Annotated in this window: 117 protein-coding genes and 6 tRNA genes (2 of these 123 only partly in view); 44 read left to right on the plus strand and 79 right to left on the minus strand. The window is 64.5% G+C overall.

Annotation, left to right across the window (positions count from 1 at the left end):
* From mmsB to ON058_RS00635, 9 genes are all read right to left on the minus strand, one after another.
* A protein-coding gene (gene mmsB / locus ON058_RS00595; protein ID WP_274667091.1) for a multiple monosaccharide ABC transporter permease crosses the window boundary here: on the minus strand, positions 1-197 show its beginning. Its footprint begins 982 nt before the window's first position; 197 of the gene's 1179 nt are visible here — the first part of the coding sequence; the start codon lies at positions 195-197; its stop codon lies off the left edge, out of view.
* A complete protein-coding gene (mmsA, locus tag ON058_RS00600; protein WP_274667092.1) occupies positions 194-1771 on the minus strand; it encodes a multiple monosaccharide ABC transporter ATP-binding protein in 1578 nt (525 codons plus the stop codon). The genes mmsB and mmsA overlap by 4 nt, the downstream gene beginning before the upstream one ends.
* Positions 1772-1858: 87 nt before the next feature.
* On the minus strand, positions 1859-3037 hold the full coding sequence (chvE, locus tag ON058_RS00605) for a multiple monosaccharide ABC transporter substrate-binding protein (protein ID WP_274667093.1): 1179 nt from the start codon (positions 3035-3037) through the stop codon (positions 1859-1861).
* Positions 3038-3409: 372 nt separating this feature from the next.
* Complete coding sequence (araA, locus tag ON058_RS00610) at positions 3410-4921, minus strand: L-arabinose isomerase (protein WP_274667094.1); 1512 nt, start codon at positions 4919-4921, stop codon at positions 3410-3412.
* On the minus strand, positions 4918-5634 hold the full coding sequence (locus ON058_RS00615) for an L-ribulose-5-phosphate 4-epimerase (RefSeq protein WP_274667095.1): 717 nt from the start codon (positions 5632-5634) through the stop codon (positions 4918-4920). Before ON058_RS00615 ends, araA begins: the two co-directional genes overlap by 4 nt.
* Positions 5635-5671: 37 nt before the next feature.
* Positions 5672-7264, minus strand: coding sequence for a xylulokinase (locus ON058_RS00620; RefSeq protein ID WP_274667096.1), 1593 nt, complete (start codon positions 7262-7264; stop codon positions 5672-5674).
* A 237-nt stretch (positions 7265-7501) separates the two neighbouring features.
* Positions 7502-8302 carry a hypothetical protein gene (locus tag ON058_RS00625; RefSeq protein ID WP_274667097.1) on the minus strand — a complete coding sequence of 267 codons (801 nt, stop codon included), beginning with the start codon at positions 8300-8302 and terminating at the stop codon, positions 7502-7504.
* Positions 8299-9219 (minus strand): ABC transporter ATP-binding protein, encoded by a 921-nt coding sequence (locus ON058_RS00630; RefSeq protein WP_274667098.1) that lies wholly within the window; start codon positions 9217-9219, stop codon positions 8299-8301. Before ON058_RS00630 ends, ON058_RS00625 begins: the two co-directional genes overlap by 4 nt.
* A gap of 155 nt (positions 9220-9374) precedes the next feature.
* Positions 9375-10373 carry a LacI family DNA-binding transcriptional regulator gene (locus ON058_RS00635; RefSeq protein WP_274667099.1) on the minus strand — a complete coding sequence of 333 codons (999 nt, stop codon included), beginning with the start codon at positions 10371-10373 and terminating at the stop codon, positions 9375-9377.
* A gap of 229 nt (positions 10374-10602) precedes the next feature.
* Between ON058_RS00635 and galT the strand changes: the two genes are divergently transcribed.
* The 3 genes from galT (at position 10603) to galE (ending at position 13908) form a co-directional block, all read left to right on the plus strand.
* Positions 10603-11703 (plus strand): galactose-1-phosphate uridylyltransferase, encoded by a 1101-nt coding sequence (galT, locus tag ON058_RS00640; RefSeq protein WP_274667822.1) that lies wholly within the window; start codon positions 10603-10605, stop codon positions 11701-11703.
* Positions 11700-12848, plus strand: a complete 1149-nt coding sequence (gene galK / locus ON058_RS00645; RefSeq protein WP_274667100.1) for a galactokinase — start codon at positions 11700-11702, stop codon at positions 12846-12848. Before galT ends, galK begins: the two co-directional genes overlap by 4 nt.
* A gap of 79 nt (positions 12849-12927) precedes the next feature.
* On the plus strand, positions 12928-13908 hold the full coding sequence (gene galE, locus ON058_RS00650) for a UDP-glucose 4-epimerase GalE (RefSeq protein WP_274667101.1): 981 nt from the start codon (positions 12928-12930) through the stop codon (positions 13906-13908).
* Positions 13909-14007: 99 nt separating this feature from the next.
* On the opposite strand, the gene ON058_RS00655 is transcribed toward galE, so the two are convergent.
* Complete coding sequence (locus ON058_RS00655) at positions 14008-14379, minus strand: Rid family hydrolase (protein WP_274667102.1); 372 nt, start codon at positions 14377-14379, stop codon at positions 14008-14010.
* An 82-nt stretch (positions 14380-14461) separates the two neighbouring features.
* Positions 14462-14812 carry a metallopeptidase family protein gene (locus ON058_RS00660; RefSeq protein WP_274667103.1) on the minus strand — a complete coding sequence of 117 codons (351 nt, stop codon included), beginning with the start codon at positions 14810-14812 and terminating at the stop codon, positions 14462-14464.
* Positions 14813-14932: 120 nt separating this feature from the next.
* On the opposite strand from ON058_RS00660, the gene ON058_RS00665 reads away from it, so the two are divergent.
* From ON058_RS00665 to ON058_RS00680, 4 genes are all read left to right on the plus strand, one after another.
* Positions 14933-15005 (plus strand) — tRNA-Glu (locus ON058_RS00665).
* Between the two features lie 62 nt (positions 15006-15067).
* Positions 15068-15141 (plus strand) — tRNA-Asp (locus tag ON058_RS00670).
* Between the two features lie 57 nt (positions 15142-15198).
* Positions 15199-15274 (plus strand) — tRNA-Phe (locus ON058_RS00675).
* 137 nt (positions 15275-15411) lie between these two features.
* On the plus strand, positions 15412-15786 hold the full coding sequence (locus ON058_RS00680) for a phage holin family protein (protein ID WP_274667104.1): 375 nt from the start codon (positions 15412-15414) through the stop codon (positions 15784-15786).
* Positions 15787-15937: 151 nt separating this feature from the next.
* On the opposite strand, the gene ON058_RS00685 is transcribed toward ON058_RS00680, so the two are convergent.
* Positions 15938-16879 (minus strand): DMT family transporter, encoded by a 942-nt coding sequence (locus ON058_RS00685; protein ID WP_274667105.1) that lies wholly within the window; start codon positions 16877-16879, stop codon positions 15938-15940.
* Positions 16876-17439, minus strand: coding sequence for a methylated-DNA--[protein]-cysteine S-methyltransferase (locus ON058_RS00690; protein WP_274667106.1), 564 nt, complete (start codon positions 17437-17439; stop codon positions 16876-16878). Before ON058_RS00690 ends, ON058_RS00685 begins: the two co-directional genes overlap by 4 nt.
* Positions 17440-17539: 100 nt before the next feature.
* On the opposite strand from ON058_RS00690, the gene ON058_RS00695 reads away from it, so the two are divergent.
* A complete protein-coding gene (locus ON058_RS00695) occupies positions 17540-17941 on the plus strand; it encodes an FKBP-type peptidyl-prolyl cis-trans isomerase (RefSeq protein ID WP_274667107.1) in 402 nt (133 codons plus the stop codon).
* A gap of 138 nt (positions 17942-18079) precedes the next feature.
* Here ON058_RS00695 and ON058_RS00700 read toward each other — a convergent pair whose 3' ends face one another.
* Entirely contained in the window at positions 18080-18280 is a 201-nt protein-coding gene (locus tag ON058_RS00700; RefSeq protein ID WP_274667823.1) for a BldC family transcriptional regulator, read from the minus strand.
* A 228-nt stretch (positions 18281-18508) separates the two neighbouring features.
* Between ON058_RS00700 and ON058_RS00705 the strand changes: the two genes are divergently transcribed.
* Together ON058_RS00705 and ON058_RS00710 are read left to right on the plus strand one after the other, a co-directional pair.
* Complete coding sequence (locus ON058_RS00705; protein ID WP_274667108.1) at positions 18509-18685, plus strand: DUF3073 family protein; 177 nt, start codon at positions 18509-18511, stop codon at positions 18683-18685.
* 303 nt (positions 18686-18988) lie between these two features.
* On the plus strand, positions 18989-19846 hold the full coding sequence (locus tag ON058_RS00710) for a type IV toxin-antitoxin system AbiEi family antitoxin domain-containing protein (RefSeq protein WP_274667109.1): 858 nt from the start codon (positions 18989-18991) through the stop codon (positions 19844-19846).
* A gap of 194 nt (positions 19847-20040) precedes the next feature.
* On the opposite strand, the gene purM is transcribed toward ON058_RS00710, so the two are convergent.
* The 12 genes from purM to ON058_RS00770 form a co-directional block, all read right to left on the minus strand.
* Positions 20041-21153 (minus strand): phosphoribosylformylglycinamidine cyclo-ligase, encoded by a 1113-nt coding sequence (gene purM / locus ON058_RS00715; protein ID WP_274667110.1) that lies wholly within the window; start codon positions 21151-21153, stop codon positions 20041-20043.
* Complete coding sequence (gene purF, locus ON058_RS00720) at positions 21150-22625, minus strand: amidophosphoribosyltransferase (protein WP_274667111.1); 1476 nt, start codon at positions 22623-22625, stop codon at positions 21150-21152. The genes purM and purF overlap by 4 nt, the downstream gene beginning before the upstream one ends.
* A gap of 106 nt (positions 22626-22731) precedes the next feature.
* Positions 22732-23604, minus strand: coding sequence for an ABC transporter ATP-binding protein (locus tag ON058_RS00725; protein WP_274667112.1), 873 nt, complete (start codon positions 23602-23604; stop codon positions 22732-22734).
* The gene (locus ON058_RS00730) at positions 23604-24590 is read right to left on the minus strand and encodes an ABC transporter ATP-binding protein (protein ID WP_274667113.1); all 987 of its coding nucleotides are present in this window, start codon (positions 24588-24590) and stop codon (positions 23604-23606) included. Before ON058_RS00730 ends, ON058_RS00725 begins: the two co-directional genes overlap by 1 nt.
* On the minus strand, positions 24587-25585 hold the full coding sequence (locus ON058_RS00735) for an ABC transporter permease (RefSeq protein ID WP_274667114.1): 999 nt from the start codon (positions 25583-25585) through the stop codon (positions 24587-24589). Before ON058_RS00735 ends, ON058_RS00730 begins: the two co-directional genes overlap by 4 nt.
* Complete coding sequence (locus ON058_RS00740) at positions 25578-26567, minus strand: ABC transporter permease (RefSeq protein WP_274667115.1); 990 nt, start codon at positions 26565-26567, stop codon at positions 25578-25580. Before ON058_RS00740 ends, ON058_RS00735 begins: the two co-directional genes overlap by 8 nt.
* Before the next feature lie 80 nt (positions 26568-26647).
* On the minus strand, positions 26648-28378 hold the full coding sequence (locus tag ON058_RS00745) for an ABC transporter substrate-binding protein (protein ID WP_274667116.1): 1731 nt from the start codon (positions 28376-28378) through the stop codon (positions 26648-26650).
* Between the two features lie 488 nt (positions 28379-28866).
* Entirely contained in the window at positions 28867-29226 is a 360-nt protein-coding gene (locus ON058_RS00750; RefSeq protein ID WP_274667117.1) for a hypothetical protein, read from the minus strand.
* Between the two features lie 9 nt (positions 29227-29235).
* Positions 29236-29622 carry a sterol carrier family protein gene (locus ON058_RS00755; RefSeq protein ID WP_274667118.1) on the minus strand — a complete coding sequence of 129 codons (387 nt, stop codon included), beginning with the start codon at positions 29620-29622 and terminating at the stop codon, positions 29236-29238.
* A gap of 20 nt (positions 29623-29642) precedes the next feature.
* Positions 29643-31946: a phosphoribosylformylglycinamidine synthase subunit PurL gene (gene purL, locus ON058_RS00760; RefSeq protein WP_274667119.1), complete on the minus strand. Its 2304-nt coding sequence runs from the start codon at positions 31944-31946 to the stop codon at positions 29643-29645.
* A 116-nt stretch (positions 31947-32062) separates the two neighbouring features.
* Positions 32063-32881 (minus strand): hypothetical protein, encoded by an 819-nt coding sequence (locus ON058_RS00765; protein WP_274667120.1) that lies wholly within the window; start codon positions 32879-32881, stop codon positions 32063-32065.
* 357 nt (positions 32882-33238) lie between these two features.
* Positions 33239-33631: a hypothetical protein gene (locus tag ON058_RS00770; protein ID WP_274667121.1), complete on the minus strand. Its 393-nt coding sequence runs from the start codon at positions 33629-33631 to the stop codon at positions 33239-33241.
* A gap of 123 nt (positions 33632-33754) precedes the next feature.
* Here ON058_RS00770 and ON058_RS00775 point away from each other — a divergent pair, with 123 nt between their 5' ends.
* From ON058_RS00775 to ON058_RS00800, 6 genes are all read left to right on the plus strand, one after another.
* The gene (locus tag ON058_RS00775) at positions 33755-34252 is read left to right on the plus strand and encodes a hypothetical protein (RefSeq protein WP_274667122.1); all 498 of its coding nucleotides are present in this window, start codon (positions 33755-33757) and stop codon (positions 34250-34252) included.
* Positions 34253-34314: 62 nt separating this feature from the next.
* Positions 34315-35160: a sensor histidine kinase gene (locus tag ON058_RS00780; protein ID WP_274667123.1), complete on the plus strand. Its 846-nt coding sequence runs from the start codon at positions 34315-34317 to the stop codon at positions 35158-35160.
* Complete coding sequence (locus tag ON058_RS00785; RefSeq protein WP_274667124.1) at positions 35157-35654, plus strand: phosphoribosyltransferase; 498 nt, start codon at positions 35157-35159, stop codon at positions 35652-35654. The genes ON058_RS00780 and ON058_RS00785 overlap by 4 nt, the downstream gene beginning before the upstream one ends.
* Positions 35654-36307: a response regulator transcription factor gene (locus ON058_RS00790; RefSeq protein WP_274667125.1), complete on the plus strand. Its 654-nt coding sequence runs from the start codon at positions 35654-35656 to the stop codon at positions 36305-36307. Before ON058_RS00785 ends, ON058_RS00790 begins: the two co-directional genes overlap by 1 nt.
* Before the next feature lie 82 nt (positions 36308-36389).
* Positions 36390-37154: an ABC transporter ATP-binding protein gene (locus ON058_RS00795; RefSeq protein WP_274667126.1), complete on the plus strand. Its 765-nt coding sequence runs from the start codon at positions 36390-36392 to the stop codon at positions 37152-37154.
* A gap of 106 nt (positions 37155-37260) precedes the next feature.
* Entirely contained in the window at positions 37261-39363 is a 2103-nt protein-coding gene (locus tag ON058_RS00800; protein WP_274667127.1) for an FtsX-like permease family protein, read from the plus strand.
* A 15-nt stretch (positions 39364-39378) separates the two neighbouring features.
* Here ON058_RS00800 and ON058_RS00805 read toward each other — a convergent pair whose 3' ends face one another.
* Positions 39379-39777: a VOC family protein gene (locus ON058_RS00805; RefSeq protein WP_342452936.1), complete on the minus strand. Its 399-nt coding sequence runs from the start codon at positions 39775-39777 to the stop codon at positions 39379-39381.
* On the minus strand, positions 39774-40058 hold the full coding sequence (locus tag ON058_RS00810; protein ID WP_274667128.1) for a helix-turn-helix transcriptional regulator: 285 nt from the start codon (positions 40056-40058) through the stop codon (positions 39774-39776). The genes ON058_RS00805 and ON058_RS00810 overlap by 4 nt, the downstream gene beginning before the upstream one ends.
* A 107-nt stretch (positions 40059-40165) precedes the next feature.
* Between ON058_RS00810 and ON058_RS00815 the strand changes: the two genes are divergently transcribed.
* The 15 genes from ON058_RS00815 to ON058_RS00880 all read left to right on the plus strand — a co-directional run bounded on the left by ON058_RS00815 (position 40166) and on the right by ON058_RS00880 (position 51133).
* Positions 40166-40582: a rhodanese-like domain-containing protein gene (locus tag ON058_RS00815; RefSeq protein ID WP_274667129.1), complete on the plus strand. Its 417-nt coding sequence runs from the start codon at positions 40166-40168 to the stop codon at positions 40580-40582.
* A 203-nt stretch (positions 40583-40785) separates the two neighbouring features.
* Complete coding sequence (locus tag ON058_RS00820; RefSeq protein WP_274667130.1) at positions 40786-41856, plus strand: iron ABC transporter substrate-binding protein; 1071 nt, start codon at positions 40786-40788, stop codon at positions 41854-41856.
* Positions 41856-43391: an iron ABC transporter permease gene (locus ON058_RS00825; RefSeq protein ID WP_274667131.1), complete on the plus strand. Its 1536-nt coding sequence runs from the start codon at positions 41856-41858 to the stop codon at positions 43389-43391. Before ON058_RS00820 ends, ON058_RS00825 begins: the two co-directional genes overlap by 1 nt.
* The gene (locus tag ON058_RS00830; protein WP_274667132.1) at positions 43388-44509 is read left to right on the plus strand and encodes an ABC transporter ATP-binding protein; all 1122 of its coding nucleotides are present in this window, start codon (positions 43388-43390) and stop codon (positions 44507-44509) included. The genes ON058_RS00825 and ON058_RS00830 overlap by 4 nt, the downstream gene beginning before the upstream one ends.
* 21 nt (positions 44510-44530) lie before the next feature.
* On the plus strand, positions 44531-45748 hold the full coding sequence (metZ, locus tag ON058_RS00835; protein WP_274667133.1) for an O-succinylhomoserine sulfhydrylase: 1218 nt from the start codon (positions 44531-44533) through the stop codon (positions 45746-45748).
* Positions 45749-45785: 37 nt separating this feature from the next.
* A complete protein-coding gene (locus tag ON058_RS00840) occupies positions 45786-46382 on the plus strand; it encodes a TetR-like C-terminal domain-containing protein (RefSeq protein ID WP_274667134.1) in 597 nt (198 codons plus the stop codon).
* Positions 46383-46439: 57 nt separating this feature from the next.
* The gene (locus ON058_RS00845; protein WP_274667135.1) at positions 46440-47072 is read left to right on the plus strand and encodes a hypothetical protein; all 633 of its coding nucleotides are present in this window, start codon (positions 46440-46442) and stop codon (positions 47070-47072) included.
* A gap of 6 nt (positions 47073-47078) precedes the next feature.
* The gene (locus tag ON058_RS11125; protein WP_369334899.1) at positions 47079-47207 is read left to right on the plus strand and encodes a hypothetical protein; all 129 of its coding nucleotides are present in this window, start codon (positions 47079-47081) and stop codon (positions 47205-47207) included.
* Between the two features lie 110 nt (positions 47208-47317).
* Positions 47318-48415 (plus strand): PrsW family intramembrane metalloprotease, encoded by a 1098-nt coding sequence (locus ON058_RS00850; protein ID WP_369334900.1) that lies wholly within the window; start codon positions 47318-47320, stop codon positions 48413-48415.
* 68 nt (positions 48416-48483) lie between these two features.
* Complete coding sequence (locus ON058_RS00855) at positions 48484-48804, plus strand: hypothetical protein (RefSeq protein WP_274667137.1); 321 nt, start codon at positions 48484-48486, stop codon at positions 48802-48804.
* A gap of 8 nt (positions 48805-48812) precedes the next feature.
* Positions 48813-49424: a hypothetical protein gene (locus ON058_RS00860; RefSeq protein ID WP_274667138.1), complete on the plus strand. Its 612-nt coding sequence runs from the start codon at positions 48813-48815 to the stop codon at positions 49422-49424.
* A 124-nt stretch (positions 49425-49548) separates the two neighbouring features.
* Positions 49549-49887, plus strand: coding sequence for a hypothetical protein (locus ON058_RS00865; RefSeq protein ID WP_274667139.1), 339 nt, complete (start codon positions 49549-49551; stop codon positions 49885-49887).
* Positions 49888-49955: 68 nt separating this feature from the next.
* Positions 49956-50513: a hypothetical protein gene (locus tag ON058_RS00870; protein ID WP_274667140.1), complete on the plus strand. Its 558-nt coding sequence runs from the start codon at positions 49956-49958 to the stop codon at positions 50511-50513.
* 13 nt (positions 50514-50526) lie between these two features.
* Positions 50527-50892: a hypothetical protein gene (locus ON058_RS00875; RefSeq protein WP_274667141.1), complete on the plus strand. Its 366-nt coding sequence runs from the start codon at positions 50527-50529 to the stop codon at positions 50890-50892.
* On the plus strand, positions 50885-51133 hold the full coding sequence (locus ON058_RS00880; protein ID WP_274667142.1) for a hypothetical protein: 249 nt from the start codon (positions 50885-50887) through the stop codon (positions 51131-51133). Before ON058_RS00875 ends, ON058_RS00880 begins: the two co-directional genes overlap by 8 nt.
* A gap of 86 nt (positions 51134-51219) precedes the next feature.
* On the opposite strand, the gene ON058_RS00885 is transcribed toward ON058_RS00880, so the two are convergent.
* From ON058_RS00885 to ON058_RS00905, 5 genes are all read right to left on the minus strand, one after another.
* Complete coding sequence (locus ON058_RS00885; RefSeq protein ID WP_274667143.1) at positions 51220-53643, minus strand: cation-translocating P-type ATPase; 2424 nt, start codon at positions 53641-53643, stop codon at positions 51220-51222.
* Complete coding sequence (locus ON058_RS00890) at positions 53640-53867, minus strand: heavy metal-associated domain-containing protein (RefSeq protein ID WP_274667144.1); 228 nt, start codon at positions 53865-53867, stop codon at positions 53640-53642. Before ON058_RS00890 ends, ON058_RS00885 begins: the two co-directional genes overlap by 4 nt.
* 247 nt (positions 53868-54114) lie before the next feature.
* Positions 54115-55506, minus strand: coding sequence for a Re/Si-specific NAD(P)(+) transhydrogenase subunit beta (gene pntB / locus ON058_RS00895; RefSeq protein WP_274667145.1), 1392 nt, complete (start codon positions 55504-55506; stop codon positions 54115-54117).
* Between the two features lie 5 nt (positions 55507-55511).
* On the minus strand, positions 55512-57083 hold the full coding sequence (locus tag ON058_RS00900; protein WP_274667146.1) for a Re/Si-specific NAD(P)(+) transhydrogenase subunit alpha: 1572 nt from the start codon (positions 57081-57083) through the stop codon (positions 55512-55514).
* 177 nt (positions 57084-57260) lie between these two features.
* Positions 57261-57668, minus strand: coding sequence for a heavy metal-responsive transcriptional regulator (locus tag ON058_RS00905; protein WP_274667147.1), 408 nt, complete (start codon positions 57666-57668; stop codon positions 57261-57263).
* 207 nt (positions 57669-57875) lie between these two features.
* Between ON058_RS00905 and ON058_RS00910 the strand changes: the two genes are divergently transcribed.
* On the plus strand, positions 57876-58154 hold the full coding sequence (locus tag ON058_RS00910) for a hypothetical protein (protein ID WP_274667148.1): 279 nt from the start codon (positions 57876-57878) through the stop codon (positions 58152-58154).
* A gap of 130 nt (positions 58155-58284) precedes the next feature.
* Here ON058_RS00910 and ON058_RS00915 read toward each other — a convergent pair whose 3' ends face one another.
* Positions 58285-59304: a GNAT family N-acetyltransferase gene (locus ON058_RS00915; protein WP_274667149.1), complete on the minus strand. Its 1020-nt coding sequence runs from the start codon at positions 59302-59304 to the stop codon at positions 58285-58287.
* 40 nt (positions 59305-59344) lie between these two features.
* The gene (locus ON058_RS00920) at positions 59345-60850 is read right to left on the minus strand and encodes a deoxyguanosinetriphosphate triphosphohydrolase family protein (RefSeq protein ID WP_274667150.1); all 1506 of its coding nucleotides are present in this window, start codon (positions 60848-60850) and stop codon (positions 59345-59347) included.
* Between the two features lie 67 nt (positions 60851-60917).
* On the opposite strand from ON058_RS00920, the gene ON058_RS00925 reads away from it, so the two are divergent.
* A complete protein-coding gene (locus tag ON058_RS00925) occupies positions 60918-61208 on the plus strand; it encodes a hypothetical protein (RefSeq protein ID WP_274667151.1) in 291 nt (96 codons plus the stop codon).
* A gap of 13 nt (positions 61209-61221) precedes the next feature.
* Positions 61222-62265, plus strand: coding sequence for an LLM class flavin-dependent oxidoreductase (locus tag ON058_RS00930; RefSeq protein WP_274667152.1), 1044 nt, complete (start codon positions 61222-61224; stop codon positions 62263-62265).
* 200 nt (positions 62266-62465) lie between these two features.
* On the opposite strand, the gene ON058_RS00935 is transcribed toward ON058_RS00930, so the two are convergent.
* From ON058_RS00935 to ON058_RS00955, 5 genes are all read right to left on the minus strand, one after another.
* The gene (locus ON058_RS00935; protein WP_274667153.1) at positions 62466-63026 is read right to left on the minus strand and encodes a dihydrofolate reductase family protein; all 561 of its coding nucleotides are present in this window, start codon (positions 63024-63026) and stop codon (positions 62466-62468) included.
* Between the two features lie 89 nt (positions 63027-63115).
* On the minus strand, positions 63116-63589 hold the full coding sequence (locus ON058_RS00940; RefSeq protein ID WP_274667154.1) for an ASCH domain-containing protein: 474 nt from the start codon (positions 63587-63589) through the stop codon (positions 63116-63118).
* A gap of 145 nt (positions 63590-63734) precedes the next feature.
* Positions 63735-64436, minus strand: a complete 702-nt coding sequence (purQ, locus tag ON058_RS00945) for a phosphoribosylformylglycinamidine synthase subunit PurQ (RefSeq protein ID WP_274667155.1) — start codon at positions 64434-64436, stop codon at positions 63735-63737.
* Positions 64433-64684, minus strand: coding sequence for a phosphoribosylformylglycinamidine synthase subunit PurS (gene purS, locus ON058_RS00950; protein ID WP_274667156.1), 252 nt, complete (start codon positions 64682-64684; stop codon positions 64433-64435). The genes purQ and purS overlap by 4 nt, the downstream gene beginning before the upstream one ends.
* A 23-nt stretch (positions 64685-64707) precedes the next feature.
* A complete protein-coding gene (locus ON058_RS00955) occupies positions 64708-65160 on the minus strand; it encodes a septum formation family protein (RefSeq protein WP_274667157.1) in 453 nt (150 codons plus the stop codon).
* 214 nt (positions 65161-65374) lie between these two features.
* Between ON058_RS00955 and ON058_RS00960 the strand changes: the two genes are divergently transcribed.
* Positions 65375-66133 (plus strand): trimeric intracellular cation channel family protein, encoded by a 759-nt coding sequence (locus ON058_RS00960; RefSeq protein WP_274667158.1) that lies wholly within the window; start codon positions 65375-65377, stop codon positions 66131-66133.
* A gap of 92 nt (positions 66134-66225) precedes the next feature.
* Positions 66226-67689: a family 20 glycosylhydrolase gene (locus tag ON058_RS00965; protein ID WP_274667159.1), complete on the plus strand. Its 1464-nt coding sequence runs from the start codon at positions 66226-66228 to the stop codon at positions 67687-67689.
* Positions 67690-67699: 10 nt separating this feature from the next.
* Here ON058_RS00965 and ON058_RS00970 read toward each other — a convergent pair whose 3' ends face one another.
* Positions 67700-68596, minus strand: coding sequence for a phosphoribosylaminoimidazolesuccinocarboxamide synthase (locus ON058_RS00970; protein WP_274667160.1), 897 nt, complete (start codon positions 68594-68596; stop codon positions 67700-67702).
* The gene (gene purD, locus ON058_RS00975) at positions 68596-69882 is read right to left on the minus strand and encodes a phosphoribosylamine--glycine ligase (RefSeq protein WP_274667161.1); all 1287 of its coding nucleotides are present in this window, start codon (positions 69880-69882) and stop codon (positions 68596-68598) included. The genes ON058_RS00970 and purD overlap by 1 nt, the downstream gene beginning before the upstream one ends.
* Positions 69883-70038: 156 nt before the next feature.
* Here purD and ON058_RS00980 point away from each other — a divergent pair, with 156 nt between their 5' ends.
* The gene (locus ON058_RS00980; protein ID WP_274667162.1) at positions 70039-70356 is read left to right on the plus strand and encodes a helix-turn-helix transcriptional regulator; all 318 of its coding nucleotides are present in this window, start codon (positions 70039-70041) and stop codon (positions 70354-70356) included.
* Positions 70357-70449: 93 nt separating this feature from the next.
* Here ON058_RS00980 and ON058_RS00985 read toward each other — a convergent pair whose 3' ends face one another.
* From ON058_RS00985 to ON058_RS01075, 19 genes are all read right to left on the minus strand, one after another.
* A complete protein-coding gene (locus ON058_RS00985) occupies positions 70450-71748 on the minus strand; it encodes an adenylosuccinate synthase (protein ID WP_274667163.1) in 1299 nt (432 codons plus the stop codon).
* A gap of 180 nt (positions 71749-71928) precedes the next feature.
* The gene (gene fbaA, locus ON058_RS00990; RefSeq protein ID WP_274667164.1) at positions 71929-72948 is read right to left on the minus strand and encodes a class II fructose-bisphosphate aldolase; all 1020 of its coding nucleotides are present in this window, start codon (positions 72946-72948) and stop codon (positions 71929-71931) included.
* 146 nt (positions 72949-73094) lie between these two features.
* Positions 73095-74414, minus strand: a complete 1320-nt coding sequence (locus tag ON058_RS00995; RefSeq protein WP_274667165.1) for an RNA polymerase sigma factor — start codon at positions 74412-74414, stop codon at positions 73095-73097.
* Positions 74371-74727, minus strand: coding sequence for a YciI family protein (locus tag ON058_RS01000; RefSeq protein ID WP_274667166.1), 357 nt, complete (start codon positions 74725-74727; stop codon positions 74371-74373). Before ON058_RS01000 ends, ON058_RS00995 begins: the two co-directional genes overlap by 44 nt.
* Positions 74728-74881: 154 nt before the next feature.
* Complete coding sequence (locus tag ON058_RS01005) at positions 74882-75079, minus strand: hypothetical protein (protein WP_274667167.1); 198 nt, start codon at positions 75077-75079, stop codon at positions 74882-74884.
* 763 nt (positions 75080-75842) lie between these two features.
* Positions 75843-76037 carry a hypothetical protein gene (locus ON058_RS01010; protein WP_274667168.1) on the minus strand — a complete coding sequence of 65 codons (195 nt, stop codon included), beginning with the start codon at positions 76035-76037 and terminating at the stop codon, positions 75843-75845.
* Entirely contained in the window at positions 76037-76942 is a 906-nt protein-coding gene (locus ON058_RS01015; protein WP_274667169.1) for a hypothetical protein, read from the minus strand. Before ON058_RS01015 ends, ON058_RS01010 begins: the two co-directional genes overlap by 1 nt.
* 180 nt (positions 76943-77122) lie before the next feature.
* Complete coding sequence (locus tag ON058_RS01020) at positions 77123-77782, minus strand: metal-dependent transcriptional regulator (RefSeq protein WP_274667170.1); 660 nt, start codon at positions 77780-77782, stop codon at positions 77123-77125.
* 205 nt (positions 77783-77987) lie between these two features.
* Complete coding sequence (locus ON058_RS01025; RefSeq protein WP_274667171.1) at positions 77988-78845, minus strand: metal ABC transporter permease; 858 nt, start codon at positions 78843-78845, stop codon at positions 77988-77990.
* Entirely contained in the window at positions 78842-79582 is a 741-nt protein-coding gene (locus ON058_RS01030) for a metal ABC transporter ATP-binding protein (protein ID WP_274667172.1), read from the minus strand. Before ON058_RS01030 ends, ON058_RS01025 begins: the two co-directional genes overlap by 4 nt.
* Positions 79579-80607, minus strand: a complete 1029-nt coding sequence (locus tag ON058_RS01035) for a metal ABC transporter substrate-binding protein (protein ID WP_274667173.1) — start codon at positions 80605-80607, stop codon at positions 79579-79581. The genes ON058_RS01030 and ON058_RS01035 overlap by 4 nt, the downstream gene beginning before the upstream one ends.
* Positions 80608-80686: 79 nt before the next feature.
* Positions 80687-81343 (minus strand): TrmH family RNA methyltransferase, encoded by a 657-nt coding sequence (locus tag ON058_RS01040; protein WP_274667174.1) that lies wholly within the window; start codon positions 81341-81343, stop codon positions 80687-80689.
* Entirely contained in the window at positions 81340-82524 is a 1185-nt protein-coding gene (gene purT, locus ON058_RS01045; protein WP_274667175.1) for a formate-dependent phosphoribosylglycinamide formyltransferase, read from the minus strand. The genes ON058_RS01040 and purT overlap by 4 nt, the downstream gene beginning before the upstream one ends.
* 171 nt (positions 82525-82695) lie before the next feature.
* Positions 82696-83256 carry a LemA family protein gene (locus ON058_RS01050; RefSeq protein ID WP_274667176.1) on the minus strand — a complete coding sequence of 187 codons (561 nt, stop codon included), beginning with the start codon at positions 83254-83256 and terminating at the stop codon, positions 82696-82698.
* A gap of 38 nt (positions 83257-83294) precedes the next feature.
* Positions 83295-84197 (minus strand): hypothetical protein, encoded by a 903-nt coding sequence (locus ON058_RS01055; RefSeq protein ID WP_274667177.1) that lies wholly within the window; start codon positions 84195-84197, stop codon positions 83295-83297.
* 96 nt (positions 84198-84293) lie between these two features.
* The gene (pyrE, locus tag ON058_RS01060; protein WP_274667178.1) at positions 84294-84860 is read right to left on the minus strand and encodes an orotate phosphoribosyltransferase; all 567 of its coding nucleotides are present in this window, start codon (positions 84858-84860) and stop codon (positions 84294-84296) included.
* 163 nt (positions 84861-85023) lie between these two features.
* Positions 85024-85791 carry an SDR family oxidoreductase gene (locus tag ON058_RS01065; RefSeq protein WP_274667179.1) on the minus strand — a complete coding sequence of 256 codons (768 nt, stop codon included), beginning with the start codon at positions 85789-85791 and terminating at the stop codon, positions 85024-85026.
* A 53-nt stretch (positions 85792-85844) separates the two neighbouring features.
* Positions 85845-88562, minus strand: coding sequence for a DNA methyltransferase (locus tag ON058_RS01070; RefSeq protein WP_274667180.1), 2718 nt, complete (start codon positions 88560-88562; stop codon positions 85845-85847).
* A 29-nt stretch (positions 88563-88591) separates the two neighbouring features.
* Positions 88592-88849 carry a hypothetical protein gene (locus ON058_RS01075; RefSeq protein ID WP_274667181.1) on the minus strand — a complete coding sequence of 86 codons (258 nt, stop codon included), beginning with the start codon at positions 88847-88849 and terminating at the stop codon, positions 88592-88594.
* Positions 88850-88994: 145 nt separating this feature from the next.
* Here ON058_RS01075 and ON058_RS01080 point away from each other — a divergent pair, with 145 nt between their 5' ends.
* Both ON058_RS01080 and ON058_RS01085 read left to right on the plus strand, forming a co-directional pair.
* Positions 88995-89786: an exodeoxyribonuclease III gene (locus tag ON058_RS01080; RefSeq protein WP_274667182.1), complete on the plus strand. Its 792-nt coding sequence runs from the start codon at positions 88995-88997 to the stop codon at positions 89784-89786.
* The gene (locus ON058_RS01085) at positions 89783-90478 is read left to right on the plus strand and encodes a septum formation family protein (RefSeq protein WP_274667183.1); all 696 of its coding nucleotides are present in this window, start codon (positions 89783-89785) and stop codon (positions 90476-90478) included. Before ON058_RS01080 ends, ON058_RS01085 begins: the two co-directional genes overlap by 4 nt.
* Positions 90479-90562: 84 nt before the next feature.
* Here the strand turns inward: ON058_RS01085 and ON058_RS01090 are convergent, their stop codons facing one another.
* A complete protein-coding gene (locus ON058_RS01090) occupies positions 90563-91105 on the minus strand; it encodes a hypothetical protein (protein ID WP_274667184.1) in 543 nt (180 codons plus the stop codon).
* A gap of 205 nt (positions 91106-91310) precedes the next feature.
* On the opposite strand from ON058_RS01090, the gene ON058_RS01095 reads away from it, so the two are divergent.
* The 3 genes from ON058_RS01095 to ON058_RS01105 are packed head-to-tail and all read left to right on the plus strand — an operon-like array spanning position 91311 to position 94185.
* The gene (locus ON058_RS01095) at positions 91311-91937 is read left to right on the plus strand and encodes a response regulator transcription factor (RefSeq protein WP_274667185.1); all 627 of its coding nucleotides are present in this window, start codon (positions 91311-91313) and stop codon (positions 91935-91937) included.
* A complete protein-coding gene (locus tag ON058_RS01100; RefSeq protein WP_274667186.1) occupies positions 91934-93112 on the plus strand; it encodes a sensor histidine kinase in 1179 nt (392 codons plus the stop codon). The genes ON058_RS01095 and ON058_RS01100 overlap by 4 nt, the downstream gene beginning before the upstream one ends.
* A complete protein-coding gene (locus ON058_RS01105) occupies positions 93109-94185 on the plus strand; it encodes a hypothetical protein (RefSeq protein WP_274667187.1) in 1077 nt (358 codons plus the stop codon). The genes ON058_RS01100 and ON058_RS01105 overlap by 4 nt, the downstream gene beginning before the upstream one ends.
* A gap of 35 nt (positions 94186-94220) precedes the next feature.
* Here ON058_RS01105 and ON058_RS01110 read toward each other — a convergent pair whose 3' ends face one another.
* From ON058_RS01110 to ON058_RS01160, 11 genes are all read right to left on the minus strand, one after another.
* Positions 94221-94616, minus strand: coding sequence for an SHOCT domain-containing protein (locus ON058_RS01110; RefSeq protein WP_274667188.1), 396 nt, complete (start codon positions 94614-94616; stop codon positions 94221-94223).
* Positions 94617-94673: 57 nt separating this feature from the next.
* A complete protein-coding gene (locus ON058_RS01115; RefSeq protein WP_274667189.1) occupies positions 94674-96308 on the minus strand; it encodes a DUF885 family protein in 1635 nt (544 codons plus the stop codon).
* An 18-nt stretch (positions 96309-96326) separates the two neighbouring features.
* Positions 96327-97742 (minus strand): hypothetical protein, encoded by a 1416-nt coding sequence (locus tag ON058_RS01120; RefSeq protein WP_274667190.1) that lies wholly within the window; start codon positions 97740-97742, stop codon positions 96327-96329.
* A 241-nt stretch (positions 97743-97983) separates the two neighbouring features.
* A tRNA-Arg gene (locus tag ON058_RS01125) sits at positions 97984-98056 on the minus strand.
* Between the two features lie 83 nt (positions 98057-98139).
* Positions 98140-98226: transfer RNA gene (locus ON058_RS01130), tRNA-Ser, on the minus strand.
* A gap of 264 nt (positions 98227-98490) precedes the next feature.
* A tRNA-Ser gene (locus ON058_RS01135) sits at positions 98491-98579 on the minus strand.
* Between the two features lie 9 nt (positions 98580-98588).
* Positions 98589-99020: a PIN domain-containing protein gene (locus ON058_RS01140; protein WP_274667191.1), complete on the minus strand. Its 432-nt coding sequence runs from the start codon at positions 99018-99020 to the stop codon at positions 98589-98591.
* A 70-nt stretch (positions 99021-99090) separates the two neighbouring features.
* Positions 99091-99693 (minus strand): ATP/GTP-binding protein, encoded by a 603-nt coding sequence (locus tag ON058_RS01145; protein WP_274667192.1) that lies wholly within the window; start codon positions 99691-99693, stop codon positions 99091-99093.
* Complete coding sequence (locus ON058_RS01150; RefSeq protein WP_274667193.1) at positions 99674-100060, minus strand: DUF742 domain-containing protein; 387 nt, start codon at positions 100058-100060, stop codon at positions 99674-99676. The genes ON058_RS01145 and ON058_RS01150 overlap by 20 nt, the downstream gene beginning before the upstream one ends.
* A 12-nt stretch (positions 100061-100072) precedes the next feature.
* Positions 100073-100513, minus strand: a complete 441-nt coding sequence (locus ON058_RS01155) for a roadblock/LC7 domain-containing protein (protein WP_274667194.1) — start codon at positions 100511-100513, stop codon at positions 100073-100075.
* A gap of 69 nt (positions 100514-100582) precedes the next feature.
* The gene (locus ON058_RS01160; RefSeq protein ID WP_274667195.1) at positions 100583-105577 is read right to left on the minus strand and encodes an ATP-binding protein; all 4995 of its coding nucleotides are present in this window, start codon (positions 105575-105577) and stop codon (positions 100583-100585) included.
* Between the two features lie 207 nt (positions 105578-105784).
* On the opposite strand from ON058_RS01160, the gene ON058_RS01165 reads away from it, so the two are divergent.
* Positions 105785-106720, plus strand: a complete 936-nt coding sequence (locus tag ON058_RS01165) for an NAD(P)H-quinone oxidoreductase (protein WP_274667825.1) — start codon at positions 105785-105787, stop codon at positions 106718-106720.
* Between the two features lie 15 nt (positions 106721-106735).
* Here ON058_RS01165 and ON058_RS01170 read toward each other — a convergent pair whose 3' ends face one another.
* From ON058_RS01170 to serS, 3 genes are all read right to left on the minus strand, one after another.
* Positions 106736-107968 carry an AGE family epimerase/isomerase gene (locus ON058_RS01170; protein WP_274667196.1) on the minus strand — a complete coding sequence of 411 codons (1233 nt, stop codon included), beginning with the start codon at positions 107966-107968 and terminating at the stop codon, positions 106736-106738.
* Between the two features lie 54 nt (positions 107969-108022).
* Entirely contained in the window at positions 108023-108883 is an 861-nt protein-coding gene (locus ON058_RS01175; protein WP_274667197.1) for an HAD family hydrolase, read from the minus strand.
* Positions 108884-108975: 92 nt separating this feature from the next.
* Positions 108976-110247 carry a serine--tRNA ligase gene (gene serS / locus ON058_RS01180; protein WP_274667198.1) on the minus strand — a complete coding sequence of 424 codons (1272 nt, stop codon included), beginning with the start codon at positions 110245-110247 and terminating at the stop codon, positions 108976-108978.
* 41 nt (positions 110248-110288) lie between these two features.
* On the opposite strand from serS, the gene ON058_RS01185 reads away from it, so the two are divergent.
* The gene (locus tag ON058_RS01185) at positions 110289-111437 is read left to right on the plus strand and encodes a diacylglycerol kinase family protein (RefSeq protein WP_274667199.1); all 1149 of its coding nucleotides are present in this window, start codon (positions 110289-110291) and stop codon (positions 111435-111437) included.
* Between the two features lie 168 nt (positions 111438-111605).
* Here ON058_RS01185 and ON058_RS01190 read toward each other — a convergent pair whose 3' ends face one another.
* From ON058_RS01190 to ON058_RS01200, 3 genes are all read right to left on the minus strand, one after another.
* The gene (locus ON058_RS01190) at positions 111606-112538 is read right to left on the minus strand and encodes an endonuclease domain-containing protein (RefSeq protein WP_274667200.1); all 933 of its coding nucleotides are present in this window, start codon (positions 112536-112538) and stop codon (positions 111606-111608) included.
* A gap of 222 nt (positions 112539-112760) precedes the next feature.
* The gene (gene pheA / locus ON058_RS01195; RefSeq protein ID WP_274667201.1) at positions 112761-113711 is read right to left on the minus strand and encodes a prephenate dehydratase; all 951 of its coding nucleotides are present in this window, start codon (positions 113709-113711) and stop codon (positions 112761-112763) included.
* 11 nt (positions 113712-113722) lie between these two features.
* Positions 113723-114092 carry the end of a glycosyltransferase family 2 protein gene (locus tag ON058_RS01200; protein ID WP_274667202.1) on the minus strand. It continues 560 nt past the right edge of the window, so only the last 370 of its 930 coding nucleotides appear in the window; its start codon lies beyond the right edge, outside the window; the stop codon is at positions 113723-113725.

A 114092-nucleotide genomic window follows, 5' to 3' on the forward strand; every position in this document is an offset into this window, starting at 1 on the left:
ATCACAATCACCATGCCGATGGCCAGCACCAGAATGTAGGAATACTGCAGGACGATGTTGGTGAGGTTCGTGGGGCTCAGCAGCGTGCCATCCGTGAGGATCGTGAACAGCGCCACGATCGCCACAAAGGCGACGAAGATGCCACTTTGGCGAAGGTTGCGCGTGAGCAACTCACGCACATTAGAGATTCCAGTCATCGGTCCTGCTCCTTGGCATCCGCGTCATTGTCAGACGCCGCTTCCTTGTCTTGAGTCATGAGCGTCATCAACGCCTCCGGGGTGGCTTCCTCAGCGGTGAGGCATCCCGTGATGCGGCCAAACGCCAGCGTGTAAATCCGGTCACACGTGCCCAAAAGTTCAGGCAGTTCAGAAGAGATCACCACGACGCCCTTGCCTTGCGCGGCAAGAGAGTTCACGATCGTGTAAATCTCGTACTTGGCACCCACGTCAATTCCGCGCGTGGGTTCGTCCAGGATCATCACGTCCGCATCCGTGTACATCCACTTGCTGAGGACCACCTTTTGCTGGTTTCCACCAGAAAGGTTGCCCGCCAGCTGAAGCACAGACGGCGTCTTAATGTTCATCGAGTTGCGGTACGCCTCAGCGATGCTGAGTTCCTCGTGGCCATTAATGAAGCCCCTGCTCGACAACTTCTTCAGCGCCGCCGCGGAAATGTTGCGGCGGATGTCCTCAATGAGGTTGAGGCCATACTTCTTGCGGTCCTCTGTGGCGTACGCGATGCCGTTGTTGATCGCTTCCGACACCGACTTAGTCGAAATCGGTTCACCACGCTTCAGCACCTGGCCCGACGTATCGCGGCCATAGGTGCGTCCAAAGATGCTCATCGCCAACTCGGTACGGCCGGCACCCATGAGACCGGCGATTCCGACGACTTCACCTTCGCGCACATAGAAGTTGGCGTGATCCACCATGACGCGGTTGGGCTGCGTGGGGTGGTGGACTGTCCAGTCCACGACTCTCAACAGCTCCTCACCGATGGTGTGGTCGATCCGTTCGGGATACCGGTGTTCGAGGTCCCGGCCCACCATGCCGCGAATGATGCGGTCCTGGGTGGAGTCAGGGTCAGACATCACGATCGTCTCGATGGTCTTACCGTCACGGATGATGGTGGTACGGTCCGCGACTCGCTCGATCTCGCCCAACTTGTGGGAGATCATGATCGACGTAATCCCCTCCTTTTGGAGCCCCTTCAGCAGGCTCAGGAGGTGGTCGGAGTCCGAGTCGTTCAGCGCTGCGGTGGGCTCGTCGAGGATGAGGAGGCGCACGTCCTTCGACAGTGCCTTCGCGATCTCGATGAGTTGCTGCTTGCCCACGCCCAGCTGTCCCACCGGGGTCACGGGGTTCTCGTGCAGGCCCACGCGGTTCATGAGGGTCTTGGCTTTGTGGTTGGCGGCGTTCCAGTCGATCAGGCCGCCGCGGCCACGCACTTCATTGCCTAGGAAGATGTTCTCCGCGACCGTGAGGTGGGGCACCAGAGCGAGCTCCTGGTGGATGATCACCACGCCCGCGTCTTCAGAGTCGTTGATGGAACCAAAGCGGGCTTCGTTGCCCTCAAAGTGGATCTCGCCGGTGTAGCTACCGTGCGGGTAAACCCCGGACAGCACTTTCATCAGCGTGGATTTTCCTGCGCCGTTCTCGCCGCAGATGGCGTGGATCTCTCCGTCGCGAACCGTGAGGTTCACCTCGGACAATGCCTTCACACCAGGGAACTCTTTGGAGATGTTCCTCATCTCCAGAATGTTGTCAGTCATGGGTCCTCTCCTTGAGTGGAGCGAGGGAGGTGCCGTGGCACCAGCCGTTGGGCTGGTGCCACGGCGGGGGAATGCTGGGGTCGGGGATTACTCCGCGACGCCGGACTCCACCTCTGCCTCGGTCCAGTAGCCGGAGTCGACCAGCAAGGACTGGATGTTGTCTGCGTAGACGATGTCCGACTCGAGCAGGTACGACGGCACAACCTTCACACCGTTGTCGTAGGTCTCGGTGTCGTTCGCCTCGGGCTCGCCGCCGGCAAGGTAGGCGTCGGTGGCGGTGATGGCCTGTGCAGCCAGCTTGCGAGTGTCCTTGAAGATCGTCGCGAACTGGGTACCGTCAGCGATCAGCTTGACCGATGCGATTTCTGCGTCCTGACCGGTGACGACGGGAAGTCCGTCGGCGACGGTGGTGCCGAAGCCTGCGTTCTGCAGCGCGGTGATGATGCCGCGTGACAGACCGTCGTAGGGCGACAGCACGCCGTGGAGTTCAGTGTCGGTACCGGTGTAGGTCGACGTGAGCAGGTCCTCCATGCGCTTCTGCGCGGTTTCCTGCTGCCAGCGCAGGATGTTGGTCTGCTCGATGTCGGTCTGACCGGACGGCACCGTCAGGGTGCCTTCGTCGATGTAGGGCTGGAGCGTGTCCATGGCGCCTGCATAGAAGAAGTGGGCGTTGTTGTCGTCAAGCGAGCCGGCGAACAGTTCAATGTTGAACGGCCCGGTGGCGTCGCCTTCGGAGCCGTCCTGATTGAGCAGGCCGAGTCCGACCAGCAGCGAGGTTGCCTGCTGGACGCCAACGTTGTAGTTGTCGAACGTGACGTAGAAGTCGACGTTCTCCGAGTCGCGGATCAGGCGGTCATAGGCGATGACGGGGATGTCTGCCGCCGCGGCTGCGGCGAGCTGGGATGCCAGTGCGGTTCCGTCGATCGAGGCGATGATCAGTGCGTCGGCACCGTTGGTGATCATCTGGTCGATCTGGTTGGCCTGGGTGGGGATGTCGTCGTTAGCGAACTGGAGGTCAACTTCGTAGCCGAGCTCCATGAGGCCGCTTTCCACAGCTTCACCGTCGGCGATCCAGCGCTCAGAGGTCTGGGTAGGCATTGCGACGCCTACCAGGCCACCTTCGGCGACTGGTTCACTTCCTCCCGTAGCACCTGAGGTGCTGCTTGCATCGTCCGAGGACTCGCCTGCTCCGCCGCCGGCACATGCGGCAAGCGTGAGGGCCATTCCTGCGGATGCTACGCCGATCAGAAACTTCTTCACCATCATTCTCCTCCTTGAGATGGGTCTGCTCCGTTGCAGAACTCTGTGGCTTTTTCAGTATGTTCACGTTCACACTACGAATCAAGCGAGGTTGGTTACCATTCGGTCACGATTTGCTGTCACTTCCGCGAAATTGGGTATGCGGCAGCAACACCGGCGGCATCATCACCGCCCACGCCCCTTCCCGCGCCCCTGTCCCGCGCTTCGTTCCCGCGCCCCTTCCCGGTTCCCTGTGCCCCTTCCCGGCTCCCTCCCGGGTTCCCCGCCAAATGGAGCCATCTTCCTGTTTTAGCTAGCTAAAACAACCAAATGGAGCCATTTGGCGGGAGGTGGGACGGGCGGGGGTGCGAGCAGGGGCCGGCGCGGGCCACCTGCCTCCTACCGGCCTCGGTAGAACACTCCGCCCAACGCCAGCTCACGCTCCACGCTGTCAATCGTGGTGGACTCATCAATCGACACCAGTTCCACTCCCGTCATGCGCGCAAAGTCACGCCACGTGGTCGCCGTGGTCTGAGTCGTCATCGCCGTGTGGTGAGCAGCACCGGCAGCCATCCACGCTGTCGTCGCCGTGGGGAAGTCAGGCTTGGACCGCCACACCGCGTGCCCTACCGGCAACTTGGGCATGGGTGCAGGCAGGTCGACGTTCTCCACCTCTGCCGCCACCATGCGGAACCGGTCGCGCACATCGGACAGCGCTACCACCATGGCCGGACCAGCATCGGCCGTGAAAACCAGGCGCACCGGATCGTCTTTGCCGCCAATACCCAGCGGGTGCACCTCGAGCCGCGGCCGCGAGGTCGTCAGCGACGGGCTCACCTCCAGCATGTGCGCGCCCAGCGACAGTTCTTCACCTTCGACCAGGTGGTACGTGTAGTCCTCCATGAGGCTCGCGCCGCCGGGCCGTCCCGCACCCATGACCGCGGCGATGCGCACCAGCATGGCGGTTTTCCAGTCGCCCTCGGCACCAAACCCATATCCATCAGCCATGAGTCGCTGCACGGCAAGTCCGGGCAACTGGGGCAGCGACCCCAGGTCCTCAAAGCTGGTGGTGAACGCGTGGAACCCGCCCTCTTCCAAGAAGGAGCGCAATCCCACCTCGATGGCCGCACCGTCGCGCAACGACTGGTGACGCTCCGCGCCCGGCAACAGTTCGGGCGCCACCTCATAGAGGTCCAGGTACTCGGCTACGAGCGCGTCGATCTGCTCGTCGGTGGCTGCGTGCACCTGTGCGGCGAGCTCGTTCACACCCCACGTGTTGATCTGGGCACCAAAGACCGCCTCTGCCTCAGTCTTATCGCCCTCGGTGACAGCAACGAAGCGCATGTTGTCGCCAAAGCGTGCGACTTTCATGTTCCGGGAGGCGTGACGGCCTGCAGCAGCGCGCGCCCATTCGCCCACGCGTTCCTGAACGCGCGTGTGGGAGGCATGGCCCACCACTGTGGTGCGGGGAACACCCAGGCGGGTCTCGATGTAGGCGTACTCGCGGTCGCCGTGCGCTGCCTGGTTGAGGTTCATGAAGTCAAAGTCGATCTCACCCCAGGGCAGTTCGACATTGGCTTGGGTGTGGAGGTGCAGGAGTGGCTTGGTGAGAGCCTGCAGGCCTGCGATCCACATCTTGGCCGGGCTGAACGTGTGCATCCAGGTGATGACGCCCAGGACGTTCGGGGCGGCGTTGGCTTCCACCATGGCGCGTTCGATGGACTCGCGGTCTTTCAGGACGGGCTTCCACACCACCTTGACGGGCACAGCGTCGGCGCCGTCCAGCAACGCCACTACGGCCTGCGACTGGTCAGCGACCTGCACCAGCACTTCTTCTCCGTAGAGGTTCTGGCTACCGGTGAAGAACCACACCTCAAAGTCAGCGAGGTTGGGAACGATGCTGCGGCTCATGCCGGGTCTCCATTCTGGTCGTGCTGTCCGTAGACGTTTTGATATCGGTCAAAGAGAGAGTCGATTGCTGCGGGATCGATCGGCACTAGGGGGCCACCGGCGCGGGCAATGTGCACGGTGCGGGCAACGTCTTCACACATGACGGCAGCTTTGACGGCGTCCTTGGCGTCGGAGCCGATGGTGAAGACACCGTGGTTAGCCATGAGCACTGCGCGGGACCGATGCCCGGTGAGGGTGGCGACGATGCCGCGGCCGATCGAGTCGTCGCCGATGATGGCGAAGGGGCCGATGGGGATATCGCCGCCGAACTCGTCGGCCATGGCGGTGATGACGCACGGGATGGGTTCGTTGCGGGCGGCCCAGGCTGTGGCGTAGGTGCTGTGCGTGTGGACGACGCCGCCGACGTGGCCCATGTGGCGGTACACGTAGGCGTGGGCTGCGGTGTCAGAACTGGGGGAGCGTTCGGAGCCGCGGGTGCCGGGGATGACGGTGCCGTCGAGGTCGCACACCACCATTGCGTCGGCACGTAGTTCGTCGTAGCTGACTCCGGAGGGCTTGATGACGAACAGGTCGTGACCGGGCACGCGCCCGGATACGTTTCCTGCGGTCCATGCCACCAGGTCATAGCGGGTTAACTCACTATGAAGGTCGCTGACCTGCCTACGAAGGTCCGCTACTGCCTCTTCAATGGCTTCAATGTCGTATGCACTCATCCGTGCACCTCCTTGATGTTGCTCAACTGCGCGGCCTTCACAGCACGGCCCCCGCGACCCGCTCCACGGCCAGCCCCGTGCGGTAGGCCTCGAGGTAGCGGGCATAGCCCTCGACATCGGCCTCCAGCGGTTGCGCCACCGTCACTTCCGCGGACGCAAACACGTGCCGGTCGAGGTAGTCCGTCAGCGACCCCCCACCGCTGGCAGCGCGGAAGGCCGCCAGCACCGCCATACCCCAGGCGCCGCCTTCGGATGCGGTGTCCCCCACGGCCACCGGCGCCTTCAACGCCGCCGCCAAGAACCGCTGCGCCACCCCAGCGGTCCGGAACACGCCACCATGAGCGAAGAGCCGCTCCACCGCGACACCTTCGTTCGCGAGCACCTCCATGCCCACGCTCAAGGCCGCAAAGACGCCATACACGTGAGCGCGCATCAGGTTCGCAAGCGTGAGCTCACTGCCAGGGGTCCGCACCACCAGCGGGCGTCCCTCCTCAACACCCACGACCGGCTCACCCGAAAGCGTGTTGTACGCGAGGATCCCGCCGGCGTCGCCCTGCCCTGCTAGTGCTTCCGTCAGCAGGACTTCGAAGACCCGGTCCTGGGACGCATCGGCCCCTAGCGCCTGCGCAAACCGACCAAACACCCCCGCCCAGGCACCCAACTCGGACGCGCCGTTGTTGCAGTGCACCATCGCCACCGGGTGACCTGCGGGCGTCGTCACCAAGTCGATCTCTTCGTGCACCTCAGCCAACGCGTGCTCCAGCACGACCATCGCGAAAACTGATGTCCCCGCAGAGACGTTGCCCGTGCGCGGCGCCACCGCATTGGTGGCGACCATCCCAGTTCCTGCGTCACCTTCGGGCGGGCACAGCGGGATGCCCGGCTGGAGTTTCCCGGTGGGGTCCAGCAGCGTGGCACCTTCCGCGGTGAGCGAGCCGGCATCATCCCCTGCGGCCAGTACTCGGGGGAGCATGGCGCGCAGATCGAGCCGGCCCTCCGTGAGAGCGGAGTAGGCGGCGAGCATACGCGCGTCATAGTCACCGGTTGCGGCGTCGATGGGGAACATCCCGGAGGCATCCCCCACACCCAAGACTCGGTTCCCGGTGAGTCGCCAGTGGACGTATCCGGCAAGGGTCGTGAACCAGTCGAGTTGTGCCACATGGGGCTCGTTGTTCAGCACCGCCTGGTGGAGGTGCGCGATCGACCAGCGCAGCGGGATGTTCACTCCGAGCAGGTCCGTCAGCTCACGCGCTGCCGCTCCTGTGGTGGTGTTGCGCCAGGTGCGGAACGGGGTCAGCAATGTGCCATCCGCGCCAAATGGAAGGTAGCCGTGCATCATTGCGGAGACACCGATGGAGCCCACGGCAGTCAGGCCGATGCCGTGGTCCCGCTGGACGTTGCGCGCCAGTTCTGCGTAGGCCGCCTGCAGTCCGGTCCAGACGTCATCGAGGGCGTACGTCCACAGCGCGTCGATGTACTGGTTCTCCCACTGGTGGGAGCCCACTGCGAGGACCTGGGAGGTGCTGGTGTCGATGAGGCAGGCCTTGATGCGCGTGGAACCTAACTCGATTCCGAGCGCGGTGCGTCCGGTCTCGATTGCGTCGCGCGCTGTGCCGTCTTGATCGCTCACTTGTTCCGCTCCTCCTTGAGCGTGCGAGCTGTGCGGCTCCGTTGCCGCACCGCGTCGTGTTCACGTTCACATCTAGGAATGTTAACGCTAGCACGAAACTCTGAGAAGGCGGAAGTGTGCCGGCACCCGGCACCCGGCACCCGGCACCCACAAGCCAACAGCGGCCGGCCCACGAATGGACCGGCCGCCGCTCTTCACGCCGCTACGGGCGTGCAGCTTCTACATCTGCACCACGCGCTAGGCGTCGCGCCCCTTCATCGCCACGGATGCGGCAACACACGCACCCACGGACCAGGCCAGCAACACCAGCGAGCCCACCCAGGGGCCAATGTCATCCGGAGTCACGCCGAACGAACCGGCACCAATGATCGAGTCTCCGGCGCCGCTGGGCAGGTACGCCGTGATGTGCGCCAACCAATCCAGACCGAACAAGCCAGCGAACGGCAGCACCGCCAGCAGGCCCACGACAGCGGTCACGGCGATTCCGCTGGACTTCACCAGCGCGCCAATCCCCACGGCCATGATCGAGGTGGCAATGCACACTGCCGGTACCCCGATGAAGATCTGCCACGTGTGTGCCTCCGCCAGGTCTGCGGTGGCGCCCAGATCGCTGTACTTCCACAGTGTCGCCGCGTAGCTCAGCGCCAGCACCAGAATCGACACCACACCGGTGTAGATAGCCATCGCTGTCGCCTTGGCGGCCAGCCAGGTGTTCCGGTTGGGAACTGCGGTGAAGGAGACCCGGTACATGCCGGAGCTCCACTCGCCGGTAGCCTGCAGAGCGGAGTACACCGCCAAGATCACCCATGGCATGAGGATGCCGTTGGACGCATGAGTCACGGTCCAGGCGCTCTCGTTGCCCGCCTCAGGTCCGGCCGGCGAGCTCGTGAGCATGATCATCAGCGCCAAACCGATGCTGACGATCGTGATCCACCAGATACTGCGCATGGTGGTGAGCTTGAGCAGTTCGGAGCGAACGGCACCGCCGAAGGTCAGGCGAGCGTTCGCCACGGTCGAGGTCTTGGTTGCGGGGCTCACTGGGCTGCTCCTTCCTGGGTGGTGGCGTGATATTCGACGGCATCGGCTGTGAGGCGCAGGTATGCCTCTTCCAGGGTTGCATTGCTCTTGACTAGCTCGTGCAACTGGATGCCAGCACCTACGACCAGTTCCGCGATGCGTGCTGGTTCGAGTCCGTTGACGACGAGTGCGTCGGTGGTGGCCGTGACCTCTGCGCCCTCGGTTGCGATCAGTTGCGTCAGAGCGGTGTCGTCGGAGGACTTCACGGTGACCGCACCGGATGCCGCCTGAGCCGTGAAGTCTGCGACGGATCCCTGCGCCAGGACCTTTCCACGGCCAATGACGACCACGCGGTCTGCCGTGAGCTGCACTTCGCTCATCAGGTGACTGGACAGGAGAACGGTCCGGCCCTCAGCAGCAAACTGTTTGGCAAGGTTGCGCACCCACAACACACCATCGGGGTCGAGGCCGTTGACGGGCTCATCCATGATGAGGGTGGACGGATCGCCGAGCATGGCCGTGGCGATTCCCAGGCGCTGCCCCATGCCAAGGGAGAAGCGCTTGGCTCGCTTCTTGGCGACCGCGGTCAGGCCGGTCATCTCGATGACCTCGTCCACGCGCTTCTTGGAGATACCGTGGGTTGCCGCGAAGGCGCGCAGGTGGTTGCGTGCCGTACGGCCTGGCGTCACGGACTTGGCGTCCAGGAGCGCACCTGCGACGCGTAGGGGTGCGCCGTGTTGGATCAGGGGCTTGCCGTCAATGGTGGCGGTGCCAGCGTCTGGCCGGTCAAGCCCCATGATCATGCGCATGGTGGTGGATTTTCCGGCGCCGTTGGGACCCAGGAACCCGGTGACGGATCCTGCGGGTGCGGTGAACGTAATGTCGTCCACGGCGCGCTTGGCCCCGTACGTTTTTGTCAGTCCTGCGACTTCGATCATTCTGCATCCCTCCCAAGATTGCTCTTGAAATCTAGCGACCGTTTGCTACTAGATCTGGCACTTTGGTCATGGGTGAGTCACGGGTGAGCGCCGATGCAGTGGCGCAGCACGTGTATGGCGCGAGGCGCCCAGTGCTAGGCGGGCGGCGCGGAGAGTCAGGCGCGAGGTGCGGCGGTGGATTCGCGCAGTTCGAGCGAGGGCGCCACGAGCACAGGCTCAACATCGTGGCCCTGCAACAGCCCGCCGATAAGGTCGACGGCCGCCTGACCTACCGCGCCGAAGTCTTGAACGACGGTGGTGAGCGGAGGCAGGCAGTGGCGCGCCTCTGCAGTGTTGTCGAAGCCCACGAGCGAGACGTCGTGGGGCACACGGACACCAGCCTCGGAAAGCGCGTGGATCACGCCGAAGGCCATCTGGTCGTTGGCGCTGAAGATCGCGGTCGCGGAGGGGTCGATGAGTTTTCCCGCTTCGTACCCGGAGTCAGAGGTCCAGTCGCCGTCGAGCACTGGCAGGACTTCGAGCCCGGCTTGTGCCACGTAGTTCTCGAAGGCGGCCCGGCGGGAACGGGCTTCGCCATGGGTGGCGGGTCCAGAGATGTGCTGGATGCGGGTGTGCCCTAGCTCCCGCAGGTGATCCATCGCGAGCCTGACGCCGGCCTTCTGGTCCACGGTGGCGAACGTGGAAACGTCTTGGTCGCCGGCGAGGAGATGCACCACGGGCACGTCCAGGTTCAGTTCATCGATGGCGGCGGTAATCCCGACCTGCTGCGCGACAACTGCGAGGGCGTCGATGCCACGGCCCATCATGAACTCGACGCTTTCCACCATCTGTTCGCGCGAGGGCTCGGCGGAGGTCATGAGGGTGGAAAGCCCCGCTTCGCGGGCGGCTTTCTCGATGGCGTGGAGGGTGCTGAGGGGACCGATCTCTGCACTGTCGGGGCCCACCATGCCAATGGTCTGGGTGCGTCCGGTGACGAGGGCACGGGCGGCGAGGTTGCGACGGTAGCCCAGCGCGGCGATGGCTTCGAGGACGCGGTCGCGGGTTTCGGGGCGCAGGCTGTGGTGGCCGTTGAGAACGCGCGACACAGTCTGATGCGAGACGCCCGCTCGTGCAGCGACGTCGTGCATGCTGGGCCCGCGGGTCGTCTTTGCCATGTCGTGGCCCCCTTTCGGGGCTCACTGTAGCGCTCAGGGGGCGCGATGGACTACTAGCGTGCCTCGCAGACCACACCGGTGGAGTATGTTGATGGGGTCGCGAAATGCTAGACTGTGACCGGTCCCAGTCGGAAGATTCCGACCCCCCACCACGACGGAAAACCAAGGAAAGCTGGAGCACACCGTGCCCGACAAGGCCAGCGCACCGCAGCGCACCCACGACCCTGCCATTCGCGTGATCCGCGACTCCCTCGCAGACGGCCGCGAGCTCATCTACTTTGACGACGCGACCACAACCCTGCCGGCAGAACGCAAGCCCGACTCCCGCACCTTGGACCCCCGCCCCGAGACCGCAGAACTACGCCAAGACCCCCTCACTGGCGAGTGGATCACCATCGCCAAGGCGCGCCAGAACCGCGTCATGCTTCCTCCGGCGCACCTCGACCCCCTGGCCCCTCAGACCCCAGACAACCCCTCTGAGATCCCCGACCAGTACGACGTCGCCGTCTTCGAAAACCGTTCCCCGTCGTTCGGCCCCGCACAGGCAACCCCCAACACGGAAGCCCCACTCGGCATCGGCCTGGAACGCGCCACCACGTCCGTAGGCCGCTGCGAAGTGGTGTGCTTCTCCCCAGAGCACGAAGGCTCCTACTCAACCCTGGGCGAAACCCGCGCTCGCACAGTCATTGAAGCGTGGGCGCACCGCACCTACGAACTCAGCCAGATCCCCGGCGTGCAGCAGGTGTTCCCCTTCGAAAACCGTGGCGAAGCCATCGGCGTCACGCTGCACCACCCCCACGGGCAGATCTACTCCTACCCTTACGTCACGCCACGCACCCAACGACTCCAAGCATCGGTCCGTGACTACGGCACGTCCCTGATGGGGGACATCCTGGACCGCGAGCGCAACGGCAGCCGCGTCATCCTGGCCGGCGAGCACTGGACGGCGTTTGTGCCGTTCGCCGCCAGGTGGCCCATCGAGGTCCACCTCCTGCCTCACCGTGACATCCCGGACTTTGCCCACACGTCACTGGATGAGCGCGACGAACTCGCGTACCTGCACCCGCGCCTGCTACGAATGCTTGACTCGCTGTACGACACCCCCACGCCATACATCTCCGCATGGCATCAGGCACCGCTGAGCGACGCAGACGGCATCCGCATGATGCTCCAAGTCACCAGCCCACGCCGGGGTGCAGACAAGATGAAGTTCCTGGCAGGATCGGAAGCCGCGATGGGCGCCTGGGTAGGCGACCTAGTCCCGGAGAACGCTGCCGCAGCCATGCGTGATGCTTTGGCTCTCGCCGACGAGAAGTGGACCCACCGATGACTGACATTCGCGACACGTTCGCCAAGGTTTATGGCCGCGCACCCGAAGGGGTGTGGTCCGCTCCCGGCCGCGTCAACCTCATCGGCGAACACACCGACTACAACAACGGCTACGTGCTGCCCTTCGCAATCGACCGGCGCACCTGGGCAGCCGTGGCACGGCGTGAGGACCGCGACATCCACCTGCGCTCTACCTTTGCCGACGGTGAAGTAGTCGCCTCCCTGGACGCGCTGGATCCCGCAGTGATGGAGGGCTGGTCCGCGTACGTCCTAGGAGTGGCGTGGGCAGCGGCCGATGCTGGGGTCACCATGGACGGCGCGTTCGGCTTGGACATTCTGATCGACTCCGACGTCCCGGTGGGCGCGGGCTTGTCGTCCTCGGCCGCGCTCGAATGCGCGGCCGGCGCCGCCTTCAACGACCTCTGGGGTTGGGAGCTCGACAAGATCGCGCTGGCCCGGCTGGGCCGAGTCGCGGAGAACAAAGCCGTGGGAGCACCCACCGGGCTCTTGGATCAGGCCGCTTCCATGCTGGGTGAAGCCGACCACGTGGTGTTCCTGGACTGCCTCACGGAAGAAGCACGCCCCGTCCCGCTCCACCTCCCTCACGAGGGCCTAGGCATCCTGGTGATGAACTCCAACGTGGACCACGAACACGCCACCGGAGGCTACGGCGAACGGTTCGCCTCGTGCGCACTGGGAGCCAAGGAACTCGGGGTCGCCTCACTGCGAGAAGTCGACCGCGACGGACTTGAACGAGGACTCGAAGTCCTCGACGCGGAAACGCTTCGCCGTGTGCGCCACATCGTCACCGAAAACGAACGCGTCCTCCAGACGGTCGACACGCTCGCCGCGCACGGGCCCCGCGCCATCGGCAACCTCCTCAACGAATCCCAGGCCTCTATGCGGGACGACTTCGAGATCACCGTGCCCGAAATTGACCTTGCCTGCGACACCGCCGTCAGCGCCGGGGCCATCGGCGCACGCATGACCGGAGGCGGCTTTGGCGGCTCCTCGATCGCGCTGGTACCGCTCGAACAAGCCGATGCCATCGCCGACGCCGTACGCGACGCCCTCGCCCGCGCCGGCATGCGCGAACCCACTATCTTTACCGTGACCCCCTCCCAAGGGGCACGCAGGGACAGCTAGCCCCACCCACTCGACTGACACGCACTACCTCACGGAAGCATCGGCCCTCACCCAAGGCCGCGGCAGAAAGAAGGCACATATGTCCTGGATGGTCACCGGCGGCGCTGGATACATCGGTGCGCACGTGGTCCGTGCGCTGCGCGACTCCGGAATCGACGCCGTGGTGTTGGACGACCTGTCCAGCGGCTTCGAAGCATTCGTCCCCGAAGGCGTGCCCTTCGTGAAAGCCTCCATCTTGGAGACCGAACGTGTCACCGCAGCGCTGCGCGACCACAACGTTCAAGGCGTCATCCACTGTGCTGGCTACAAGTACGCCGGCGAATCCGTGAAGAACCCGCTCCACACCTACCGCCAGAACGTCGAAGGCACCGTGTGCCTCCTGGAGGCCATGGCGACCGCAGGCGTGACCCAACTGGTGTTCTCCTCGTCCGCGGGCGTCTACGGCACCCCCGACGTCGAGGTCGTCAACGAATCCACCGCCACCACCCCCGAGTCGCCCTACGGCGAGTCCAAACTCATCGGCGAATGGCTGATCCGCGACCAGGTCCGCGCCACCGCAGAGTCCGATGCCCCGCTCCGCGCCACGTCCCTGCGCTACTTCAACGTGGTCGGCTCCGGCACCACCGAGGTCTACGACGCCTCCCCGCACAACCTGTTCCCCAAAGTCATTCGCGCCATCAAGGGCGGCCAGGCCCCCCTCATCTTTGGTGACGACTACGACACTCCTGACGGCACGTGTGTGCGCGACTATGTTCACGTCCAGGACCTCGCGCACTCCCACGTGGCCGCGGCCCGCATGCTCGACGCGGGACGCCCCCTCGCTCCCGTCTACAACCTAGGTTCAGGAGACGGCACCTCCGTCAAGGAGATCGTGGGATCGCTACTGGCCGCGGCAGACTCGTCACTCGAGCCCGTGGTGAAGGACCGCCGCCCCGGAGACCCCGCACGGATTGTCGCCAAGGGCGAGCTCGCCGCAGATGACATCGAATGGAAGATGGCCCACTCGATTGAAGAGATGGCCTCGAGCGCCTGGGAAGCAGCCCCAGAAGCCCTCTCCTAACCCGCCAGATGGCTCCATTTCGCCGTTTTGGCACCGCATAACAGCCAAATGGAGCCATTTGGCTGTGTGGCGAGGGTCGTGCGGGGCGCTGGGGACGCGCTAAGCGATGATCGCGTCGACCTGAATCTCCACCAGGGCCTGCGGGTCTGCAAGGGCCGTGACCTCAACCAGCGTGGACACCGGGAGGACGCCCCCGAACGCACGCCTGTGCGCCCGCGACACCGCAGGCATGTCTCCCATGTCGACCACGTATAGCACCGTGCGCACCACATGATGCATGGTCGCGCCCGTCTCCTCGAGCGCACGTTCAATGCGAGCCAGCGCTGACGCCGCCTGTTCCTCCGCGCCGCTGTCCAAAGCCTCAGGGCCCGCGATCGTTCCGGCCACCAAAACCATGGACCCAACTCTCACCGCACGCGAGTATCCGTGAGAGTCTTCCCATTGACCGCCGGATGACACGTTCTGTCGCATCCCTCCACGGTACTCGGGCGCCTATCGCTTAGCCCCCACCACTCACCCAGGGAGCCCGTCAGTCCGTCAGGCCGTCAGGCCGTCAGCCCCAGCCGAGCGCGTGAAGCCGCTCGTCGTCGATGCCGAAGTGGTGTGCGATCTCATGCACCACGGTGATCGCGACCTCCTCGCGCACGTGGTCGGCGTCTTCGCAGTGACGCAACGTAGGACCCCGGTAGATGAAAATCCGGTCGGGCAGGTCCACCATTCCCCAGTCGGCGCCACGATCCGTAAGCGCCACGCCGTCATACAAGCCCAGCAGCTCCTCGCCGCCTTCTGGCTCGTCCTCAATCAGCACGACCACGTTGTCTACCAGGGCCAGGAGTTCCTCGGGGATGGCGTCAAGGCCATCGTTCACGGCGTCCTCGAACTCTTCCGGCGTCATCTCAACCATGCCGCCCATTGTCACGCACGCCCCCACCAGTTTGGCCCGATCTGCGAAAAGTGGTCTCAGCACCCCGGAACGTCCCGTAAGATAGTTCCGTTCGTTACCCCGCAAGGGGGATCGAGCGGCGCCCCCATCGTCTAGCGGCCTAGGACGCCGCCCTTTCACGGCGGTAGCACGGGTTCGAATCCCGTTGGGGGTACTGGGTAGGCCTGCAAATGGTCTACACTACTACTCGGCCCTCTTACGAGAGGGGCGATGCAAGGCCCTGTAGCGCAGTTGGTTAGCGCGCCGCCCTGTCACGGCGGAGGTCGCGGGTTCAAGTCCCGTCAGGGTCGCGGTGGGAATGCCCCTTCAGTCGGAGGGGCATTTGCGCTAGCGGACACAATCCGCACGGCTCTGTAGCTCAGTTGGTAGAGCGTTCGACTGAAAATCGAAAGGTCACCGGATCGACGCCGGTCGGAGCCACCAAGACCCTCGCGTAGCTTCTACATCGCGGGGGTCTTTTTCTGTCTCCGGGGCCTCGTCCATCAGCCCACGTGACTCAAGCGTTTGCATCTACGTGTCGATAAACGGTTGACTAGTGGCAACTGCTAGAAGGAGGCCTCATGCCTGGCTCAGGATTCGCGAAGACCCTGCTCAACTCGATCCTTGGCGCGATCGCCGGCCAGTGGATCGCGACCATCAAGGCCGAGACCGAGGTCATGAAGATCGAGTTCAAGGTCAAGAGCCGCGAACTTGGTAAGGGTGCCGCGCTTCTCGCTGTGACGGCTGTCTTGGGCTTCTTCCTTGTCTTCACGTTGCTTGTCGCGGCGATTGCTGGCTTGTCGACCATCTGGCCGGTGTGGCTGTCCGCACTGGTCGTGGGCGGCGGAATGCTGTTCTTCATGCTGATCTTCGGCCTCGTGGGCGCGCGCAAGATCAAGAAGAACAAGGACCTGGTGCCCACCGCGTCCATCGAGCGCATCAAGAACTCGTTCTAACCCTCGCGCCACCGAACGCACCCCCTTCCCGTCAAATGGCTCCATTTGGTTGTTTTGGCTAGCTAAAACAGTCAAATGGAGCCATTTGACGCGTGCGGGCGGGGACGGGCGCGTGCGAGGGCGTACGGACGCCTTACGCGCGGGACAGACCCTACGCCGCCGACCCCTTGATCTCGGGTATGGCCTCCGGTCGCGGCTTGGGCCTGCGCTGAGCCAGCCACACGCCCGCGAACACCACCAGCGCCCCCATGACCTCGAACCATGCGAGCGTCTCCCCCAACACCAGCACTCCCAGCGCGGTCGCGACCACGGGCACGCAATAAGTGACGGACGCCGCCGTGGTCGCTCCTGCCACCTGCACTACCTTCCAGAACCACACGTAGGCGAACGACGTCCCCGTGACACCCAAGGCCACGATTGCCCACATCGGCCACGAGCCCCATGCCACGGCGCCCTGAGCAGGTTGAGGAGCCGCTAGCGCGACCGGCGACAGCATGAACGCAGACACGGTGATTTGCAGGCTCGACAATGCCATCGGCGAATCTTTCACACGGCTGAGCATCAGTCGGGACAAAGTAGAGCCGATGCCGTAGCACGCAGTCGCGCCCAGCATCAGCGCAGCGCCCAGCAAGGGAAAGTCGTCGACGCGCCACGCGCCCAACAGGATGGCGATACCGCCGGCGCCTAGTACGAGCCCCGCGAGTTGTAGGCGGCTGACCCGCTCGGTAGGTATCAGGAGGGCCACGAACATTGCCGTCCACAACGGCGTGGTGGCGTTCAACAGGCTGGCCAGAATCGAGGAAATGTGTTGCTGGGCCGCGGGGATCAGGACGAGTGGGATGGCCGACATGAACGCCGCGACCAGCGCCACAGCACCTAGCTTCTTCCAGGTCAGTGCTGGGCGGTTGCCTGTGACGAGGACCATCACCATCAGCGTGACTGCCCCAAAGAACACACGCCCAAACGCAACCTGTGCGGGCGCGAACTCACGCAGGGCCACTTCAATGAAGAGGAAGCTGCAGCCCCACGCCGCTGACACCCCCAGGAAGTACGGCAACCACGTGCGCAGCGGGGCGTCCGCGATGGTTGTCACGCACGCCTCCATCGGCCCGTTTCGGTCAACCGAGCCGCCGCGCCGGTGCCGTCTACGGTGACGCCCTCCAACTGCAGCAGTTGCGCCTTAATCCCGGTGCCGCCGAACCCGTACGAGCCCAAGCGTCCGCCTGCCTGAACCACCCGGTGGCACGGCACAAAGATGCCTACCCTGTTGCGCGCACATGCGGTGCCCACGGCACGGGAGGCGCGGGGCCGGCCCGTCATTTCCGCAAGCTCCGCATAGGACGCGACCGCGCCGCCGGGGATCTCGCGCATGTGCGTCCACACGTCCACGGTGAACGGGGAGCCTTCGAGATGCACCGGCACCGCAGTGATCGCGTCCGCATCGCCCTCAAGCCACGCCCCCACCGCCGGCGCTACCAGTGACTGCGGCCCGTCTTCCCAGGCCCAGCCCCCAGCATCGGCCGGTAGCTGGAGCGCGACGTCCGCGACGCCGCCCATCCCGGCGGCCCACACCGTTCCCGACTGGTCCGTCAGGACGGAGAGGTCACCTACCGGGGTCTCATACGTGGCTGCCACCAACGGTTCACGCGTCATGACACCCAAGAGTAAGGCTGCCCAGCCGGGCGGGCCAGCATCGGCACCACGTCAGTCGTCTCCCCTACGCTTGATACGACACTCAACCCAAGGAGTACACGTGAGCAACGTCCAGCACCCCACCATTACCCGTGACGCCACCGGCGCACCCGCCATTGACTTCACCGGCGCGCAGCAGGGCGAAGGCCTCGCGGTCGTCGTCCTCGAAGAAGGCACCGGCGCCCCAGTTGTCGAAGGCCAGAACATCTCCGTGCACTACACCGGCTGGTTGTGGGACGGCGCAAAGTTCGACTCGTCCTGGGACCGCGGCGAATCGATCTCATTCCCCATCGCGCACGGCATGTTGATCGACGGATGGGTTGACGGCATCGTCGGCCAGCCCGTCGGCTCCAAGCTGCTGCTCGTGGTGCCGCCCGAGTCCGGCTACGGCTTCCAAGACATGGGCCCCATCCCCGCGGGCTCCACCCTGGTGTTCGTCGTCGACGTCCTCGAAGCGAACTAAACAGCTAAGGGCCGATGCGTGTGGGCGCGGCGACATATCGCCCCCACGCGCATCGGCTCACCGCCGGTGATAGCGGGCGCCCGGGCGCCCCTCACGGCGGACCTTGAACTGCGGGCAGTACACCGCCCGCGGTACGAGTTATGCGTTCTGGTTCTGCGCGTTTGCGAGCAGAGCCTGGACCTCTGCCTCACGGAACCGACGGTGACCGCCAAGCGTCCGAATCGACGACAGCTTGCCCACTTTGGCCCAGCGCGTCACAGTCTTGGGGTCAACACGGAAGATCGCCGCCACCTCACTAGGGGTCAGCAGCTTCTCCGGTTCCTGGATGGTCTCAGGCATCATTCACGTTTCCTTTTAGGTCTCTCCCTGACCCACCGTTGGGCCACCTACAATGAGTGAGACGGGTAGCAATGGTCGCTATGACGCGGATTGTGCAAAGTTTTCCTTTTCTCATCCATGGGAGCAGGGTCGCGCGCAGGGGCTCCAGCGTTGTAAAGTACCGCTTAAGACTCAGCACGCCGGGCCCGCTTAGGCGTGTGCCCGCGACGAGTAGAAGGGTTGGCGTTCATGGGGCGTGGCCGACAGAAGGCTAAGGACGCAAAGATTGCGCGTCAGCTGAAGTACTCGAACCACGGCGCGGATCTACGCGACCTTGAGCGAGAGCTGATTAGCCCCTCGAACGACTCCAAGGACGACGAGCGCGAGGACACTTACGACCGCTGGGCCGAGGACGACGACCGCTAGTCGCGTCACTCGCTCTCTGCGCGGCGTGCTCCTGAGCACACCGGCGTTCCTTCGCTCACCGCGGTCTCATCCCACAGTCTTGCGGGTTTTGCTCGTGCTGCGCTGGCGTTGAGTTCATTCCGGTCAGCCACCTTGCTGCCCGCTCGAGCCTTGCCTGTTCGCAACTGACTGAGATTTCTCCGCTGTCGCGCGACACCCCGGCGTGTCAACGCATCGGCCCTTCAGTTCCGTCACTTTGGCACAGCGACAAGGTTCCGTTGTGGAAAACGTTCGCGACTCTCCGCTGCAAGCGAGACTTCACGGGTGGATCTGAACGCTGCTCTCGCACACCTCGGAGGCGTCGCTACTACACAGGAACTGCTGTCCGCGGGCGTCCGCAAACGCGATCTCGCACACGCCCTCCAGGACGGCCAAGTACTGCGACCCACCCGCGGCATCTACACCGTTGCGCGTCCGCCGCTAGCACTACTCGTCCGCAAAGGCTGGGGAGCCGAACTCACCTGCGCCTCAGCTCTGCGGCACTTCAACCTTCCGGCCCGAACCGCGCCGTCCGGACTCCACCTCGCACTGCCAGCCACTCACTCCACGGGGCGTGGGCATCGGCGCCTACCTCAACGGGCGCACGCGCATTACTTCGGGCGCATGCCTGCACTCACCGAACGCGACGCCCTCGATACAGCGAGTCGTTGTCTGACGCCGCTAGGCCAACTCATCGCGATCGACCAGGCGCTGAATCGCGGCACTCTCCTGGCGAGCGACCTCAACCTGTTTACCCACACACCCCGCGCACGGCTTGGCTGGTTGATCGACCACTGTGATGCAGGCGCCGGATCGCCTCCAGAGACCATCGCACGTGTCGCGCTCGTCGAGGCAGGGCTTCATGTGCGCACTCAAGTCTCCATCCCGTTTGTGGGGCGAGTCGACTTCCTCATCGATCGTCGAGTCATCGTTGAGGTCGACGGCCAGACCTATCACCTGGACGAGCAGGCCTTCAGTCGGGACCGAACTCGCGACCGGGAGGCATTGGCACGTTGGGGGTTACCGACGCTGCGGTTCACCAGGCACGACGTGGAGAACGGGACCGACCAGATGGTTGATCTGGTGCGGCATGTGGTGAGCAACCAGCGTGAGTTGTGGTGCTCACCGTTCCAAAGTGACTGATTTTGCGGTCCGGACGTGCGGACACGCCGATGCTGGCTGGGCACGCCGCAGAAACTCAGTCACTCGGGGACAGCAACAGGAGGCGCGGCGGCGGGAGCGGGTGCCGGAACGTGGGAGCGGGGACCGGAACGTGGGAGCGGAGTGCACGAGGCACAGAGCGCAGGTGCACGCGGTGGTGCCAGCGCAGCGAACGCTTACGCCCGGTATGCGCCGCTGAGGTACACCGCGCCGCCGTCAACGCCCTTGGCGCCGCGCACGGTGTCGCCGGAAGTACCGCGACCGTCGTCGGCCACAATCCCGCCGAGCGTCCATGCAGGAACTCCAGCAGCCCCGGAGGCAGAGATGAGCGCATCGGCATCTTCAGGAGCCACTACGGCGACCATGCCCACGCCCATGTTGAGGGTGGATTCCAGGTCGTTCCACGGCACCTGACCGGCACCCTGCACCACGGAGAACACTGCAGGCAAGTCCCAGGCGTCGCGCGCCACGGTGGCAGCGAGGCCCTTGGGGAGCACACGGGCCACGTTTGCTGCGAGGCCACCGCCGGTGACGTGGGAGAACGCTCGCAGCCCAGGAGTGGACTCGGCGAGGCGGACACACAACTGTGCGTAGATCCGCGTGGGAACCAGAAGTTCCTCTCCGACAGTGCGGCCTAGATCTTCCAGGTGGGTGTCGAGCGACCAGCCAGCGTGGTCGACGACTCGCCGGACCAGTGAGTAGCCGTTGGAGTGGAGACCCGACGATGCCATGGCCACCACCACGTCGCCCTCGCGGACGCGCTCGGCTCCCAGCACAGCATCGGCTTCCACCACACCGACGGCGGCGCCTGCGACGTCGTAGTCGTCTGCGTCCATGACGCCCGGGTGTTCTGCGGTCTCGCCGCCGACAAGCGCGGTACCTGCCATTTCGCAGCCCTCTGCGATGCCGCGGACGATGTCTGCGATCCGCTCAGGGACCACTTTGCCGCAGGCGATGTAGTCAGTCATGACGAGCGGCTTGGCGCCGCACACCACGATGTCGTCAATGACCATGGCGACAAGGTCCTGGCCGATGGTGTCATGCACGTCCAGAGCGCGAGCGATCACGATCTTGGTGCCCACACCGTCAGTAGATGACGCGAGTAGGGGGCGCTTGTACTCCTTGAGGGCCGATGCGTCGAAGAGGCCCGCGAAGGCCCCCACCCCACCCAGAACTTCGGGGCCGTGGGTACGGGATACGGCGTCCTTCATGAGTTCAACGGCACGGTCGCCGGCCTCGGTGTCGACGCCTGCGCCGGCGTAGGTGATCGGCTCGTTGGACTGGGTCACGGAGAAACCTCCACAGGCTGGCTGGCGAGCAGGTGCTTGGCGTTAACTGGCGGTTCGATGGGGTACTCGCCGGTGAAGCATGCGGTGCAGAGGCGTTCGCGTGACTGTTCGGTCGCGGCGATCATGCCGTCCACGGAAATGTAGCCGAGCGAGTCTGCGCCCAGATCAGCGCGGATCTCCTCGACGGACATCTGCACGCCAATGAGTTCATCTCGGGTCGCGAAGTCGATGCCGTAGAAGCATGGCCATTCGACTGGTGGCGACGAAATCCGCAGGTGGACCTCGGCAGCGCCAGCTTCGCGGAGCATCGCGACGACGGCACGTTGGGTATTACCGCGGACGATGGAGTCATCGACGACGACGAGGCGCTTGCCTTCGATCTGCTCCCGCAGCGGGTTGAGCTTGAGGCGGATACCGAGCTGACGGAGGGTCTGCGACGGCTGAATGAAGGTGCGTCCCACGTACGCATTCTTGACGAGACCCTGGCCGAACTTGATTCCCGACTCTTGGGCGTATCCCACTGCTGCTGGCGTACCGGACTCCGGCGTTGGCATCACCATGTCTGCCTCGACGGGGTACTCGCGGGCCAGTTGACGTCCCATTTCCACGCGGGCTGCGTGAAGCGAACGGCCATTGATGGTGGTGTCGGGTCGTGCCAGGTACACGTATTCGAAGATGCAGCCCTTGGGGTCTGCCTTGGCGAAGTGCTGAGAGTGCACGCCGTCGCCGTTGATGGTGAGGAACTCGCCGGGCTCCACTTCCCGCTCAAATACGGCGCCGACGATGTCGAGGGCAGCGGTTTCGGAGGCAACGACCCAGCCACCTGAAGGGACCTTGCCTAGGACCAGGGGACGCACTCCTTGCGGGTCGCGTGCCGCATAAAGGGTGTCTTCATCGGTGAAGACGAGGCAGAAGGCGCCTTCCACGTGGGGCAGCAACTCGATGGCGGTTTCTGCGAGCGTGTCGTAGCGGTCCCATCCGAGCAGCGCGGTAAGGATGGCGGTGTCGGTGCAGCCGCCGCCGTGCATCGCTTCGCGACGGTCATGTCCCAGGCGTTCCTCAACGAGGTCGAGCAGCCGGTGAGTGTTGGTGAGGTTGCCGTTGTGACCCAGCGCCACCGTGCCATGTTTTGTTGGCCCGAGCGTGGGTTGGGCGTTGGCCCAGGTGGAGGCACCCGTGGTCGAGTACCGCGCGTGGCCGACGGCGATGTGTCCGGTCAGCGCCGACAGCGCGGCTTCGTCGAACACCTGAGATACCAGGCCCATGTCCTTGTAGACAAGGAGTTTGTCACCGTTGGAGGTCGCGATTCCTGCGGACTCTTGTCCACGGTGTTGGAGTGCGTAGAGACCAAAGTAGGTGAGCTTCGCCACCTCTTCGTTCGGGGCGTAGATCCCGAAGACTCCGCAGGCATCCTGCGGACCCTGGTCTTGGGGGTCTAGCTCATGTGTAAGTAGGCCGTCACCGCGAGGCATCAGCGGTCCTCCTGAGGGGGAAGCTGGGGGTCACGGCACTAGTGTCCCACACGGCCGATGCCCCGCCGCCCTTCTCTACGTCGGGGCACCGACCGCTGGGAGTTTTTCAGGTCCCGGAGTCGGTGAGAGATGCGCGCACCTCATCGCGCATCTGTCCCAGACGGTCCGGGTCCGGGGCTGCTTGCAGCAGCGTCTTGGTGTACTCGTGCTGCGGGTTCAGGATCACCTCGTCGGAGGGTCCGCGCTCCACGACATCACCGCGGTACATCACCATGATCTCGTCAGAGAAGTGGCGCGCGGTGGCGAGGTCGTGGGTGATGTAGAGAACGCCGAGGTTCTCTTCCCGCTGCAGTCGAGCCAGGAGATTCAACACTCCGAGTCGGATCGACACGTCGAGCATGGAGACAGGTTCGTCTGCGATGAGGAAGCGACTTCCGGGGGCGAGCGCGCGTGCGATAGCGACGCGCTGACGCTGTCCACCTGAGAGCTCGTGGGGACGGCGCTTGGCGATGTCCTTGGCTGGCTCAAGGTTGACGCGCTCGAGGAGTTCGATCACCCGCTCGTCCACGGTCTGCCCGGGCTCGACCGCTTTGTGAATGCGCAGCGGGCGTTCGAGGTGGTGGGCGATGGTGTGGAACGGGTTGAGCGACGCGAATGGGTCCTGGAACACCATCTGGACGTCTTTGCGGTATCGCTTGAGCGCAGGCCCGCGCTTGGGCACCGCGCGACCGTCGATGAGGACTTCACCGGACGTGGGTCGTTCCAGTTGGAGGATGGTCTTCGCGATCGTGGACTTTCCTGAGCCGGACTCACCCACGAGCGCGATGGTCTTGCCTGGCTCAAGCGTGAAGGACACGTCGTTGACCGCGCGCAAGGTCTTGTGCGCGCCGCGTACCCGGTACTCCTTGACGACGTTGCGGAACTCGAGGGTCCCGCTCTTCTTGTCCTGCGTGGAGTCGGACTGGGGGGTGTCGGTCATCACTGGTCCTCTCCGCCGCGCACGAAGGCACCGCGTTCGCCCGTGAGGCTGGGGAAGGAGCTGAGGAGCTTCTTCGTGTACTCGTGTTGGGCGTTGGTGTAGATCTCCTGGGAGGTGCCCCGCTCGACGATCTTGCCTTCCTTCATGACTGCCACGCGGTCCGAAATCTCGAGGAGCATCGGGAGGTCGTGAGTAATGAAGATGACGGCGAATCCGAAGATCTCGCGCAGACGCATGATCTCGCGGATGATGCCGCGCTGAACCACCACGTCCAGTGCGGTGGTGGGCTCATCCATGATCATCAGCTGCGGTTCGAGAGCGAGCGCCATGGCGATCATGACGCGCTGACGCATACCGCCGGACAACTCGTGGGGGTACGAGTTCACACGGTCAGGATCGACACCCACGAGCGATAGCAGTTCGCGGGCGCGGCCTTCCATCTCGACCTTGGTCATGCCGGGACGGTGAGTGGTGAAGACGTCGAACAGCTGCTTACGGATCTTGATCACGGGGTTCAGGGAGTTCATCGCTCCCTGGAACACCATCGACACCTTGTCCCAACGGAACGCACGGAGGTCATCGCCTTCGAGCGCTAGGACGTCAATGTCGTCGCCATCCTTGTCGTGGAAGGTGACCGTGCCATCGGTCATCAATGCCGGTGCCTTGAGCAGACGGTTGATGCCGTAGGCCAGCGTGGTCTTGCCACAGCCAGATTCGCCGGCCAGGCCCAGAATCTCACCACGGTAGATGGTGAGATCTACGTTGCGGACGGCCTTGACGATCGGGTCCACTTCATATTCGATGCAGACGTTGCGGGCCGTGACAACGACGTCCCTTTCGGCCGATGCGCCGGCGGAGTCGTCCGCGTGGGACGTCGCTTCCGCGTCGGTGATGGGGGCGTCTACTTCCACAGCTGCGCTCTCGGCTTCCGTGGGTTCTGGGGTGACGTCTGCCGGTGCTTCTTTGGTGGCTTGCGTCTCACTCATGCCTTGGCCTCCTGCCTCTTGGCGGCGCGGTCGGCGCGCTTCTGGGCACGTGCAGCGGCCTTCGCCTTGCGCACACGGCGTGCCTCGAGCGGTGCCGAACGGAGCTTGGGGTTAATGACTTCGTCAATGGCGAAGTTGATGAGTGCAAGGGAGCAACCCACCAGTGCCACGGCGATGCCTGGCGGTACGAACCACCACCATGCTCCACGGGTCAATGCGCCACCAGCCTGAGCTTCGTTCAGGATGGTGCCCCAGGAGATCGAACCGGTGGGTCCAAGTCCCAGGTAGGAGAGTCCGGCTTCACCGAGGATCGCGAAGATCACGCCGAACAGGAACTGCCCGGTGAGGAGGGGAAGCAGGTTGGGGAGGATTTCCACGCCGATGACGCGTAGTGGCTTTTCGCCTGCGATGCGCGACGCGGACACATAGTCACGGTTTCTGAGTGACTGCGCTTGGGATCTCAGCACCACTGCAGCGCCGGCCCATCCGGTGATACCCAGGATCACCGCCACGAGCAGTCCGGAGCGTCCGGGTACCAGCGAGGAGATGACGATGGTCAGCGGCAGGCCAGGGATCACCAGCATGACGCCGATGACCAGGGTGAGGATTTCATCGGTCAGTCCGCCCACGTATCCGGCAATCACACCGAACAGAATGGACAGGGTGACGGCGATCAGACCGGCGACGATTCCCACCATGAGCGAGGTGCGGGCACCTGTGGCCATCTGGGAGAACATGTCGTAGCCGAGCGACGTGGTGCCCAGCCAGTGGGTGGAGTCCGGTGGGACCAGGACGGGGTTGTTCGAGTTACGGGGGTCGAACTCGGCGATGATGGGGCCAAAGATCGCAAAGAGCACGATCAGCGACAGCATCGTCGCACCGATGATGAACTTGCCGTTGACGGGCCTACGGACGCGGCGCGTCTCGTCTTTGCCCTTGTCGACCTCTGCGGGGTCGGCCGGCGGCACGGAGGTGGTGGTTGCTACATCAGACATTCTGGCGCGCCCTCGGGTCGATGAGTCCGTAGATCATGTCGGTAATGAACATGGCCACGAGCACTGTGAGTGTGATGACAAGGAACACGCCCTGCATGAGTGCGTAGTCGTTGCCGCGCACTGCGGTGATCATGAGCTTGCCGATTCCGGGGTAGCTGAAGACGGTTTCCATGACCACGAAGCCACCCACCACGAATCCGAGTGCGACACCGAAACCGGCGATCGAGGGAAGCATGGCGTTGCGCGCTGCGTAGGTGGTCATGATGCGGCGCTTCTTGAGGCCCTTGGCTTCAGCGGTGACCACGAAGTCCTCACCGAGCGTAGAGACCATCATGTTGCGCATTCCCAGGAGCCATCCGCCGACCGAGGAGATCACGATCGTGGTGGCGGGCAAGACCGCGTGATAGGCCACGGAGCCTACGAAGTCCCAACTCCATTCGGGGCCGTTAAACATGAAGACGTTGTAGCCACCGATGATGGGGAACCACTGGTTCTGTACCGAGAAGAAGTAGATCAGCACCATCGCGACCCAGAAGTACGGCAGCGACTGCAGGAGCGTGGTGGAGGGGACGATGTGGTCGACCCAGGTGCCACGCTTCCAGCCGGCGAACATTCCGAGCCCGATTCCGACGGTGAAGGAAATGATGGTGGCCATGCCCACCAGGCCGATCGACCACGGCAGAGCCGCGCCGATCAGCTCGGTGACAGGCGTGGGGTAGAACGACACCGAGGTGCCGAGGTCTCCCCTGAAGAGTTGCTGCCAGTACTCGATGTACTGGGTCCACAGTGACGCTTCAGGATTGCCGAAGAGGCGCCTGATGGACTGCAGTTGCGCATCGGTGACATCGCCGTTCCTACTCATCTTCGCGATCAGAATTGCCGCGGGGTCTCCGGGCAACAGTCGCGGGAGGAAGAAGTTGAGCGATATCGCCGCCCAGAGTGTGACTGCGTAGATGACCAATCTGCGACCGATATATCTCATCGTCCGAACTCCTTGGTCTGCGGCCACGCTAGGGTGCGCGGGTGTTCCATCAGGCGCCTCTCCATGTCAGCTAGAACCGATTACTCAGCGCCGCCGAGGCTAGACAGCACCACGCCTGCTGCGCCGGAGCCCCATGCGGGCGGGAAGGCGAACAGGTTGTCTTCCGTGGGCCAGCCGGTGTAGTCGGTCTGGTTGTAGAAGGTCTGCGTGGCGTTGATCACGATCGGGATGTAAGGCAGGTCCCGGACGATCTCTTCCTGAATCACGGCGTAGGCCTCCATCTTGGTGGCCTCGTCGTTGGTGGCTGCGGCTGCCTGGATCTGCTCGTTCACGATGTCGTTGTCGTAGCGCGAGAAGTTCCAGTCACCGGGCTCGAGTGCGGTGCCGGCGGGCGTGGTGGCGTCGCCACCCAGCCAGTCCTTGTACAGCTGGAAGGGGTCGGCCACGGAGGTGCCGATCATTCCACCCATGATGAGCTCGTAGTCGCCGTTGGTACGGCCGTCTGCGAACTCGTTCCAGGACACGGTTGCTGCCGTGACCTTGATGCCGGCTGCTGCAGCCTGCTCTTCGATCAGCTTGGCGGCGTTGTTGAAGTCGGTCCAACCGTCAACGGAGGTCAGCGACATTTCGATGGGGTCGCCGTCCTTGGCGTAGAAGCCGTCGTCACCCTTGGTGTAGCCGGCCTCTTCGAGGATGGCCTGAGCCTCTTCGATGTTGGGCGACTGGGGCGATTCTGCCTCGACGTCGGGCGAGATCCACTTGTCGTCGCGGCCCAGCAGCGCGAACGTGGGCGAGATGGTGCCGGTGAGGCCGACAAACGCCTTGTCCTTGATCGCGGTGCGGTCGATCGCGAGGTTCAGTGCCTGGCGAACGGCCACGTCGGTCTGGTCACCTTCACAGCCGAGGTCGGCGTTGGAGCAGGTGTACAGAACGGCGGGGTCCTGCGGGGTGTTGATGTAGCCGATGCCAGCGTCGATCAGGCCGTCGGGCTCCGGCACGAACATGCCGACCCAGTCGATCTGACCGGTGCGCAGCAGGTCCTCAGCGGACTGGTTGCCGTCGATACCGATGTAGCGAACGTTGGTGACGTTCGGCTCGCCTGCCCAGTAGTCGGGGTTGGCGACACCGGTGTAGTTGGCGTCGGAGATCGAGCCGATCGTGTACGGACCGGTGCCGACGGGCTCAAGGTTGGCGAACTCGAGGGCGGTGTCTTCGATGTCTGCCCACACGTGCTGCGGGATCATCCAGGTCAGACCGAGCACGGAGAGCTCGTTGGTGAACTGGGGCTCGTCGAAGGTCAGGACGACGGTCGAGTCGTCGGTTGCCTCGGCACCGGTGATGTAGTCGGGGCCGGCAATGGAGTTGGTGAACGAGTAGATGACGTCGTCGGTGGTGAAGTCTTCACCGTCGTTCCACTTCACGCCTTCGCGGATCGAGATGGTCAGCTGCGTGCCGTCCTCGTTCCACTCGAAGGATTCACCGAGCAGGGGCTTGGGGTCGCCAGCGCCTGCCTTGTTGTAGTAGAAGAGCGACTCGTACACACCGCCGAGCGCGAGGTGCTGAACCTCGGGCACGAAGGGGTTGAAAGTCTGGTTGATGGGGGTCTGAGCACCTGCCCAGACGACCAGTTCGCGGTCGGTCTTGACACCGGCGCTTGCGCTGTCGGTGGTTTCGCTCGAGGTCGTCGCGTCGGTCGTGGGGTCGTCGGTCGATTCTTCAGCGTCGGAGCAACCCGCCACCAGCAGCGAGAGTCCGGCGACCATCGAGGCGGCAGCGATGACTCGCTTGCGTCCCGTTGTTCGGATCATCATTGGTCCTTTCGGAAGGTCGCCGTGCGACAACTCCGTCACACGGCTATGTGTGCTGACACCCATCCGGTGGAGGGGTGCTGAGCGAGACTTTACGCAGGCCCAAGTAAGGCGATGCAAGTTCCGTCACAGAATCGAAACATCGATACGTTTCGACTGGCATTTCGATCGTAAACGCGCCAGATTTCCGCGCTTTAGTTGCCCATTCCGACTTATCTCAGGCGCCTACGGGTCGCCCACATGGAGACCGCGCACACGCATCGGGCCAGCGCCACCAACCCGCGCCCGAGTGGCAAGAAATGCCTGTTTTAGCAACCCAAAACAGCCAAATGGAGCCATCTCGCGGAGAAGAGGGGCGGGCGGGGGACGATGCCGTGGGTCAGCGACGATGCCGTGGGTCAGCGACGATGCCGGGGGTCAGCGACGAGGCAAGGTGACAGGGGGGCTGCGGGGGGGAGAGAGAGACGTGAGGCGGTGGTGAAGGGCAGGCGTCAGTCGGACGTGGACGAGTCCGCGGCATCACCGGAGGCATCACGGTGAGCCTTGTAGTCACGCACGGTGCCACGATCCATCCCGACCGCGATCACACCAGCCACCAAGCCACCCATCAAAGCAAGCCCAGCACCCATCAGCAGCGCCACAGTGAACGTCCCCACGCCAGTGCTGTTCGGCAACACCACAGCAATCACGATGCCCGCCACGGCACCCAGCACGGCGCCCGTGCCGATCACACGGGCGAACCTGGGAGCCAAACGGAACTGGGCAGGCACCGCATCACGCTCAACGTCCTTGGGCAGCGGCGACGAATCCGAGTTCGCGGGGACGTCGCGGGGCTCTTGGGGAGTAGTCACGCGCCCAGTCTACGACTCGACCAACGGCAGCAGCCCTGACAAGTCAGACCGCTCCCCCGATGCGTCCACCACACCCTCAGCCACAGCATCGGCCCATTGCAGGCGACCGGTGGCGAGCGCTAGCCACACCCCGGCGGACACCTCCACCACCGCAGGCGGAGTGCCACGCCTATGGACGGGACCCTCAATGCACTGCGTGGCACCGAACGGCGGGACACGCACCTCAAGCGAGTTGCCGGGCGCTGTCGCCGCAAGTTCCTCAAGAAGGAACCGCACCGCCGTCGCCGTGGTGGAACGATCAACGCCGGCCGCACCAGACGCATCGCCGCCAGCATCGAGCCACGCGCGCACAGCAGCGCGGCCCTCAGCAAGAGCGATGCGTCGGCGAGCAGCCATCGACCTTAAGCCCTCAACGACTACGCAAAGCGCGCAGGGATGGGCTCCGACCAAGCGGCACGCAGCTCGCTCAACGGCAGATTAAACTGACCCTGCACCTCAAGCGACTCCTCCGGAACCGTGTAGCCAATGCGCACGGCGGGCACGCCACGCGCCTCAAGCATCGCCGTGAAACGAGGCTCGTCCTCACGGATGATGCCCACCAACACGCGGCCCTGCGACTCGGAGAACAACGCCTCCGCAGGAGTCACACCGTCGCGCTCGCACAGTTCATCGAGCACCACACGCGCACCCACGCCATAGCGAAGCGACGCGTGCGCCAGCGCAGCAGCCAGGCCGCCGTCACCAATCTCGCGGGCAGCATCAGCCAACCCGTCACGCGAGGAGGCCACCATGACATCGGCCAGCACCTTCTCTGCCGCGACATCCACGACCGGAGGCAAACCACCCAAGTGTCCGTGGATCTGCGAGTACCGCGAACCGTTCAGGTCAGCACCGGTGGAACCCAAGACGTACAGAATCAGACCATCCTGACGCCAACCCGCCGGGGTCACTCGCTCCACGTCATCCAAAATGCCCAGCATGCCCACGATCGCGGTGGGGTTGATCGACGAGTCAATGCGGCCCGCCTCACCGGTGCCGTTGTACAGCGACACGTTTCCACCGGTCACCGGCACAGCGAGTTCCTTGCACACGTCCGCGAGGCCACGGATCGCCTCAACGAACTGCCACATCGCATCCGGGTCCTCGGGCGAACCAAAGTTCAACCCATCAGTGATGGCTGTGGGCGTCGCACCCGCCACAGCAACCGCACGGTACGCCGCCACAACGGACTGACGCGCACCCTCATAAGGGTCCAACTTGGTGAAGCGATCGTTCGAACGGGTAGCGATCGCCACACCGCGACCAGTCTCCTCATCCACACGGATCACACCCACGCCATCAGGACGGGCCATCGCCGTGTTCCCCTGAACGTAACGGTCGTACTGGTTGGTGATCCACGAACGGTCAGCCATGTTGGGCGACGCCATCAGGTCAATCACAGCCGCACGCAAAGCGTCGCCGGATTCGGGCAGCGGACCCTGGAAAGCATCGGCCTGCAGCCCATCCATCCACGCGGGGCGTGCGTACGGACGGTCGTACGTGGGGCCTTCGTGGGCAACAGTGCGCGGATCCACATCAACGATGCGAACGCCGTGGTGGTCAATGGTGAGACGGCCAGAGTCGTTCACTTCACCCACCACCGAGGACTCCACGTCCCACTTGCGGGTGATCGCCATGAACGCGTCGAGTTTCTCCGGTGTCACGACCGCCATCATGCGTTCCTGCGACTCCGACATCAGGATCTCGCCGGCGTTCAACGTGGGGTCGCGCAGCAGGACGTCGTCCAGCCATACGTGCATGCCGCCGGAACCGTTCGAGGCGAGCTCAGAGGTCGCACACGAGATACCCGCAGCACCCAAGTCCTGAATGCCTTCGACGACGTCCGCGCGGAACAGTTCAAGGCAGCACTCGATGAGCACCTTCTCCATGAACGGGTCACCCACCTGGACGGAGGGACGCTTGGCCGGGACACCGTCTTCAAAGGTCTCCGAGGCCAGGATCGACGCTCCACCGATGCCGTCACCGCCGGTACGCGCACCGAACAGGACCACCTTGTTGCCCGGGCCGTGAGCGGAAGCAAGGTGAATGTCCTCATGCTTCATCACACCCACACACAGGGCGTTGACCAGGGGGTTTCCCTGGAAGCTGGGGTCAAAGATTGATCCGCCGCCGATGTTGGGCAGACCAAGCGAGTTGCCGTAGCCACCGACGCCGCCCACAACGCCGTGGACCACGCGGGAAGTGTCGGGGTGGTCGATGTCACCAAAGCGCAGTTCGTCCATCGCGGCCGCGGGACGGGCACCCATCGCGAGAATGTCGCGCACGATGCCGCCCACACCGGTCGCGGCACCCTGGTAGGGCTCCACATACGACGGGTGATTGTGGGACTCCACCTTGAATGTCACGGCCCAGCCGTCACCGATGTCAACAACACCGGCGTTCTCCCCCATGCCCACCATGAGACGTTCCTTCATCTCTGGGGTGGTCTTCTCACCAAACTGCTTGAGGTGAATCTTGGACGACTTGTACGAGCAGTGCTCGGACCACATCACGGAGTACATCGCCAACTCTGCGGCAGTGGGGCGACGGCCCAGCAACTCCACGATCTGCGCGTACTCGTCAGGCTTGAGGCCCAACTCCGCGAAAGGCATCTCCTGGTCTGGAGTGGCAGCAGCGTCCTCAACGGTGTCGAGGTTCTGGTTTCCGGGTGCGTCCGTCATGTCATCCCTTGGGTGTGTGGCCGGTACGCACGAATCCTACCGGCGCGCGCGAGTTCCTCGGGCCGATGCGTCGGACGGGGCGCCGTATCAACGGCGCCCGGTTGCGATGCTGGAACTTATGGCGTGTAGAGCTCGGGGTCTTCAGGGAGATCCCATGTGACGGTCAACTGACGAAGGGCCTCGTCACGCTCAGAACCAGGTTCGAGATCTGGCTGGTCCTGCCACACGGCTACGCCGTCGAGCGTGGAACCTTCCCAGGTGTAAGGACTCGCGTCCGGGTCGAAGGTGGCGACGAAGCCCGGTGACGAGGCACTGATCTGGGTAGTGTCTTCAAAGTCGAGCATCGCGACAACTTCCGTCAGCGTGCCGTCCGGCTCAACACCCCAGTGGTAGCGGTAGAGGGTTCGACCGCCATCACGCATCACAAAGGGGTCGTCGGCGGCGTTGCAGTAAACGGACTTGGCAGGGTTGGTGTTGTCGGGGGTGAGGTGAAACCGGCACAGTGCCCATCCGGAATGTTCCGAGTACTGATCTGAGTCGACGGCGACAACGAGCCAGGCCCCCGAGTCACCATCAGGGGTTTCGTAGGTCATCAGTCCATCGTCGATGAGATGAACATCAAGCTGTACCCCGTCAGCTCCGAGCGCTTGCACCGTCGCCCCGGCGAGGTCGATCGCAGCCATGTCCTCGAAGTACGGCGGTACCGCATCCGTGATCAGAACCTCGTAGGGGTAGTCGCCGTACTCGGGGCCGGGGTCGTCTCCCAGGTAGGGCCAACGCATGGTGCCGCTGTATCCCGCCCATCCGGGGGCGGCGAACGGAATGGGGAGCACCAACTCTGCGGGGGTCGAATCATCCGACCCGAGCGCATACTGCTCGGACGGCCAGCGCAGTCCCTCGGGATTGCGGACAGTGGCGGTCGCCAGCTGCGACACCCACTCCGATCCGGCTATCGGGGCAGATTCTTCCGAGGTAGGGGTTATGCTGCTCGGGGCTGGGGCAGATGCCTCCGCCACGGTGGTGGCGGCCGGCGCTGTGGGAGAAGCTGTGGTGTCAACCGCGCCGTCAGCACTGCATGCAGCAAGTGCGAGAACCGACGCGCCAAGAACTAGCGGAATCAAGCGTCCGTGCCTGTGAGTCAAGGAAAGCCCCCCGTGGATTGGATGTGCTCGACCCGTTCATCCTGGCACACGGTCGGAAATCCCAGTTGCACCGATCAATTTGGAGGCCCGGCGCACCTCTCGGAGAACCTAGCTGGCGCCACCGCGTGTGGCGCCACAACCAACCGCCGGCTACCGGCGCGCCAGCCGTCGCGCTTCGAGCAGCAAGTCACCGTGCGCGGCGCCTGGAGCTTCGACGTGAAGCAGCTCGGTGCCTTCCCACTCCACACGGGCCACGAGCGGGGACGCGGCTAAGGCATCGGCGAGTGATTCGGAGACCGCACCGCGGTCGAGCCACAGCACGTGGGTAAAACCGTCGCGGCGTGACGTTCCGCAGTCCAGCACCCCAGCATCGTCGATGGGGACGGGAGCACCGCCGGATCCGGCACGGTTGCTGCGAGCGCCACGGCGTCCGGGAAGGCCGTCGTGATCGGCGCGCACGTCAGGTGAGAAGTGCTCGCTTTCCCCCAGGCCGCGGGCGACCTGGTCGAGCACCTCGGGGTTCTCGTTTCGATCTCGCACCATTGCCATACCTGTTTCATCGGCCGCTTGCCCTCAGCGCATGAGGCTTATGTTCCATCAGACCTCATTTGTCCGTGGTTGTGAAGAGGGTAGGCTCCCGCCCACGAAGGTTCGTGAGGAGCGAAGGTGCTAACCAGTAAGTGGAGAGCAAGTGTTCAGACGGCTGCGATTGCACTGCTCGGTGCCCTCGCGACACCGCCGCTGATCGTGAGCGACGACTCCGGCATTGTGGAGTCGGGGTGGTGGGCGTTGATGATCATGTTGTCCACCCCTGCGACGGTGCTGCTGGCTGGCTTGCTCGCAGGCTGGGCACGGCGCTCGTGGCTCGCCACCGTGGACCCCACGAACCCGGCCCCTACGTCACGTCAATCCAAGCCGTCCATGAACTTTCTGCTGGGAGTGAGGGACGGGCTTGCTGCGACGGCCGCGGGCCTGGCGGTGGGCGCCTTGATCCGGCAGTTGTTTGCACAGGGCTGGGGTGGGCAACTCAATGACGGCACGGTGATGGCGTTCCTCACGATCACGGTGATCCTGACAATGGGGCAGGCGTTCGGGTATGCCGTGGCGGCGTTGTCTGACCTGCGTCGCCGTGAACGTGACGCGAACGCGAAACGACGCCGCTAACGCCACTCCTTCCGGTCGCAACGTCCCACTCGGCGGTCCCGACCAGCGCGTACAGTATGCAGATGGAATGGGTTCTCACCGCTGCGCTGGTGGCAGCGCTGGTGGGTGCCAGCCTTTTCGCGATCAACCTGCAGGCCACGCGTCGCAGGGTCTACCGGCTTGAGCATCAGCTCGCCGCGGAACGTGAGACAGAACGCCAACTCGCAGCAACTGCGGAACGTGCGCGCATCGCGCGCGAGATGCATGACGTGGTCGCGCACACCTTGTCTGTAGTGGTGGCCCAAGCGGACGGTGGTCGTTTTGCTGCGAAGGCGGATCCCGCATCGGCCGCCAAGAGTTTGGACATCATCGCTGAGGTGAGCCGTGCGGCGCTGACGGAAATGCGCGCCCTGTTGGGGTTGCTGCGCATGGGCGATGAAGATGCGGCGCTCGGCCCGCAGCCCAGCTTGGATGACATTCCCGCGCTTGTGTCCGCGACCCGCGAGGGTGGGCTGGAATGCAGTTTCGTCACCACAGGGACGCCTCGCACACTACCCATTGGTGCTGGTCTTGCGCTGTACCGCATCACCCAGGAGGGGCTCACCAACGTACTCAAGCACGCAGGCCCCAAAGCCACCACGTATGTGCAGTTGACGTGGATGGACGATGCCGTGGAACTGTGGGTGTCCGACAACGGCCGGGGTGCGGGGGCGCGTGACGACGGCGAAGGCCAGGGCATCGCCGGGATGAAGGAACGCGCGACAGTGTTGGGGGGCACGGTGAGCGCAGGGCCGCGCGCCGGGGGAGGATTTGTGGTGAAGGTTCGCCTGCCGTTGGCGGCGTCGACCACCACAGCACTATCTGCACAGGAGGACACCGCCGCGGAGTCCTCCACGCAGCAACTGACACATGAAGGAGCACAGCAGTGACCACAGACCGGGAAGTGTTGACATGGCAAGGGTTCGGAGATGCGTCCCGGGAACTCGCGCAGGCTGTCGTCGACGACGACTTTGAACCCGATGTAGTGGTGGCGGTGGCGCGTGGTGGCCTACCCATCGGTGGAGCCCTGTCGTATGCGTTGGGAACCAAAGGTGTGGGCACGCTGAACGTCGAGTTCTATACCGGGGTTGACTCCCGTCTGCCCGAGCCGGTGGTGCTTCCGCCGCTGCTCGACACCGACGCGATGGCTGGCCTCAAGGTTCTGGTCGCCGATGACGTGGCCGACACCGGCGAAACCCTCGCGCTGGTGAAGCGCCTCATGGAACAGCACGCGGGTGAGGTCCGCACCGTGGTGCTGTACGCCAAATCACATTCCGTGATCAACCCCGACTATGTCTGGAAGCGCACCGACCAGTGGATCACCTTCCCCTGGTCCGCCCTCCCGCCCGTCACCCCAGGTAAGCCTCACCCCGAAGAGGGCTGATGAGCATTCGGGTGGCGCTGGTCGACGACCAGCAGTTGATCCGTGCGGGATTCCGGATGGTGGTGGACTCGCAAGAGGACATGGAGGTCGTGGCGCAGGCCGGTGATGGGGCCGATGCTGTGGCCACCCTCAGCACGCTGGAACCAGCCGCCGATGTGGTGCTCATGGACGTGCGGATGCCCGGCATGGACGGCATCGAAGCGTGCCGTCAACTCACCGCAGCGACCCCCACCCGTGTGGTGATGCTCACCACCTTCGACCTCGACGAGTACGTGCTCGCTGCGATCAAGGCGGGAGCGAGCGGGTTCCTCCTCAAAGACGCACCCCCGGAGGATCTGCTGGCCGCGATCCGCACCGTCGCCGCAGGAGACGCCGTCATCGCCCCCTCCTCCACCCGTCGCCTGTTGACCAAGGTCGCGCAACTCGACACGGAACCCGCCGACGCATCGGCCCTAGACGCTCTCACCGACCGCGAGCGCGAGGTGCTGGTCCTCATGGCCAAGGGCCGTTCCAACCAAGAAATCTGCGCGGAGCTGTTCCTCGCTGAACCCACGGTCAAAACCCATGTGGGGCGAGTGCTGGCCAAGTTGGGCGCACGCGACCGCGTTCAAGCCGTGGTGACCGCGTACGAGTGTGGGCTCGTGCGACCGTAATACCTGGGTATCACCTCCGCACGCGCAAGAGAATCCCTAGGGACGATGCGCCCTGCACGCTGCCGCGAGTACCTTTCCTGGCATGGGGGATCACACACCTGACACCACAGCCACTCCCGTCGCACTGACCGCGCGGGGCCTCACCAAGACCTACGGCGCCGGCGACGCAGCCGTCACCGCCGTCGATCACGTGGACCTGGACATCCCCGGCGGGACACTCACCGCGGTCATGGGGCCTTCCGGCTCCGGCAAAACCACCCTGGTGCACCTGCTTGCGGGACTGGACCGTCCCGACTCAGGAGAGGTGTGGGTCGGCAACGACCAACTCACCTCACTGAACGACAAGAAACTCGCACGCGTCCGTGGACGCGTCGTGGGGTTCGTGTTCCAAGGGTTCAACCTGATCCACACCATGTCTGGACGCGACAACATCGAGTTGCCGCTCCGGCTCAACCGTCTCCCCCACGACAAAGAATGGCTGTCGACCCTGGTCGACATGCTGGGCATCGAGCGCGAACTTGAGCGCCGGCCCTACGAAATGTCGGGTGGTCAGCAGCAGCGGGTCGCCATCGCCCGCGCGCTGATCACCCGGCCGCGCGTGGTGCTCGCTGACGAGCCCACCGGCAACCTGGACACCCACGCCAGTGCCCAAATCCTGTCCCACCTGCGCACCTCATGCCGGGAACTGGGACAGTCCGTGGTCATGGTCACACATGACCCCGCCGCCGCGTCCTACGCCGGCAAAGTCCTGCTGTTCGCCAACGGGCGTGTGGACGGCCACATCACCGACCCCACACCCGATGCCGTGCTCGCCGGGCTCGACGCACTGGCGGGGGTGCAGCGATGAACCGCATGGGTGCATTCGCCATGCTGGGAGCGCTCCTGATTCGCATCCGCATGGACCGTCTCAGCCCATCGCAGCAACTCGTGGAAGCACAGAAGGTAGGCGTCGCATGATCCGGACACTCGTCAGTCAGCAGCTCAAAGCGCAACGGGTTTACGTCGCTTGGACGACGGCCCTGCTCGCTGCCGCTGCCGCACTCGCGACCTACGCCTGGAGTGCCGCCGCGACTGATGGCGCGCTGACGTCGGCCGCCAACTACGGTCCTGGCATCGACCGCCAGTTCACGGTCTACAGCGAGCTCGTGTCGGAAGCTGACAGCGCAACAATCCCAGGAAGCCCTGGCGTTGCTGTCACCGCAAATGAACTGGTGAGTGTGGTCGATCAGGCGAACAGCGAAGGTGCCCACGCGATGGCGCAAGCGCACGGAGAAGCAACCTGGATGCCCGTCAGTGAGGCCGAGGTTGACGTCACCGACCGCATCACGAACGGCCAGTTCCAGCTCGTCTACGCCTTGGTCGGCGAGGACGCTTGGACGACAACCGTCGCCCACGGCAGTCCGCCCGCGACGGGCGAGATCGTGATTCCCGCTCACGCCGCCCAAGCGCACAGCCTCGCTGTCGGCGACACGGTCAACGTTGGAGTCGCGACATCCGGAGGCGGCACAACAACCTCGGACTTCGACCCTGATGCACCCCTTCTGGCTGTGGTGGAGACACGCACGATCTCTGGCCTGTCATACGACCAGACCAACTGGGCCGGCGTGGAACAGTTTCCGGAACCGTTCTACCTGAACATCGCGGATCCCCTCATCACGGACTCATCACGGGGTGGACCAGTGTGGATGTCCATCAGGTGGGACCACGCCACTCCCACGACTGGTGCCTCACCCGTTTTCGCCGGGGCGGAGTCCTTCTCCACTTCCTCGGGGCCGCTCCAAGTGTTGCCGGTGTGGTTGTGCATCATCATGGTGGGCGGCGTGCTGGTCACGGCGACCGCAACGGGACGCGCCCAGGCGCAGCAACGCGCAAAGTGGACCGCGACCGCCCGTGCACTCGGTGCCACGCGTGGCACGGTTGCGGTCGCGACGATCATCGAGGGCGCTCTGATGGGCATCGTGGCGGCCGCCCTTGGAATCGCTGGGGGCATCGCGGTCGCGCAGCTCCATCTCAACAACGTGTACGCAAGCCTGGCGGCACCACCCCCGGTCGGGATCGATGTTTCTGCAATCCAGATCGGCACGATCACCCTGGTATCCATGCTGTTGGGCCTGTTCATCACGGGCCTGCCTGCGCTGCTCGCTACGCGCGTCCCACCCGCAGCTGCGTTGCAGGACACCAAGGCGGTGGACGAGGTGGAGTTCAGTCGCCGCGTGACCATCTGGCCGGTCGTCGCTGGCTGGCTCGTGGCGGGAGGCGTGGTGGTCTGGATCCTCGCCGACTACTCACCAGGTTCCCTCACCCCGTTCTGGATCGCTGCGAGCATTTTCGCAATCCTGACGTTCACGCTCATGGTGGAGGGTTCGCGCCGTTTGGCAGTGTGGCTGGGAGGGTGGCTGCTCCGCCGCCGCTCCCCCGCAGCCATCAGAGCCGGGCTCGACATGCACGGCCACCCGCGCCAGGCAGCCGCGCTCATGGTGGTGCAGATGGTCACCACGACTGGAATCGCGGGCGTCGGAGCCGCGAGTACCGTCACTGCTGCGTACTGGTACGGCGCTACGCCTGCATACCTCACACTTGCGAAGGCAACCGAGAGCTTCGCGTTTCTCTGGCGCGGCGGCGAGGTCATCGTGACCGTCCTGATCATCGCTTCCGCGCTCTGCGCCGCAGTGTTCGCCGGAACGCAACGGATGTCGAACGCGGACTCCACCACAGCATCGGCCCTGGGCCTGAGCCCCCGCGACACTCGGGCCGCGACTGTGCTGCGGCTCGCACTCCCGCAGGGGATCGGCACGCTCGTCGGAGCCGGCTGCGGATTCGCATGCGGGAGTGCAGTGTTCCTCGTGGCGGACAGTTGGTTGTCGATTTGGACTCAGCCCAGCCAGATCGGCGTCTTCCTCCTCATCGGCGGCGTGATTGTCGCGGCGATGGCTGTCGCCAACCTGACACTTATCGCGCTGACTAGCGTGCCGTGGCTCCTAAGAAAGCGAAGCGCCACCCGGAGACACGACCACGAGGACGTCACCGCAAGCCCGCTGGAAAGCTCGACGCGGTGAGGCCTGGCCCCGTGGCTACGCTGGCACGTTCACTTGAGCGATCTGGATGAGGTTGCCACACGTGTCATCAAACACGGCCGTGGTCACCGGCCCCATGACAGTCGGGGGCTGCGTGAACTCCACTCCCAAGCCCACAAGCCGCTCATACTCACCGTGGCAGTCGTCCACAGCAAAGGATGTCGCTGGAATACCGTCAGCGACAAGACCGTCCTGATAGGGCCCAACGACCGGGTGCGCCGCGGGCTCCAGGAGAAGTTCGAAGGACTCCTCCCCAGGGTTGCCAACGGTGAGCCAGCGGTTGCCGTCTCCCATGTCGATGTCCTGGCGCAACTCAAAGCCGAGCACGGACGTGTAGAAGTCCCGGGCCCGCAACTGATCTGTGACGAACACCGATGCGAGATGAATGCGGATCATGATTCCTCCTGAGGAAGTGGCCAGCGTTGCGCGATTTGCGCCAGTGGGGTGGGGTCGAAGCGGTGTAGGACGGTCCGGCCGTGGCGCCGCCGATGCACCAGGCCGGCGTCGTCGAGCACCTGCACATGCTGGGAGATGGCTTGCCGCGTGAGAGTGATCTGGTGGTCGTAGCGAAGACGGTTGAGGAGTTCGAAGAGCGTCTGTTCGGTGTGGTTTGCGGCCAGCGCATCGAGGATCGCGCGGCGGGTCGGAGCCGCGAGCGCGTCGTACACATCCGTCACAGGTCAACGATAGGCAAGTCCTCACTGGCATGCAAGCCTTCACTTGCCTATCGGGACCCGTAGCCACGCCCCTACACTGGCCAGCGAACCTGCGGGAAGGACCCACCATGACTGACTATGCCGGCGACATCACTCCCACCGCTGCTTGGGAGTTGCTGACCAGCAACCCTGACGCACGCCTCGTTGACGTGCGAACCACTGCCGAATGGCAATGGGTGGGCATTCCCGACACCTCGTCGCTGGGCTACGACCCCATCCTCGTGGAGTGGGTGTCCTATCCCGCGATGTCCCGCAACGTCGACTTCGTGGACCAGCTCCGTGCTGCCTCCATCCCAGAGGGCGCACCGCTGGTGTTCCTGTGCCGTTCCGGACAGCGCTCCATTGACGGCGCAACAGCAGCCACGGCAGCCGGGTTCGGGCCGTCGTACAACATCCTGCACGGCTTCGAAGGTGCACCGAACGCCGACGGCCACCGTGGCGTCGAGGGCTGGAAGGCCGAGGGCCTGCCCTGGAAGCAGGGGTAGGCACTCCGCACAGGGGCAGCGTGGAAGTTCGCTCACGAACGCCGTCCATAACCATCGTCCCTAGCAGGCACATTCCGGACATCTGTGTCCGGTCGTTCCTGGCAGCCAGGGTCGAAATCGAGACTTGGTAAGCGGAGTTATTTTCGTTACAGTTCCCTTGCGCATTTAACTGTCACGCCCGTGACACTCGCGAAAGGATCCCCATGCGTCGCATGATCGTTGGCATTGCTGGACTGTCTGTCCTCGCTGCCGCAGGCTGCTCGACCGCCGAGTCCGAGACCACCTCCGGCACTGAGTCCACCGACTCCGCCACCGCCGCAGCAACCGCTGACGCCACGGTGTCCGACAACGCGGTGGTGCTGTACTCCGGACGCGACGAAGAACTCGTAGGCCCGCTCGTCGAACAGTTCACAGCAGAGACCGGCATCGAGGTCGAGGTGCGTTACGGAAGCACCGGCGAGATCGCAGCGCTCCTGACGGAAGAGGGCGACGCCACCCCAGCAGACGTGTTCCTCTCTCAGGACGCCGGAGCCCTGGGCGCTCTGACCTCTCAGGGCATGTCGGCTACCCTCCCCGACGCCATCACCTCGACCGTCCCCGCGGGATTCACCTCCACGGACGACACCTGGGTTGGCGTCACGGGCCGTGCTCGCGTCATCGCGTACGACTCCGACGTTCTGGACGCGGACGCCGTTCCCACCTCGGTTGACGAACTGACCGACCCCATGTGGGACGGCAAGATCGCATTCCCTCCCGGTAACGCAAGCTTCCAGTCCTTCATCACCGCACTGCGCGTCCTTGAGGGCGAAGAAGCGGCCGATGCTTGGGTTGAGGGCATCGCCGCGAACAACCCGCAGTTCACGGAGAAGAACAGCGCGGCCCTGGAGTTGGTGAACACCGGCGCCGCTGAGCTCGCGCTGATCAACCACTACTACTGGTACCGCGCGGCAGCCGAGGTGGGCGAAGAGAACATGCGCGCACAACTCGCGTTCCTCCCGGGCGATGCAGGCGGCATCGTGAACGTCACGGGTGCGGCATTGCTGCAGACTGCGGCAGATGACGCTGACGCTGTGGCTCTCATCGAGTACCTGGTGTCGGAGGCGGGTCAGCAGTACTTCGTGGATGCCACGTATGAGTACCCGCTGGTGGAAGGCGTTGACGCTCCCGAGGGCCTCCCGGCACTCGACGAACTGGTGAACCCCAACCTTGACCTGTCCGACCTGGAGAGCCTTGACGCTACTCAGGAACTGTTGGCGGCCTACGGTCTGATCTAGTGTCCGTCCGCGCAGCTTCGCGACCCCCGGCACCGCTTGTAGCGGTGGCGGGGGTCGCGGCGTTGCTCGCTGCGATCCCCCTGATCTATGTCGTGGCCAGGACGGGCGCCGCTGGGCTCGACGGGATTGCGGCCGTGTGGGAACGTCCGCGAGTGCCGATGCTCGTGCGCAACACCACCACGTTGGGCGCCAGTGTGGCGGTGGCGTCACTGGTGTCGGGCATTGCGGTGGCGGTCGCGTTGACACGTGTCCGCCTTCCTGCACCTCGAGTGTTCGCCGCGCTCACCGCCCTGCCACTCGCGGTGCCCTCGTACTTGGCAGCGTTCGGCTGGCTCGCGACCTTCCCCACCATTCACGGTTTCTGGCCCGCCTGGTTGGTGTTGACTGCGACCACCACCCCCTACGTCACGCTTCCCGTCGCGGCCTCCCTACGCCAACACGGAGCCGCGCACGCAGAACTCGCCTACTCCCTGGGGCACAGCCGTTGGCGAGTCTTCACCGCAGTGACGTGGCCCTCGATCCGCTCAGCAGCATTCGCCGGCACCTTGCTGGTCTTCCTCTACGTCATCGCGGACTTTGGCGGAGTCTCACTGTTCCGCTACCCCGTACTCTCAACCGCCATCCATCAGGCATACGGCGCCAGCTTTGACCGCTACTACGCAGCGGTGCTCGCAGCCATGCTGGTGCTGCTCGCACTAGTAGTGCTGTGGAGCGAACGGCGAGTCCGCTCCCGCCACCACTTCACCGTGACTCGCACGGCACCCGGCACCCCAGCATCGTCCCCAGCAAAGCGCCTCCTGGCCATGGGAGCGATCTCGCTGGGCCCGGTCCTGGCGATCGGCGTTCCCGTCTTCGCGCTGGTGGTCCGTCTCCTTCAAGCGCAAAGCGTGCGCGAAACGGACCTGGGACGTCTCACAGAGTCGGCCGTCACCACGTTGACGGTGTCCGTGGCGGGCGCAGTGGTCGCAGTGATGCTCGCTATTCCAGTCGCCACTCTGGCCGCGAAGTATCGCGGCCGTCTCGCGACCCTCATCGAAGGAGTGTCGTCCCTCCCCCTGGCCCTGCCAGGCATCGTGGTGGGCCTGGGCTTGGTGTACTTCTCTTTGCGCACGGTGCCCGCGATCTACCAAAACGCCGTGCTCCTGGTCGTGGCATACGGAATCATGTTCATGCCCAAAGCCATCGGCACCATCCGTGCAGCCATGGAACGCGTGCCAGCGGAACTCGAAAATGTGGCAACCACCCTGGGCTACCGCCCGCTCGCAGTGTGGTGGAAAGTCACGGCACGGCTGGCACGCCCAGCCGCCATCACGGCAGGGCTGCTCGTAGCGGTCATCGCCATGAAGGAACTCCCCGCCACCATCATGTTGCGCCCCACCGGCACCAACACGCTCGCCATCGATTTGTGGACGCGGACAGAGATCGCAGAGTACGGTGCCGCAGTGCCCTACGCTCTTGCCCTCCTCGTGATCGCTATGGTCCCCGCGATCGCGCTTGCCCCCCGCACCCCCAGGGCCGCAGCCCCCACACCATGACCGCAGCCCCTACCCCCGCATCGGCCCCCGACCACACGGCGGCCGGCAGTCACGCTCAAGACCCCGCACCACCCGTGAAGGTGCGCGACCTGTCGGTCACGCTCGGAACCACTCACGTCCTCAAGGGCGTCGACCTCGACATCCCCAGCGGCGACCTGGGCGTCATTGTCGGCCCGTCGGGCTGTGGCAAGTCCACCCTGCTGCGCGCTATCGCCGGCCTCCGCACCCCGGATTCCGGCACCATCACCGTAGGCGCGATGACCGTGGACGGTCCGGACGTCCATGTGCCCACCCGGCGTCGCCGCATCGGCTGGGTTCCCCAAGAGGCCACACTGTTGCCCCAACTGACCGTGGGCGAGAACATCGCGTTCGGTCACGAAGGTGCCTTCGGTCGCACCAAACGCAAAGACCGCTCGGCACGTCAAGAGTCCATCGATGTGCTGATGGAAGCCACCGGTTTGGAGGGCCTCCACGACCGCTACCCGGATCAGTTGTCCGGCGGGCAGGCCCAACGTGTGGCACTGGCACGCACGCTTGCCGCACGGCCTCGGCTACTGCTGCTCGACGAACCGTTCGCTGCGCTCGACCCACCCTTGCGGCTAGGGCTGCGGGACGTGGTGCGGGACTTGCTGCACGAGTTCGGCATCACCGGAATCATGGTGACGCACGACCAAGAAGAAGCCCTCACCACGGGTGACGTGGTCGCGATCATGCGTGACGGTGTCATGGAACAGCAAGGTGCACCCGCCGCGGTATACGCCCATCCGGCGTCGGCGTGGGCGGCATCGTTCCTTGGCGAAGCGGTGTTCCTGACGGGCGCCGCGCACGATGGCTCCGTCACAACCCCGCTGGGGTCCATTGCGCTCGAACAACCTGTGACAGGTGACGTCCGCGTGGTGATCCGGCCGGAACAAGTCGTGGTGCATCCCGATGGTGTGATGGGCGGAGTGCTGCCGGCAACGGTGACGCGGGTGCGGTTCGGAGGGCACGATGCCCTCGTCGAGCTTGTGGCGGGCGATGGCACGACCTACCTATCAAGGGTTCATGCGCGTGAGGTTCCGGTCGTGGGTGACCAGGTGACGTTATCTGTGCTGGGGGACGCCGTAGTGGTGGACTAGCGGCGCGCTAGTCTGAACCCCATGACGGAACTGCCCAAGAACCTCAGTACTGACACTCTTGCCCTGCACTCCGGTATCCACCGGTCTGAGGCGAACGAGATGTCGGAGGGCATGTTCCTGACGCAGGGTTACGCCTACGACAACGCCGAGCAGGCACGTGATGCGTTCGCGGGCGACATCGACATCTACATGTATTCGCGGTACGCCAACCCCACGGTCACGATGTTTGAGGAGCGCCTTGCCGCGATCGAGGGTGCGGAGCGTGCGTTCGCAACGTCCACCGGCATGAGTGCCGTGTTTGTGTCGTTGGGTTCGATCCTGGCGGCGGGCGACCGCCTGGTTGCAGCGAAGGCCCTGTTTGGCTCCACACTGCAGACGTTCACCAACTTCTTTGAGAAGTGGGGCATCCAGATTGACTACGTGGATGCGACGGACAACGCGGATTGGGAGCGTGCCCTCGCCACTCCCGCAAAGGCCGTGTTCATCGAGTCCCCCACGAACCCCATGCAGGACATCGTGGATATTCCGTTCGTGGCGTCATTGTCGAAGGCCGCGGGCGCGCTCCTCATTGTGGACAACGTGTTTGCGACGCCGTTGGGTCAGAAGCCGCTGCAGCTGGGGGCCGATGCTGTCGTGTACTCCGCGACCAAGCACATTGACGGCCAGGGCCGGGTTCTGGGTGGAGCGATTTTGGGCTCCGCTGAGTACATTGATGGCCCGGTGAAGCTGATGGTCCGCAACATGGGTGCCACGATCTCTCCGTTTAATGCGTGGGTGTTGGGTAAGGGTCTGGAGACTTTGGCGGTGCGGGTGCGTCACCAGGCTGCGAACGCCATGAACTTGGCGGCGTGGCTTGAGCAACACCCGGGTGTTGAGTCTGTGCGTTACCCGCTGCTGCCGTCACACCCGCAGCATGAGCGGGCCGTGAAACAGATGACGTTGGGCGGCACGTTGGTGACGTTGAACCTGGCGGTGGGTGACGGTACTGACCCGGCGGGAGCGGAGGCTCAGGCTGCGGCGTTCCGTTTCATGAACGCCTTGAAGTTGTTCACGCCGTCGAACAACTTGGGCGACGCCAAGTCGATCTCCACGCATCCGGCGACCACGACTCACAACAAACTCACTCCTGAGGGCCGCGCAGAGGTCGGCATCTACGAAACCACGGTGCGCTTGTCGATCGGCCTGGAAGACGTGGAGGACTTGCGTCGTGATCTAGAAGGCGCGCTCGACGCCGTCTAACACAGTTACCTAACGCCGTGTGGATACGATGTTCTGCATGGGTAGGCCAGTCAAGTACGACGATGCGGTCAAGTCTCGGCTGTTGGATGAGGCTGCGTCGATTGTGTCCTCTGGAGGTGCGGATGCACTGTCGGTGAGGGGCTTGGCAGCGGCCGCGGAGACCACCACTGCGGCTGTGTACACGCTGTATGGCAACCGCGACGGCGTGTTGGCTGCCCTGTACTCGCGGGCGGTCGACCACTTTGCGGCGAGCCTGGAACGTGTTCCCACGGAAGGCTCCCCCATAGACGTCATCATGCAGTTGGGGCGCGCATACCGGGCGGCCGCGCTACAAGACCCTCACGGCTACCAGGTGATTTTTGGCGGCGTGGTCAGGGCAGGCGAACTACCAGCCGATGCTGCGTCGAGGTCTCAGCAGGCGTTCGGCCCGGTCTTTGCTCAGGTGGAGCGGGGCCAGGCGGCGGGGGTCCTGCGGGCCGATGTTTCGGCGGCGCAGATTGCGGTGGCCCTGTGGGCGTTGGTTCATGGAATGGTGTCGCTTGAGTTGGGTCCGTCGCTGCCTCCGTTGGCGGCTGACCCTGGCCCGGGATTTGATGATGCGTTGGGTGCTGTGGTGCGCGGCTGGCAGCGGTAGCGCTGGCCTGCGGAGAGTCACCGGCGGCCGCCGCTGTCGCGGTGTTAGCGTCGCGTCATGAACTCGCGGGCGCCACGGGGCAGCGCCGATCCTCGGCTGCCGTTGTCGCTCCGGCTCATTGGCCGGTCCACCCTTCCTGGGGCGCTGTTCATTATTGGGGTCGCGGCGCTGTTTGTGGTGGCGATTCCGGCGTTGGCGACGTTCGTCCAAAGGGACGAGGCGCCGGTGGGGGCGGATGTCCGGCTTCTCACGGTGGGCACGCCTGGATCCGAGACTCTCACCATCACGCTTGCCGACAACTGGACCATCGATGAGGACACCGCCACGCCTGAGTCGCCGGCCGTGGAACTCACGAATGCGGGCGCCACGCTGGGGATCACCGCACCGCGGCCATTTGAGGTGGGGGCCTCCCCTGCTTCGCTGATTGATGGTTTTGCGACGGAACTCCTGGCAGACGAGGAGACGGGGTGGGTGGTGTCCGACACCATCGAGGTGGAGACCGATGCCGGCGATTATGCGCTCTGTGTCACTGGCTCCACTGTGAACACGATTCAGGCGGTGTGTGTCCTCGCAAACGAGGATGTGTACGCGACCCTCACGACCGATGCTGCAGCGCAAACGTGGACGTCCCTTCAACGAGGTATTGAGGACATGCTGCGGTCGGCGGTGTTTGAGGAGCCGCAGCCATGACGTCGACTGAACCCCCGGTGGCGACCGTCGCGTTGGCGACCATCAGGCGTAGCCTGCCTCGCACATCGTCCTTTGTGGATACCAGGTCATTGGTGTTTTGGGCTGGTGGGGCTGTCACGCTGTTGGGGTTGCTGACCTGGATGCCGCTGGTGTTGTCGCGGCTCCACGCTCACCCCGCTACGGGAGTGCTGTCGGGCATCGCTTGGCTGCTGTACGGCTTTGTGTTCATGGTGATTCTGTACCGAATGGAGTTGTTCGAACGCCGTTCACCTGTCACCGTGCTGGGCGCTCTCGCGTGGGGCGCCTTTGCGGCGCCGGGCCTTGCGGCGATCGCTGCGCCAGCGATGCACGATCTTGTCACGGCCACGCTGCCTCTCAACGACGCGTGGGTGTCGTCGTTCGCGGCGCCGTTGGTGGAGGAACCGCTGAAGTGGCTCGGCATCGTCGCGCTTGCTCTCATTCCGGGGGCACGGCTGCGGTCGACGGCGGATGGCCTGTTCTATGGCGCAGTCGTAGGCCTGGGATTCCAAGTGTCCGAAAGCTTCCTCTACACCGCAGTGATTAGCGCGGATGGCACCGCGGGCACCGTGTTTGCGATGGTGTTGCTGCGTGGTGTGGTGGGCGGACTGTGGAACCACCCCACGTTCTCCGCGATCTCTGGCGCCGGCGTGGGCTACTTCTTCAACGCATCGGCTTCCGTATGGCGCAGGTGGGCAGTGCTGCTGGGCACGCTGGGGCTAGCGATTGCTGTTCATGGGTTCTTCAACACGCCGCTGGTGAACGCTAGCCCCTGGGTGAGTTCCGTGATCAAGGGCATCCCCGTCTTGCTGATGTTCCTGATCGTGCTGCGGTGGGCTCACTTGCGTGAACGTCGCACGTTCGCGGGCCTGGCCGCCCAAGTGGTGCCAGACGAACTCGTCAGCCCCGCCCACTTCCGACTCCTCGCGAGTCGCCGTGCACGCCGTGAGGTGCGTCGCGACGCCAAGCGCGTGGCGGGACGCCCTGCCGTGCGCGCGCTGACGTTCCTGCAGGGCGCCCAACTGAGCCTCCTCACCGCCACCCATGAGGACGGCTGGGGGTCGCCCCGGACTATCGAACTGTCTGAGGATGTGCGCGCCCTCCAGGACGAGCTGGGAGTGGTGTACAGCGATGCGCTCGGGTCGCCCTACGGTCCGGGTTTGCCGCGGGCCGATGCCCCTCAAAGTTCCCGCGTGGTGCAGCGGTGGGCAGCGGACACCAAGAGCCGGATTGAGACGGAGGGGCTGCGCAAGGTGGCGCGCAGTGCCCGGGATACTGCGTTGGCGCGCATACCGCGTAAACGACGTAAAGGTGACAAGTCGTAGAGTCGTGTAGGTTGGGCGTAGATGGCACTGCAAGGGGCAATATCAGGCCAACTACGAGGGGGAACCTCATGAAACGCACCACCATCATTGGCGCCTGCGTGGGCGCGCTCGTTGTCGCGACGGCAGTTCCTGCCAGCGCACTGCAGATCTCGACCTGGAGCAGCGGGTATCGCTACCACACGGTCGACGGCTGCTACGTCTTTTCGTCCAACGACTCACGCCTTGCCGGTGCTCGTGAACTCGAGGACTGCTCAGGATATGTCTATGCCCAGGGGCGCTACGGCAGTGGCGGGCAGCTGCGCGTCACCGAGTGGAAGTATGGCGACACTCAGGCGGTCGCATCATCGAGTCATGCGCGCCAGATGGCACACCACCGAGTGAAGCACTAGAGCCCTTGGTGAACATCGCACCTCGGGTAGCCGGACTCGCCGCAACAGTTCTTGTTGTTGCGGCGAGTGCGGCATGCCAGAGCAGCCCCCAGCCTGCGAATGAGGCGGAGAGCATTTTTGCTGGGGAGATCGATGTGGCCCTCGCGGAGGCTCGGGACGCGAACGCTTCACCAGAACAGATCGCCACCCTCGAAGAGATCGCTGACACCCTCATCGTGACGTACGAGCAAGCCAAGGTTGCCGCGGTCGCCACCGTGGACTGCGTGCTCGAAGCCGGCGGGTACGGGAACTACTCAGAGAGCACCCTCGCGCCCGGTGTGCCGTTGCCGGGCTTTGGGATCGGCAGCGGCACAACCGACGCCGAGGGCAACGATCAGGTCGCCGACCGGTGCATTGACCAAGAGTCGATGTGGGTCAACATGCTGTACCAAACTCAACCCACCGTGGTCGCACAGGTGGACGCCCACCGTGCCGCACAACTGCCGGAGTTCATTGCGTGCGTGGAAGACAAGGGCCTCGAGGTTCCAGCCGATGCTGACGGCGACGAGGTCTTCAAGATTGCGTTAGAGAATCTCGACAGCAACACCGCGCCGTGCTTTGAAGTGGGCGGCTACACGTAGGCCTGCCAGGTCCGTCATTCCCATTGTCGGGAAGATGATTGACCGCAGGTCAGGATTCTGGTTGCATGACTCCCACCAGGGGGATCTCACTAGACACGCCCCCACATTCACCAGGGGGAAGCCCATGCCACTCGGCACCACAGCAAAAAAGACCGTCACCACAGCAGCGCTCGTAGGCGCCCTCATCGTGGCGGCAGCCTCACCAGCATCCGCCGCGACCACGTCGTGGATGTCCGGCGAGAACTTCGTCACCGTTGACGGATGCAAACTCGCAACCGGCCATCGCTACTACGTCGCATTCGCAGACGAGTACCCCTCGAGCTGCACCGGATCCGTCGGCGTTCAAGCAAAGATCGCCACCAACAACGGCGTGTCACCCTCGAGCTGGGTATGGCACGCCTACAGCGCAGTCATCACACCCGGCCCCGCAGCCGGCATCACGAGCCACCGGGCACAGCACTGAACACCCACACCACCATCCCTTCCAGACGGTCACTGCTGTGGCTCAGGACTCCGGTCCTCGCCGCGGCCGTGGCCGTCGTTGCGGGATGCACCGCAAGCGACCCGGCACCTCCAACAACCAGTGCGGACCCGTACTCAGCCCAAGTCGAACAGGCCATCGCAGAGGCACAATCCGCCCAAGCATCGGACGCCCAGATCGCTACCTTGCAGACGATTGCCGCGACGGGGCTCGTCACCTATGAACAGGCCAAGGACGCGGCAATGCGTGGTGTCGAATGCGCCCAGAACGTGGGCCTCGACAGCACCTACGCAGACTATGAGAGCCCCGCAGGGTTCGCTATTCCCGCCTTCTACGCAGACGGCGGCGACGAGCCCGAGATCGCTAGCGCGTGGGAAGCCTGCGACCTGCAAGAGGCCTTCTGGGTGAACAAGCTCTACCAACTTCAACCAGACTTCCAGCATCTCCACGACGCTTTCGACGCCATCCGGCTTCAGGAGCGCATCGATTGTCTGGAGCAGTTCGGCATCACGGTCCCTAGCGATGCCACCTGGGATGAAGTTGCCACGGAAATCGCCTCTCTGCCCACCGACCAGTCACTCACCTGCCGCACGGCCGGCGTCGGCTAGCAAAGCGGGACTAATGCGCACCTCCGTGCTCGCTGCGATCACCACGGCACTCGCTGTGGTGATCGCAGGCTGCACCTCACCAGAGACCTCAACGACGGCGCCCACACCTGCCGATCCGCCGTTTGCCCAAGAAGTGGAGCAAGCCCTCCAAGAAGCGATCGACGCCCAAGCCTCCGCTGAGCAGATCGCCGACATCGAAGAAATCCAAGCCACCGAGAACGTCAGCTACGAACTCACCAAGGCCGCGACGCAACGGACAGTGGACTGCGTCGTCGACGCCGGAGGCGAAGGGCGCCAGTTCGACCGTGTCGACCCCCGGCAACTACATCCGCCCCGGATACGAGATTGGCATCGACTCACACGACCCCGAGGTGGTTGACCGGGTGCTCGACGGCTGCGACATCCGCGAGTTCTTCTGGGTGAACTACCTGTACCAAATCCAACCGTCCCTCGCGGACGAACGAGCCCGGTCCGACGAGATCCGCAATCAGGCAACCGCCGACTGCCTACGAGGCCTAGGCCATGACCTCCCCGAGGGCGCCACGTGGGCAGACATCCTGCCAGTTCTCCAGGGACTCGACCTGTCAGCCCAGGAGAAATGCAGAGGTGCCGCCTACTAGGCGATTCCTCCACAAAGCAACAGAGCGGTCCTCGCTTGCCAACGTCAACCGTCGGCAAGCGAGGACCGCTCCATGTCAGGGACGCATCACGCGCGTGAACGGTACCCAGCGAAGCTACGCAACCGCAGCGAGTTGCCCACCACGAACAGGCTCGAACCACCCATCGCGGCCGCAGCAATCATGGGGTTCAAGATGCCCAACGCCGCCAACGGGATCGCCGCCGTGTTGTACGCAAAAGCCCAGAACAGGTTGCCGCGGATAGTGCCCAGCGTCCGTCGCGACAGTGCAATGGCATCGGCCGCAGCACGCAGGTCTCCAGAGACGATCGTGAGGTCAGACGCCTCGCGCGCCACATCCGTACCGGTCCCCACCGCAAGCCCCAAGTCCGCCTGCGCAAGCGCAGGAGCATCATTCACGCCGTCTCCCACCATCGCCACACGAGCGCCCTCGGCCTGAAGCGACGTGATCACGTCGGCCTTATCGCCAGGCAGCACCTCAGCGATCACCCGGTCAATGCCCACCTCGTCAGCGACGGCGCGCGCAGCCCGCTCGTTGTCACCGGTCAGTAGCACCACGTCAAGACCCAGGTCACGGAAAGCACGGATCGCTTCCGCAGACGTGGGCTTCACCGTGTCGGCAACCGCAATGACCGCCTCCGCCACCGCCGTGGCGCGCGTCGCCAACATGGCGCCGTCACCACTCACCGGAGGAACACGGCCAGCGAAGATGGCGGTCTGCCCAAGGGACTCGGCCTGCACCGCCAGGTCTTCCAAGGCCTGCGGGACCTCGTCGAACATCCGGCGTGAACCCACCATGACATCAGCGTGCGCACCGTCCCGGCCAGCATTCTGAACAGTGGCCACCACGCCGTGTCCGGCAATGTTACGGAAGCCCTTCACCTTGGCCCGGCCTTCACGCGACTGCGCAACAGCCTGGGCAATCGGATGCTCCGAGCGAGCCTCCACGGACGCCACCGCGTCAAGGAAAGCCGCCACAGCATCAGCCCCCTGCGCCGCCTCAATCGCGGGCGCATGCGCCGTCACCACGGTCATCTTGCCCTCAGTGACAGTTCCAGTCTTGTCCAACACAATGGTGCTGACGTCGCGAGTGTCCTCCAACGCTTCCGGCCCACGGACCAGCACACCCAACTGCGCGCCACGGCCCGTACCCACCATGATGGCCAGCGGAGTCGCCAACCCCAACGCGCACGGGCAGCTAATGATCAGCACGGCAACCGCAGCAGTGAACGCCGCATTCGCATCGCCCGTCACCGCCAGCCACACCACCAAAGTGAGCAGCGAGATCGCAATCACGATCGGCACAAAGATGCGGGAGATGCGGTCCGCGAGGCGCTGCACACGTGCACGGCCCGACTGCGCCTCCTCCACCATGCGCGCAATCTGCGACAGCATCGTTTCTGAGCCCACCTTGGTGGCCTCAACCGTCATGGAACCGTCGGTGGCGATGGTGCCTCCCACCACCTCGGCCCCTTCGTCCATGCGGACCGGCACCGACTCACCCGTCACCATCGAAGCATCAACCGACGCGCCACCTTCAACGATGGTGCCGTCAGTCGCGATCGTCTCGCCGGGACGCACCACAAAGCGCATCCCCACCTCGAGCTGGTCGCGCGCAATAACGGTGCCGTCTTCCAGCCGTGCCGTAGCGCTCTGCCGGCTACTCAACGCACGAATCGCATCACCCGCACGCGCCGTCGAACGGGTCTCCAGCCACTTGCCGAGCAGAATCAGCGTGACGATGACCGCGCCAGTCTCGTAGTAGACGTGACCGCCGGGCATAGCGTCCACCGCGTGTGCGAGAACCACGACCGTGGACCACAGCCAGGCCGCCACGGTGCCCATGGTCACCAAGGTGTCCATGTTCGTGGTCCGGTAGCGTGCGCTCATGAGGGTGGAGCGGTGGAATGGCCACGCAGACCACCAAATCACCGGAGTCGCGAGCACTCCCACCACCCATTCCCAGCCAGCGAACTGCCAAGCCGGAACCATGGAGATCAGCGTGAGCGGAACCGTGAGAACCGCGGCCAAGAGGAAGCGCTTCTTGTAGTCCGCGATGCGGCTGGCATCCGCGCGCATGTGCGCGGCGTGCTCGTCCCCATCGTGACCTTCATGGCCGCCGTCGTCACCGTGGTCGCCGTGATCTGCGGAGCTGTGGTCGCCATGATCTGCGGCCCCGCTGGCGCCGGGGACACCCGCATCGTGTCCGGCAGCGCCAGCGGAAGTGGTGCGGGGCTTGGTGAGGACCGCATACCCAAAGCCTTCGATGGTGGCGCGCATCGCGGCATCAAGTTCTGCGGCATCGAGGGTGCCGTCGCCGCGCACGGTAGCGCGGCGAGTCGCGTAGTTCACGACCGCATCCTCGACACCGGGGAGCTTCTGGAGGCCACCTTGAATGGTGGCCGCGCAGGACGAGCAGGTCATGCCGTCGACGGCGAGTGAGACTTTCTCTGGCTGCGCCTGCGGCGCGGCGCCGGTGGCGGTGTCGCTCATGAGGCCACCGTGTATCCGGTCGAGCTCACGGCCTCGTCGATCGAGAACTCGAGGTCGCTGACGGGCACGGTGCCGTCGGGCGTGACATCGACACGGCCGGTGGTGTGGTCAACCGTCGCAACTTCGATGCCGTCCGTTGACTCAAGTGCGGCCTTCACCTTGCCGGCGCAACCTCCGCAGGTCATGCCGCTGACGTTGACGGTGACGATCTGTTCCTGAGCCATGGTGATACCTCCGTGAAGTCTGGGCGTTGGCGTGCAACGCCGTGCTGTTGTTCAACACTGAGACCACCGTAAACCTTCCATCACGCTGGAAGGTCAAGCGGGGTTCTGCCGGATCGTCGCCGCCGTCGCGCGACCTGTGAAACGACGCAACTCGCGGCGGAGCGAATCAGGTCTCACAGTCCCCCTAAGAACCATGAAACCTGATCGCTCTCACCGCGAGTTGGGTAAGAGAGTCAGCTCAACAGCGTCAGACGCGAGCCGTCATTGCCGCAAGGATGGCCTCGACCTGTTCCTTGGCGTCTCCGAACAGCATTGACGTGTTCTCCTTGAAGAACAGTGGGTTCTGCACGCCTGCGTAACCAGTCGCCATCGAACGCTTGAACACCACCACCTGCGCGGCGTTCCACACTTCCAGGACCGGCATGCCGGCAATGGGTGAGCCGGGGTCGTCCAGCGCGGCAGGGTTGACGGTGTCGTTCGCGCCGATCACGAGCACCACGTCAGTCTCCGCGAAGTCGTCGTTGATCTCATCGAGTTCAAGGACCACGTCGTAGGGAACTTTCGCTTCCGCGAGCAGCACGTTCATGTGGCCCGGAAGACGCCCGGCGACAGGGTGAACGGCGAAACGGACCTGGACGCCCTGGTCGCGCAAACGCGACACCAGGTCGGCGACCGGGTACTGCGCCTTCGCGACAGCCATGCCGTATCCGGGTGCGATCACCACGGAGCGGGCACGCTGGAGCGCCTCCGCCGTGGCAGCCGCATTGATCTCCTGGTGAGTACCGTCGACGCCGGCACTGGAGGACGAGGTCTCGCCTCCGAAGCCGCCCAGGATCACGGCCAGGAACTTGCGGTTCATGGCCTTGCACATGATGTAGGACAAGATCGCACCGGAGGAACCCACCAGCGCACCGGTCACGATCAGCAGGTCGTTACCGAGCATGAAGCCCGCTGCTGCGGCAGCCCAGCCCGAGTACGAGTTCAGCATCGACACGACCACAGGCATGTCACCGCCACCAATGGCCGCGACCAGGTGGTAGCCCAACGCCAACGCGATCACTGTCATCAGCAGCAGTGGCCACAGCGACGGTGCGGCAAGGAACCACACCAGCAGGCCAGCCGATGCGACGAGCGCGCCTGCGTTGAGGGCGTGACGTCCGGGAAGGGTCAGCGGCTTGGAGGGCATCCGTGCGGAGAGCTTCAGGTAGGCGACGATCGAGCCGGTGAAGGTCACCGCACCAATGAGGACGCCCAGGAACACCTCGACCAGGTGCATGGCGTCGTGCCCCTCAGTGAGGTACGAGTTGTAGCCGATCAGCACTGCGGCCAGACCCACGAAGGAGTGCAGGAGGGCAATGAGTTCGGGCATCTGCGTCATCTCCACCGTGCGGGCACGGTGCATGCCGACGGCGGCGCCGATCAACAGCACGCACAGGATGAGCATCAGGGTGACGCCCCACGGGCGTTCGGAGGTGTTGAGTGCCAGTGCGACGGTCGCGAGGATCGCGATCGCCATTCCGGCCATACCCAGCAGGTTGCCGCGGCGTGCGGTGGTCTGCTTGGACAGGCCCGCGAGCGACAGGATGAACAGGATGGCGGCCACCAGGTAGGAGACCTGGGCAACGGAAACCAGTGTCATGGCAGTTACGCCCCCTTCTGGAACATGCCGAGCATGCGGTAGGTCACCAGGAATCCACCGAACACGTTGATGGAGGCCACGGCCGCGGCCACGAAGGCCAAGATCGAAACCGCAAGGTTGTCAGACCCCAACTGCAGCAGTGCGCCGATGAGGATGATGCCGCTGATGGCGTTGGTCTGGCTCATGAGCGGGGTGTGCAGCGAGTGGCTCACGTTGGAGATCACGTAGTAGCCGATCACCACTGCGAGGACGAACACCGTCATCGCTGCGAGGAACACCGGGTCCGCGAAGGACAACGCGATCGCGAGCGCACCGCCTGCGATCCCCAGAGTCCACTGGTTGCGCTTCTTGCGGGCCGCTGCGGCGTCGGCTTGGGCCTGCGCCGCGGCTTCCCGTTCCGCTGCCAACTCTTCTGGCGAACGTTCGTCCGCTTCGGCATCGGCTTTCACGGCGGAGACGGAGACTGCGGGCGGCGGCCACATCACGTCGCCGCCCAGCGACACGGTCATGCCGCGCTGGACCGGGTCCTCCATGTCGAGAACCGCTTCGCCGTCCTTGGCGGGCGTCAACAGCTTCATCAGGTTGACGATGTTGGTGCCCAGCAACTGTGAGGTGTGCTGCGGCATGCGGCTGGGCAAGTCGGTGTAGCCGATGATCGTGACGCCGTTGTCGGTCACGATTTTCTGCCCGGGAACGGTGAGTTCGCAGTTGCCGCCACCGGAAGCGGCGAGGTCGACGATCACCGATCCGGGTTTCATGGCCTGAACCATTTCCGCGGTGATCGTGGTGGGTGCGGAACCGCGCACGAGTGCGGTGGTGATGACGATGTCTGCGCGGCTGGATTCGTCTGCGTAAACGTCAAGGGCTGCGGCCAGCTGTTCCTGGGTCAGCGGCTTGGCGTAGCCGTCTGCGGAGACCTCTTGCTGCGCGGCGGGCGCGTGAACAAAGCGAGCGCCCATGGACTCGATCTGCTCGGCGACCTCAGGGCGGACGTCGAAGGACCGCACCTGCGCACCAAGCGACACGGCCGCACCGAGCGACGCCAAACCAGCCACGCCTGCGCCAATAACGAAAACAGTCGCGGGGTCAGTCTTCCCTGCCGCCGTGACCTGGCCGGCGAACATCGCGCCGTATGCCTCGGCCGCTTCGATGACGGCACGGTAGCCCGACACGTTCGACATCGTGGACAGCACGTCCAGGGCCTGCGCGCGGGAGATGCGCGGCACGGCGTCAAGCGCAAGGGCTGTCACGCCGCGCTGGGCGAGGTCTGCGATGAGGGCTTCGCTGCTGTGAGGCGCGAGCGTGCAGATCAGAACTGCACCGGACTTCAGGAGTGCGCGCTGCTCTTCCGTGGGCGCGCTGTACGTCGCGACGATGTCTGCGCCCCACGCACTCTCGGTGTCGGTGACGGCTGCGCCGGCGACCAGGTACGCCTCGTCACGAATGTTCGCGGCTTCACCCGCCCCGGCTTCTACGACAACGTCGTACCCCAGTTTGACTAGGGCATCGACTGTTTTGGGAGTTGCTGCGACCAAGGTAGAGCCTGGTGCGGTCTCCTTGGGGATCGCGATTCTCATGCGTCCTGCCTCTCGCTGTCGGGTCCGAGCTACCCTCCCAGGTCAGCATGGACGTCGACTCATGACTGTAGTGTCGGCAAAGCCGCTGGCAACGGGACGATAGTCCCCGCGCGGCAATGGCTGTGGCCACCCTACTGGAGCGCGCGGACCGGTCCGGTTCAGGCAGTCAGAATTGGCTCAATGCTGGCCGTGACCTGCGACAACTTGGCAACTGTGAGGGTCGTTGCAGGCGTCGGGGTCGAGCACGGTGGCACGGTCCCGCAACGCCACAAGTTCCTTGCGGGCAGCTTTGAGCGAGGCGATCTGGATGTCGATGTCCGTCAGGTGCTTGTCCAGGAGCGAACGAGTGTGCTCGCACGTGGTTTGGCCCTCCGACTTCATGTCGAGTATGTGGCGCGACTCTTTGAGCGTGAGCCCTGCAGCTTGGGCGTCGCGGACAAATGTCAGGCGCTCCAGGGAGCCTTGGTCGTATTCGCGGTAGCCCGATGCTGTGCGACCGGGGTCGGGGATGAGACCAATGGATTCGTAGTACCTCACGGTTTTTGCCGTGACGCCGGCTTGTTCTGCGAGTTCTCCGATGCGCATGGTGAGTTCTCCTCCCGGGTGGCGGCGTGGGCGAGCGCCGCTGCGACTAGTACTGGTCTCCCTGGCAACGTTACAGCGTCCTATAAGGTTCCGGCGGGCGGTTTCGACACTGGGAATGCCGGCGTTCGCCTGTTTGCCGGGTGGTGCCGCTATGGTGAAAGCGACGATGGCACGTCCACCCTCCTGATCTCACAGAACTCCACCGTCATGAGCGACTCCACCATCACCCCGCCGGACCCCACGCCCGACGCACCCGCACCCGCTGACAACGCGGCCCCGGCATCGGCCCTTCCTCCACCCGCTACTCCTTCACTGACGACCGGCCTGCGCGTGGGCGGGTACCTGGGCATGTTTGGCTTGGGCGCCCTGGCGTCCTACCTGATGCACGACACTGCGTTGTCGTGGCCTTTGGCGATCTGCGTCGCGATCGCGGCGGGCATCGACCTGCTGATCATGAACCGCACCACACCAAATGGCTCCATTTAGCTGTTTTAGCTAGCTATAACAACCAAATGGAGCCACTTGGCGAGAAAACTGGGCGGACTGGCCCTCGCCGTAGATACACGGCGGAGTTTCGCGCTGCCACAGCCCCTGGCCGTCGATTCTTGGCGAGCCGTCACCAGCCGGCCGCGTCCAGCACACGAGCGGCCACGTCAAGGCGGTCACGGATGTCGGTCGACACCACGGCGTCATCGAGCGCAAGCGCGTTGAGCGACGCCTCCAGCTCCACGGTGCGGTGACGCGCGAACTCTTGCCAGTAGCCTTCTGGCTCGCGCGCGTCGAGCCGGGCAAAGCGCTCCTCTTGCGCCGCGGTCACTCGCACAATCGACACGTCAGCCGGGCCGGCATCGGCCGTAGCAAAGGCCCGGGCATAGCGGTCGCGGTCACCTGCGTCTTCCACAACCCGTGGCACCACCATCAGGCCGATGCCACGCTTGCGGAAGGCGGAGGCCGCACCAGTGAGGGCGTCGAACAGGAGGCCCTGGTGGTAGGGGTCGTCGGCGGGGGCGTGGGTGGCTTGGCACAGGGAGTCGGCGTCGATGTAGGCGGCACGGGCGCCGCGTTCGGTGAGGATGTCGTGGATGGCTGCGGCGGTCGTGGTTTTTCCGGCGCCCATGGTGCCGTTGATGACGAGCACGCGGGTGGGAAGGTCGCGGGCCATGCACACGGTTTCGGGGTCGTGGGCCCAGTCGCCGTAGTTGTCGATGCGGTGGTAGCCCAGGAGTTGGTACAGGCCGATCGCTTCGGGTTGTTGGTGGCCTGTCTCGAGGACGATGCGGGTGGCGCCGGCCTGGATGGCTGCGGCGGCGCCGGCCCGCATGAGTGCTTTGGCAGCGCCTAGGCCGCGGGCGTCTGGGGATACCCACAGGCGTTTGAGTTCCAGGTCGCCGGGCTGGAGTTCGTCTCGCGTGGACCAGCGGGCAGCGATCGCCCCAACAGCGCGCCCGTCGCTGGTGCGTGCAACCCACACGCCGATTCCGGTGGGGAAATCGGCTTCGAGGGTGAGGCCGGGGTCGCCGTAACGCCGTCCCAGGTCCCGCTCCTGGTCACGCCATAAGGCTCGCACCTGGTCGTTGGCGTGGTCGAGGCGCTCGAGCAGGATGGGTGGCGGCGCTGGCTTGGCGGGGCGGTTCACCTCTCCAGTATCCGTGACCGTGGCGAGGGCCGATGCGCGGTTACAGTCCCTGACCGGCGTCCCACAGCCGTTCGGTACGCCCGGCGAGCATCGCGTCCAGGCTGGAAGCTTGAGCGTCCGTGAGTGCCGCGACGTAGTCGATGATGCCGCGGCCGGCGGCGCGGCGACGGATCTCTGTCTCGTCCACGGTGGGCAGCAGGTGAGGTTCATCGTGGAGGAGCCGCATGTAATCCTCCGTGGCCATGTCCACCAGGTCAAGGAGCCTGCGCGGGGCGCGGCGGGCGTCATGCGGATCATCGAGCCAATCCGCGAAGCCGTTCACTAGACGCTCAATGAGACTGGCCTGTCCACGCTGGTAGACCGCCAAATCAGGACGGTCCAGGATGAAACGCTCGTGGAGGAACTTCAACACTGCCACTTCATGCCAGGCAGTCCGGTTGAGGGACACGTGGCCGGACCTGTGCGCGGGGTCACGGTGGACCTCCACGGAGGACTGCAAGTGGCGGATCCAGTCCGTGGTGAAGCGTGCGAGGGAGCGGTCCGCGGCTAGGGAGCCGTCAAATGGCACGGTGAGTAGACCCTCGACGACTTCTTCAGTCACGCGCGCGACCGCAGCATCGAACGCGTCCGCGTCCGCAATCCACGGGTCACGTTCTGACAGTCGCCGCCACAGCAACTCCAGCGAATGCCCCGGGGAGCGACTGGTGTCCGCGAGCGTCGCCACATCGAGGGCGCGCAGCTCGGCAAGGTCACGGCGCCATTCACGGAACTCTCCCGCGATCGTGGCCTGGTTCAGCAGGCCCGCCCGGTAGAAGTCGTCCAGGTCGTGCAGCGAGTAGGCGATGTCATCGGCGATGTCCATGACCGAGCATTCGAGCGTTTGCTGCCCTGGCGCAATCTTGGGGTAAGCGCTCAACGCGTCCTGAGCATCGTCCAGATCCACCACGTACATGGAGAACTTGTGGCTGGTGGCGCCACGCCGCTCCCCACCCTCACCACGCAGCCACGGATACTTCAACACGGCGGCCCGCACCGCCCGAGTCAGGTTGAGGCCCACACCGGCGGTGTCGTGCTCGTCGAGGCGCGTCAGGATGCGGAACGTTTGCGCGTTGCCCTCAAAACCCTCCCGCAGCCGAAACCGGTCGCGGGCCAGGCGGTCGAGTGCGCGTTCTCCCAGGTGTCCGAAGGGAGGGTGGCCCACATCGTGCGCGCTGGCCGCAGCCTGCACCACCACCGGATCGCATCCGCCCAAGTCCTGCACCAGACGACCCGTGGCGCCAGTGTCTCGATGCAGGTGCATCGCAATCGCACGCGCCACCGCCGCAACCTTCACGGAGTGCGTGAGCCGATTATGAACCGCAAGCCCCGCACCGGACTGGGAAATCACCTGGGTCACGGCGGACAGCCGCGAAAAGTACGGAGAGAAACGAATCCGTTCAATGTCAACGCGATAGTCGGGCCGCGATTCCGCTAACTGAAACTCGTCGAGCTGCTCTGGCGCACGGCGCCCCGTCCTTGGGTCTGCCTGGAGTTCAGCCTCACTCATGCCTTCCATCCTGGCCTATCGCCATCTAGAGTGAGGAATGCTGCGGGGGTGGCGGACAGGGGGAACCATGGATTGGGATCGACACAAGCGCGCACAGGGGCAGTTCTGGCTGCGGGAACGGCCGCCACGGTGGACATGGTGGCCTGCTGTTCCCTTGGCGGGGCTCCTCTTTGGCGTGCTGGTGGTGCAGTTCGTCAACCTCGAAAGCCCGCCCGCATGGACGGATCAACTCATGCCACCACTCGCCATTGCGTTGATGGCGCTGGTCTTCATTCAGTGGGTGCAGATGTACATCCGTGCCTACCGGGCTACGGCACCATCAGACGCACCTTCAGAGGAATCTTCCCCCGCTACCTAGCGTTTGCCTAGCCATGCTCAACATCGGCTTCCTTTCCTTTGGCTGGTTCTCTGGCGCGCCGGGTTCGCAGGTGCGCACAGCGAGCGACCTGATGCACGACACCATCGCACTCGCGGAAGGCGCAGAAGACGCTGGCATGGACGGTGCGTGGATCCGCATTCACCACTTTGAGCAGAACACCTCCTCGCCGTTCCCGCTGCTTGCAGCAATGGGAGCGCGCACGACCCGCGTGGAACTGGGCACTGGCGTGATCAACATGCGGTACGAGAACCCGCTCTACATGGCGGAAGCGGCCGCCACGGCGGACCTGATTGCGGGAGGCCGGCTCCAGCTGGGCGTGAGCCGTGGATCACCCGAGCCGGCGGCCGATGGACCGGGCGAGTTTGGCTACCCGCTCCCAGTGGGCAGCACTCCAGCGCAGGATGCTGCAGAAAGGATCGCGCGCTTCCGCGAGGCGATTTCCGGCATGGGGATCGCGACGCCAGGGGCAAACGCTCACGTACGTGCGGGACAGAAGTTGCCTATCCAGCCGCAATCCCCTGGGCTTCAGGACCGGATTTGGTACGGCGCCGGTGGCGAAGAGAGCGCTAAGCGAGTTGGCTCACTAGGAATGCATCTGATGTCATCCACCCTGGTCGAAGGTGGCTCCGGGGAGCCTCTTGGCGTGATCCAGCAACGCCAAATCCAGGCCTACCGAGACGCCTGGGCCACAGCAGGACACAGCGGCAACCCGCGTGTCTCTGTCTCGCGGTCCATCATGCCCATCATCGACGACGCCACGCGCACGTTCTTTGGCCCCACCCTGGAGCGCGACCGCATGGGCGCCAACCAGGACCAGGTAGGCAAGATCGATAACTTCATTGCCACGTTCGGCAAGACATACGTGGGCGGCATCGACAAGATCGAAGCGGAACTGCGCGACGACGAGGCCGTCATGAGCGCCGACACGGCACTGGTCACGATCCCCAACCAACTCGGGGCGGACTTCAACCGCACGACGTTCGATGCCCTCGTGGAACTAAGAAACCGCCTGGCACCACACCACACGGGCCCGTAAGAGCCCGAGCACCTAGACACCCGCCCCTCTCGTCACCCGCCCCCTCTCATCGCCCGCCCCTCCGCGAAATGGCTCCATCTCGCTGTTATGACCACGCATAACAGCGAAAACTTGCCACTCCGTGTCGCGCCACATTCCCGCGCAACCCCAGCATCGGCCCTCCCCGGTATCCCCGGTATCCGCGGTATCCCGGGCGAAGGTCACCGCACCCGGTAGCGCGAGAACACCACCCCTGATTCGAAAGCACGGGTACTCACGAGTTCGAGGTCAACGTGCCGCTCGTCATGCGCGAAGAACGTTGAGCCGCCTCCCACAAGCACCGGAAATGTGCGAATCCAGTACTCGTCGATGAGTCCCTCCCGCGCAGCCTGGCGCGCAAGCTCGCCGCCGCCAATCGCAATGTCACCATCGCCGGGCGCGGCACGCAGGGCTGAGATCTCCTCCGCGAGCGTGCCCGTTGCGAGCCGCGCACTCGGGTCAACCTGGGTCAGCGTGCGTGAGAACACCACCTTAGGAAGTGGATTCCACAGGTCCGCCCATTCTCGTTCCGCGTCATCGAACTGGGCAGTGTTGGCGGGGTCATCCCAGTAGCGCATGGTCTCGTACAGATTGCGGCCCAGCAGGTGCACGCCAACGCCACGTATCTCGTCGATCCTCGAGCGAAACAGCGCGGGCTCCGGCACCGACCAGTCAAATGTCCCGTCGGGCCCGTAGATGTAACCGTCGAGCGACATCCCCATCGAGTAGGTGACAGCACGCATCACGCCTCCTCACGTGGCCGGGGCTTCGATGCTACGTCCAGCGCGCCGCACGCGCAGGGTGGTGAGGGCCCGTGGCGCGGGCACGACCGCTAGCGGTCCGCGTCCTCCGCATACACCAACCGGAACCGCTCGCACACCACGGGCATGTCGGGCTCGTAGCCGCGCGGGTTCTCGGAATGCTCGCGCCAAAAGCGTTCATGGATGTCTTGCCAGGCGGTCAGCGTGCGGTCGCCTTCGCCTTCGGCCGCGGCGTGCTCCGCATCAACCTGGTCGAAGGGCACAACCTGCACGTGAGTGGTCTCGATGACGGCGCGGGGCATGCCGCGGCCGTCCAGGATGATGCTGAGATCGCCGGGCTGCGGCAGTGGCTCTCCGGTGGCCTCGTGGTCCCAGAGGGCCGATGCTGTGCCGGTCTTGATCCCCTGGGTCACGAGGGCGAGCAACTCGTCCGCGTGTTCTTGCGTCGCACCAAAAGCCCAAGCCTCGGGAACGGCCGCAGGTAGTCCCGCGACGGAACCCCGGCATCGGCCCCAATACTCCGCCACCGCATCAGCTGGTGTCATCTGTCTCCAAGAGAGTGAACCGGGGACTCCAACTTCCCGAGTGGAAAGAAATGCCTGTTATGGAGCGCTAAAACAGCGAAATGGAGCCACTTCGCGGGGAAGGGGAGGCGGGGGTGGGACGGGGAAGGGGAGGCGGGAGGGGTTGCTAGGCCGTGGCGAGCAGCGCGTTGATGGCCGAGGTAAAGAAGCCCAGACCATCGGTACCGCCACGTCCAGCCTCGCGCGAGTCCGGGCCAAAGCCGGCCTCGACTGCGTGCTCGGGGTGCGGCATGAGGCCTACGACGTTGCCCCGCTCGTTCGTGATGCCCGCGATGTTGCGGCGCGAACCGTTGGGGTTCACGTCGACGTAGCGGAACGCCACCCGGCCCTCGGCCTCGAGCTGGTCCAGCGTGCGCTCATCTGCCACGTACTGACCGTCTTGGTTCTTGAGCGGGATAGTGATGTCTTCACCCGACTCGTAGGCATTAGTCCACGCGGTGTCGTTGTTCTCTACACGCAACACCTGGTCACGGCAGATGAAGTGCAGGTGGTCGTTCTTGATCATGGAGCCGGGCAGCAAGTGGACCTCAGTCAACACCTGGAAACCGTTGCAGATACCCAGCACGGGCATCCCGCCATTCGCGGCGTCCACGACCTGCTCCATGATAGGCGAGAAGCGGGAGATTGCTCCGGCCCGCAGGTAGTCGCCGTAGGAGAAGCCACCGGGCAGCACCACGGCGTCAACGTTCTGCAGGTCGTGGTCTGCGTGGAACAGGTTCACGGCCTCCGCACCAGCAAGGCGCACAGCGCGTGCAGCATCGCGGTCGTCAAGAGTGCCGGGGAAGGTGACGACGCCGATGCGTGTCATGAGTTCACAACCTCCACAGCCACCACGTCTTCAATGACCGGGTTGGACAGCATCGTCTCAGCGGCTTCGCGAGCCTGAGCGAGCAGTTCCTCGGTCACTTCACCGTCGACCGTGAGTTCGAAGCGCTTGCCCTGGCGTACACCAGCGAAACCTTCGAATCCCAGGCGCGGAAGCGCGTTGCCGACAGCCTTGCCCTGGGGGTCAAGGATTTCGGGCTTGGGCATGACGTGAACAACGATCGTGGCCATGGCACGAAGTCTAGCGGTAGGAACTATTCGCCTGAGCCCCGCACAGATCCCGTGAGCTCTTCGTCAGTGTCGCCGGTCACCAAGCACGCCACCTGGCGATCGCCTTCGCCCCAGGTGTACTCGGAGGGGTAGATCACGGACACGTAGTACCGGGAGTCTTCGTAGGCAGCTCCCACGTAGCCTTCGAACTCCGCCAGGCAGGACTCTTCCGTGGTGGTGGCAACGGTGTCCGGGTACTCCTCAACGCTCAACGTTTCGGCGTAGTAGACCTCGGCATGGTGTGGCTCGGCGCAGTCCACGACGGGCAGGGCACCTACTTCGGTGAGGGTGTCCGAGGTGAGGCCCTCGTCCACCACGCATTCGCCGACGGTGAGTTCGAGTTCGCTGACGTCAACGTCGGAGCCAAAATAGCTGTCCAGCGCGGAGCAACCGGATAGCGCCAGCATTGCGGCGAACGCAGTAACAACGAGTGACATGCTGCGGCGCATGACGGGCCTCCCCAAGAATGTGCGATCTGAGCGGCCGCAAGCGCGGCGACAGCGCTCAACCTAACAGCGCCACACGCGCACGGCTAGGGGAACGGAACGTGACTGTGGGGATTTGGGCTACCTGGCCCCTAGGTAGCATGAGGGTCGACGCGTCGCCGTTGGCGCGCCGACCCTCCCACTGTCTCACAGGATTGGCACCGCCATGCCCACCCTCATTGACGCTGCCTCGCTTGCGTTGGCGTCCGCCCCAGAAATCATCGACTCCGCGCTCGGAACGTTGCGGACCGTGCTGGAGTACATCGGCACGATGGCGTTCGCTATCTCTGGGGCGGTGGCGGCGGGCCGCAAGCGTATGGACTGGGTCGGAGCTGTGGTGCTGGCGGGCATGGTGGCAGTGGGCGGCGGAACCATGCGTGACGTCATCCTTGACGTTCCCGTGTTCTGGATGGAAAGCCCCAGTTTCCTGGTGGTGAGTATTGGGGTGGGGTTGGCGGTAGCGCTGTTTGCTCGCTGGCATCCGTTGGACCGGTTGGAACGGTTCCGCATTGTGCAGGCGTCCGATGCCATTGGCCTGGCCGTGTTTGTGGTGGTGGGTACGGGGGTAGCGATCGATGCGGGGGCGTCGCTGTTTGTCGCGGCTGTCATGGGTGTCCTCACCGGCGTGGGTGGCGGCATCATTCGCGATCTGCTGGCCAACGATGTGCCCGACGTGCTGCGCAACGGCCAGTTCTACGCCACCGCGGCGCTTGCGGGTGCGGCGGTCTATGCGGTGCTGTTGTGGTTCGACGTTCCCCGGACCCTGGTTTTCTGGGTTCCCATGGTGGTGATCTTGGGGGTGCGATTAGCGTCCATCAAGTTCGGCTGGGGTGTCCCCACGGTGGGCGGCAAGCGCGTCGACATCGACGCCCCGCACGGCCATCCACAACACAGCCATTCTGGTCCTGACCAGCCCTCTGCGTGAGGTAATCTCGCTGGTCAAGACGAAGCGATTCGACCTCCGGTCAATCCGAGTCCGTTCCGCACGTTAGGTCCGCCACAACGACGAGGTAAGCGATGCCCGCGATCATCCCCCAGCCGCTGCAGGTTTCCACGCCCCAAGGCACCACCGCACTGTCCCTGGACGGCGCCGTTTTCATTGCCGGACCCAGTGCCACGGAACAACGCATCGCCCTGCAAGCATCGGCTTTGATGAGCGCCGATGCCGGGGTGACGGTCCCGCTCACAGAGGCACCAGAGCCGGGGGCACCCGCGATTCAGTTGCGTATCGACGCCGCGGCAGGGCCTGAGGGTTCCGACCACCCGGAGCGCTACACGGTCGACACCACCGTCCGTCCCGCAGTGGTGTCCGGCGCGACCCCCGCAGGCCTGTACTACGGCGTTCAGACGTTGCGCCAGCTCGTCACCACGGACACATTCGGAGCGCCCGCACTCGAAGCCGTGGTGGTCACCGACGCGCCCCGCTACGGATGGCGGGGACTGACCCTCGACATCGCACGCAACTTCTTCCCCATGAAGCAGTTGGAGATCGTGATCGACGTGCTCGCGTCATACAAGTTCAACGTGCTTCACCTGCACCTCACGGATGACCAGGGGTGGCGCATCGAAAACCCTTCGCGTCCCGAACTGGCCAAGCTCTCCTCCGACACTTCGAACAGCGGCAAAGCAGGCGGCTATCTCACGCTCGCCGACTTCCGCCAGCTCCAGGACTACGCCGCGGAACGGTTCGTGACAGTCGTCCCTGAGATCGACATGCCCGGCCACACCAACGCCGCCACCGCGATCTACGGCGACCTGCGCCCCGACGGCAAGGCCACCGACAAGTACGAAGGAATGGAAGTGGGCTTCTCCCAGCTCACGTTCGATTTGCCCACCACCGAGCCGTTCATTCGGGACGTGCTGACGGACATGGCAGGCATCACCGACGGCGACTACTTGCACGTGGGCGGCGACGAAGCCCTCACGTTGGGCGCCGAGGAATACGCGAAGTTCATCACGCTTCTTGAAGATGTGGTGGCAGACACCGGCAAGCAGGTCATCATGTGGCAGGAAGCCGCTGCCGCACCCACGCGCCCTGGCACCATCGTGCAGTACTGGGACACTCGCTCCGACAAGACGCCGTTCGTTGAAGCGGCCAAGCGTGGCTCGCGCTTCATCATGTCTCCTGGCAACCACGCCTATTTGGACATGAAGTACACCGCCGAGTACCCGCTAGGCCAGGACTGGGCTGGACTCATCGAGGCACGCACCGCCTACGACTGGGACCCCGCAACTGTCATTGAGGGCGTTCCCGAAGACCAGATTCACGGTGTCGAGGCAGCTCTCTGGACAGAGACGCTGTCCACTCAGGACGAACTGTTCGACATGCTGCTGCCGCGCCTCACCGCGACCGCGGAGGTGGCGTGGACCGCTCCCGAACGCAAGGACTGGGAAGACTACCGCGCACGCGTGGCTGTTGCCGCCGCGTCATGGCGTCGCGACGGGCTCGCGTTCCACCAGTCGCCACAGATCGACTGGTGACCGCGCGGCGCTACTGCTTGGCGAGGCGGTCGAACGCCTCCAGGTAGCGCTGGCGGGTGCGTTCCACGACATCGGCTGGCAACGCTGGCGGGGGTGTCTCTGAGGACTTGTCCCAGCCAGATTCGGTGCTGGTGAGCCAGTCGCGGACGAACTGCTTGTCGAAGCTGGGTTGAGCCTTGCCCGGCTCCCAGGTGTCCTCCGGCCAGAACCGGCTGGAGTCGGGGGTCAGGACCTCGTCGCCCAAGACGATGCGGCCTTCGCTGTCGCGTCCGAACTCGAACTTGGTGTCCGCCAGGATGATGCCCTTGGCGGCGGCGATGTCGTGCGCACGCTTGTAAACCTCGATGGTGAGGCGGCGCAGTTCTTCCGCGTCTTCCTGACCCAGCAACGCCGCGACCGCGTCGAAGCTCACGTTCTCGTCGTGCTTGCCAACCTCTGCTTTGGTGGCGGGGGTGAAGATGGGTTCCGGCAGGCGCGATCCGTCTTCCAAGCCTTCCGGCAGGGGGATGCCGCACACGGTGCCCGATTCGCGATACTCGGCTAGACCGGAACCGGTGAGGTATCCGCGTGCCACGCATTCCACGGAGAACATCTGGAGCCGCTGACACACCATGGCGCGGCCTTGAACCTCCGCAGGCACGGGAGCTTCAACGGTGTGGTTGGGGACAATGTCCGCCACCTGGTCGAACCACCACAGGCTGAGGCCCGTCAGCACTCCGCCCTTGCCGGGGATCTCTGTGGGCAGCACCCAGTCGTAGGCACTGATGCGGTCCGATGCGACCACCAGCACCACGTCACCGCGCGGATGTGGTTCCACGGGTTCGTAGAGGTCCCGGATCTTGCCGGAGTAGATGTGGCGCCAGCCGTCCAGCTCTGGAGCCGTGGGTTCGATGACGTGACCGGCCATTAGGCGAGTGCCTCTCGTGCGTTGGCTTCACCTTCTGCGGCTTTGAGTGCGATGTCGCTGCGGTGGTGGGAGCCGGGAAGGTCGATCTTGGCCAGGGCGTCGTATGCCGCGGCGCGGGCATCGGCGAGTGTGGTGCCGCGACCCACCACAGACAGGACACGTCCACCTGCCGCGACCAACTGTCCTTCGCTGTCGGTCGCAGTGCCGGCGTGGAGGACGTGAGCACCGTCAACGTTTTCGGCAGCGTCGGTTCCGGTGATGGGGTCGCCCTTGCGCGCTGATTCTGGGTAACCGTGGGAGGCAAGCACCACGGTCACGAACGCGTCGTCGCTCCACACCAGGGGGTCGATGTCGTGGAGGTGGCCTTCCGCGGCAGCCAGCAGCACGCCGCCTAGCGGGGTTTCGAGGCGGGCGAGCACGGACTGTGTTTCCGGGTCACCGAACCGCGCGTTGAACTCCACCACGCGCAGGCCCTTGCTGGTCAGCGCGAGTCCGCAGTACAGCACTCCGGAGAACGGTGTTCCGCGGCGGGCCATCTCGTCGACAGTGGGCTGAGCGACATTGTTGACGACTTGCTCCACCAGGTCGATGGGGGCCCATGGCAGTGGCGTGTATGCGCCCATGCCGCCGGTGTTGAGGCCTGCGTCGCCGTCGTAGGCGCGCTTGAAGTCTTGGGCGGGCTGCAGTGGGATGACGGTGGCACCGTCGCAGATGCAGAACAGGGAGACTTCGGGGCCGTCAAGGAACTCTTCGATGACGATAGTGCCGCCTGCGTCCAGGATCGCTTGACCGTGGGCGGTGGCTTCATCGCGGTTGTCGGTGACGACCACACCCTTGCCGGCGGCGAGTCCATCGTCCTTCACTACGTAGGGGGCGCCGAACTCTGCGAGGGCCGCATCCAGGTGGTCGCGAGTGGTGCACACGCGCGGTTCGGCGGTGGGGACTTTCGCGGCGGCCATGATTTCTTTGGCGAATGCTTTGGAGCCTTCGAGCATGGCGGCTTCTGCGCTGGGGCCGAACACGGGGATGCCTGCGTCACGCACGGCGTCGGCCACTCCGGCAACGAGTGGTGCTTCCGGCCCCACGACCACCAGGTCTGCACCCAGGTCGGTGGCGAGTGCGGCCACGGCCGCGCCGTCGTTCGCGTCACCTGCGTGCAGCGTCGCAATCTGGCCGATGCCGGGGTTGCCCGGAACGGCGTGCAGTTCGGTGACCGCGGGGTCAAGGTGGAGGGAGCGGGCAATGGCGTGCTCACGGGCTCCCGGGCCGACAATCAGTACCTTCACGCGTGTGAGTCTAGCGAGGTGTGGAACGAGCCTCACCCGGCTGGTATCCACAAGTCTCTGTCAGCGCCAGCAGGTGGGGGTTCGTCCTGGCTATTCTCGGCAAACCAAGAACAACGGGAACAACACACCATGCCCCTCACACCCAGCATTCCTTGGATGGCCCGGGACCCTAGAGAGCACCTCGAGTTCGAGGGCCATCTGGACACCGTGCTCGCCGCGATCGCGCATCCTGCACGCCGGTTCCTCCTGCAAATCATGGAGGGCGACGGCGCCACAGCATCCGACCTCTCAGCATCAGTGGCCGACACCTTTGGCGTCTCCACAGCGCGAGGCTCCCACCACCTACAAGTGCTCGCCAAAGCCGGTCTTGTCACCGTGAGCAAAGACGGCCCCACCCGGCACTACCGCTGCGATCCCCATCGCCTCGGCCACGTCGAAACCTGGATATCAGCCATCCGCACCATCGCGACATGACTCCCCACAACACAGAAACCCCCTTCCCGCACCGTGTCTCCACGGGCCAGGGAAGAGGGCCTCTGGTGAACGCTACGCAGTAGCGACGGCTAGTTAGGCGCCGCGAGCGTGAAGCAAGTCGTGGTTGACGATGATCTCGTCACGGCCCGGACCCACACCAATCGCGGAAATCCGGCAGTTCGAAATCTTCTCCAACGCCATCACATAGTCCTGCGCAGTCTGAGGCAAGTCGGAGAACTCGCGCGCCCCAGAAATGTCCTCATCCCAGCCGGGCAAGTTCTCATAAATGGGCGTCGCAGCGGCGAAGTCAGCCTGATCCTGCGGCAGCTCCTCATGACGCACACCGTTGACGTCATACGCCACGCACACGGGAATCTCCTTGAGACCCGTCAGCACATCAAGCTTGGTCAGAACCAAGTCCGTCAAACCGTTGATACGCGACGCATAACGCGCGATCACCGCGTCATACCAACCACAACGGCGCGCACGGCCCGTAGTAGTACCAAACTCGTGGCCCACCTGAGCCAAGTGCTCGCCGTACTCGTCGAACAGTTCAGTGGGCATCGGCCCCTCACCCACACGGGTGGTGTACGCCTTCACAATGCCAATCACAGAGTCAATGCGCGTAGGCCCCACACCCGAACCCGTCGACGCACCACCAGCAGTCGCGGACGACGACGTCACAAACGGATACGTGCCGTGGTCGACATCAAGCATGGTGGCCTGACCGCCCTCGAACAACACCGTCTCACCACGGTCAAGCGCCTGGTTCAACACCAACGACGTATCCGTCACCATCGGCTGGAGCCGGTCGCGGTACTGCAACAGCTCGTCAGCAACCTCATCAACAGAGATCGCACGGCGGTTGTACACCTTGACCAGCAAGTGATTCTTCTGTTCGAGCGCGCCCTCGATCTTGTCGCGCAACAACTCCTCGTCGAACAGGTCGCCCATGCGGATACCTAGACGGTTGATCTTGTCCGCATACGCCGGGCCAATGCCACGGCCAGTCGTACCAATCTTGCGCTTGCCCAAGAAACGTTCAGACACGTTGTCCAACGTGCGCGCATACGGAGCAATCACGTGCGCAGCATTAGAGACGAGCAGCTTGGACGGGTCAACACCCCGCTCAATCAGCGCATCAATCTCCTTGAACAACACGGAGATGTCAACGACCACACCGTTACCGATGACAGGCGTCACCCCCGGGGTCAGAATGCCGGAAGGCAGCAAATGCAGCGCGAACTTCTGGTCACCAATGACAACCGTGTGGCCCGCGTTGTTTCCCCCGTTGAACTTCACCACATAGTCGACGCGCGAACCCAGCACATCGGTGGCCTTGCCCTTGCCTTCGTCGCCCCACTGGGCGCCGACAATCACTACTCCGGGCATCTGCCCTCTCCCCTCACCCCGGTTCTTTGCCGGGGGCTTGGTGCCGCGGGTCTATCCCGCGTTGTCTATCCGACCATACGCGCGAGAATCCTACGCGACGCCGCGCGCGCATCGGCCAGACGTACGTCAGCCCCGGGGTGTCTACCGACTCCCCGGGGCTGACGCGCCGAATGGTCGGACTTAGATCTTCTTACCAGCGGAGCCGAGCTGCTGGCAGGCCTCGACAACGCGAGCGGCCATGCCGGCCTCAGCAAGCTTGCCCCAGGCGCGGGGGTCGTAAGCCTTCTTGTTGCCCCACTCGCCGTCAACCTTGAGGACGCCGTCGTAGTTCTTCATCATGTGGTCCACGACAGGACGCGTGTAGGCGTACTGGGTGTCGGTGTCGATGTTCATCTTGATCACACCGTGCGACACAGCGGTAGCGATCTCTTCCGCGGTCGAACCGGAGCCACCGTGGAACACGAGGTCGAACGGCTTGTCCTTGCCGAACTTCGCGGCAGCAGCAGCCTGGATGTCGCCCAGGATCTCGGGACGGAGCTTCACAGCACCAGGCTTGTAAGCGCCGTGCACGTTACCGAAGGTCATGGCGGTCAGGTAACGACCCTTTTCGCCAAGGCCCAGCTTCTCGATGGTGGCAATGCCGTCTTCGGGGGTCGAGTACAGCTTGTCGTTGACCTCTGCCGAGTGGCCGTCTTCTTCACCGCCGACAACACCGATCTCGATCTCGAGGAGGGTGTGTGCAGCCTGCGACAGCTCGAGGAGCTCTTCAGCGATAGCGAGGTTCTCGTCCATCGGCACGGAGGAACCGTCCCACATGTGCGAGTTGAAGATGGGGCCGTTGCCGGAAGCAATCGACTCGGCTTCGATCTTCAGCAGCGGCTTCAGCCACTCGTCAAGGTAAACCTTGTGGCAGTGGTCGGTGTGCAGGGCGATGGTGACGCCGTACTTCTCAGCAACCACGCGAGCGTAGGCAGCAAGAGCGAGCGAACCGACAACAGCGTCCTTGATGGTGGAGCCGGAAGCGTACTGACCGCCACCGACCGAAACCTGGATGATGCCGTCAGACTCAGCCTCGGCAAAACCCTGGATAGCGGCGGTCACGGAGGACGACGAGGTGATGTTGATCGCGGGGAACGCGTAGCCGCCAGCCTTGGCGGCGTCCAGCATCGCGGCGTAGGACTCAGTAGTGGCGATAGCCATGTGTCTCTCCTGAAGTTGTGTGGTTGGAACCGTCGTCCATTCTGTCAGATATCAAGAGCACACGGTATGGGTCCGTGGTCCCGTGCGCAGGGCCGATGCCTGGGACCGGCGAGGATCACAGGCGTCACGGGCCGATGCGTTGGGCGTCACGGGCCGATGCGTCGGGCGCGGCGGGTGGCGTAGGCGGCCTCGGTGGGGTTACGGCACAGGGCGGCGGCGCGTTCCCAAGCAGACCGTGCTTCCGTGTCGCGTCCCAACTGTTCGAGCAGATCCGCACGGGTGGCGTGGAACAGGTGGTACGCCTCCAGGCCGTCAATGTGGTCAACAGCCGCGAGCGCGGCCTGAGGGCCGTCGACTTCAGCGACAGCGACTGCACGAGCAAGCCGCGGGACTGGTCCAGGACTCATCGAGATCAGAGTGTCGTAGTAGCGCAAGATGCGGTCCCAGTTGGTGCTGGCACGGGTGTGTTCGGCTGCGATGAGCGCCTGCACCTGCCATGGACCCAACTGTCGTTGAGCCAACGCTTCCGCGAGCACCGTGAAGCCGCGCGCCACCATGCCGCGATCCCACAAGGTGCGGTCCTGGTCGGCAAGCCTCACCAGCTCGCCGCTACTGTCAGTGCGGGCCGCTTCCCGGGAGCGATGAAACAGTTGAAGCGCAAGGAGCCCCGCAAGCTCCGGTTCGTCGGGCAGAGCGTCCGCCGCGGTGGCGGTCAGCCGGATCGCTTGGTCGGCGAGGTCTGCACGAGTCAGCGTCCCCGCATCCGCCGAATGTGCCACATAGCCTTCGTTGAAGATGAAACCCAGCACTGTCGTCAACACTGCGGCACGTTCATGCAGGTCTGCCGGTATCACCAGGGGAATGTTCGCCGCCCTGATCTTGCGCTTGGCCCGCACCACGCGCTGCTGAACTGTCGCCTCCGGCACCAGCAAGGCCGCCGCAATCTCTTGCGTCGTCAGGCCCGCGGCAAGCCTCAACGTCAGGGTGACCTGCGTGTCCCGCGACAGCGCCGGGTGGCAGCACAACAGCAAAAGACGGAGGTGGTCATCGCTGACACTCGCCTGCTCATCGATGCGCGCGTCCTCAACGCCTGACCCGTCGTCCCCGGCATCGTCCGCAGCCTCCGCAGCAACAGCGGTCTCTAACACCCGCACCTGCGACGCCAACCGCCGCCCCGCAGCGGTGTCCCGGCGCAGACGATCGATCCCCGTGTTGCGAGCCACCACGTACACCCACGCGGCCGCATCGTCCGGAACCCCAGCATCGGCCCACGTCGCTGCAGCCTTCGTGTACGCCTCTTGCAGACTGTCGTGCGCAATCTCGATGTTGCCCAGCCGGTCCGTGAGGAGGGCAAGCAGACGCCCACCCTCCTCACGGGCAACGCGAGACAGTGCCTCATCCGGCGTGATGGCGGTCAGCCCCTCAGAACTCGTCGGTAGGGAACACGGGGCGGACTTCCACCGCACCAGTCCCCACCGGCAGCTTGCGTGCCCACCCGATCGCATCGTCCAACGTGTCAACGTCGATCAAGTAGTAGCCGCCCACATGCTCCTTGAGTTCCGCAAAAGGGCCATCAGCAATGGTCGTGGTGCCGTCCTGGTGACGAACCGTGGTGGCCGTCTCCGCGCCCTGCAGCGCCTCCCCACCCAGGTTGACGCCGGCATCGTTCAGTTCTTGCTCGTACTGACTCCATGCCGCCATGTACTCATCGAAGCTGTCATCTCCCGGTTCAGGCGAGGGCAACGTGGGGTCAGATGCAATGAGAAGCAGGTACTTCATGGTGAAACCTCCAGGTCGATGAGACTGAGCCACTCCCAAGTCTCACCCTGACGACGCACAAAGCCGCGCAGATCGACACGGCTTGCGGAAGTTTCTTGGGGAGGTGGTGTCGGGTCTGACCTTGCCAGCATGATTGGCGTAGTCCCACGCCAGGTCAGCGCCCGCTCTGTTCACGTCGCTTCGAGCGAAACACGACCCACACAACGCCTAACGCGCCAGCGACAACAGGCACACCCACGAAGACAACAGAGGCGAGCGCCTCGGCACGGTTGCCGGCGACCATGATCATTGGGATCGACAAAGCAAGGAACACCAGGACACTCGCCCACGCGACACGGCTGAACTTTGACATCAGGCCTTACTCCCTACTTCACACACTTGGCACCCGCGCTCTGTCGACTCGGCGCGAAGTCGCATCGCAAACCGAGGCGTTCGGCGCGGCACCAAAGCGTGCAACTGAACCTGGGATACGTCGGAGCTACCGTCGAAGAGTTCGGACCTGTGCAAGCAGCGACCTGACAACTCCGACGACGCGCACAACAGCAACCGTGGAGAGATCGACATCAGCAGTGCTTGAGCCAGCTAGATTCCATATGAGTTGAACGACAACCGCGAACACCGCAAACAGCACTCCCATGGCGAGCGCGTTTATCACGACCTTGATCAACATGGGTAACCCTTCCACTTTGAGGCAGTGCCCACGTAGATGTACACGAGTTCGAAGCATTGATTCTTCGCGGCGGCATCTTTGGCGGTCCGGACAATCGAGCTCGACACGTCGTAGACGTAGTATGCGCAACCAGCGGCGGCTGCAGCACCAGCTGTCCCTGCTGTCGCGAGAGGCGCGCACAGAATCGCCGCATACTTCAGTTTGTCGTTGATAGCGCCGGCTTTACCGTTGACAAGGCGCTTGGTCTCAGACTTGTTATATCGAACATAGATGCCCCTCCCAATGGTTACTTTCGGGTCTGTCGCGATGGGGGGCAAGCAGCGCCAGCGGCATCCTATACGTGCTAGGCGAGTGTCGGCCGTTCCGCTTGATAGCCTGCACTGGTTCCACAGAAAAGTCGGCTCCGCAATCGTGTCGAAATTGCGGAGCCGACTTTCCTCCCAAGCTAAGCGTCAACGCGACGTGGACTGCGCACTCGTATCAAGGTCAAGAACAGACCCGTCAATGCAAGCAGTGCGCCCACCATACTCACCACGGTCGACCCCTCCCAGCCCTGCCAGCGTAGCGCGAACTCACCCAGCGCCAGGCCGACTCCCAGTCCTAAGAGAAATACGCCCAGAGTCTTTAGCTTAGCCTTCATCACTTACACCTGGAATCCCTATACGTGCCAGGCAGAGAAGCAAGTCCTCCTGCGTGTGAGAACTTTAGAACCAGGCACTTCATTGGCGATGAGTTTACTCCCGTATTAGCCACATAGACGATTGCCCCAGCTTGTGCGGCACACGCGGCGCCCGCAGCCCAGTGGGCCCTTGCGCAAACTGCCGAAATCGCGGCAACAGTCCAGCCACCACTTGCAATTGACTTTGTTTCTGCTTTGTTGAAGTGGAGATAGCGCCACCAGCCAAGTGAGACGGTCGGGTCTGCGGTGATGGGGTAGGCGCTGCTAGCGCTGTGTTCCACGTGCTGAACGAGCGTGGACCCTTCCACCGTGTAGTGGGTAGCAACGTCATCTCCATTGGCATCCACTGCCCACGGCGAGTCGATTGTGCCCACGACCACTGAGATACCTTCATTGACCTGTTCGACGAGTTCAACCGAACCGTCTTCCATCAGCACCGGCTCCACACCTGCACCGAACTCATACGAGTACGTCGAGGCGGCTTCAGGGCCTTCAAGGACGGTCTGCAACCGGACGCCGTCGTCGAGGACCTGCACCGCAGCATGAGCATCACCATGATCCGCGGCGTACACCACTGTCCCATCGGCAGCCACGTCACCATCGGCCACCATCACTTCAGTCGGAAGCGAGATCTCCACAGGCGAGTCCACGTCATTATCGATCACCACCGGAGTGTCGGCATCCAAGGAAACCTCAACCTCAAGGTGAGCCTCGCCGCCAGACTCAAACAACACAACCCCGGCAGCAACGCTGTCCGGCTGTTCCACCACTGCCACCTGATCGGCAGGCACAGCCTGCTCAATCACAGCAGCCACATCGTCAGCATCAATCTCTGCTGGCGCCGCGCTACTTGCCGTAGCGCTCACCACAAGAAGCGGAACTACAAGGAGCGAAGCCCCCCCAAACACACGTGTTTTCACTTCAGTACATCCCCCTAGATCAGAACAACCACACCCTGTTGTGTGGCCGTGAAACAGACAGTAAGCCAATTCGGACAAACTGTCCATAGGTAGAACTGCACGATGCGCAAGGACCAGTCAGGCCCGCTACACGGCGGCAGTCAGGATCGCGCGGGCCGCCGGGAGGCCCAGGCTGACCGTGGCGCCGTCCAGAGTGAGTTCGACCGTGCCAGCCGCAGGATGCTGCGCCGCGACAGTGAGCTCCGTGCCAATGTCGAGGCCCACACCGCGCAAGTGCTGCAACAGTTCTGGGTCGTCATCCCACACACGTGCAATACGCACCTGCGTCCCTGAGGGCACGTCAGGGATCGCGGTCAGTTCCTCTTCAGGCAGGACTCCCGCGGCCGTGGGAATGGGGTCGCCGTGCGGGTCATGTGTGGGCTGACCCAGTTTCTCCGCCAATCGCTCCACAAACGTGTCCGACACCGCATGCTCCAAGACCTCGGCCTCGTCATGCACCTCATGCCAGCCGTAACCCAAGTAGTCGACCAGGAACGTCTCGATGAGCCTGTGCTTGCGGACAGTCGCGAGCGCAATCTGTTCACCCTCCGGCGTGAGGGAAATGCTGCCGTACCGCTGATGCGTGATGAGGCCACGGCTCGCGAGCTTCTTCACCACCTCCGAAACGGACGACGGCGACAACGCCAACCGCTGCGACAACGCGGTGACCGTCACCGGCCCCTCAGACCATTCGGCGGCGTTAAAGATCGCCTTGAGGTAGTCCTCCGTCACCGTGGGTCCGGCCATGGCCTGCCTCCTGCGCCCTGGGTTGTGCTGCGGTCAGGTCCCATTGTTCCGTAAAGCCAGCCCCCGCATCGGCCCCTCCACCCACGCATCGGCCCTCCCACCCCGCGGATCAGCCCCTCCCACCCCGCCAAATGGCTCCATTTGGCTGTTATGGCTCGCTAAAACAACCAAATGGAGCCATTTGACGCAGAAGAGGGGGGTGAAGCTAGGCGCGGGCCGCCGACCGCTCCCGCATCTTCGCCACCAGACCCTGACGCGGCGCGAACAAGTACACCAACGTGAACACCACGCCCTGGACCACCACCACCAGGCCACCAGACGAAGCATCGAACCAGTAGCTCAGGTAGATCCCCACCACAGAACTCACCGCAGACATCAACGGCGCAATCCACAACATCCGGGTAAACGAGTCCGTCAACAAGTACGCCGTCGCGCCAGGAATGATCAACAGCGCCACCACCAAGATCACGCCCACCACCTGCAACGCCACCACACACACCACGGCCAGCAAACCCAACAGCAGCCAACCCAAACGCTTAGGGTTCAGCCCCATCGCATGCGCATGAGTGGAGTCGAACGCAAACAACGTGAGGTCACGGCTCTTCAACAACAGCACCGCGAGCGCCACCGCCGCCAGAAGCCCCACCTGCCACACGTCCTGAGACGACACACCCAAGATGTTCCCAAACAGAATGTGCGACAGGTCGGTCTGCGACGGCACCACCGAAATCAACACCAAACCCAGCGCAAACAACGTGGTGAACACGATGCCAATCGCCGCGTCCTCCTTGACGCGCGATGTCCCCCGCAGCACCCCAATGAGCACCACCGCCAACACCCCAAACGCGAGCGCCCCCAAGGCAAACGGAACGCCCACCACATACGCCAGCACCACACCGGGCAGCACCGCATGCGACACGGCATCCCCCATGAGCGACCATCCCACCAGCACCAACCAGCACGACAGCAACGCACACACCACTGCAGCAATCACGGTGACGGCAAGAGCACGCACCATGAAGTCGTACTGCAGGGGCTCCAAGACGATGTCGATCACACTCACGCGGCACCCCCCAGGTCGATGCCGAATGCTCGGGTGAGGTTCTCTGGCCGCAATGCGCCCTCGACCGAGCCTTGATACAGCACGCGGCGCAGCAGCAACACGGCCTCGTCGGCGAGCTGCGGCAGCGCATGCAGATCGTGGGTCGACACCAACACCGTGGCGCCGTCGGCAGCAAGCTCCCGCAACAAGCCCACGATGGTCGCCTCAGAACGCTTGTCCACGCCAGCAAAGGGTTCGTCCAACAGCATCAGCCGCGCCCCCTGTGCCAACCCGCGCGCCACAAACGCACGCTTGCGCTGCCCGCCAGACAACCGGCCAATCTGTCGGCGAGCCAGGTCCGTCAACTCGACCCGCTCCAGGGCTTCCTGCACCGCGACACGGTCAGCGTGCCGAGGACGACGCACCCACCCCATGTGCCCGTAGCGCCCCATCATCACCACATCCCACACGGTGAGCGGGAAGTCCCAGTCCACGTCCTCGCTCTGGGGCACATACGCAAGGCTCTGTGAACGCCTGGCCTTGCGGGCATCGGCCCCCCACACCTGCACTGATCCGTGCTGGGGTTCCACCACGCCCATGATCGACTTGAACAGGGTCGACTTCCCCGAACCGTTCATGCCAATCAAGCCTGTGACCTTGCCTGGCTCGAGGGTGAGGGTGCAGCCCTCCAATGCAGTCACGGCGCCATAGGCGACCGTGAGGTCCCGCACTTCCAATGCCGCGGACCGGCCCGTCACGACGTTTCACCCGCATCCGACGCGGCCACGCCACCCGCCAGACCTTCGACGATCAGCTCGACATCGTGGCGCAGCAGGTCAAGATACGTGGGGACGGGGCCGGTGTCGTCGGACAGCGAGTCCACGTACAGCGTCCCGCCAAACTCCGCATCCGTGGCATCGACAACCTGGCGCATCGCCTTGTCAGACACGGTCGACTCACAAAACACTGCGGGCACGTCATTGTCGTTGACATACTCGATGGCCGCCGCGATCTGCTGAGGCGTGGCCTGTTGCTCCGCGTTGACCGGCCACAAGTAGACCTCGTCCAGGCCGGCGTCACGCGTCAAATACGAGAACGCACCCTCACACGTCACCAGCGCCCGCTGGCTCTCCGGGATCCCCGCAAGCGCCGCATCCAGCCCGGCAGCGACATCGGCGATCTGGGTTTTGTAGTCCTCGCCGCGGCGTTCATAATCAGCGGCATTGTCAGGATCCAGGGTGCTGAACGCGTCAACCATCTGATCGACATACAGCTGCGCATCCGTGGGGCTCATCCAGGCGTGTGGGTTCGGCTTCCCCGCATACGCGTCACCCGCGATATCGATGGGATCCACGTCAGCCGACACCACCACGTGAGGCGCATCCACGGACTCCACGAACTTGGCGAACCACGCCTCCAAACCCAGACCGTTGTCGAGAATCAGGTCCGCATCTTGAGCGCCACGAATGTCCCCCGGCGTGGGCTCGTAGCCGTGGATTTCCGAGCCGATCTTGGTGATGGACTCCACGCGAAGATCGTCGCCAGCAACGTTCCCCGCCATGTCCGCGAGCACCGTGAACGTGGTGAGTACCAGGGGGGCATCGGCGTTGTCGGCGGGAGCCACCGTGGTCGCTTGACCGGAAGCCGATGCGTCAGCCGAGTCTGCGGCCCCGGTGCCAGTCCCGGTCCCCGCGGCGCAGGCGGTCAGCAGCACGGCGCTGAGGGCCGATGCGACCGCCAGCACGCGCACTTTGTCACCACGGACCCGGGGAAAGTTCGGCATACCGAAAACTGTAATCCGGCACGCCAGAGAAGTCGAGTTGCCGGCGCGTCAATGCAACAACAGGGACTGCCTCAACACGTCAGGCGTGGCCCGCCGCAATATCCGCATGCTGCCCCACCCACGCATGCATCGCGATCGCCGCCGCCGCACCCGCATTAATGGACCGGGTGGAGCCATACTGCGCAATCGCGAGAGTCGCATCGGCCGCCTCACGGACCGCATCCGTCAACCCCACCGACTCTTGGCCCAACACCAGCACACAGTTGCGAGGGAACTCGAACGTCTCAATAGGCACCGAACCAGGCAAGTTATCGATCCCGATGACCGTCAAACCCTCACCGTGAGCCCACGCCACAAACTCCTCCACCGTGGGGTGATGGCGCACATGCTGATAGCGGTCCGTCACCATGGCGCCCCGACGGTTCCACCGCCGCCGGCCCACAATGTGAACCTCACGCGCCAAGAACGCATTCGCAGTCCGCACCACCGAACCGATGTTGAAGTCGTGCTGCCAGTTCTCAATCGCCACATGGAACCCGTGACGCCGCGTATCAAGATCCGCAACGATCGCTTCATGCCGCCAGTACCGGTACCGGTCCACCACATTGCGGCGGTCCCCGTGCTCCAACAGCTCCGGGTCATAGTGATCATCCGCGGGCCACTCAGCGCGTCCGCCCGGCCACGGGCCTACCCCGTACTCGAGTTCGTCGCCCGCCACGTCACGCGCGTCGCTCACGCCAACTCCACCGTCAACGCATTCGCTGCCGCACGCGCCCGGTCCAACGCCACCTCGACATCGTCCCCACGGGCCACCGTCACAGCGATACGCCTGCGGCCCTCCACCCGCGGCTTTCCGAACAGCCGCAGGTCCGTCTCCGGCACGGCAAGCGCCTGCTCCACACCACCAAAGATCGGCACCCCCGAGCCCTCACCCAACACGGCACACGACGCCGACGGCGCTGTCTCCACGGCATCGGCCACCGGCAGCCCCAGGATCGCGCGCGCATGCAACGCGAACTCACTGAGCCGCTGCGACGCCACCGTCACAAGCCCGGTGTCGTGCGGACGGGGCGACACCTCGTTGAACAGCACCTCGTCGCCCCGGACAAACAACTCGACGCCGAACACGCCATGACCGCCCAACGCACTCGTCACAGCATCGGCGATCTCGCGGGCACGGTCGCGCGCTGCCGCAGTCATGGGGTGAGGCTGCCAGGACTCCCGGTAGTCGCCGTCCTCCTGCACATGCCCAATGGGCTCCAAGAACGTCACCCCATCCACGTGGCGGACCGTCAACTGAGTGATCTCGTAGTCGAACTCAACGAACGCCTCAACGATCAGCCGGGCCTTCTGCGCCCGCCCCCCAGCAAGCGCATAATCCCAGGCAGACCCAGCATCGGCCGCTTCCCGCACTACCGACTGACCCTTACCCGAAGACGACATCACCGGTTTCACCACACACGGCGTCCCCAACTCGGCGACCGCTGCGACCAGCTCGTCACGCGTATCCACAAACCGGTACGGAGATGTGGGCAGGCCCAACTCCTCGGCCGCCAAGCGGCGAATCCCTTCACGGTCCATCGTCAGCCGCGTCGCACGCGCCGTCGGGATCACCGTGGCCACGCCCTCGCGCTCCACCTCCACCAACACATCGGTGGCGAGCGCCTCAATCTCCGGCACGATCAGATGCGGACGCACCTCATCGATAGCGGCACGCAACGCCTCCGCATCAAGCATGTCCAGCACAAGCGAACGGTGCGCCACCTGCATGGCGGGCGCGCCAGCGTAGCGATCTGCCGCGATCACTTCCACGCCCAGGCGCATCAGTTCAATCGCGACTTCCTTGCCCAGTTCGCCGCTGCCCATCAGCAGCACTCGGGTGGCGTGAGGAGTTTCGGGGGTACCAATGACCGTCATGCGGTCCAGTGTTCCACCCGCGGCGTGTCCTCACGTAGGCCTTCAGGCGGGCCGATGCGTGGGAACGGTTCCGTACGGACTGCCGGGTTTAGCGGCGGCGCTGCATCCACCACCACAGGGCGGCAATGCCACCTAGGAACAGGACGGGGAACAACTGCTCCATACGAGTGCCTAGAACTGAACCTTGGGCGCTTGGCGTGCGGCCGTGTCCAGGACCTCAAAGTAGTCGGCCCGCTGGAAGGAGAACATGCCTGCGACCACGCTCGAGGGGAACACCTCGATCTTGGTGTTCAGCGCCCGCACGTTCGCGTTGTAGAAGCGACGGCCGGCCGCGACGCGGTCTTCCGTGTACGTCAGTTCACGCTGGAGTTCCAGGAAGTTCTGGTTTGCTTTCAGGTCCGGGTACTGCTCGGACAGGGCAAACAGGCGTCCCAGGGCCTGGCTCAGAGCGTTCTCTTGGTTGGCTTGCTCTGCGGGCGTGGAACCGGGCGCCGCCGCTACCGTGCGAGCTTCTACGACCGCTTGCAGGGTGGAGCGCTCGTGAGCGGCATACCCCTTCACTGTCTCCACCAAGTTGGGGATCAGTTCGTGGCGGCGCTGCAACTCCACGTCGATCTGTCGCCACGACTCCGCGACCAGATTTCGCAGTTTTACCAGCGCGTTGTACAGGCCGATCCCCCACAGGACCAGCACCACCACGATCAGTGCAAGTGCAATAAAGAACGGTTCCATCATTTCCCCCTCGGAGGCGTCATGAGCCGAATGTGAGTCTAGTGCTGCGGTTCGTGGGGCGCAGCCCCCGGTGGGGTATCCATCCCGATCCCCGTGTAGCGGCGAGAGTTCAACACGCCAGACTGCGTAGCCCAGTCGGGACCGCGCATCGGCCTGTCATCCCCCGTGCCAACGCCATAACCCAACTCCCGGAACTCACGCAACACATGGTCAGGAATCCTGCGGGCAATCGCCGTCACGATTCCCAACCGTGCCGCCAGATCCTCCGGTCCTTGACGTCCGCGCTGCCACACGTACACCGCGGCGCCTTCAATGCGGATCGCATACCCCTGCACGTCATCCCACGTGAGGCGCTCCACCATGCGCGGATCCAGGACGGCGTGCGCGTAGCGGGCGTCCGTCGCGATGACCCGCCACTGCCGGTTGAAGTCGTGAGACTCGACGTCAACGTCCCTGCCTCCGAGCGCCGTGATGACGGTCTGGGCTACGCCTTGAGGAACGATGTCGATGCGGGGGAGAGCCACATCCAGTTCCGCGAGTGTGACTTGATGCGCGATGGTCATAGGCCGGGAATCGCGTTCCGCACGCGTCTCGTAGACGTGAGCGAACGTGGCGCATTGCACGCCGTTGAACGCGCCGGCGGCAACGGCTTCTTGGCGTAGCGCCCGGCCCGTATCAAACGGGAACTCACGGAAGCGCCGCGAGTAGCGGTGGGTGACGGCGGCGTACTCCCAGCCGTGCTCGCGCGCAAACGTCGCATAGGCGTCACGGTGGCGGCCCGCCATCCAGAAGTCCCAGCTCATCCACACACCCGCCGCGAGCATGAGGACTCCGGCAAGCAGCATTGCGAACGGTGTGGACACCCCAACGAACAACACGCCCGACACTAGGAAAAGCGCTGCAGGCCCCAGCCAATGGGACAGCGGAACGTTCCTCAGCATGGCGTCACAGTAGCGCTGTCGCTGGGGACGGCGGAAGGGCGTTTGCGGGCCACAAGGAGGGCCGATGCTCGGGTCACGCGGGTGCGCACCAGCGGGTTACGACAGGTCTAGGTCGTCCAAACCGAACAGCGAAATGTATGGCAGGCCTGCAGCTTCGATCTTCTCGCGGGCACCGGTGTCGCGGTCCACGATCACTGCGACGGCTGCGACGGTGGCGCCTGCTTCACGGATGGCGTCCGCGGCGGTCAGGACAGAGCCGCCGGTCGTGGAGGTGTCTTCGACGGCAACGACGGTGCGGCCTGCAATGTCCGGGCCCTCGATGCGGCGCTGAAGACCGTGGGCCTTGTTTTCTTTGCGCACCACGAAGGCGTCCAGGTCCAAGCCGCGGCTGGCGGCGGCATGCAGGAGCGAGGTCGCGACCGGGTCAGCACCCAGGGTGAGGCCACCGACGGCGTCGATGTCCGCGGGACCGTAGCCGTCTACCTCGAGCTGGTCGAGCAGCACGTGACCCACGAGCGGTGCGGCGCGGTGGTGCAGGGTGATGCGGCGCAGGTCTACGTAGTAGTCCGCTTCCTTGCCTGAGGCCAAGGTGATGCGGCCGTGCACCACTGCCAGTTCCTTGATGAGGTCGCGCAGTTGCTCTCGAGGCGTGAGGGAAGTCATGGCGCAAATCCTACCGGTGCCCCTTCCGCCCCCGTCCGCGCCCTCTTCCCGCCAAATGGCTCCATTTGCCTGTTATAGCTCCGTAAAACAGCCAAATGGAGCCATTTGGCGGAGGGGCGGGGGGGTTTTGAGGGGCGCGGGTGGGTGAGGGGTGGGCGGCGCGTTAGTGGCGGGTGCGCATCGACGCGGCTCGGCGAGTCAGCGACGAGGGCAGCGCTTTCATGACCGCGCCAGCAATCGCGTACCGCGCGGACGGCGTCACCACCACATCCTTGCGACGCACCGCCGCGAGCGCCGACGACACCACTTGTTCCGCGGTCAGCCATGTCACGTCGTGGAACTCGGTGCGCATGTGCGACAGCGTGGGATGAGAGTGGAACTCTGTCTTCACGAGGCCAGGCAGCACGACAGTTGCGGTGACACCGGTGCCGCGCAGTTGGGTGGCGAGCGCTTCCGTGAAGTCCAGCACCCACCGTTTGTGTGCGGCATAGGACGTGTTCGCGAGGTGGGCCGCGATCGAAGAAACGTTAAGGATGGCGCCGTGACCGCGTTCCGTCATAGCCTTCGCTGCTACCTGGGACAGTCGCAACGGCGCCGTGACCAGCACGTCGAGGACGGCCTTCTCCACCTCCCAGGTGGAGTCCACGAGGTCTTTGCCGATGCCGTATCCGGCGTTGTTGACCAGCAGGCTGACGGGGCGGTCCGGGTCGCCCACGCGGGCGGCGACCTTGTCGAGGTCCGATGCGTTGGACAAGTCCGCGACCAGCACCTCGACGTCCACGCCGGCAGCGCCGCGGAGTTGGGTGGCCAGGGTGTCGAGCGCGTCTGCGCTGCGTGCCACCAGGACCAGGTCGTGGCGGGCAGCGGCGAGTTGCCATGCAAACTCTGCGCCCAAACCTTTGGATGCGCCGGTAATCAGTGCGGTAGCCATTCGCCCAGCCTACGCACTGCAAGGAGCGGGCTGGGCTGTGGCGTTTCGCCTTGTTATGGCTGGGGTTCGCTGAACGGCGTGTAGGGGATCTCACCCTGGACGATGCGCCGGTTCAGGTCCCGCAGACGTGACACCAGTTCGGGTCCGTCCTGAGCGACGGATTTGGGCCAACCATATGCCTCCACGACCGCCTCATCGAGAGTCTTGTGAAGAGCCTTGAGGTCCTGGAAGCCGCCCTCGTCCATCAGGTTGTAGAGCTTGGTGAGTCCCAGGTTGTGCTCCACGCACAGTTCGCTACGGCGCTCGTACAAGGCGGCCGATGCCTGAGCCACCTTGTCCCGTTGGGCGTCAGTGGGCTGGGGCCAGGGGAAGGTGGCGAACACGGACGTTGGCGTATAACGGAGGTCGCCCTTGAGCGTCGACGACTGTGCCCACGCCCATGCGTCATGCGCACGGGACAAGAGGATCCCCATCGAGTAGTCGTCGTCAAAGGCAAAGACGTCGGTGAGATTGCTCGCCAGAGTTCCCGCGTCTACCCAACTAAGTGACAAGCGCTTTCCGGTGATGCCGGTCGCGATGAAACGGCGCATGTCGTTGAGCGCAGACCTCATCGCGCGCCGTGGCTCTCCAAAGATCCACCAAAGTTCGCGGTAGGACTTGCGGTTGTTCGTCTCACGTTCCGGCTTAACATCTCGACGCACGATTTCGAGCGCCGCAGGAAAACGTGCGGCGTCTTCGAGTGGCATCAAGCGGAAGTCAAGAGCCCACCGTGATGGACGCTGGCCGGGATCATCGGCCAGGTCTCGGCCGATGAGGTACGGCACAACTACCTCGTCATAGGCGGCATCAGTCCGGTCCCTCAGCGCCTGCGCCACAGCGTGGTCAATGATGAGGCCCTTGGCCTTGGGGCTTGGTCCTTCGAAGCACTTGCCTTTGTTCGGCCCGAGCGGCACCGGCACCCAACCGTCACCACTGACGGGACGCAAACTTGTCGTGATGCCTTCTACCTTCGCCCCATCGAGGTCGAACACCTCAGGCACCGCCTCAGGATCCTTGACCCAGTTCACGATGGAAACGTGCACCTTGGCCTCGCCGGGCCATTTCTGGGACGAGATTGCATCAGTAATCACGCCACCGTTGTCCACCACATACTGCAGCGATGCTGCACGACCCAAGTTTTGGCTGATCGAGTTGGTCCCGACGAAGCCTGCACGCTGGCCTGCCGCCATCTGCTTGTGAGCCTTACGGAACCAATACGTGCAGAGGTCACGGACGCCAGTTCCAAAGTCCTTCTTGAGCCATTCGACGTAGTCGCCCCCGAGCGAACCGCGCAGTTGTCCGCCGCCAAGGAACGGCGGATTCCCGATGATCGCGTCCACCTTGGGCCACTCTGCCCTCAGGGCATCGGCTGCCCGTAGGCCCGGCAGCGAAACCAGGGGGAGCGGCGCCTCTGCTTCCCCGTAAAGTTCCATGACCTGGCGGTGTCCCATCCACAGCACTACGCGCGCGATCTGCACCGCGACGTGCTCAATGTCGATTCCCTGCACGTTCGTCAGGGGCACATACGGCAATGGGCCGGCCGGCTTGGGCGCGCCGGTGGACGCAACAAGGGTGTCAATGCGTTGCTTGAGTTCATACTCGAGCGCACGTAGCTCGCGGTAAGCGACGTAGAGGAAGTTGCCGCATCCACAGGCGGGGTCCAGCACCGTGAAGGCACACAGCTCATCCAAGAGCGCCACTGCATCAGTGACCGTCGCCACCGCATTGATCCGCTCGCGCCACGGCCGCACGATGGTGGGCGTGACGATCTTCATGATGTCCGCCTCGTGCGTGTAGTGCGCGCCCAGGGCGGACCGGCGCTCCTGGCCCAGCACGCCCTCAAGCAAGGATCCAAAGATGGTGGGGTTCACGTTGCGCCAGTCGAACTCGACGGCAAGCTTCAGGTGCTCAAGTTCATCGCGGGTGAGCATCGGCGAGTCCACCTCAGCGAAGAGGTCGCCGTTCACGTAACGCGTCCCGGAGTACGCACCGGTACGGCCGGAGTTGGACTTCTTGTTCAGCAGTCCAAAGAAGTAGTCGAACTCACGCGTGGAGTTAAGGTCGGGGTCCTTCAGCACAGTCTCGACCGCATGGGACAGCGGCAGTCCGTCAAGGAGACCCAGGTCTTCCGCGAACATGCACCACACCACCTGCATGGTGAAGCGCTGAATGTCCGTCACCGGTGCCGCGCCACGATCCGCCATCGAGGTGTAGAGCTGCGCCACATGCTCGGCGGCTTCTTCTGTCAACTCGCGGCGCTGCTCCGTGAAGACCGGGTCCACGTCGCCCGACTGGAGGAACAGCATGGCCTCAAAGCGGTCCGGCAGCTCTTCGAGCGTGAGCCGCACGCGCGGCTCCTTGGGGAAGCGACCAGGCTCCCAAATTTCGAACTCGTGGAAGTTGCACAGCACCACCCAGCGCGCTGCAGGCACTCCCTCGGCGGCATCGGACGACTCTTGCCAATACCGAATGCGCTGGTCGTCGGCCTTCGCCAACGGCACACCCGGTGCCTTCATCTCGACAATGAGCTCACCGGGCCAGTGGAGGTCCATAAACCCCGCGGAGGACTTGAAGTCCTCAAACAGCGCACCCGCCTCGCGGCGGTCCGTGCCGTACGCGGCAAACAGCTCGTTGAGAAAGGTCTGAGCCTCTGACCGCTCCGAACCGGAGTAGTCCTTCCAACGCTTGACGAAGGCGCCCAGCGCCTGTTCAACCTCGGCGCCACTGCGCACCGTGAACCCCCTCAGATTCAGGCAAATGCCTAGAGAAGCCGGATCGCATCCCCGGCGTAGTACGTATCTTGCATCAGTCGCTTGTGCTGTTTGCTGAGCTCCGTAATAGCGTGCTCCAGTGCCAACTCCACGTTCCGGTCGCCGCCGGACTTTTTGACCTTTGCCAGGCCCTTCTTAGCCCTGGCGATGGTGTGTTCCAAGTTGAGCAACACAGCCGAGACCTCACCCATCGCTTCCTGAGACGCCCCCGACTGCTCAGGGTCGTGCGACGGAACTGCTGACGTCATGGAGGCCTCCTTGTGCAACACGATCATCCTAACGGCCAGCCCCGACATGACCACAGACCTGGCGAGAGTGTGGACAACGCCACGGCGGCATCGGCCGTCTCGCATACCCACGCCGCATGTCTCTCCCGCCAGGTAGCGTTGGGGCATGCGATTGGCCACCTGGAATGTGAACTCTGTCCGTGCTCGCTGCGACCGTGTCGTGGACTGGTTGGAACGCTCCGAGACTGATGTGCTGGCGATGCAGGAGATTAAGTGCAAGCCGGAGCAGTTCCCGCGTGAGGCCTTTGAAGCTGCAGGCTACGAACTTGCCATTCATGGGCTGAACCAGTGGAACGGTGTGGCGATTGCATCGCGCGTAGGCCTGGAGGATGTGGAGACGCAGTTCCCTGGCCAGCCGGCATTCGGCAAGCCGGGGCAAGAGCCGGTGGTGGAGGCCCGGGCCATCGGCGCCACTGCAGGCGGCGTGCGTGTGTGGAGCCTGTACGTCCCCAATGGCCGTGGCCTGAATGACCCGCACTACACGTACAAGTTGGCGTTCCTGGACCAGCTTCGCGAGCAGGCGGCAGGGTGGACGGACACTCCCACGGCGCTTGTGGGTGACTTCAATGTTGCTCCGCTGCCGACGGACATCTGGTCGGAGGAAGACTCCGAGGCCGAGACTCACGTGACAGAGGAAGCCCGCGCGGCTTTCCACGCATTCGAAGGCGCGGGGTACACGGAACTGTCGCGCCACTTCATTCCGGAGGAGAACAAGTACACGTTCTGGGACTACAAGCAGCTCCGGTTCCCCAAGAACGAAGGCATGCGTATCGACTTCATTTACTGCTCCCAGCCGCTCGTGGACCGCGCCACCACTGTCACCATCGACCGCGATGAGCGTAAGGGCAAGGGCGCATCGGATCACGTGCCCGTTGTGCTGGACTTCGAGGCGCCGTGACCAACGACGGATTCGCTCCGCCGTCACAGCCCTCGGGCGGTGCGGCTGATCAGGGTGGCGCGCCGTGGACGCCGCCTAGCCCTGCAGGGGGGCCGATGCCGGCTCAAGGTTCCGCTGCGGCGGCACCGGAGCAAGGCGGTGACAGCAAGGCGGGTTCAGGTGGTCCGGGTGGCTCGCGCCGTTCGGGCATGCCGCGGTGGGTGTTGTGGTTCATGCTCATCACAGCGGTGGCGATTCTGGGCGGCATTGTGTGGGCGATCGTGTTGATGATTGCCGATGCCCGGACCGCTCCTGCGGACGCAGACGCGACAGGTGACATGCATGCCCTACAGGTCGTGGAGGGCATGTGCCTGGAGAACGTTCCGCAGGATGGGGCTATTGCGACGGTGACGGTGGTGCCGTGCGATACGCCGCATCGCGCGCAGGTGGTGGCGCAGATGAGGCTTCCGCTGGAGATCTACCCGGGTGAGGCAGAGATCCTGGATTGGGTGGAGGACTTCTGCGAGCCGCGCATTCCCTACGCGGTGCGAGCCGAGTCTGGCTGGACCTCGTGGATTCCGTCGTCAGACTCATGGACGCGTGGCGACCGATCAATCTCATGCGTGGTGGTGACGGACGACCCCACGGAAGAGTCCCTGCTGGACGATGCCCCTGAGGACGACGACTCCGATCAGGACGGCCAGTCGACGTAGGCCAGTCGACGTAGGTCGGTCGACGCAGATCAGTCGACGAGGCAGGTTGGCGTCGGTCAGTCGATGTCAGCCGGGTGGCGTGCGTTAGCCGATGGCGTGGGGCCGTGCCGCGATGGCCTCGACGACGGCTTCGTCACCCACGGCCGCGAGCCATTCCAACAGGTTGGCTGGTGTCGCGGGGTTGCGGGCAATCACTTCGCGCACTTCGGGGTGAGCGTAGGCGATTCGTGCGAGCTCCGCGGGTGAGGTTCGCGGGTTCGACGCCAGGCACCGGAGCGCGGGGTCGGCGGTGTCGTGGACGGCCGTACCGTGAACGGGGTTACGAACGAAGCGGACACCGGCGGCGGGAGTACGGGCATGGTCACCCGTATCTGCCTCGCGGTCACGCACAATGACAATCCCAATCACGATGGGGAGGATGGGCAGGGCCCACAGGAACGGCGGGTAGGCCACTCCGTCGATGACTGCGAGAACAGCCGCTACGGCAAGGAAGCCTACGGACAACAATCCGTAGGCTCCTCGCGCGCGGCCGCCTAGGGACACTCTTGGCATGAAGCCAAGCGCGGCCACTAGACCGAACAGCACGCCGGTGATGGCAAGGATGAACTCCTCACTCAACCACGCCATGCGCCCCCCTTAGTGCCGTTCGGCTACCCCCCTGTGCAGGTGGGGAGGCGGCCCGCGATGGCATCGGGCCGCCTCCTCACCAGTGAGACTGCCAGCCCAGGTAGCGGACGTAAAGCCCACACTTATGTGGGCAGTACACGTGTGGGCATGGGGTGTGACCACTAGGGTGGCCTCACACGCTGTGTGTCATCGCAAGGGAGGACGTGTGGGCGGTCAGTTTCGTATCGCGCTGGTCGAGGACCATGCGCTGATCTCCTTGGGCTTTCGCGACCTGATCGCCACGACCGACGACATCTGTATCGATGCCTGCGTGGAGACTGTCGCGGAGTTGCCAGAAGTGCGACTCGACCTTGTGGTGCTGGACCTTCGACTGGCCGACAGTTCCTCACCAGCGGACAACGTCTCGACCATCGTGAAGAGGGGCGTGCCCGTCCTGATCTACACCGGCGCAGAAGACCGTAGCCTCATCCAGGCCGCCGCGCGTTCCGGAGCGGCAGGTCTGGTGCGCAAGTCCGCCGCCCCGGAAGAGCTCCTGGACGCTATCCGTACCGCAGCATCGGGCGGCTCCGTGTTCTCCACCGACTGGGCCGCCGCGATCGACTCTGACAGCGAACTGCCCGACGCCGGGCTGAGCGAACGGGAGGCGGAGGTCCTCGCGATGTACGCGTCAGGTGAGACCGCCCAAACCGTCGCCCGCGCGCTGGGAATCTCACGCGCCACCGTCTCCGACTACGTCATTCGCATCCGCCGCAAATACTCGCTCGTGGGCAGACCCGCCACGTCACGGGTCGACCTCTTCAGGCGCGCCATCGAGGACGGGCTCATCGAATGACGCCGGGCGCGGACCACTCCGCACGCGACCGCCTCCAACGCACCCTGTACTTTGCGTGTGGAATCGGCGCCCTCGTGTTCGGCCTGCTCATGATGCCGGGCGACTCCGGCATCATCGCCGCCCATTCGCAACTCGCGCCGTGGTACTGGTGGTCCTCCATCGTCATCGCCGTCATCGTGCCCGCCAGCTTCACCCTCACCGCTCTCTGGTTGAAGCTCGAGGTGCTGCACGCCATCGCCTTCGCCTCGATCGTGGGCTTCTGGGTCATGCAGCTGCTGTGGGTTCCCGCCATGAACGACCTGGTACTCGAAAACCACGCCACCCCGTGGCTTCAAGGCGTGACAGCACTGCCATCCACGCTCACCGGCGTACTGTTCGCCTCGCGCGCCGTCGCCGTCTTCCCCCTGTCGCAGTTCCTGCTCGTCCCACTCGTGCAACTCTCGGCATCCGACACATCCGTGACAGTCGCTCTCCTCGACGGGTGTGGGGCACTGATCTTCTGCTCCATCCTGACCGCACTCGCCTTCGCAGTCGTCGGGGCCGGAGACCTCCAAGACAAAGCCACCACCCGAGCACGACGACTCGCCGCCACCAACGCCGCCCAACGCACCGCAGAGCAGGAAAACAGCCGCATCAACGCGATGATCCACGACGACGTTATGTCCGTCCTGCTGTCCGCAAGCCGCAGTGGCACCACCCCCGAACTCGTCACCCAAGCCCAACGCGCATCGGCTTCCATCGCAAGCCTGGCCTTGTCAGACGACGCCGCCAACCGCCTCTACTCCGCCGACGACGTCGCGGCAGTAGTGCGTGACACCGCCGCCGCATCGGGCGCCACAGCAACCGTGACCCTCACCCAGGCCGGACCCCTCCGAGTGCCAGGCGAACCCATGGCCGCGCTTGCGGAAGCAGTCGGCGAAGCGCTGCGCAACTGCGTCAGGCACGCAGGGGACGATGCGCACATCACCGTCACGATCTCCGTCAGCGCACGCACCGTCGAGATCACCGTCGCCGACGACGGCGTCGGGTTCTCCCACCACAACGTTGACCCCCGCCGGTTGGGGATCTCGCTGTCGATCAAACAACGCGTCCGTGGCATCCCCGGCGGCGACGCGCACGTCCGATCAACCCCCGGCGCAGGCACCACCGTCACCGTGAAGTGGACCCGCCCATGACACCCGCGCACGCTACCTCCCCCATCGATCAAGTCGACGGCCCCCGCGACCTGCTGCCCATGAGCAGCACCCCGGCACGCGCCATCTACGGACTGTTCGTCACCACCAACATCGCCTTCGCACTCGGCAGCCTCAACGCCGTCGAACGCGAATGGCAAGCCATGCTCGCCGTCGTCATGGTGTGCCTCGCCGGCCTCCTTTTGGTATCCACCCGCCCCCACCCGTTCCCGCTACGCGACGTCTTCATCGTGCTGAGCTTGCTGGTTGGAGCATCGGCCCTGGTGTACACGAACCTGGCGACCGCGGACGGGCTGGGGCGCGCCACCTGGCAAGTGGGGGCGTCAACGTGGGTGCTGTTCTTCCTGACGATGCGCGGACGCACCGGGTTTGCGTGGCTCGGCATGGCCGTGCTGGTCCTTCAGGCAGTCGAATGGGCGGCACGCGCAGGAAAATCGCCGCTGGCAGGCATCGCGATGTTCGACACCCACATCGGCATCCTGGTCGTGGGAACCCTGTTCGCAGTGTCGCTCCGCCGCACCGCCCAACGCATCGCAGCCGCTAACGAAGTGTCCGTCGCTGCCGCATCCGGGGCCGCAGCAACCAACGCAGCCGCGGAAATCCGCCACGCACGCCTCGCCGAACTTGCCGAACTCGTGACGCCGCTGCTCGACAGAATCACGCAAGACGAGCCTCTCTCGGACGACGAACGCCGCACCATGGGCCGGGCAGAAGCGCAACTACGTGACGGCGTACGGGGCCGGTCCATTGCACTGCCCCAAGTCGTCGAAGCGGCGGACAGGGCTCGCAGCCGCGGTGTCCACGTCACGCTGCTCGACGACCGCGGTGCCCCCATCCACGATGGCGCAGCCCTATCCCGCCTCACCTCCGCCATCGTGGCCGCTCTCGATGACGCCCAGGACGGCGCAGTCACAGCGCGTCTACTTCCGGCAGGCCGCTCTGCGGCCCTCACCATCCTCGCGGTCAACGGATCCGACACCGTGCGGCTGTCGATCGACGACCGCGGCTACGCGCTCGGCAACCCGCTTCCCCCAACAAACAGCGCCCAGGGATAACCCCTGGGCGCTGTCCACGTGTCTGCAGTGTGCAGCTACTGCTGGAGGGCCTTCGCCTTGAGCGCGTCGAACTCCTCTGCGGTGATCGCGCCAGAGTCGAGCAGCTCCTTCGCAGCCTTGATCTCGCCGGCAGCACCGCCAGCCTCGTTGATCAGACCCTTGGTGTACTCCACCTGAGCCGCGTGAGCAGCAGCCGCCTGATCGACGTCACGACGGGTCATGCCCTTGCCGCGGGCGATCAGGTACACCAGCGCGCCCAGCACCGGCAACAAGATCACGAAGATCAGCCAGGCTGCCTTGCCGAAACCGCCCAGTTCCTTGTCACGGAAAATGTCCATGATGATCCGGATGACCACCACGAAGAACGTGATGACCACCATGATCCAGAGGGTGAACAGCAAGATTGCGAGGAAGTTCTCAAAGAATTCCACTGAAATGCTCCTTGTACGACGGGTGTGCGTTCCCGCGAGTGCGAGGACGTTCTTACCCTAGCGCTCCCGTGTGAGCGCCACGATGCGACGCAAAGTCGTCAACGGAACCATCCCGTAACGCAGCAGTGCGTCGTGGAACTCACGGATGTCGAAACCGTCATACGCCTCAGCTTCCGCTCGGATCGACTCGATTTCCCTGCGTCCCACCATGTACGCGAGGGCTTGCCCCGGCAGACCGATGTAACGGTCGATCTCCTGCACAATCTGATCGGTGCTGAGCGGGCAGTGCGCCACCATGTAATCGATCGCTTCCTGGCGCGTCCAGCCCAGCGCATGCATGCCCGTGTCCACCACTAAGCGGCACGCGCGTAGCGAATCCGCAGCCAGCATGCCCACGCGAGCAAGGTCCGAACTGTACAATCCCATCTCATCCGCGAGACGCTCCGTGTACAAGCCCCATCCCTCCAGATATGCGGTCACACCAAAGTGCTTCACCACAGGGTGGAGATCCTCCGCTTCCTCATGGAAAGCGAACTGCAAATGGTGGCCAGGAATCGCCTCGTGGAAAGCGATCGCTTCCAACTCGTATGTTGACCAGGCGGCCGGGTTTGATGCGTTAAAGAAGAACTCACCAGGCTTACCCGTCGCCTGCGATGGCGGGGCGTAAAACGCCACCGGGCCAGATTCAATGGCGAGCGCCACACACGGCGAAACCGGCATGCGCGCAAACCATTCCGGCGCGGCAGCCTGGGCACGTTCAAGAGCGGTGGTGGCGTCCGCGACAATTGCCTCACCCGAGGTGTAATGCATGGACTCGTCGTCACGCAGGAGGCGATAGATCTCCGCATTGTCCTGCGTACCCAGCAACGGTCCTGCCAGCTGTCGATACTCCGCTTCAAGTTCGTCGATCACCCGCAGGCCAAGGTCGTGAACCTCCTGCGCCGTCATCGGCAGAGTCGTGTAGGAGCGCACCAACTGCTCGTAGAGTTCAGCGCCACCTTCCACGTGCACCAAGCCCGGCTCGTCGTCACCGCGTCCGCGGGCCGCCACGTCCGCCAAAGCATCGGCCGTCCGCTGCAATGCCGGCACCACCTCCGTGGCGACAACGTCGTCCAGGCGAGCCTTCCACGCATCCGCATCTGAACTTTCCGTGGGAGCGGCCTGGGCGGTCAGCGGCGCAGAGTTCTGGGTGAGGTCCAGCAACGCTTCAGCGGTCTGGCGCAGGTGCGTGGCAAGCGTGACGCGGCCTTCCAGGGCTGCGGCCTGGACGGCAGCCATGATGTCGTCCAGCAACGCAGGGAACGCCGCAACCTTGGCGAGGTACTGCTCGCCGTGCTCGTCCGTCTTCAACGGGAAACGGCTCAGGAACACCTCAGCGAGCGACAGTACGCCAATGCGCGGGTTCACCACATTGAGTTCCACCGACCATTGGAGTTCCAGGTCAGCGGCGTGCGCCGTCACCGCGACCGTGTCACGCAACGCGACCTCATGCGGGTTGGACTCGTCGATCTCCAGTGCATGCGCCCTCTCCACGAAGTCACGCAAACGCTCCTGCCGCTGCGCTATCCCGCCCGGCGAGACGTCCTCCCACTGATCCAAGTTCTCCAACGATCCATCCCACAGCAAGCGGAACAGGTCGGTGGATTGGCGGTAGGCGTAGTACTCGTCAGCGAGATCAGTCAGTGCGGTCACCCCACGACCTTAACCCCGTCACAGGCCCCTGCGGCGCTTGCGGTCCGTAGCGATCGCGGCAACACCCACCAGCACAAGGGCCGATGCGACGGCAGCCAGCGGCAGCGAGTTCGTACCCGTCGCGGCCAGGGCGGGGGCCGATGCTCGGGTGGGCTCAAGCGGTGTGGCGTCTGAAGTGGTCTCCGGCGCGGTAGCGACGGGCTGCGTTTCTGGCACGGTGGCCGGCGCGTCTGGCTCGGCGCGCGTCACGACGGCCTCCGGCTCAGGCGACGGGAGCTCTACAGACGGCCCCGTCGACGACGGCAGTGATACGAGGTCCGTGCCACCGACCTCCACGGGTTGCGGCACTCCCTGCGGGACCACGGTGGGCACTTGTGTGACCAGCGTGCCGTGGGTCACCGTTGGCACCTGGTGCGGTGTGACCGAAGGCACCAGGGCCGGCGTCAAAGGCGGCGTCAGCACGGGCGTCGAAACCGTCATCGGCGCGGAAACCACCACGGGAACCAAAGTGGACTCAACGCTCGAGGGCAGCAATCCGCCAGCCAGTGACAGCGGGCGCGGAACGTCAACGAACGCCACTGCGTCCGGCGACTCGGGACTCACCAGCAACAGGCGCATGGGTGCGGACTGCGGCAGCAGCGACGGGACTGCGTCCGTGACCGTCTCCGCGGCCGCCGGGAAGTTCGGTGTCTGCACGGGAGCAGGCGTGGCCACAGGAGTGGCGACTGGTGTGGGCGTCGGAGTCTGCGCCGGTGTCGATGGATTCGCCGTGGGCACGGCGGCAGGTGTGGCTGTAGGCGTCGCGGTTGGTGTGGCTGTAGGCGTTGCGGTTGGTGTGGCGGTTGGCGTGGGAGTCGGCGTCTGGGTGGGAGTCGCGGCGACGACCGGTTCAGGCGTCACGACCGGGTCCGGAATCGCTGGGGCCGCAACGCTCCAGGTGGCATCCGCCGCGGCGGACCCCAGACCTAGGGAGGTCACGGTCGTGGTGTACGTCGCATCGGCTGCCCCGGATGTGGGCACCGCGGTGCGGTACTGGAGCACAAACTGTCCGTCGCAGTGGTCCGTGATCCGTAGCGAGAAGCCTCCCGCCGAGTGTTGCCAATGCAGGTGGGACGACCCCACGACGCTCGAGGCGCCATTGGCGAGTTCACACGTGACCCCCGGGCTCCCCGTGAGGGTCAGGGGGCCTGACCAAGCGCTCGTGATCACGGTGGGACCGCGATCCTGTCCTTGCACGCGGGCCTCCCACCCCAGGGTGCGGGACGCCGCATCGGCACCCGTGGAACGCACCGCAAGGGCTACCGCGGCTGCGGACGCTGGCCCGGCCGCCATGACACCGGCAGCCATCACGGCCCCCACGACGGCGACAGCCGCGCACACGCGGGCGGCGACTGGTGAGGGGAGGGACAAGGGAACTGCGTGAGACTTCGACACTGCACGACTCCAATGGATCCGGGGAAGGAAACCGGGGTCGCGCCCGCAGGCGGCAACAAGTGCTACTGAGTGTTGGTGCGGATCTCGTGATCGACGACACCGGGGGCCATATCTTTGTGACCGGTTCCAGACTCTCATTGTGATCCGGATCACACTCAGGACTCACGTCCCCCGTTGAGCAAAACTTGCCCCCAGGAAACGCAAAAGACGCCCCCACTGCGAACAGTGAGAGCGTCATCCGCGCGCCCGGAGGGATTCGAACCCCCAACCTTCTGATCCGTAGTCAGATGCTCTATCCGTTGAGCTACGGGCGCGTGGCCCATCAGGGCCGAGTCACAAGTGTACAGGTTGTTTTGGGGCCTTGATGACACCCAGACGGACCTTCACCTTGTCACAGCGGAGACGGTGGGATTCGAACCCACGGATGGGTTACCCCATCACATCCTTAGCAGGGATGCACTTTCGGCCGCTCAGTCACGTCTCCCGAATGCGCACTCAGAGTACCGGCACGGACCGTCCCTGAGCAAAGTGGGTGCCGTGCGTGTGAGGAACCACGCGCTGGGCGGCCGCAGACTGGGTCGCTGCGAACGCGCACCGGGCCGTCCCTGACACGCCCCAAGGTCGCCCACGGGGTGTCACACGGAACACGCCGGCCACCCCAGCCGCAGCATGTCAGGCACGGCCCGCAACGCCCCCCCCAGACGCACAAAAGCCGCGCCCTCACGGACGCGGCCCTCATGCTGTCGAGCGGAGAGTGTGGGATTCGAACCCACGGAGACGCTAAAACGCCTCAACGGTTTTCAAGACCGTCACCTTCGGCCACTCGGTCAACTCTCCATGCGGGGCTCACGCCCCAGCCGTGCCATTGTGCCAGCCCGGAGGCATTCCTGGCGAAACCACGGTCAAGTCATAGATCAACGCGACCGTGGCAAGGTCCGCGTCGTAGGTAGCAATGCGATCAATCGACGGATGAGCCACCGCTGCACCCAGGTGCAACGCCGCAAACGGTCGCAACACCGCGGACGCGTGCGTTGACACACCCACGTTCTGATCCGAGAACCGAATCACCGGCACCCGCGAACGGATCTGCTCCACGACGTCGAAGGCCTTAGCCTTCTCCTCACGCGGATACAGCTCGGCGGCCTGGCGGACCTCAGTCAGGCCTAACTGTGTGGTCGCCACTTGATCCAGGCGCGGCAACACCCACTCAGCGAACTCGTCGAAGTACCGCACGCCAGGCAGGAACCTGCACAATGCGGAGCCGTCGAGATAGATCACGTTGGCAAGGATATCTCGGAGCCATCAGCCTATGCGCACGCGCCATTGCGCACGCATAGGCCGTCTGCAATCAGCTCTTCTGGAGCTGGCGCATCGCGAGCTGAACGACCGCGATCAACGCTTGCTTGGTTGCCGACTTTTCCCGAGCGTCCGTGTACATGATCGGAACCTCGTCGGGGATGCCCAGGGCCTCGCGCACGTCTTCCAGCTTGTGGCGTGCCACGCCATCGAAGCAGTTGACGCACACAATGAACGGAACGCCGCGACCCTCGAAGTAGTCCACTGCGGGGAAGCACTGTTCAAGGCGCTCCGTGTCGACCAGCACCACGGCACCGATGGCGCCGCGAACAAGGTCGTCCCACATGAACAAGAAGCGGTCCTGACCGGGCGTACCGAAGAGGTACAGCCACAGCGAACCGGGAAGGGCGATGCGTCCGAAGTCCATGGCCACGGTCGTGGTGGTCTTGCGGTCGGTCACGCCGCCCGCATCGTCCACGCCGATGGACTTCTCCGTCATTGCCGCCTCAGTGTTGAGGGGGTCGATGTCGGAAATGGATCCGATGAAGGTCGTCTTGCCGACGGCGAACCCGCCGGCGATCACGATCTTGACAACGGTAGGAGCGACGTGCGGCGCGCTGGGCGCGACCGCCGCGTCAGAGGGCTGCGATGCCATCAAGGACACTCTCCAGAAGACTGAGCGACAGGCCGCCCGACTCGTCATGCGTTGACTTGTCGTTGGCAGTGCCGCCGGTATGAATCACAAGGTGGTTGTCAGTAGCAAGATCCGTCACGAGGACACGGACCACGCCCAGCGGGAGCCGAGTGTGCGCCGAAAGTTCCGCGATGGATTGATATTGACCCGCAGCGAGCTGCAGGATCTTTTTCTTCTCCGGGGTCAACCCCGTAAAAGTCTGTGTAGTGGAGCGCGCCTCCACGAGGGCTTCCATCGGAAGGTCCTTGCTTGCAGCGCTGACCCGCCCACCGGTCACGGCATAGGGCCGGACCGTGTAGGCCTCCTCCTCGTAAAGGTGGTCAGTCATGATGTTTCTCCCTTAGGAGCGGGTCTCCCCGTCAGTGGGCAAGTTCTGGCGCATCTCCGTGATCAGCTGCGGAGTCAGCGCATTCTCGGTACGCGAAACCAAGAGGGTCATTTCGTAACCCACCAGGCCCACGTCGCACGTGGAGTCGGCTGCCACGGCAAGCACGGAGCCGTTCGACACGCTCATGAGGAACAGGAACAGTTCGTCCATTTCGATGATCGACTGGCGAACTTCACCTGCCTGGAGCTGGCGTGCGGCACCACGCGTCAGGCTAGCCATGCCAGACACCACGGCTGCAAGGGTGTCGCCACCCGTGCGGTCGAGGTTCTTCGACATCGCCATGAGCAGGCCGTCAGCACTGACGACGAGCGTGTGGCGAGTTCCTGGCACTGTCTGAACAAAGTTGTCCAGCAGCCAGCCAAAGTTAGTGGCTTCAGTACTGAGCTCGGTCACTGGTCCTCCTTGAGGTTGCTGCTCCAGCGATGGAGCACATTGAGATATGAGTAATTGTCCATGGTTCCGCTATTCCTGACGTCCAGCTTCGGCAGAATCGCGGTCCATTGCTTCAACGTCCGAGCGTGCGCGCTGCGTGCCCGAGTAGAAAGAACTGAAGCGGTGACGCACAGCTTCCGCGTCGCGGTCTGCGCTCGGGGTGGCCGTAGGTTCGGCCGCAAGCGGCTTCACCTCGACCGGAGGAGCGTCCGCCGGGCGACGCTTCTGCAAGCCCGCCCGAGTCTTCTCCACCTTCGGCCGCTCCGCAGCCAACGAGGAAAGTTCTGAGAAGACAGCGCTCGTCATGTCCGGCTCATCATCCGGCAGGGGCTCCGGCTGGATGATGGGCTGGTATCCCGAGGAAACCTCTGGCTCCGCGGCCTGGATTGCGCTCTGGCCGGCGGCTTCCCAGCCCGTAGCGCGTGCAAGGTCATCGGGGCTGAAGGATGCGCCTTCGTCCGCAGACTCCGACTGGCCCCACTGGTCACGAACGGCTTCCGGCTGGAAAGCCTGCGGAGCCGGTTCGAAGGACTGCGGCGCAGGTTCAAATGCCTGAGGGGCCGGTTCGAAGGACTGAGGAGCGGGTTGGAACGACTGCGGCGCAGGTTCGAACGCCTGAGGGGCCTCCGAGACGGGCTCCGGTGCAGACGGCACGAACGGTGCAGGCTCAGGCTCTGGTTGCGACGGCGTGGCCTGGGGGGCCCAGCCGCCGCTTGCGCTCGGCGCGGCAGCAGGTGCCTCATACGAGGGTGCGGCTTCCGCGCTTGGCATGAACGACGGACGCGCCGGGGGCATGCTGGGTTCGGGAGCCGATGCTGCGGAACGCGCAGACGAGTGCGGCGCCGCGGCGATCGGGTTGAACGACACACCGGCAGCCGACGCGGGGCTTTCGGCGACCTGTTCGACCTTGTCTTCGCGCGGGCCACGACCAAACAGGCGGGAGAAGAACCCTGGCTTGTGGTCCTCTTCCACTGCGCTTTGGATCAACGCGTCCAACTGAGGAGCATCGGCTGATGCCGCCGATACCGGCGAGCCGGTGGGGCTGTCCGTTGCTCCAGACCCCGTCCACGGCGTGGGTGCCAGCGGTGCCGCACCGAAGGGCGACTGCTGCTGAGGTTCAGGCTGGAAGGGAGCAGCAGGGGTAGCCGCGGCGGGGCTGTCGTAGCTGCCATAGTGCGGCGCCTGCGGCTCCTGTGCGGCTGGGGCCTGCTGTTCCCACGGCTCGTAGGCCGGTTCGCGGTCCTCAATTTCAGGAGCGGACGATGCGGGCTGCGGCTCAGCCTCAGCGGCAAACACCGGCGCGAAGGGGTTCGTTGCAGGGCTGAATGCTGGTACTTCTTCAGCCTGCGGCTCGTCCTCCTCCAGCATCGGCACAACGAACGCGTCAGCGGGTGCCGCGGAGACTTCCGGCATGGCGTCAACCGATGAGGCTGCTTCCGGTGCCGAGTCCACCTCAGGAACTGAGTACGGTGCCGGGTCTACAGGGGCATCCGCGGCTGCAGGTTCCACTGCGCTCCACGGTTCCTCCGCGGAGCGCACTGCGGGCGCTTCTGCCAGGAACGAAGGCATCTGGGGAGCGGCGTCCGGCTCCGCCGGGGTCACGGCCGCGGCAGCGGGTTCCTCGGCAACCACGGGTTCCTCGGCAACAGCGGGTTCTTCGTCCACCACGGCGGACTGCGCCGACAACGCGGACTGTGCCGAGTACACCGAGTCGAGCTTGGGCATGCGGAAGCCGGCAACTCCTGCTGCCGCGTCCGGCTCAAGTTCGTACGTGGGGGTGGGCTCGGGCTCGGGCACGCTTGCCGACGGCTCAGCAGCCTGGTCGGCGCTGTACTGGTCGGCGCTGTACAGGGCAGCGTCAACCGGCTCAATCCCAGCGTCGCGAGGTTCGGGCGCAGAAGCCGCCGACGCTGCGGAACGGTCACGTCCACCAAAGAACGCGGCCGCAGTGAACGCTGCAGCGCCAGCCGCGGCAGTTCCCGTGATAGCGGCGTTACGTCCGGAGTTGTCCTGGGGCTCAGGCGTGGGCTGTGCGGGGGCACGGTCCTCGAACTCCGGAGCCGACGGTGCGAACCCGGGGATCTCGGGCGCGGACTGGACCTTGGGGCGACTCGGGAGCGGCGTGGCCGGGGTCTGGCCCTGGGCGTCTTCGTTGTCGCGACGCGAACGGAAGCCGCGGAACATCGACGAACGCTCTTCGAGCGATTCGGGGGAGATCTCGCTCGCTGCCACTGCCGGAGTAAAGCCACCGCCAGCCTCGGCGGCCAGCGCCGACAACTGTTCGTCGGTGGCGCGTGCCGGCAGACCGACCACGCTGTTGCGTTCGCGTTCCGCATCGGACACGCCAGGGGCGGTGCGGCGGCGTCGCGAAGGCAAACCGGCGGCGCTGTTGCCGTCCGTCAGTGCCTCGGGGTTGGTGGCCTCGGCTACGGGCGCTGCCGCAGCATCGGCTGCAATGAGGTCGTCGATCGAGTTCGCGGGCGCTTCTGCGGGTTCGTTGCGGGTCGGCAACGCGCCGCTACGAGCCGGGAGTCCGTCACCGCGTGCGGGCAGACCGTCGGACCGACCCGACAGGCTCGTGCCCTGTTCAACTGCCGCAGGAGCGTAGGCCGAGCCACCCACAGGTGCCGTAGCCGGAGCCTGCTGCGACGGCACGTTCGAGGGAGCCGATGCTGCGACTGGGGGCATGTCGACGGGTGCGGCATCCGTGTCAGAGGCGAACAGAGTGACGGGCAGCAGCACGGTCGCGACAGTGCCTTCGCCTTCGCGGGATGCGATCGAAACGGTCGCGCCCACGCGGCGAGCAATACGACCGACCACGAACAGGCCCAGGCGCTGCGCACCCAGGATTTCGGAGGCCGCAGTCGAGGCGACACGGGCGTTCGCGTCCGCGACCTCAGAGTCGGTCATGCCGATGCCGTCGTCAGCGATCTCAACGCGGTACGAGTCGCCCTGGCGGGTCGTGGTGACTGCCACACGGGAGCCCGGGTCGGAGAACACGGTGGCGTTCTCCAGCAGCTCCGCGAACAGGTGTGCGGTTGTCAGCGCGGCGTGACCCAGCATCGCGGGGTCCTCGTGGAGTTCGAGTTCAACGCGCTCATAGAGTTCGATCTCGGACGATGCGGTACGCACCACGTCCGACAGCGGCATCGGGCGGCGCAAGCGGCGACCGGTGTCAATACCTGCGAGCACCAGGAGAGATTCCGAGTTACGACGCATTCGCGTTGCCAAGTGGTCAAGCGCGAACAGCTTGGTCAGCGTGTCCGGGTCGTCCTCCGTGCGCTCCATGTCATCGATCGAGGCGAGCTGGCGGTTCAGCAGCACCTGGTCACGACGTGCGACGTTAACGAACATCTCAGAGATCGATCCACGCAGGGCGGCCTGCTCGGATGCGATCGACAGCGTGGTCGCGTTGACCGCGTTAAACGCCTCTGCCAGACGGCCAACCTCGTCCTGCGATTCCACGGGGATCTGCACTTCGGAAACGTCGACGTCTTCGCCCGGAACTGCAACGCGCTCCACCAGGCGAGGCAGCTCAGTACGGACTGCCGTTGCCGTCGTGGTCAGGCGGCGCATCGGGCCCACGATACGGCGGGCGATCAGCAATGCGACCACGAGCGACGTACCAATAACGATCACAGCGACCAAGGCCGTCAGAACCGTCTGCCACACCGCGGCCTGACGGGCTGCAGCTGCCTCCGACTCGACGTAGTCCCACATGTCGGCGCGAAGGGGCTCGTACACCTCGAGTTCTGCGCCCACCTGTGCGGGCCAGTCGGCGTCACGTTCACCAATCAGGGATGCGTCAAGACCCGTAAGGACCTGGGTACGGACGGAGACGAACGAGTCAGCGGTGCCGTCGTTGTCCGCGGCTGATCCACCGTAGTTCGGCACTTCAGAGGTGCCCGGCACCGTCTGCGACGCGTCCTGCGCGGCTTCAAGAGCAATGTCGGTGCGCGTCGTCATCGTTCTGGCCTGGGCAATCTCACCAGGAGCAAACGCACCCGCACGGATCAGGCGCTGCGTGACGGTCTCTTCAAACTTGATGCGCTCCACGAGGGTGTCGAGGGAGGCGTACGCCTGGAGTCCCTGCACCACTTCCTGGCCTTCCATCGTCACACCCACAACGGTGGAGGATCGCACGGTGCTGTCCACCACACCGGTGTAGAAGTTCGTCAGATACGCCACGTTCACACTCGTGTCAGCGACGCTCGCACGGATGGCGGGCAACTGGGCGAGTGCTTGCTCGGCTTCAGCGAGAACCGCGAGAGCCTGTTCGTTGTCTGCGTTGACCTGCAACAGGTCAGACGAGACGCCCAACTTTTCGACAGCAGCGTTGGTTGCTGTGGCTGCCTGCTCAAACTCGGTGCGGAAGTCAACCGGCTCCGTGAACAAGGTCGTCGCAAACTCGGACTCGTTGTTCAGACGGAAGGACAGTGCTGCCAGCGGGACGTCCATGTTGTACGACTCGGGAAGCGAGTCTGCGATCGCGCTGACCTCTTCCGCGGCGGCCGTGTAGGCAGCTTGCATCGCTGCGATGTCGTCCTCCCCGGGGAACACGACCCAGCCGGCGGACTCTTCAGTGGGGGCTCCAACGCCAAGGGCGCGAGCATCCTCCATGTACAGACCGGAAGCGCCACGGTTAATCGCGGCGTCGACCTCGTCCATCAGTTCTTCGGGTGAAGGACCGTCCAGGACACCGGTCAGTTCATCAGGTTCGATCGCTTCGGCACGGGCTTCAAGGTCCGCAATGGCAGCATCGGTCGCCTCATAGGCGGTCTCGAGCTTGCTCTCACCATCCTGGACGCTGTGCACAAAGTTCGTGGCTGCCCAACGTTCGTTCTGGAAGTCGGTCTGCACCTCTTGGATGGTGCCGAGCACGTCAAGAACGCGTTCCGCGTCACGGGCCTGGCCCAGCGACTGTGCGGCTTGCCACACGATGACGCCCGCGGCCAGGATCAGGACCAGAATAGGCACCGCAACTACTGCGAGTACCTTCCCGCGAATCCCCAGTCTGTCGAGCATTTACCCTCACCCTCACGAGCCATCGTCGTCCGTCGCAACGGACGGTCAGAGCGACGTCAATGCCTCTCCGACTCTCTCGGTTATCGGCGCTTGTGCCGAAAACTTGAAGACCTCAGGGCCCACCTATGGTCAGACACGCTATAACGTGGCGCATATGACGCGAAACCCCCAGGACTCCGTGTGATTATTTCCACTTGTCGCACTCAGATGCAAAACGGGGTCCTGGATGTGGAGGAAGCACCAAACCCGACACCCGGTCAGCAAGAGATCGTCATCGACATCGCCGCCGCAGGCGTCAACCGCGCCGATCTTCTCCAAGCCACAGGCCACTACCCGCCACCGCCGGGCGCACCCACCTGGCCAGGCCTCGAGGTCAGTGGAACCGTGCGGGAGGTCGGCGACCAGGTATCCCGGCATCGGCCCGGCGACCACGTGGTCGCTTTGCTTGCTGGCGGCGGCTACGCGGAACGGGTAGCCCTCCACGAAGACCTTGCACTCCCCCTTCCAGAGGGCCTGGACCTGATCGCGGCAGGCGGACTCATGGAAGCAGCCTGCACCGTGTGGTCCAACTTTGATGCCGCGGGTGCGCGCGCCGGACAGACCGTCCTGATCCACGGCGGCGCAGGCGGCGTCGGCACTCTCGCCATCCAGGTCGCACGCGCCATGGGGATGACAGTCATCGCGACCGCAGGCAGCGACGAACGCGCGGCCCGATGCGCCGCCCTGGGTGCCCACACTGCCGTGAACTACCGCTCCGAAAGCTTCGTGGACGCCGCCCGCACGTATGGCGGCGCGGACATCATCCTCGACGTGGTGGGCGCTGCCTACCTGACCGACAACCTCGCGGCACTGGCGACCGGTGGCACGCTCGTCGTCATCGGGCTACAGAAGGGCTCGCGCGGTGAGATCAACCTCGGCACGCTACTCGGCAAACGTGCACGCGTCATCGGCACCACCTTGCGTTCGCGCCCCCACAAGGAAAAAGCCGCGATCGTTGCCGGAGTCGAGCGCGACCTGTGGCCGCTCGTCCCCACCGCTGTGGCGCCCGTCATTCACGGCACGTACCCACTGGCGCAGGCACAACAGGCACACGACGACCTTGCCGCCGGGAACGTATGCGGAAAACTCCTGCTCCTGCCGTAGCTGGAGCGCCGTCCGTCAGTCCAGATTGCTGGCCGCAAGCGACGCAGCCAGCGAAGGAGTCACCGGCAAACGCGGAATGAGCGTCGCCTGCAACGCGTGATACAGATCCACCTTGCCCGGCCACACCGTCCCAGCGACCTGCAACTGCGGATCCAACTCATGCCACCAGGAGCCACCCTCAAAGTCGAGGTGGTGGTCGCCCGCGAAATCCCACCAGTCCTGGTAGTTCTCCGCAAACAGCGGCAACTTCGTGGCACGCCACAACACGGCAGCAGCGGCAATCGCCTCCGCGCTCACCCAGTGCATGCGCTCCCGCACCACCGGCTCACCCTCCCAGTTGACCGTGTACACAAAGCCACGCTCACCATCCACGTTCCAGCCGTCACGGGCCGATGCGTCATACAGCGACCGCGCCGCCTGCAGCATCCACTCGGGAGCCACCAAACCACGCTGCTGCAACGACAACGACAACTGCACCGTCAGCCGCGCCCACTCAAAACCATGACCGATCGTCGCCCCAAAAGGACGGAACGGATGCTTGGGGTCGTCCTCGTTGTAGCTCAACAACGGCGTCCAGTCCGCATCGAAGTGCTCAGGCAAACGCCAGTCATGCGACGGCGCAAACCGGTCCATCACCCGCTCCACGATCCGCAACGCCCGGTCCAACCACACCCGGTTACCGGTCGCGTCGGCGGCCGCAAGGAACGCCTCCACCATGTGCATCGTGGAGTTCAGCCCGCGATAGTCCTCCGACTCGGACCAGTCCCGGGAGAAGTCCTCCAACGTCATCCCCGCGTCGTCATCCCAGAACCGTTCCTCGATCACCGCGAGCGCGTCGTCCAACAGCTCGGCAGCATCGGGCCGCTTCGCCGCCACCGCAGACGACGCCGCCAACACCACAAACGCGTGGGCGTACGCCTGCTTGGCGTCATTCGTGGGACCGTCCTCACCCACCGCAGCAAACCAGCCGCCATGGTCGTGGTCACGGAGACGCCCACGCAACGCATCAATGCCGTGATCCACCAACGCAGCCGAACCCGGATGCCCCATCAACGTCGCAAGCGAATAGCAGTGCGTCATACGGCACGTGATCCACAGTTCCGCCTCGGCACCCTCAGGGAGCTGGCCGGCAGCGTCGAGACCACCGAACCCTCCACGAGAAATCCGGCTCGCCCGCCCAAACGTCAACAAGCGTGCCGACTCTGCCTCGAGCCAACGGTGGTGTGAAGGAGTGGTAAGCCACGTCATGGCGCCACCCTAGCGACGACTCCGACCACCAGGCCAGCAATCGTCACCGTCGCGCTACAAAACAGCCAAACGATCCGGATCAATCAGACGCTCAAGCACCTGCAACAAGCCATCCTCGTCCACGGAGCCCACCACTTCATCGGCTGCTTCCATGACCGGACGCGGCGCCGACCCCATCGCCGCCGACTGACCAGCCCACCTCAGCATTTCGATGTCGTTGTTGCCGTCCCCCACCGCAACGGTGTGATCCGGGTAGATCCCTAGCTTGCGGCGGAGCGCTTCCAGGGCCGATGCCTTGGTCACCCCAGGAGGCGTCAAGTCCAGCCACGCGGAATACCCCACCGCATACGTCACGTCATTGAGGCCGATGCGGCGCACCAAGTCATCAAAATGGCTCACATCCGCACCGGGAGCGCGGATCACGACACGGGTCGCTTCCTCATGAGACAACTCGTCAAAGTCATCCACGACACGCTGCCGGCCCACCAACTCACCCATGGGGAACTCACGGCTCACCCGGAAACCCACACCCAGGTCCTCGACCGCAAAGTACGCGTCAGGCATCTCCTCGCGAATCAACTCGAGCGCCGCCCGCGGATTAAACGTCACCGTCTCCACAATGTCGTAGCCCCCTGGCGTCGCAGGGTTCAACCGGATCGTCACCGCACCGTTCGAACACACGGCCCACCCGCGACGAATCCCCAACTGCTCGGCCACCGGCAACGTCGCAATGATGTTGCGACCCGTCGCCAAGATCACGTGATTGCGGCACATCCGCACCTGCTCAACAGCACGCGCCACCTGCGGGGAAATGTCACCACCCCAATGCATCAGGGTGCCGTCAATGTCGAGACCCAACAGCCTCCACGTGTCAGGACCGAGCGGCGGATTCATGTCTTCCAGGGCCGGACTCATGACACGAGCCTACGACGACCACCCGACACGACAGTGAACCCGCACCGCCTGCCCGAACCCGCGCATCGGCCCCCGTCGTGCCCGCAATGCCCCTACGCGACAGGAGTCAGGAACTCACGACCACCCAGGTACGGGCGCAAAAGCTCCGGCACATACACGGAGCCGTCAGCCTGCTGGTGGTTCTCCAACAACGCCACAATCCACCGGGTGGTCCCGATGGTGCCGTTAATGGTCGCCACGGGCGTGGTGCCCCTCTCGGCCCGCTCGCGGATCGCCAGACGACGCGCCTGATACGTGGTGCAGTTCGAGGTCGACGTGACCTCCATCCACCGTTCCTGGCTCGGCAGCCACGCCTCACAGTCAAACTTGCGGGCAGCACTCGAACCCAAGTCGCCCGCCGCCGTATCAATCACGCGGTACGGAAGCTCAAGGGCCTTGAGCATTTCCTCCTCAATGGAGAGGAAACGTGCATGCTCAGCCGCAGCATCGGCCGCCGTCACATAGGAGAACATTTCCACCTTGTGGAACTGGTGCACGCGAATAATGCCCCGCGTGTCACGGCCCGCCGAACCAGCCTCACGGCGGTAGCACGCACTCCAACCGGCATAACGTTTGGGGCCGTCGCCCAGATCGATGATCTCGTCCGTGTGATAGCCCGCGAGCGCCACCTCAGAGGTGCCCGTCAAGTACAACTCATCGCGCTCAAGGAAGTAAATCTCATCCGCGTGCTTACCCAAGAAGCCCGTGCCAGCCATCGTCTCCGGACGCACAAGCGTGGGCGTAATCATGGGAGTGAAACCACGTTCCGTCGCCAGGTTCATCGCCGCATTCAACACCGCAAGCTCAAGCTGCGCGCCCACACCAGTCAGGAAATAGAAACGCGCGCCCGACACCTTCGCGCCACGCTCCATGTCGATCGCCTGAAGGCCCTCGCCAATGGCCAGGTGGTCCTGAACCTCGATGCCCTCGGCCGCGAAATCCCGCACCTGGCCCTCATGACGCAGCACCGTGAAGTTATCTTCACCGCCCGCAGGAACACCGTCCTCCGGCACGTTACCCAAGGAACGCGCAAGCTCGACAGCCTTGGTGGCCGCGGCATCGGCCGTCGCCTGCAACTCCTTCACACGCGCCGCCAACTCCTTGGTGTGAGCCAGCAACGCCTGCTTCTCATCGCCCTGAGCCTGCGCCACCTGCTTACCCAACGACTTCTGTTCGGCACGCTTGGCCTCAAACTCCGTCAATGCTGCACGCTGCTCGGCATCAGCGGCCAACACCTGGTCCACAATGGCCGGGTCATCGCCCCGAGAACGCTGGCTAGCGCGGAAGAGCTCGGGTTCGGCACGCAAGAGCTTGAGGTCAATCATGTCCGCGAGTCTAACGGGGCGACGCTAGGTAGGCTCCTGTCATGGTCCTCCCCATCACGCTCGGGGCTTCCGCCCTAGTGATCGCCGTCGTGGCGCTCGTCCTTGCCATCACGGTGGTGCGACGCGTCGGCAGCCGCGATCCGCTCTCGGTCCCGCTGTTTTGGCGTCGCTTGCTGCGCATCACTCCTATCTCCAGCGCCACCGCCGAACAAGCAGGCGCACTCCAGGGCCGCGAACGGCAAGTAGTCGCGTTCGTCGCCAACCCCTCCAAGACAGGCGTCACCGAACTGCGAGAGCGAGTCCTCCGCGCCTGCGCCGAGCGATACCTCCCCGAACCTCTGTGGCTCCACACCACCATCGAAGACCCCGGCACCGGACAAGCACGCGCCGCCATCGAAGCAGGGGCCGATGTCGTGGTCGCCGTCGGTGGCGACGGCACCGTCCGTGCAGTCGCCGAGGCACTGGTGGGACGCGACGTGGCGATGGGAATCATGCCGATGGGCACCGGCAACCTGTTCGCCCGCAACCTCGACATCCCCCTCAACGACGTCGACGGACAACTCCGCGTCATCCTCGAAGGCACCAGCCAAGCAGTCGACGTGGGCTACATGGACGTCGAACGTGCCTTCCCCGGCCACGGCGAAGACGGCACCCACCTGTTCCTGGTGATGGCCGGCGCAGGCATCGACGCAGAGATGGTCGCAGGCGCCGATGCCACCCTCAAGAAGCGCGTGGGCTGGCTCGCGTACTTCTTTGCCGCCGTGGAACACCTGGGCGACAAGCGCATGACCGCCACCGTTGCGGTTGACGACGGCGACGAAGTGACAGCAGAAATGCGCACCGTGCTGCTCGCGAACGCTGGCCGGCTACCCGGCGGCCTGCAACTGATCCCCGACGCCTCCATCACGGACGCCCAGCTCGATATCGCCACTTTGGACGCCCGCGGCGGCATCGTGGGCTGGACCGAACTGTTGGGATCGGTTGTGGCCCAAGGTGCAGGAATCAAGCAGTCCGAACTGTTGAGTGCGTGGCGCACGTCTCGCATCGATCATGCGCGTGGGACGGCTGTCAGTATCGAGATGGAGTCGCCGCAGCGGGTTCAGGTTGATGGCGAGTCGTTGGGCCGGGCGATCCGGTTGCGAGGTCGTGTGAAGCCGGGTTCGCTTGTGGTGAGGATTCCGCGGGACTAGAACGGTCTGGGGCGCCGTCCCGCGCCTGACTTCCCGCGAAATGGCTCCATCTCGCTGTTTTAGGGGCCTATAGCAGCCATTTTGTGCCACTAGAGGCGGTTGGGTCGTGCCCGCAGGCGGCCCAAGCAGAATGCCCGGCGACGCCGTCAGGAAGCGCAAGAACCGCTGTTAGCGCTCTGGAGCGAACCCCGCCATTCGGTGCGCGACCGCTTTGCGCACGTGCTGACGGCACCACTCGGGCCGGCCCGTCACGTCTTCCCACGTGAGCCGGACCGTCACGTAACCCTCACCCGCGAGGAGAGCGTCACGCTCAATGTCGTGGCGGCGGTGCGCATCGTCCGAGTGGAAGCGCGCACCATCAAACTCAACGGCGACCTTGGCTTGGCGCAAGAGAAGGTCGACCTTGAACGTTCGGCCGCCCGCACGAACCTTGCCCTGCATCTCCCACTCCAGCCACTCATCGCCGGTGAAGACCTCGGTCATTGCGCGATACTCCAACATCGACGTCACGCCGCGGGTTGCGAGCGCACACGCCTCCTCAAGCGCCGCGCGCTGAGGCAACCTGGGGTGATGCGCAGATCGACGCAGCACGTCCTGGGGGAACGCGATCCCTGACCTGAATGCGTCGAACACGAAGCCCATACGTTCCCGATCAGTCGTCCATCGCCACGCGAGAATGAGGGCATCCACGCGGTTGACCACGCGCACGCCGTCAATCACTGTGACGTCCATGGGTACGTCGGTTCGGCGGACGGTGAGCACAGCGGGTGCGGGAGTGCGCGTACCGCGCGGCACCACAGCATGGATCACCGGTGGAGACTCATCGCGCCAACCCGCGCACCACAATGCGGCGCGGCCCGCGACGGCACCGGTGGAGGGCAGCCACTGTGCAGCGACGGAGAGCTTGCACGGCACGGAAGTGGCGGCGTCGCGGTGCGCATAGAGGCCGGGGCCAACCCTCACCACATCTCCGAACCGCAAAGCCTCCGTCAACGTGGCGCTTGACCATCGCTCTTCTATTTCGCGCCGGTGGTGGGCGAGGCGAGACTCGGCTAGTGCAGCGGCGAGCGAGAACACGGCGAACGTCGAGCGTGGTGACATGCGGTCGACGTTAGGTTGGCCGCGCTACGCAACCCCACCGCAACCGACGGCCCTGGGGACGCCGGCCCCATGCATCGGTCTTGGGGACAACGCAGAGCCGTCGAAACCGGCGCGTCGCAAGCCCAGCATCGGCCCCACGGCCCCACGGCCGAGCGAAGTGGCACAAAATGCCTGTTATACGTACCTAAAACAGCGAAATGGAGCCATTTGGCGGGAAGGTGGCTAGTGGTTGCCCTTGCGCAGCGAATCCACCCAGGAATGCGCCTGATCGAAGGCTTCCTCGCCGGTGCCGACGTCTACGGGGTTCACCTCGGAGTCGGCCTTGGGATAGGACCCCAGGAAGCGCACCACGGGACACGTGCGCTTCAACCCCACGAGCGCTTCAGCAACGCGTGCTTCGCCCACATGCCCCAGCACGTCAATGGAGAACGAGTACTCGCCGGGACGTTCCCCAATGGGACGCGACTCGATGCGGGACAGGTTGACGCCACGAACGGAGAACTGTTCCAGCATCCGGAGTAGAGCACCGGCCTGGTCGGTGGGCAGGTGGACCACGATGGTGGTTTTGTCTGAGCCGGTGGGTTCGCCAATGGCGCGGGGCCGGCCCACCTTGACGAAGCGGGTGGCTGCGGAGACGTTGTCGGCGACGCGGTCGGCAAGCACGGTGAGGCCAGTGGCGGCGCCGGTGCCGGGTGGGGCCAGGGCTGCGTTGAAGCCCAGGTCGTCGAGCGCCAGTGACTCGTTTGCGAGGTCACGTGCTGCGGCGGCGTTGGAGGACGATGCGACGAAAGCGACATCCGGCAGGGTCGAGTTTGCCCAGCGGCGCACTTGTGCCCAGGCGTGCGAGTGGGCGGAGACGGCGGTGATGTCTGCCAGTTCGGTGCCGGGGCGGACCAACAACTCAAAAGCAATGGGCAGGACCGTCTCGCCCAGGATGACGAGCGGCTCGCCCGTCGCAAGGGTGTCCAAAGTAGCGGTGACGCCACCTTCCACGGTGTTTTCGATCGCGACCACGGCGTAGTCGACTTCTCCGGCGCGCAGCGCACCCAAGGCGGTGACGACGTCAACGCAGGGAACGTACTCGGCTTCCTGCGGGCTGGCCATGGTGCGCAGTGCAGCTTCGGTGAAGGTGCCGGCGGGGCCAAGGTAGGCGTACCGGGGAAGTGCAGTCACGTGGGGCGTCCTTAGTCGTCGGCGGGCGTGGCGGCGTTGCTCGACGCGGGGGCGCCGGGGGCTGCCGGCTCGCTGGTGCGTCCGGGCGTGAGACCTGTCTTCACGCGGCGGGTGCTGATGGCGAGCATCACATCACGGTACCGGGCCAGGCGTGCGCGGCCGCCTCCTTCGATGCCGGAGCGTTGCACGTGTCCCAGTTCGCATTCGACTTCGGTGACAGTGAGGCCGGCGTGGAGGACGTCTAGGATCATGCCGACTTCGAGTCCTGCTCCGCGGGCGAGGGGGATGGAGGCTTCGAGGGCTTCGCGGGTGAGGCAGCGGACGGGCGCGAGGGGTTCCTCGGGGGTCCAGTGGGTGGCTTTTTCGACGGCACGGCGGGCT

Origin of the sequence: Demequina sp. B12 (genome assembly GCF_028823635.1) — a bacterium.
In the GTDB taxonomy this organism is placed as follows: Bacteria; Actinomycetota; Actinomycetes; order Actinomycetales; family Demequinaceae; genus Demequina.

Bases quoted from the DNA above. Each gene is read 5' to 3' on its own strand.
- ON058_RS01170 (WP_274667196.1), bottom strand. From the start codon at position 107,968: ATGACGTGGCTTACCACTCCTTCACACCACCGTTGGCTCGAGGCAGAG.
- galE (WP_274667101.1), top strand. From the start codon at position 12,928: ATGTCCTGGATGGTCACCGGCGGCGCTGGATACATCGGTGCGCACGTG.
- ON058_RS00730 (WP_274667113.1), bottom strand. From the start codon at position 24,590: ATGAGTGAGACGCAAGCCACCAAAGAAGCACCGGCAGACGTCACCCCA.
- ON058_RS01055 (WP_274667177.1), bottom strand. From the start codon at position 84,197: ATGCTGAGGAACGTTCCGCTGTCCCATTGGCTGGGGCCTGCAGCGCTT.
- ON058_RS00970 (WP_274667160.1), bottom strand. From the start codon at position 68,596: ATGGCCGGTCACGTCATCGAACCCACGGCTCCAGAGCTGGACGGCTGG.
- ON058_RS00855 (WP_274667137.1), top strand. From the start codon at position 48,484: ATGAAACGCACCACCATCATTGGCGCCTGCGTGGGCGCGCTCGTTGTC.
- fbaA (WP_274667164.1), bottom strand. From the start codon at position 72,948: ATGGCTATCGCCACTACTGAGTCCTACGCCGCGATGCTGGACGCCGCC.
- ON058_RS00830 (WP_274667132.1), top strand. From the start codon at position 43,388: ATGACCGCAGCCCCTACCCCCGCATCGGCCCCCGACCACACGGCGGCC.
- ON058_RS00875 (WP_274667141.1), top strand. From the start codon at position 50,527: ATGCGCACCTCCGTGCTCGCTGCGATCACCACGGCACTCGCTGTGGTG.
- ON058_RS00655 (WP_274667102.1), bottom strand. From the start codon at position 14,379: ATGCGACAGAACGTGTCATCCGGCGGTCAATGGGAAGACTCTCACGGA.
- ON058_RS01075 (WP_274667181.1), bottom strand. From the start codon at position 88,849: ATGACGTCAGCAGTTCCGTCGCACGACCCTGAGCAGTCGGGGGCGTCT.
- ON058_RS00910 (WP_274667148.1), top strand. From the start codon at position 57,876: ATGAGCGACTCCACCATCACCCCGCCGGACCCCACGCCCGACGCACCC.
- ON058_RS01010 (WP_274667168.1), bottom strand. From the start codon at position 76,037: ATGAAGGCTAAGCTAAAGACTCTGGGCGTATTTCTCTTAGGACTGGGA.
- ON058_RS00890 (WP_274667144.1), bottom strand. From the start codon at position 53,867: ATGGCTCAGGAACAGATCGTCACCGTCAACGTCAGCGGCATGACCTGC.
- purF (WP_274667111.1), bottom strand. From the start codon at position 22,625: ATGCCTCGCGGTGACGGCCTACTTACACATGAGCTAGACCCCCAAGAC.
- ON058_RS01150 (WP_274667193.1), bottom strand. From the start codon at position 100,060: ATGACTGACCACCTTTACGAGGAGGAGGCCTACACGGTCCGGCCCTAT.
- serS (WP_274667198.1), bottom strand. From the start codon at position 110,247: ATGATTGACCTCAAGCTCTTGCGTGCCGAACCCGAGCTCTTCCGCGCT.
- ON058_RS01020 (WP_274667170.1), bottom strand. From the start codon at position 77,782: ATGGCCGGACCCACGGTGACGGAGGACTACCTCAAGGCGATCTTTAAC.
- purS (WP_274667156.1), bottom strand. From the start codon at position 64,684: ATGGCCACGATCGTTGTTCACGTCATGCCCAAGCCCGAAATCCTTGAC.
- galK (WP_274667100.1), top strand. From the start codon at position 11,700: ATGACTGACATTCGCGACACGTTCGCCAAGGTTTATGGCCGCGCACCC.
- chvE (WP_274667093.1), bottom strand. From the start codon at position 3,037: ATGATGGTGAAGAAGTTTCTGATCGGCGTAGCATCCGCAGGAATGGCC.
- ON058_RS00755 (WP_274667118.1), bottom strand. From the start codon at position 29,622: ATGGCTGCTCGCCGACGCATCGCTCTTGCTGAGGGCCGCGCTGCTGTG.
- ON058_RS00885 (WP_274667143.1), bottom strand. From the start codon at position 53,643: ATGAGCGACACCGCCACCGGCGCCGCGCCGCAGGCGCAGCCAGAGAAA.
- ON058_RS00980 (WP_274667162.1), top strand. From the start codon at position 70,039: ATGGCCCGGGACCCTAGAGAGCACCTCGAGTTCGAGGGCCATCTGGAC.
- ON058_RS00960 (WP_274667158.1), top strand. From the start codon at position 65,375: ATGCCCACCCTCATTGACGCTGCCTCGCTTGCGTTGGCGTCCGCCCCA.
- ON058_RS01185 (WP_274667199.1), top strand. From the start codon at position 110,289: ATGGTCCTCCCCATCACGCTCGGGGCTTCCGCCCTAGTGATCGCCGTC.
- ON058_RS00630 (WP_274667098.1), bottom strand. From the start codon at position 9,219: ATGATCGAAGTCGCAGGACTGACAAAAACGTACGGGGCCAAGCGCGCC.
- ON058_RS00850 (WP_369334900.1), top strand. From the start codon at position 47,318: ATGGAGTTGTTCGAACGCCGTTCACCTGTCACCGTGCTGGGCGCTCTC.
- ON058_RS01160 (WP_274667195.1), bottom strand. From the start codon at position 105,577: ATGCTCGACAGACTGGGGATTCGCGGGAAGGTACTCGCAGTAGTTGCG.
- ON058_RS00735 (WP_274667114.1), bottom strand. From the start codon at position 25,585: ATGTCTGATGTAGCAACCACCACCTCCGTGCCGCCGGCCGACCCCGCA.
- purQ (WP_274667155.1), bottom strand. From the start codon at position 64,436: ATGACACGCATCGGCGTCGTCACCTTCCCCGGCACTCTTGACGACCGC.
- ON058_RS00660 (WP_274667103.1), bottom strand. From the start codon at position 14,812: ATGGTTGAGATGACGCCGGAAGAGTTCGAGGACGCCGTGAACGATGGC.
- ON058_RS00780 (WP_274667123.1), top strand. From the start codon at position 34,315: ATGGAATGGGTTCTCACCGCTGCGCTGGTGGCAGCGCTGGTGGGTGCC.
- ON058_RS00635 (WP_274667099.1), bottom strand. From the start codon at position 10,373: ATGGCAAAGACGACCCGCGGGCCCAGCATGCACGACGTCGCTGCACGA.
- ON058_RS00930 (WP_274667152.1), top strand. From the start codon at position 61,222: ATGCTCAACATCGGCTTCCTTTCCTTTGGCTGGTTCTCTGGCGCGCCG.
- ON058_RS00795 (WP_274667126.1), top strand. From the start codon at position 36,390: ATGGGGGATCACACACCTGACACCACAGCCACTCCCGTCGCACTGACC.
- ON058_RS00845 (WP_274667135.1), top strand. From the start codon at position 46,440: ATGAACTCGCGGGCGCCACGGGGCAGCGCCGATCCTCGGCTGCCGTTG.
- ON058_RS00900 (WP_274667146.1), bottom strand. From the start codon at position 57,083: ATGAGAATCGCGATCCCCAAGGAGACCGCACCAGGCTCTACCTTGGTC.
- ON058_RS00840 (WP_274667134.1), top strand. From the start codon at position 45,786: ATGGGTAGGCCAGTCAAGTACGACGATGCGGTCAAGTCTCGGCTGTTG.
- ON058_RS00955 (WP_274667157.1), bottom strand. From the start codon at position 65,160: ATGTCACTCGTTGTTACTGCGTTCGCCGCAATGCTGGCGCTATCCGGT.
- ON058_RS01065 (WP_274667179.1), bottom strand. From the start codon at position 85,791: ATGGCTACCGCACTGATTACCGGCGCATCCAAAGGTTTGGGCGCAGAG.
- ON058_RS00745 (WP_274667116.1), bottom strand. From the start codon at position 28,378: ATGATGATCCGAACAACGGGACGCAAGCGAGTCATCGCTGCCGCCTCG.
- ON058_RS01190 (WP_274667200.1), bottom strand. From the start codon at position 112,538: ATGTCACCACGCTCGACGTTCGCCGTGTTCTCGCTCGCCGCTGCACTA.
- ON058_RS01100 (WP_274667186.1), top strand. From the start codon at position 91,934: ATGACGCCGGGCGCGGACCACTCCGCACGCGACCGCCTCCAACGCACC.
- ON058_RS01080 (WP_274667182.1), top strand. From the start codon at position 88,995: ATGCGATTGGCCACCTGGAATGTGAACTCTGTCCGTGCTCGCTGCGAC.
- ON058_RS00700 (WP_274667823.1), bottom strand. From the start codon at position 18,280: ATGCCTGAGACCATCCAGGAACCGGAGAAGCTGCTGACCCCTAGTGAG.
- ON058_RS00800 (WP_274667127.1), top strand. From the start codon at position 37,261: ATGATCCGGACACTCGTCAGTCAGCAGCTCAAAGCGCAACGGGTTTAC.
- ON058_RS01105 (WP_274667187.1), top strand. From the start codon at position 93,109: ATGACACCCGCGCACGCTACCTCCCCCATCGATCAAGTCGACGGCCCC.
- ON058_RS00680 (WP_274667104.1), top strand. From the start codon at position 15,412: ATGCCTGGCTCAGGATTCGCGAAGACCCTGCTCAACTCGATCCTTGGC.
- ON058_RS00690 (WP_274667106.1), bottom strand. From the start codon at position 17,439: ATGACGCGTGAACCGTTGGTGGCAGCCACGTATGAGACCCCGGTAGGT.
- ON058_RS00815 (WP_274667129.1), top strand. From the start codon at position 40,166: ATGACTGACTATGCCGGCGACATCACTCCCACCGCTGCTTGGGAGTTG.
- ON058_RS00725 (WP_274667112.1), bottom strand. From the start codon at position 23,604: ATGACCGACACCCCCCAGTCCGACTCCACGCAGGACAAGAAGAGCGGG.
- ON058_RS00820 (WP_274667130.1), top strand. From the start codon at position 40,786: ATGCGTCGCATGATCGTTGGCATTGCTGGACTGTCTGTCCTCGCTGCC.
- ON058_RS00985 (WP_274667163.1), bottom strand. From the start codon at position 71,748: ATGCCCGGAGTAGTGATTGTCGGCGCCCAGTGGGGCGACGAAGGCAAG.
- pntB (WP_274667145.1), bottom strand. From the start codon at position 55,506: ATGACACTGGTTTCCGTTGCCCAGGTCTCCTACCTGGTGGCCGCCATC.
- ON058_RS00865 (WP_274667139.1), top strand. From the start codon at position 49,549: ATGCCACTCGGCACCACAGCAAAAAAGACCGTCACCACAGCAGCGCTC.
- ON058_RS01005 (WP_274667167.1), bottom strand. From the start codon at position 75,079: ATGTCAAAGTTCAGCCGTGTCGCGTGGGCGAGTGTCCTGGTGTTCCTT.
- ON058_RS01035 (WP_274667173.1), bottom strand. From the start codon at position 80,607: ATGCCGAACTTTCCCCGGGTCCGTGGTGACAAAGTGCGCGTGCTGGCG.
- purT (WP_274667175.1), bottom strand. From the start codon at position 82,524: ATGACGGTCATTGGTACCCCCGAAACTCCTCACGCCACCCGAGTGCTG.
- ON058_RS00790 (WP_274667125.1), top strand. From the start codon at position 35,654: ATGAGCATTCGGGTGGCGCTGGTCGACGACCAGCAGTTGATCCGTGCG.
- ON058_RS00740 (WP_274667115.1), bottom strand. From the start codon at position 26,567: ATGAGATATATCGGTCGCAGATTGGTCATCTACGCAGTCACACTCTGG.
- ON058_RS00705 (WP_274667108.1), top strand. From the start codon at position 18,509: ATGGGGCGTGGCCGACAGAAGGCTAAGGACGCAAAGATTGCGCGTCAG.
- ON058_RS00805 (WP_342452936.1), bottom strand. From the start codon at position 39,777: ATGATCCGCATTCATCTCGCATCGGTGTTCGTCACAGATCAGTTGCGG.
- pyrE (WP_274667178.1), bottom strand. From the start codon at position 84,860: ATGACTTCCCTCACGCCTCGAGAGCAACTGCGCGACCTCATCAAGGAA.
- mmsA (WP_274667092.1), bottom strand. From the start codon at position 1,771: ATGACTGACAACATTCTGGAGATGAGGAACATCTCCAAAGAGTTCCCT.
- ON058_RS00940 (WP_274667154.1), bottom strand. From the start codon at position 63,589: ATGACACCAGCTGATGCGGTGGCGGAGTATTGGGGCCGATGCCGGGGT.
- araA (WP_274667094.1), bottom strand. From the start codon at position 4,921: ATGAGCCGCAGCATCGTTCCCAACCTCGCTGACTTTGAGGTGTGGTTC.
- ON058_RS01175 (WP_274667197.1), bottom strand. From the start codon at position 108,883: ATGAGTCCGGCCCTGGAAGACATGAATCCGCCGCTCGGTCCTGACACG.
- metZ (WP_274667133.1), top strand. From the start codon at position 44,531: ATGACGGAACTGCCCAAGAACCTCAGTACTGACACTCTTGCCCTGCAC.
- ON058_RS01145 (WP_274667192.1), bottom strand. From the start codon at position 99,693: ATGGCATCGCAGCCCTCTGACGCGGCGGTCGCGCCCAGCGCGCCGCAC.
- ON058_RS01090 (WP_274667184.1), bottom strand. From the start codon at position 91,105: ATGGCGTGGTTGAGTGAGGAGTTCATCCTTGCCATCACCGGCGTGCTG.
- ON058_RS00905 (WP_274667147.1), bottom strand. From the start codon at position 57,668: ATGCGCATCGGAGAACTCGCAGAACAAGCCGGCGTCACGGCAAAAACC.
- ON058_RS00935 (WP_274667153.1), bottom strand. From the start codon at position 63,026: ATGCGTGCTGTCACCTACTCGATGGGGATGTCGCTCGACGGTTACATC.
- ON058_RS00925 (WP_274667151.1), top strand. From the start codon at position 60,918: ATGGATTGGGATCGACACAAGCGCGCACAGGGGCAGTTCTGGCTGCGG.
- ON058_RS01165 (WP_274667825.1), top strand. From the start codon at position 105,785: ATGCAAAACGGGGTCCTGGATGTGGAGGAAGCACCAAACCCGACACCC.
- ON058_RS01000 (WP_274667166.1), bottom strand. From the start codon at position 74,727: ATGAAGTACCTGCTTCTCATTGCATCTGACCCCACGTTGCCCTCGCCT.
- ON058_RS00920 (WP_274667150.1), bottom strand. From the start codon at position 60,850: ATGAGTGAGGCTGAACTCCAGGCAGACCCAAGGACGGGGCGCCGTGCG.
- ON058_RS00965 (WP_274667159.1), top strand. From the start codon at position 66,226: ATGCCCGCGATCATCCCCCAGCCGCTGCAGGTTTCCACGCCCCAAGGC.
- ON058_RS00615 (WP_274667095.1), bottom strand. From the start codon at position 5,634: ATGAGTGCATACGACATTGAAGCCATTGAAGAGGCAGTAGCGGACCTT.
- purL (WP_274667119.1), bottom strand. From the start codon at position 31,946: ATGACGGACGCACCCGGAAACCAGAACCTCGACACCGTTGAGGACGCT.
- ON058_RS01050 (WP_274667176.1), bottom strand. From the start codon at position 83,256: ATGGAACCGTTCTTTATTGCACTTGCACTGATCGTGGTGGTGCTGGTC.
- ON058_RS00770 (WP_274667121.1), bottom strand. From the start codon at position 33,631: ATGGTGCGAGATCGAAACGAGAACCCCGAGGTGCTCGACCAGGTCGCC.